Raw genomic sequence first — 113,736 nt, forward strand, 5'->3', positions numbered from 1 at the left:
ATTGAAGTCGGGACGGGCGTGGTGCCCATCCAGGTGCAGCATCCGACGCAGCTGGCGCAGCGCGCCCTGACGCTGAACGCGATCGCGGGAGGGCGGTTCACCCTCGGCCTTGGGTTGAGCCATCGCATGGTGACCGAACAGATGTGGGGCATCTCCTACGACAAGCCGCTGCGCCGCATGCGCGAATATCTGGATGGCCTGCTGCCGCTGCTGGCCGGGCAGGCCGCCGACGCGGTCGGGGAGACCGTCACGACGCGGGGGGCGCTGCAGATCCCCGGTGCGCCGACCCCCGACGTGTACCTCGCAGCACTCGGGCCGCAGATGCTGCGGCTGGCGGGTCGTCGCACGGGGGGAACGCTGACGTGGATGACCGGACCCAAGACGCTCGCCGAGCACGTCAGCCCCACGCTGCGGGACGCCGCCGCCGAGGCTGGCCGACCCGACGGCTCGGTGCGGGTCGGTGCCTCGCTGCCGATCAGCGTCACCGACGACGTCGACGCTGCCCGTCGCCAGGCCGCCCAGGAGTTCGCGATCTACGGACAGCTGCCGTCCTATCGCGCCATGCTCGACCGCGAGGGCTACGCCGGACCCGAGGACGCGGCCATCATCGGTGACGAAAAGACCGTGTCAGAACGGCTCGAGGAACTGAGTGCCGCCGGTGTCGACGAGTTCGCCGCCGTGGTGTTCGATGCCTCGCCAGAGGTGCGTGAACGCACGCGTGCGCTGCTGAAAACGAAGGACGAATAGCGCCTGAAATACCTCTGGTGTGCCCCCTTGATCGGGCGTACGATCGATCGCACGACGGGTTCGGGAGTGACTTATCCGAAGTGCCGGTAAGAGGTGAAAACCGGCCGCGTGAGATTGAAAAAACGCCCTCAAGTGTCCTCCCGAACCCGCCCTTTTTGTGTCGGAGGGGTGTAGCCACATCCGCTACTGATTGTGGCGGCCGCGCTGACCGACGGGGTCGGCTGGCGGAGCCTGGGATTCCCAGCGCTGCAGGCGGTTTGATGACGCCGATCGACTACGTGAAACCGCGGCGTCGCGATGTCGGCCGCGTTGCTCGTTCCTGATTGGCATACTCCACGCGACGGCAAGTGCGCTCAGCGACCAGATGGTCAGGTACGCCAGCCCGAAGAACGCGGCCACCGCGAGCGCCACCCCGGTCGACTGGTGATATGCGAACGGCGAACGCACCCACTCGAGCGTGGTCGCCACCACGGCTCTTGGTTGCGTCACCAAATCCCAAGAACTCCAACGCTGGAAGCGTCCAATGACCACCCCGACGGCACATAGTCCGATCGACACCGTGACTACCATCCAACCGAGAACCGCACCCCACTCTCGTTGGATGCGCTCGTGTACCAGCCGCATCGACACCACGCCGAGCAGGATGCCCGTCCAGGCTGCGAATCCGTACTGCAGAACGTGACGCCAGAGTTCACTGCGCCCGCCGAGATGCACCAGATCGGTGACCAGGTACGGCGAATTCGGCAGGAAAGCCAGCCAGCCCACGCCCAACGGCAGTAGCCACACTCGACGATGCACACTGGCGAATCCGGTGGCGAAGAAGACGGGAATCCAGGCGAGGAAGAGATTCCAGATGAGGAACCCGGTGGGGTAGAGGAGTCGTCTTGTCGGGTCGGTGATTCCCAGTACACCTGTCAAAACGGTGCTTGCCACCAGCGCGACGATCAGAACGGCGCGCGGGGCCTTCGTCACCACTCCAGTGTGCAACGCAAAAGGCCCCCGGGTGTCCCGGAGGCCTTTGCGTGTAAGGCGGTGAAATGCAGCCGTAAAGGCTTAGAACGCCGCCTCGTCCAGTTCCATCACCTCGTTGTCGAGGTTCTCCACGACCTGACGGGTGCTGGTGAGCAGCGGCAGGAAGTTCTTCGCGAAGAACGACGCCACCGCGATCTTGCCCTCGTAGTAGGCGCGATCGTCGCCGTCGGCACCCTTGTCGAGCGCCTCGATGGCCACCGCGGCCTGCTGCTGGAGCAGCCAGCCGATGACCAGGTCACCGACGCTCATCAGGAAGCGCACCGAGCCCAGGCCCACCTTGTAGACGTTGCGGGGATCCTCCTGCGCCGACATCAGGTAGCCCGTCAGCGAGGCGGCCATGCCCTGCACGTCCTCCAGCGCGGTCGCCAGCAGCGCCCGCTCGGCCTTCAGGCGGCCGTTGCCGGACTCGTTCTTGACGAACTGCTCGATGTGGCCGGCCACGTGGGCCAGTGCCACACCCTTGTCGCGAACGATCTTGCGGAAGAAGAAGTCCTGCGCCTGGATGGCCGTGGTGCCCTCGTACAGCGAGTCGATCTTGGCGTCACGGATGTACTGCTCGATCGGGTAGTCCTGCAGGAAGCCGGAGCCACCATAGGTCTGCAGGCTCTCGGTCAGCTTCGCGTAGGCCTGCTCCGAACCCACACCCTTGACGATCGGCAGCAGCAGGTCGTTGACCTTGACCGCCAACTCGGGCTCGACACCGTGCACGGCCTTGGCCACCGCGGCGTCCTGGTAGGTGCTGGTGTAGAGGTACAGCGCGCGCAGACCCTCGGCGTAGGCCTTCTGGGTCAACAGCGACCGACGCACGTCCGGGTGATGCGTGATGGTCACGCGCGGCGCGGTCTTGTCGGTCATCTGCGTCATGTCGGCGCCCTGCACGCGGTTCTTGGCGTAGTCCAGCGCGTTGAGGTAACCGGTCGACAGGGTCGCGATGGCCTTGGTGCCGACCATCATTCGGGCCTGCTCGATGACATCGAACATCTGCGCAATGCCGTCGTGCGTCTCGCCGACGAGCCAACCCACGGCGGGCTTGTCGTGCTGGCCCAGGGACAGCTCACAGGTGGCCGAAACCTTCAGGCCCATCTTGTGCTCGACGTTGGTGACATAGACACCATTGCGCTCGCCGAGCTCGCCGGTCTCGAAGTCGAACAGGAACTTCGGCACGAAGAACAGCGACAGCCCCTTGGTGCCCGGGCCCGCGCCCTCGGGACGGGCGAGCACCAGGTGGAAGATGTTCTCGAACAGGTCGCCCGAGTCACCCGAGGTGATGAATCGCTTCACACCTTCGATGTGCCACGAGCCGTCCTCCTGCTTGACGGCCTTGGTGCGGCCTGCGCCGACGTCGGAACCGGCGTCCGGCTCGGTCAGCACCATGGTGGAGCCCCAGCCGCGCTCGGCGGCGATGACGGCCCACTTCTTCTGCTCTTCGGTGCCCAGGTGGTACATGATGTTGGCGAATCCAGCGCCGCCGGCGTACATCCACACGGCGGGGTTGGCGCCGAGGATGTGCTCGTGCAGCGCCCACATCAGGGCCTTGGGCATCGGCATGCCGCCGAGTGCCTCGTCCAGGCCGGCTCGGTCCCAGCCGGCCTCCTGGACGGCGCGCACCGATTTCTTGAACGACTCGGGCAGCGTGACCGAGTGGGTCTTGGGGTCGAACGTCGGGGGATTGCGGTCACCCTCGACGAAGGACTCAGCGATCGGACCCTCGGCGAGCCGGGCCATCTCGCCCAGCATCTCCTTGGCCGTGTCGACATCGAGATCGGTGTACTCACCCTCACCGAATGCCTTGTCAACGCCCAACACCTCAAAGAGGTTGAATACCTGGTCGCGGACGTTGCTCTTGTAGTGGCTCACGTTTCCTCCTCGTCGAGAATGCCACTTGCGGTTGGGTACTTTTTTCTAAGTTACCCACCAGTAACTGGCCCAAACTATACCGCTCAGTAACTTCAACGCAAAGCCTCCCCGAGCAATTTCCACGAGCTAAGTAACCCAGTAGTTGGGTGGGAGCGCGAAAGCGCAGTTGACACGCGTCCGAAGTGGGAGTTTCGGCTGGTGTGAGACTCGTCACTCGGCAGGTTGCGTGCCGCCTAGCGGCCGGGCATGGGGGCCGTACCGCCCAGATTTGGCAGCGCCAGCAATCTGTCGTGAGGTGACATTTCCCGGGTTGCGACGGTGTCGCCATCGTTCGGGCAACGACCGATTTCGTGCGCTCCGCTCAGCGAGATTGGACCATGGCCGCGCATCGGGCATGGATGCGAAGATGGAGCCGATGAGCTCCATCGATCTGAGCCCCACCACATTGCGGGAAGCCTTCGGGCATTTCCCCTCCGGTGTGATCGCAATTGCCGCCGAAGTAGACGGGACTCGCGTGGGCCTGGCGGCAAGCACCTTCGTGCCGGTGTCACTGGACCCGCCGCTGGTGTCCTTCTGTGTGCAGAACAACTCGACCACATGGCCCAAGCTGAAGGATCTGCCCCATCTCGGCATCAGTGTCCTCGGCGAAGCCCATGACGAGGCAGCCCGAACGCTGGCCGCCAAGACCGGCGACCGGTTCGCGGGGCTCAAGACCGTCTCACGCGAATCCGGGGCGGTGTTTGTCGACGGCACCGCCGTCTGGGTGGAAAGCGCGATCGAACAATTGGTCCCAGCCGGGGACCACACAATTGTGATTCTGCGCGTCTGCGACATCACCGTGCACGCCGATGTCGCGCCGATTGTGTTTCACCGCAGCACATTTCGCCGTTTAGGCGCCTGAGCTAGGGGCGAGCTGAGAGCTCCTCGCGATAACCCTGGATACGCTGCTCGATTTCCTCGGCGTCCGCTGGCCGGCCTTCTTTACGAGCCAGTTCGGCCCGGGCGCTCAGCTCGCGGATCGCCGTACGAATGTCGTTGATGCTATGGGGCTCTCGCATGTTCACGATGCTGCCTTTCGTCGTTGATTGGCCGCTGTATGAAGGCTACCCGCGAGAGTCTTGCGCTCAACTCCTCCTGAACAACTTGTTACCGAGCCACACCACCGGGTCGTACTTGCGATCGGCCGCACGCTCCTTCAGCGGGATCAGCGCGTTGTCGGTGATCTTGATGTGTTCGGGGCACACCTCAGTGCAGCACTTGGTGATGTTGCACAGGCCGAGGCCGTTCTCGTCCTGCGCCATTTCGGGACGACGCTGCAACGTGTCGAGCGGATGCATGTCGAGTTCGGTCTGACGCATCAGATACCTCGGGCCGGCGTAGGCCTTCTTGTTCTCCTCGTGGTCGCGCACCACGTGGCAGACGTTCTGGCACAGGAAGCACTCGATGCACTTACGGAACTCCTGCGACCGGTTCACGTCCTCCTGCATCATCCGGTACTCGCCCGGCTGCAGATCCTTTGGCGGCGTGAACGACGGTATCTCCCTGGCCTTTTCGTAGTTGAACGAAACGTCGGTGACCAGGTCGCGGATGACGGGGAACGTCCGCAGTGGCGTCACGGTGATGACGTCGTTCTCGCCGAACGTCGACATCCGCGTCATGCACATCAACCGCGGGCGGCCGTTGATCTCCGCCGAACACGAACCGCACTTGCCGGCCTTGCAGTTCCACCGCACCGCCAGATCGGGCGTCTGCGTCTGCTGCAGCCGGTGGATGATGTCGAGCACCACCTCGCCCTCGTTGACGTCGACGGAGTAGTCCTGCAGCTGGCCGCTGTCGTCGTTGCCACGCCAGACCCGCATCTTCGCTTGATAAGCCATCAGCTTCTCCTTGCCGGGTGGTTGGCGAGCTCTTCGGGGGTGAAGTACTTCTCCAACTCTTCGATGTCGACCAGCTCGAGCAGGTCCTCGCGCATCGGCACCTGGTCCTCACGGGTGATGGTGACGTCGGGAACCACGCCGTCGCCTTCCGTGCGGCACACCAGCAGCGTCTTGCGCCATTGCGCGTCCATCGACGGGTAGTCGTCGCGGGTGTGGCCGCCGCGGCTTTCGGTGCGCTCCAATGCGGCCTTGGCCACGCACTCACTGACCAGCAGCATGTTGCGCAGATCGATCGCCAGGTGCCAGCCCGGGTTGAACAACCGCTCACCCTCGACCTTCATGTTCTTGAACCGCTGACGAAGTTCGTCGAGCTTGGCCAGGGCCTCGGACACCTCCTCGGCCTTGCGGATGATGCCGACCAGTGAGTTCATCGTGTCCTGCAGGTCGAGCTGCAGCGTGTAGGGGTTCTCCGGCGTAGCGCCGTTGCTCGGACCCGAGAACGGGGCCAGCGCAAGCTTGGCGGCCTCGTCGACCGTTTCGTCCGACACCGCAGGCCGGTCCTTCAACGCCCGCACGTAGTCGGCCGCGCCCAGCCCGGCGCGCCGGCCGAACACCAGCAGGTCCGACAGCGAGTTACCGCCCAGCCGGTTGGAGCCGTGCATGCCGCCCGAGCACTCGCCCGCCGCGAACAGCCCCGGCGTCTTGGCGGCGCCGGTGTCGGGATCGACCTCGATACCGCCCATGACGTAGTGGCACGTCGGCCCGACTTCCATCGGCTCCTTGGTGATGTCGACCTCCGCCAGCTCCATGAACTGGTGGTACATCGACGGCAGCCTGCGCTTGATCTCCTCGGCGGGCAGCCGCGAGGCGATGTCCAGATAGACGCCGCCGTGTGGAGTTCCGCGTTCAGCCTTGACCTCGGAGTTGATCGCACGCGCCACCTCGTCGCGAGGCAGCAGATCCGGGGTGCGGCGCGCGGAGTCGTTGTCCTTGAGCCACTGGTCGGCTTCTTCGATCGATTCGGCGTACTGGCCTTTGAAGACCGGGGGGATGTAGTCGAACATGAACCGCTTGCCGTCGGAGTTCTTCAGCACCCCGCCGTCGCCGCGGACACCCTCGGTGACCAAGATGCCCTTCACGCTGGGCGGCCAGACCATCCCGGTCGGGTGGAACTGGACGAACTCCATGTTGATCAGCGTCGCGCCGGCCCGCAGCGCGAGCGCGTGCCCGTCGCCGGTGTACTCCCAGGAGTTCGACGTCACCTTGTACGACTTGCCGATGCCGCCGGTGGCCAGCACCACGGCCGGCGCCTCGAACAGGATGAAGCGGCCGGTTTCGCGCCAATAGCCCAATGCACCCGCTATCCGGTCGCCGTCCTTGACCAGGTCGGTGATGGTGCACTCGTGGAAGACCTTGACGCGGGCCTCGTAGTCGCCGAGCTCGGCCTTGTCCTCCTGCTGCAGCGAGACGATCTTCTGCTGCAGGGTGCGGATGATCTCGAGGCCGGTGCGGTCGCCGACGTGCGCGAGCCGCGGGTAGGTGTGGCCGCCGAAGTTGCGCTGGCTGATGCGACCGTCCTTGGTGCGGTCGAACAGCGCGCCGTAGGTCTCGAGCTCCCAGACGCGGTCCGGCGCCTCCTTGGCGTGCAGCTCGGCCATGCGCCAGTTGTTCAGAAACTTCCCGCCGCGCATGGTGTCTTTGAAGTGGACCTGCCAGTTGTCCTTCGGGTTGGCGTTGCCCATCGCGGCGGCGCATCCGCCTTCGGCCATCACGGTATGTGCCTTGCCGAACAACGACTTACAAACCACCGCGACCTTCAAGCCACGTTCACGTGCCTCGATCACCGCACGCAAACCCGCACCGCCGGCACCGATGACGACGACGTCGTAGGAGTGCCGTTCAACTTCAGCCATTAATCCTCGCTCGCTAAATCGCTATACGTCAGAACGCTTGTCAGCCAATGAATCTGAGATCAGAGATGGTCCCGCTGGAGACCAGCATGATGTAGAAGTCGGTCAACATCAGCGTGCCGAGCGTTATCCACGCGTACATCTTGTGGCGGTTGTTGAGCACGCTCACCTGCGACCAGAACCAGTAGCGCACCGGATGTTTCGAGAAGTGCTTGAGGCGCCCGCCGACGATGTGCCGGCACGAGTGGCACGACAGCGTGTACACCCACAGCAAAATCACGTTGATAACCAGAATCACGTTGCCCAAACCGAATCCGAAGCCGCCTGGCCCCTTGTCGGAGTGGAACGCGACGATCGCGTCGTAGGTGTTGATCACCGAGATGATCCCGGCGACGTAGAAGAAATAGCGGTGCGTGTTCTGGATGATCAACGGGAAGCGGGTCTCCCCGGTGTATTTCGCGTGCGGCTCAGCCACCGCGCACGCGGTCGGGGACTGCCACACCGACCGGTAGTAGGCGCCGCGGTAGTAGTAACAGGTCAGCCGGAACAACAACAGGAACGGCAACGAAAGGGCCGCGAACGGAATCCACCACACGTCGGGGATGATCTGCGGCCAGAAGTGGCTGGCCTCCGGGATGCAACCCTTGCTCATGCACGGGGAGTAAAACGGCGTCAGATAGTGGTATTGGGCGACGTAGTAGTTGTTCTGGAGGAACGCACGGACCGTCGCGTAGATCACGAACGCGGCGAAGCCCAGATCGACGATCAGTGGTGACTGCCACCACCGGTCGGTGCGCAGAGTGCGCTGCGGAATCTGGGCACGGCTCGGCGAGAAGACGCCGGTCGCCTTGCGGTCGGCGGTGGGTGCGCTCACTTTTCCCTTTCGGTGTGGTTATGTCCCGATCAGACTGTCGCGGCGTTAGCCGGCGACGCCTCGGTCCCCCTCATCGCCCCAGAAGGCGGTGTCGTACGGGGTATCGGGGATCGGAATCTTCTCGCCAACGTGGTGGTGATGGGTCACGCCCCTGGCGAGTTCTAGTTCTTCTGCGTCAATGTCGAGGCGATCGATGTCGTTGAGGAGGCGTTCAGCGTCGTTGACGATGCGACGGGTGCCGGGGCTGTCCCCGTACTTCGACGCCAACGATGTCACGCACCGCCGGAGGCTTCCGATTAGCTCGTGCAGCTCGGTAAGTTCGGTAGCGCTCGACATTTGACCTCCTTGGGCTGAAGGGTGTCTCGGATCACAGTACGACACCCGATGTTAGTTACATCAGGGGGTTTGGAGTGAAACAGATCACGTCAACTGGGTGGAGGTGGCCGGATGTCCGACGAGGTCCTCAAGGAGCGTGCCGAGACATTGCTGGCCTTACACCAGCCCGGCAATCCGGTGGTTCTCCCGACAATCTGGGATGCGTGGTCGGCGCGCCTTGCTGTCGACGCCGGGTTCGCCGCGCTGACGGTGGGCAGTCATCCGCTGGCCGATTCTGTCGGCAAAGCTGATCAAGAGGGCATGACGTTCGACGAGGTGGTCGCGCGCGTGAAGGAGATCACCGCGGCCGTCGACGTGCCGGTCTCGGTCGACATCGAATCCGGCTATGGCGAGTCGCCTGCCCGCCTGATCGAAGGACTGCTGGACGCCGGGGCCGTCGGCCTGAACATCGAGGACACCGTGCACAGCGAGGGTGGGCGGCTCCGATCGTCCAGCGAGCACGCCGAGCTGGTCGGCGCTCTTCGCAAGGCTGCCGACGCGGCTGGCGTGCACGTGGTGATCAACGCCCGCACGGATCTGTTCCTCAGACAGGACGGCGACGAATCCGACCGCGTCGACCGCGCAATCGCGCGACTGAAGGAAGCGGCGCAGGCAGGCGCGGATTCGCTTTATCCAGTGGGTCGCCATGATCCGGATACGTTGCGGCGCTTGGCTTCCGAGCTGCCGCTGCCGATCAACGCGATCGCGCTGCCCGACGAGTCGGACCCCGCGTCGTTCGGCCCGTTGGGGGTCGGACGGATCAGCTTCGGCCCGTTCTTCCAGTACGCGCTAACCAAGAGCGCCAAGGAGATTCTGGCTCGCTGGGCTTAGCATTCCGCCCGTGAGCAACGACGACGAGCCCAGCTGGCACGATCAACATTCGGTGGTGGTCGCTGGCGGCGTTGCGGCCGTCGTCCTGCTGGCGCTGCTGGTGTGGGCGGTGATCCACACCGCCAATAAGTCATCGAGGCCGCCAGGGCCCGTGGAATTCCCGTCGTCGTCGGCTACCTCGTCGACGTACACCACGACGTCGAGGTCGAGCACGAGTTACACGATCCCGAGCGTGCAGACCAGCCAAGAGAATCCAGTCGTCACAGGGCCATCCAGGTCGTCGACCACGGAGGGGCCCGGCGGGGGTGAAACCGAGACGTCGACTACGACGACCACAAATCCATATCTCACGACGACACCGACCAACGCGGGCCACATTTAACGACGACGATCCGGTGGAACCCCAAGGGCTCCACCGGATCCGGTGTCGCGAGTCTTACTTGCTTTCGATCGCGATGCGCTGCGCCTCGGCGCCCTTGTGGGCACCGGCAACCCGCACGGTCAGCACGCCCTTGTCGTACGACGCCGAGATGGCTTCGCCGGACACATGGGTCGGCAGCTTGAAGGCTCGGCGGAACGAGCCATACCGGACCTCACGCAGCGTCCGACCGGCCTCGTCTTCGGCACGCTCGTCGCGGCGCTCTCCACGGATCACCAGATGGCCGCGGTCGATCTCGACGTTGACGTCCTTCTCGACGTCCACGCCGGGGAGCTCGACACGGACCACCGCGTCGTCGCCGTCCTTGACGATCTCGGCTGCGGGGGTGAAGGCGCCGGCGAACCAGTCATCGGCCGTTGCCGGGCCGAAGAAATCGCGTACCCAGCGATCGATGTCCCACGCGGGACGCGTCCGTAACGCCACAGTGCTCATCGGTTTTGTCTCCTCGGTGTCGGGGCCGGCACCGCGCCGGCTCGCTACTTGTAGAACTTGAGTCGACCTCACTCATGTTCCAGCTGTGCGTTCGCCCTTGGCGAACGGCTCACACCCCGCCGGGATCGGCGGTGAGGAGACCGTGATGGCCGGTTCACACAAGGCGACATTGCGGCAATATCGGCTGCTTAACCTCTGCGACATGCGGTCTATGAGAAACGTCGTGGTCGTCGGCCACGGCATGGTCGGTCACCGGTTTGTCGAGGCGCTGCGTTCGCGCGACTCTGACGGCGCGTGGCGAGTCACGGTGCTCGCCGAGGAAGCCGACGCCGCGTACGACCGGGTCGGGCTCACCGGCTACACCGAGCACTGGGACCGTGGCCTGCTCGCGCTGCCCGGCAACGACTACCGCGACGACGACCTTGTGGAGCTGCGGCTGAGCACGCGGGTGGCCGAGATCGACCGTATCGCGAAGACGGTGCTGACCGCCGACGGTGACCGCGTCGAGTACGACGCGCTGGTCCTTGCCACCGGCTCGTACGCGTTCGTGCCGCCGGTGCCGGGTCGCGACCTGCCGCCATGCCACGTGTACCGCACGCTCGACGACCTCGACGGGATCCGTGCGGACGCGCTGCGTGCGGTCGACGGCGGCCACACCCCGGTGGGTGTGGTGATCGGCGGCGGCCTGCTGGGCCTCGAGGCGGCGAATGCGTTGCGCCAGTTCGGCTTGCAGACCCACGTCGTCGAAATGGCGCCACGCCTGATGGCCCAGCAGCTGGACGAAGCCGGCGGAGGCCTGCTCGGCAGGATGATCTCGGAGCTGGGCATCGCCGTGCACGTCGGCGTCGGCACGTCGTCGATCGAACCGGCACAACGCAATCGGCCCGTCCGGCGGTCCGCCGACGATGACTCTGTGCGAGTGACGCTGAGCGACGGGACGGTCATCGATGCCGGCGTGGTCGTCTTCGCCGCAGGCGTGCGGCCCCGCGACGAGCTAGCCCGCGACGCAGACCTGGAGATCGCAGAGCGTGGAGGTGTGCTGACCGACTTGTCTTGCGCGACAAGGGATCCGAACATCTACGCGATCGGTGAAGTGGCGGCCATCGAGGGCCGGTGCTACGGCCTGGTCGGCCCTGGCTACACCAGCGCGGAGGTGGTCGCGGACCGGCTGCTCGGCGGTGCCGCCGAGTTCCCGGAGGCCGACATGTCCACCAAGCTGAAGCTGCTGGGTGTCGACGTGGCCAGCTTCGGCGACGCGATGGGCCACACCCCGGATTGCCTCGAGGTCGTGGTCAACGACGCCGTCAACCAGACCTACGCGAAGCTGGTGCTTTCCGACGACGCCAAGACGTTGCTCGGCGGCATTCTCGTCGGCGACGCATCCTCGTACGGTGTGCTGCGGCCGATGGTCGGCGAGGCGTTGCCCGGCGATCCGATGGCGCTCATCGCTCCTGCCGGATCCGAGGGCGGCAGCGCCTTGGGAGTCGGCGCATTGCCTGCCGCCGCGCAGATCTGCTCGTGCAACAACGTCACCAAGGGCGAGCTGACCGAGGCCATCGCGGGCGGCTGCTGTGATGTCCCGGGGCTGAAGAAGTGCACGCTGGCGGGTACCTCGTGCGGATCGTGTGTGCCGCTGCTCAAGCAGCTGCTGGAGGCCGAGGGCGTCGAGCAGTCCAAGGCGCTGTGTGAACACTTCAGCCAGTCGCGGGCCGAGCTGTTCTCGATCGTCTCCGCCACATCGATCCGCACCTTCACCGGGCTGATCGAACGGTTCGGCACCGGAAAGGGTTGCGACATCTGCAAACCCGCGGTCGCGTCGATCCTCGCGTCGACCAGCTCCGAGCACATCCTTGACGGCGAGCAGGCCTCGCTGCAGGACTCCAACGACCACTTCCTGGCCAACATCCAGAAGAACGGCAGCTATTCGGTCGTGCCGCGGTCGCCGGGCGGGGAAATCACCCCGGAGCAGTTGATCCTGATCGGTGAGATCGCAAGGGATTTCAACCTTTACACCAAGATCACCGGCGGGCAGCGCATCGACATGTTCGGCGCGCGGGTGGATCAGCTTCCGGAGATCTGGCGTCGCCTTGTGGACGGCGGGATGGAATCCGGCCATGCGTACGGCAAGGCGCTGCGTACGGTGAAGAGTTGTGTCGGCAGCACTTGGTGCCGCTATGGCCAGCAGGACTCCGTCGACATGGCGGTCAACATCGAGAAGCGCTACCGGGGCCTACGCGCGCCACACAAGATCAAGATGGCCGTGTCGGGGTGTGCACGCGAATGCGCGGAAGCGCAGAGCAAGGACGTCGGTGTCATCGCCACCGAGAAGGGTTGGAACCTCTACGTCTGCGGCAACGGCGGCATGTCGCCGCGCCACGCGCAGCTGCTGGCCAGCGATCTCGACGATGAGACCCTGATCCGCTACATCGACCGGTTCCTGATGTTCTACATCCGCACCGCCGACCGGCTGCAGCGCACGGCGCCGTGGCTCGAAGCGATGGATGGCGGCCTTGACCATCTGCGTGACGTCGTCTGCAACGACTCGCTCAGTCTCGCTGAGGAATTCGAAGAGGCCATCGAGCGCCACGTCGCCGGCTACGCGTGTGAGTGGAAGGGCGTGCTGGACGACCCGGACAAGCTGTCGCGGTTCGTCTCGTTCGTCAACGCTCCCGACGTCGCGGATCCCACCATCGCGTTCACCGAACAGTCGGGTCGGATAGTTCCCATCGGAATGCCAAAGGTGCCCCAAGCATGACTCTGCTCAACGACGTCCAGGTCTGGACGACCGCCTGCGCGTACGACTATCTGATCCCCAACCGCGGGGTGGGAGTGCTGCTGCCCGACGGCGCACAGGTGGCGCTGTTCAAGCTTGACGACGGCTCCTTGCACGCGGTCGGCAACATCGACCCGTTCTCCGGAGCGGCCGTCATGTCACGCGGCATCGTCGGCGACCGCGGCGGCCGTCCCACCGTCCAGACGCCGATCAAGAAGCAGGCCTTCGCCTTGGACGACGGCACCTGCCTCGATGACCCCGATGTCGCGCTGCCGGTTTACCCCACTCGAATCGTGGACGGCTCCGTGGAAATCGGCGCCTAACTTTTCGAGCGCGAGCAGACGCAAAAGGCCCCGACACGCCGCGATTTCGGTGCACTTTGCGTCTGTTCGCCATTAAGACTGAGGACTTTTGGCCCACGATTTTGGCGCAGGAGCTCAAATACCGTTGAGGCATGACCTACGTAATCGGTAGCGCATGCGTCGACATCATGGACAAGTCGTGCGTGAGCGATTGCCCTGTCGACTGCATCTATGAGGGCGACCGCATGCTGTACATCAATCCTGACGAGTGTGTGGATTGCGCCGCATGCCAATTCATCTGCCGGATGGATGCGATCTACTACGAGACGGATCTGCCGGAAGGCCAGGAGCAGTTTCTCGCCGAGAACGCCGCGTTCTTCACCGACATCCTCCCCGGTCGCGACGCCCCCCTTGGCTCGCCCGGTGGAGCTAGTGCAGTGGGACGAGTCGGTGTCGATACGCCGCTCGTCGCCGGTCTTCCGCCGAACACCAGCGGGCACGACTGAACCGATTCGCGATCAGCCGCACCAGACGCGGATGCGTGCCAAGCGGTTCGGTGACGACGTCCGCGCCGCTCGCACGCAGCCGGTCCTGAAAAAGACCGTCCGACAGCAGGTATGACGCGACGACGATGCGTCCTCGCCGTTGGCGACGAAGGGCGGCCACCGCGTCCGAAACCCGTGGCGTCCCGGTGGCGGCGAACGCCAGCTCGACTCGGGAGCCGGTGAGCGCCGACAGGCCGGTCGCAGTGGTATGCAGGTCGCGCTGCGCCGCTGGATCAGATGTTCCCGCCGCAGCGAGTATCACCGAATCGTCTCGCCGCCAACCTGATTCAACGAGCCTGTCGGCCAGCACCCGGACCAGTTCATGGCCGGGGCCGAGGGCTTCGGTAACCGTGACATCGGGATGCCCGCTGGTCTCGACATGCGCGGGAATGTCACTGGTGACGTGGTACCCGCGCGACAGAAACGCCGGCACCAACACCACCGGCTCGTCCGGCATCTGTCGCAGCACCTCGGATGGTGTCGGCCCGAGCACGTCGACGAACGAAACATTCACGGGGCGGCCCAAACTCGCCGACACTCGCTCGGCGATATCTCCGATCAATTCCACGCCCCGCTGCTTGCAGGTGCCGTGGGCGACAAGCAGTAGGCTCATTGTGCGGGCGCCAAATCCTCGTCGACGGCCAGTCGGTAGCCCCGCTTCACCACCGTCGAGACGATGTTCTTGTCGCCCAACGCTGTTCGAAGACGCAGAACGGCCGTCTCCACCGCGTGCGTGTCGGTGCCGCTGCCCGGCAGCGCGCTGAGCAGATCGGCGCGTGAGACCACCGATCCCGGATGATGTGCCAGTGCGCGGATCGTCGCCATCGCTGCGGGCGAAAGTGCTTTGACCACACCGTCGACCAGCACACAGGTGCCGCGGATCTCCAGCAGGTGGCCCGCCACGCGCACCGTACGCGACTGCAGCAGCGGCAGCTCGTCAGTGATGTGGCGAGCCAACGCCCCCAACCGCATTCGCTCCGGCGCCGACGTCGGCACCCCCAGCCGCACCAGCGGCCGTGCGGTGACCGGGCCGACGCACATTGCGTGCACAACTGTCCGGAATGCACTCAAAACCTGGTCCTCGATGCCCATCTCGGCCGCACGCATCAACACCGACGCCACCGCGGGCGCTGACGTGAACGCGACCGCGTCGAACTTCTCGTCGGCGATGGCCGCCACTAGTTGGTCGAAGTCGCCGTTCCGTGGGGCGGGGTGCCAGCGGTACACGCGGATCGGCACCACTTCTGCGCCTGCCGCCCGCAACTCGTCGAGGAACTCCGGGAATGGGTCCCAGTCGTCGGTCGCACCGTGCAGCTGCACCGCGATGCGCTGCCCGGAAATGCCGCCCTCGACCAGGTAGTGCAGTAGTTCGCGTGACGACTCGGATTCGGGCGACCATTCCTCCGGCAAGCCCGCCGCGCGCAGGGCGCCGGTCGCCTTGGGGCCGCGGGAAACAATGCGTGCTTTGCCCAGCGCGATGATCAGGTCGTTGGCCAGCCCCCAGCCGTCCGCGGCGGCCACCCAGCCCCGGAAGCCGATCCCTGTGGTGGCGATCACGATGTCGGGCGGCACGTCGATCAGCGCCTGGGTGTTGGTGCGCAACTGTTCGTCGTCGGGCAGCGGCACCATCGCGATCGCAGCTGCACTGGTCACCGTGGCGCCGCGGCGTTTCAGCAGCGCCCCCAGTTCGTCGGCACGTCGGGCCGACGTCACCGCCACCCGGAAGCCGGTGAGTGGCGCCCAGTCCGGCTCACTCATGGTTCCTGTGTATGCGGCTCATGTTTCCAAGCGATTACTCGGCCATTGCCTCGACGTGTCGCCGGGTGTGAGCAGGGCAACGCCATTGTTGCCCTGCAGCCCTGACCGGACACGAAGGAGGTCACGTCCGGGCCAAGTCCGAGATGGGTTGCGCGGTGTGAACGTGTGCCGAGACCGGCGTCCGCACATACATGACCCAGGTCACCACCGACGCGAGCACATAAAATGCGAGGAAGATCCAGAACGCCGACGTGGCGGAATGGCTCGTCAGGTAGGACTGCCGCAGCGCGAGGTTGATGCCGACACCGCCCAGCGCGCCGATCGCGCCGGCGAACCCGATCAGCGCCCCCGACATCGCCCGTGACCACGCCACGCGCTCGGCCTCGGTGACGTCGAGTGAGCGGCTGCGGGCCTCGAAGATCGACGGAATCATCTTGTAAACCGAGCCGTTGCCGATGCCTGACAACAGGAACAGCGCGATGAAACCGACCACATAGCCGGCCATCATCACGGCCGTCGCGGCGCCTTTGGTGTTGTCGTCCAGCGTGCTCACCGCGACCAGCACGCCGGCGCCGAGGATCATCCCGGCGAACACCGCCAGCGTCACCCGGCCACCGCCGATGCGGTCGGCGAGCTTGCCGCCGTACACCCGTGACAGCGATCCGAGAAGCGGGCCGATGAACGCGATCTGGGCGGCATGGAGCGACGCCTGGGCCGCACTCTGGCCGCCTGCGGCGAAGTTGATCTGCAACACCTGGCCGAATGCGAACGCAAACCCGATGAACGAGCCGAACGTGCCGATGTACAGCAGCGAAATCACCCAGGTATCACGCACCTTCAGGATTGCGCCCATCGCGGTGAAGTCGATCTTGTGCTGCTCGAGGTTGTTCATGAACAACGCCGCGCCGACGCCTGCGACCGCCAGCGCGACCAGGTAGAAAGCGCACACCCAGTAGGGCTGCCGGTTGCCGAGGGTGGCGATGACGAGCAGGCCGACGAGCTGAACCATCGGCACCCCGATGTTGCCGCCGCCGGCGTTGATGCCCAGCGCCCAGCCCTTGAGCCGTTGCGGATAGAACGCGTTGATGTTCGTCATCGACGACGCGAAGTTGCCGCCGCCGAAACCGGCGAGCGCCGCGCACGCCAGATACGGCCACAACGGCAGGCCGGGGTGGGCCAGCAACCACATCGTCCCCAGCGTCGGGATCAGCAGCACGAATGCCGAGAACACCGTCCAGTTGCGGCCGCCGAACGTCGCGGTGGCCAGCGTGTACGGGATGCGCAGGCACGCGCCGACCAGTGTGGCGGTCGCGCCGAGCAGGAATTTGTCACCCGCGGAGAAGCCGTACACCGACTCCGGCATGAACAGCACCATCACCGACCAGATGGACCAGATCGAGAAGCCGATGTGTTCGGCCACTACCGACCAGATCAGGTTGCGGCGGGCGATGTACTTGTTACCGGCTTCCCAGGCGACGGTGTCTTCGGGATCCCAATCGGTGATGCGATGCGACATATCGCCAACGCTAGGAACGCTTTATTGCGCGAAAGCGCCCCGCGATAACCCCGCCGTGAAATTCCGCTCACTTTGCGCGAACGGCCGTGTGAGATCTAGTCGACGCGATGCGCGTGCACGACGGTGAACGGCAGATAGACGCGGCCGTCCTCGAGCAGATCGGCGATCTTCTCGAACCGGGCGGTCACCTCGCGCATCTGCTCCAGGGCCTCGGGTGGCATCTGCTCGGCGAGCGTCTCCGGGAACTCGCGGTTTCCGCCGAACGCGAGTGCGTTACCCAAATACGTGGTGGGGCCGAGGAAGTCGATGCGCCAGCCGTTGGCCGTCAGGGTGTCGCGAAGGTCGGACTCCGGCACGGCACCCATCGGTGCGATCACGCCGTTGATGTTGCCGTCCGAGAAGCACCACAGATGCAGTCGCGCACCGGGCCGCGTCGAGCGGTACAGCCCGGCGGTGTAGGCGTGCCGACCGTCCTCGTCGAGGCAGTGGTACAAGGCACTGTCGACGACGGTGTCGAATCGCCCGTCGTATCCCGTCAGGTTCGTCGCGTCGGCCACGTCGAAATCGACGGACACGCCCGCGTCGGCGGCGCGTCGCCGAGCCTCTTCGATCGCGGCAGGCGAACCGTCCAAGCCGGTCACCGAATGCCCGCGTGATGCCAGATAGATCGAGTTGTCGCCGAGGCCGCAGCCGATGTCGAGCACTTCGCCCGAAATGCCGCCCAGCGCTTCGACTTCCATCAACCGCGGCTGCGCCTGATGAACGTCCCACGGAATCGCGGTGGGCGGCGGGGCACCCTCGAACGCGGCTTCCCCGCGGTAGAGCTTGTCGAAGGATTCGCGGTTGGGGCGGAAGGAGGCTGGAGTCGTCACCTTTTCAAACGTACGCCGCTTACCACACGTCGCCGTCTCGCCAGTCGCACGTGATCTCGGCGGTGGTATCGAGTTCGACGTCGATCGGGAAGACGAACAGCCCGTTGTCGTCGTCGGGTGTGCGGGTCACCCCGGCCGGCGCGAGCACCGAGGTCGGCCCGCGCCATGGCTGCCAGCCGCGGGCCATGTAGATCGGCCACGCGCGCTCCGACGAACTCAGAGCCCCGAGTTGGTAGGCGCCGCGCACCACTTGTTCGACCGCGTCCATCAACGCGCGGGCCAGGCCTTGGCCGCGCCAGTCTTCACGCACGGCCATGGCTTCGACGTAACCGCAGCGCAGCGCGGTGCCGCGGTAGATCAGGCGCCGCTGAACGACGGCGGCATGCGCGATCAGCGCGCCGTGATAACAGATCAGGGCGTGCATGCCGCCGAGCGCGTGCTCCCAATCGGCGTCTGAGAAGTCGCCGGCGAAGGCCTCGATGACCATCCGTCGTGCATCCTCGCGAGTCTCGATGTCGAGATCGGCGGTGTGGACCAGGCGGGCAGTGTGGACCTGGGTGTGCACACTGACTGTCTACCAGTAGCGGCGGCTCCTTGACCCCGTCGAGTGTGAAGTTATTACACAGTTTTTGGCCAAATGTGTGTCATAACTTCACGCTCGTCGCCTAGGAACTAGTCCTCGAACGGCTTGCGCGGTCGCGACCAGTGCATCCGCACGGTCTGGCCCGGGCGGATCTGCCCGACTTTGTCGATGTCCTCGTCGACGACCACGCCGATCACCGGGTAACCGCCGGTGACCGGGTGATCCGGCCCCAGAATTACGGGGAACCCGTTGGGCGGAACCTGAATTGCGCCGCGGGTCGCCCCCTCGCTCGGCAGCTGCCGGTCCGGCCAGCGGTACTCCAGCGGCATGCCGACCAGCCGCATGCCGACACGGTCGGTGCGGTTGGTGGTCTGCCAGTTGGTGCGGATCAGCACGTCCGGATCGACGAACCAGTCATCGCGCGGGCCGGGCACCACCATCAGTTCGACGACGTCGTCCTCGATCGCGGCGACCGGCGCCTGGTCGATTTCGGGGAACTCCTCGGTGTGCTCGCCGACCGGCAACACGTCGCCCGGTTGAAGCGGCAGTGGGCCGATGGCCGACATCACGTCGTATGACCGTGAGCCCAGCACCGGTGAGACGTCGATCCCGCCCCGGACTGCAAGATACGTGCGAAGCCCGGCATGCGGCGCCCCCAACGAGATCACTTGACCGTCGTGCGCGTAGTGAATGCTGTTGGTGCCAAACGGCTTTCCGTTCACCGACGGGTCGGTGTCGGCGCCCGTCACCGCGATCGCGACGTCGCCGCCACGCACCCGCGCCGAGAAGCCGCCGAACGTCACCTCGATGGTGGCGTGATCGCCGGGGTTGGTCACCAGCCGGTTGGCCAGCATGTGTGAGCGCCGGTCGGCGGCGCCGGAGCGCGTCACACCCATATGCGCGAGTCCCGGCCTGCCGAGGTCTTCGATCAGAGCTAGTGGCCCGGTCCGAAGAACCTCCAGGGTGACAGTGGTCATGCGTTCACCGCCTTGAACTGAACCCACATGCCCGGCGTCAAGAGGGCGGGGTTTTCGCGGTCGACGTCCCACAGCACCGCGTCGGTGCGACCGATCAGCTGCCAGCCGCCGGGTGATTCGCGCGGGTACACGCCGCTGAACTCACCGGCCAAGCCGACGGACCCGGCGGGCACCTTGGTGCGCGGGTCGGTCCGGCGGGGCACCTCCAGCCGAGAATCGCCGCCGATGAGGTAGACGAATCCTGGTGCGAAGCCACCGAATCCGACTCGCCACGGGGTGCCGGTGTGGGCGGCGATCACCTGATCCGGCGTCAACCCCGTCATGCGGGCCACCTCGTCGAGGTCCTCGCCGTCGTAGACCACGTCGATCTGCACGTCGGCGCGGCCATCCGGCGGCGACAGCTCCGACATCGATTCGGGCGTCACCCGCAGCTTGCTGAGCCGTTGCCGGGTCGGCGCCTGATAGCGCGGCCCTGCCAGCTTGATCAACACGGTGCGAGACGCCGGAACGATATCGAGCACGCCGAGCAGCTCGGCCTGCCGTAGGGCTTCCGTCCATGCCAATACTTCTGTGGTGCTGCCGAACTCAAGCAACAGCGCCTGGTCCCCGTAATCATGAACGGTGATGGGGCCGGTGTTCAGACTGGCATCCATCACATCCGCAGTCATGCTCATGACCCGAACCTACTCGCGAGTAGCAAGCAATGGGGCGGCTCTATGAGCCTTGCCAGAGGAGCCTTAGCGATAGCTCATACAGCGGTGCCATACGTCGGCTCATGCCGCTTGATGTAGGCGATCACACGGTAGGTGACCGGCAGCATGATCACCTCCACCGCGGTCTTGTAGAACCAGCCCAGTGCCGTGTACGTGAGAAAGTCGCCGATGCTGGTGATGCCGATGGCGCCGGCGGCGATGCTGCAGAACACCACGGTATCGCCAAGCTGGCCTGCGAACGTCGAGCCGACCAAGCGCGCCCAGAGGTGCTTCTCCTTGGTGTGCTCCTTGATGCGCACCACGACCCAGGCGTTGATGGTCTGCCCGACGATGAAGCCCGCCAGCCCCGCGATGATCAGCTGCGTGTACGCATGGACGATGTTCTCGAAGTGCTCCTCGTTGGTGTAGAAGTCGGCCGCGGGCAGGTAGATCGTCACCCAGAACGTCAAAGCGGCCAGGCCGTTCATAGCAAACCCGAGGAAGATCGCCCTGCGTGCGGCGTTGAATCCGTACACCTCTGACAGGACGTCGCCGATCACATAGGTGAGCGGGAAGACGATGAACCCGCCGTCTGTGATGATCGGTCCGAACGCGACGCCTTTCGTCGCCGTGACGTTCGAGATGATCACCAGCGCAGTGAAAACTGCGACGAAGATCGGATAGTACTTCGACCCCACCTGGGCGAACGCGGCGTGCTGTTCTTCGGTGGCGGTCTGGTCGCTGGTCACGCGGATATTAGATCAGGCGAGCGCCTTCGCGATGAGGGGCGGCAGCTGGTCGGCCACCACCGGGTAGGACAGGGTCGACGCAAATGCGATCGCGCCGGCGAGGTCCTTGCCGGTGAAGACATTGCGATTTTGGACCGTCGCCCGCAGTTTGGCGATGGTCGGGTCGGCCAGCAGCGCGGCCTGTTCCTCGTCACTCTCGGTGCTCCAGATCAGCACGTCTGCCTCGTCGAGAACCGACGCCATCTTGTCGTGGGGGACAAGCCAGCCGCCGGTATCGGGAATCGTGAAGCCCATCTGCGTGAGGAAGTCGGTGCGCCAGCCCTTCTCGGTCACGCGCACGCCGTCCTGGTAGAACGTCCCGCTCAGCAGCAGCACCTTCTTGCCGACGAACTGGGGGCTGTTGGCGCCGATGGTCTTGAACTTCTCGTCGACGCCCGCGATCAGCTTCTGCATGTCGTCGTTCTTGAACACTGCCTGCCCGATGGTGTTGGCCTGGTCCTTCCACGGCTCGAAGAACGCGTCGGGTCCGGACTGCGCGATGGTCGGCGCGATGCCCGACAGCTTCGTGTACGTGTCCTTGTCGAGACCGGCGTTGGTGGCGACGATCAGATCGGGTTTCAGCGACGCGATCTGCTCCACCTGGATGCCGTCATCGAGGCTGAGCACGACGGGCTGGGCGCCGCCGAGTTTGGGCTGGGCCCAAGGCCATACGCCGAACGGCTCACCGCCGAACCAGTCGGTCACCGCGATCGGGACGACGCCGACGGCCAGCAGGTCATCCTGTTCGGTGAAGCCTGCGCTGACGACGCGCTTGGGTGGTGCGGGGATCTTCGTCTCGCCGAAGGCGTGCTTGACGGTGACCGAGCCGTCCTTGGCGACCTCGCCCGGTTTCTGCCTGCGGCATGCGGCGGCCAACGTAACGCCGGCCAATCCCAAGAAACCACGCCTGCTCAGCACGGCGTGAGCGTAACCGGCAAATCCGGCGGGACTGTGAGGAACTCGCCGAAGTCAGCCCGCCCCAATGCCCCAATGCAACACGCGAGATGTGAGCAGTACGAGCCCAAGCGATACCGCTGCCACTACGACGAGGCCGATGATCGCGACGACCAACGGACGCCAGCCGGTGCGGGCGAGTTCCCGGAAGTTGGTGTTCAGTCCGACGCCGGCGAACGTCAGAAGGAACGCCCACTTCGAAATATTCGCGAGGTTGGTGCTTTGCCCTTTGGTCAGCCAGCCCGCGGTGGCGATGGCCGATACAGCCAAGAATCCGAGCACGAACTTCGGGAACTTCTCCCAGATGAAGGCGGCTTTGGCTCGCAGACCCGGCGCAATCTCGTCGGCCTCGCCGCGGGACGCCCAGTACAGCGCGAAACCGAGGACGACGAAACCGATCAGGGCGTTGCGCGTTGACTTGACGAGAACGGCGATCTTGCCGGCTTGGTCGGAATACAGGTAACCCGTCGCCGTGGTCTCCGCGGTGTTGTCGACTGCCAGGCCCGCCCATAGGCCGAATTCATGGTCGCTGAGCCCGAGCGCGTGGCCAAGCGGCGGCAGCGTGAACAAGGCGACGGCGCCCAGCGCCAGGATCGCGGCGATCGCGTAGCCGGCGTCGGAGTTGCGGGCCTTGATTGCGCCCTTGGAGGCGACGATCGCCGACACGCCGCAGATCGAGGTCCCGATCGCCAGCAGCGACCCGAGCTTGCCCGAAAGCCCGAAGAAACGGGCCGCGGCAAGAATGATCGAACCGGCGACGGCCATGTCGATGAGAATCTGAATGAGCGACAGGCCGCCGAGCTTGATGATGTCGCCGAGAACGAAACGTGCGCCCAGTGCGACGATGCCGATCTTCAACCAGAACTCGTATGTCTGAACACCGGGCCGGAATATCCGATGCACACCGACAGTGTTGGTGATGACGAGTCCGATGACGATCGCCCACAGCACATATTCGATGTCGGGGACGGTCCAATGCTGATGGCGGGCAAGGGAGTTCCACCAGACCTGCGCGTACTTGCCCAGCACACCGATGCCGATCAGCAGCAGCACCCCCGGCACGTAATCGAGCACGTTACGGCTGGTGAAGGTGGTGTCCTCCGGCGTGGTCGTCGCCTGATCAACGGTGCTCATCGCGTCACCACGGAATCTTCGGGAGGACGTTCGCGACGGCGAGCAACACGATCACCCCGGCCACGATCGTCGCCCACCAGTCGGTGCCGATCCGGCCGAGCCGTTCTGTCCAGCTTTGGTTGTCTTGAGTCACCACATCGCAGATGCTGACGTCGCCGACGGGCGCGCACAAGAAATTGGCTCGGCGTGAATGATTCTTCGCTTCAGCAAGGGTCAGACGATGAAGGGCGATTCTTCGATCGAGGGATACTCCCCGGCAGCCGTGATGACGGCCCCTTGCGGTATCTGACTTTTCTCGATGCTCCTGAACAGGATCCCGATGTTGTCACCGGCCTGTGCTTGGTCGATCTTCTTACGGAACACCTCGATCGCGTCGACCGTCGCGCTGAGCGCGCCGTCGATCTGCACGGTATCGCCGACCCGCAGTGTGCCGCTTTCGACCCGGCCCGTTGCCACCACGCCGCGATTGCGAATAAAAAACACGTCTTCAACGGTCAGCTTGAACATGTCAGGAGTGTGCCAGCCGCGCATCGGAGATGAAGCCCTTATTGCGCATCAGGAAGTCGGCCAGAAATCCTTCGTGAGGAATGTGTGGTGCGCCGTAGTGAGTGGGGTAGTGACCGCTGTACACGTTGGTGACGGACGATTCGTTGACGAGATCGTCGATCAGATCATCGTCACTCGTGATGGCGTTGAGCACCAACGAGTTCCGTAGCGGGGCTATGCCGTCTGCGCGCGACCATGGGGACACCCAGACACAGGGGAACGGCAGCTCGACGTTGAGTTTGGCCGGGTCGGGCCGGTGCAGCAGGTGTACGGCGGGCCGTAGCGCCGCGGACCCGTCGCCGATGTCGGCGACCACCCGGTCGGCACCGAGAATCGGGACCGCTCCGGCCGCCTTGACCGCCAGGTGATCGGCGATGGCTCGCGCGGACTCGATGGACGTTGTTGGCAGAATGGCCTTTTCGTCGGTGTTGAGCAGAGGTTCGAGGGTCGTCAACCGATCCGCGATCGCGTGCGCGAGCGGCGCCGCATCGCCCTCGTACAACACGGCGGTGGTGTTGACGCACGCAGTCCCGCCCAAGTTGGCGATCGAGTCGACGATCACGTCAAGGTAGTCACGCCAGTCGCGCTCGGCGGTGATCAGAATCTTGGAGCGGCCGGGACCGTTGGTCAGCACGGTGGGATCCGCCGCATAGGTGTCCACGACGTCCTGGCCGCCGTACACCATGGCCAGGTCGGCCGCGCGGATGACATCGTCGGCGACGGTGTGGTCGGTGGGCAGGTACACCGCGTCGCCGGGCCGAAATCCGGCTTCCCGCAAGGCGTGGATGAGCCGGTGGGCGGTGAGAGGGTCGCGTCGCGAAGGGCGGACCGCAACTCGATATCCGAGTGCCAGCGCCTGCGGCCAGAGGCCGTGCACACCTGGCGCGTTGCCGGGCGCATGGACGGCGAGCACCTGCCCGCGTCTCGACCAGACAGCACCGCCGGCCGACCCCACTGTGCGCCAGTCGGTGTCGGCTCCGCACGGTTGGGCCGGGCGCACAGCGCTGCATGCGGTGGTGAGGCCTTCGGCGACGGCTGAGGCGCCAGCGCGGACGGCGGTCATCGGAAGTCCGGACACCCGGCAGGTCAGCGCGATGTACGTATCGAAGTCCAGCCCGCCGATCGATGACGACACGAACAACTCGGCGGCGCGCGTGAGTCCGGCCTCGCGTTGGGTGGTTGGCAAGGGTCGCAGCCTGCGCTGGGCATCGATCGTGCGGGTGACGAACAGCCTTGGCACAACGGATAACTCGGCGACCGGCTCACCGCCGACATCTCTGATGATCTCCCGGTTGCGGGTGCGGTACTCACCCTCGGGGCCCAGGGCGACGATGTCGAGCAGGTCGCCTGTCATTCAGTACACGCCCTCGACGACTGCCTCGCCGCCGAACACCGAGACTGATGCGACGTCGCTGACTGAATCGCCGACCTGCCCGTCGGGCCCGGGCATGCGGATCGCGGTGTCGCGTTCCAGGTTGTTGGGGATGAACATGCCCTTGCTGATGTGGTTCATCACCACCTGGCCGCGTTCTCCGTATGGCACTTCAGTGCTGGTCTCGGGATCGATCACCCGGAAGACGACGTAGGGCGTGCGTGGGTCGAAGACGAACAAGTCGCCATCGACTCTGGTCGCCGCCTGAGACAGGATCATGGTGCTTCCGAACGCCATCGCGATCGCGGTGTCGGGGAAGATGTCGCGAAGCAGGTCGAGGGTATCCATGTCGACGTGGGCCCCGCTCAGAAGCAAGTACCGAATCTTGGTGTTCACCAAGGAGATCAGCTCGTTGTCACGGGCGATTGTCTCGAGCAACGGCGGCGTCGTGTGGAGGTTGGCGACATCTTGTGTCTGCAGGATGTAGCGCGCCTGCTCCAGGAGGTGGTCGACATAAGCCGCCACGTCGGCGTTGCGGGCGGCAATCTTCTTGACCCACCGCGGATCCATGTCGATCGGATGGAATATCGATCCCAGTCGTTCGGCGACGACGCGGTCGAAGTGGCCTACTCCGTGCGGTCCGCTCGGCATCAGGCTGAGCAGTCCGCGGCCCGGTACGTAGCCGCCGGCGGTGAAGTCCTCGACCTGCCACCGCGCGACCTGTGCGAGCCAGTCCGGCATCTGCGCGGTGCGCTTCGGGGCTCCCGTCGTGCCGCCCGATTCGAAGATGCGGGGAATCGGCGCCGGCGAGCCGTAGCCGCGGGGAATGAGGTCTTCGACAGGGACACCGCGCAGTTCGTCGACGAGGTTGGGAAACCGACGCAGATCGGCGAAGCTGTGCACGTCGGTCAGGGGATCGAAGTCGAGAGAGTGCGCGGCGCGCAGCCAGAACGGTGAACCCGTGTCAGCGCCGAAGTGCCAGGCGATTGCGGTGCGCAGGTAGGCATCGGGATCGCCGAGCGGCGCATCGCGCGGCACGTCCAGCAGGGAGAAGTCGATGTCCGCCACGCGGCCATCGTGTCGCAGAAGGTTGTCCGGCAGGTGAACTCAGGAGTGGGCGAGTCGCTTGTTGATAAGCCGGGTCAGCCATCCTGGCGAGAAGCGGGAGCCCGCGATCATGAACTTGGTCTGGGTGCCGACGGGGAAGTGGACCTGATGGACGGTCCGGCGCAGCCACGACGGCTGGACGGCCTTGGCGATCGCGTCGGCGACGTCCTGGGCGGTCAGCCGGATGCCGAGTGACTCCGTGGTGCCCGTCTTGATGTGGTCGGTCATCGCGGTCTGGACGTAAAGCGGCCACATCGCGATCACCCGGATGCCGTAGCGGCTCCATTCGATGTCGAGCGCCTCGGTGATGCCGCGGACGAAGAACTTGGTCGCGCTGTAGTTGGCGAGTTCGGCCTGACCGTAGATGGCCGACGCGGATGCGAGGTTGACGACGACCGAGTTCGGTGTGGACTTCAAATACGGGAAAGCGGCATGCAGCCCGTTGACGACGCCCTTGGTGTTGATGTCGATCTCTTTGAGGTGGGCGCGGACGTCGAGGTCCTCGAAGCGGCCGGCGAGCAGGATGCCGGCGTTGTTGATCATCACGTCGAGCCGGTCACCGGCGGCTTTGGCGAATTCGCTTACCCGCTCGGCCATTTCGTCGCTATCGGTGACGTCGAGGTGTCCGACGATCGCCCTGCCTCCGAGTTGGTCGATCTCGTCGGCCAAGGTCTTGAGCCCGACGTCGTCGATGTCATAGCCACCGACGAGGTAGCCGTCGCGGGCAAAGGTCAGCGCAGTCGCGCGGCCGATCCCAGCGGCGGCTCCGGTGATGAACACGGCTCTGTTGTTGGGCATACGCCATGATCGCCTATCGCCGTCACTTCATGGTCGCCAGGTTGTGCCATAGGTTGCGAAGGCTGTCTGTGCCGCCGAACAGAGTGGTGAAATGCGTCGAATCGATGAGCACGATGTCGCCCGCTCGCTGACCGCTTGGCGGCATCCAGATCAGCGCGTTGAACTCCGTATTGCCCGCTTCGGTGAACGGATGCGGCCGGTTCGGGTCGACCCGCTGGCGGCCGAGGACCTGCACCTCCTTGCTTTCCGGCGCCGTGAGTTCGTAATGCGGCAAGTGCGGATGGAAGTTGAACGTGGTCACATTGTTCAGCAGCCGCGGTGCGTCGAGGTCGTGGAAGCCGGTCAGCGGCGCGATCTCCTTGGTGCCCTCGACGACGGCCGGCCGCAGTCCCCACGTGTTGTGCACCGGCACGTCGAGCGCCTTCATCAGCGAGCGCGTGTACTGCCCGAACCGTTGCTGGCGGGGGACGAGCCGGTCGCCGTGGTGTTCGTACTCGATCTGCCGCTGGGCGTAGTCGTCGGTGAAGCCGACGTCATGGTGCGGTGCGAGCAGCAGGCAGGTGCCCTCCCTCTTGAGCCACTCGGATATCGCTTCGATCTCTTCTTCAGCCGCCTCCTGCTCGGCCAACAGATGGTCCAGACCAAACACCATCAAGGTGTCTGTGTCGGCGAGGATGCGCTCGTCGATCGGAAGTTTGTAGCCGGCCTGATCGATGCGCTGGAAGACGGCAACCGGATGCCCGGTGGCTTCCTCGGCGAGTTCTTGGAAGGCCAATGTTGATCGGTGGAAGAGTTCCAGTGTTCCTGCGACGCCCTGAAGGAAGTTCGCGGCGTCGTATTCGGGTGTCTCATAAGCCGGCCATAAGACGTTGCGCACCTCGGTGATGGTCGAGAAGCGGTTCTCCATCGAGGCCGGATCTCGTTGCGCTTCCCAGGGATAACTCCACGTCCAGTAGATGCTGACACGCCGTCCACCAGTCTTGGCGCGGGTGACGTGGCTTTGGTTGTAGGTGCGTGCGCGCATGATGATCCTTCTAGGTGCCCAATGTGGCGAGGTAGCGTAGCGCGTTCATCCCGGGCAGGAAGAAGTAAGCGCCGCCCCGCAGCGTAGTGAAGGCCGGAATACCCTTGTGCACCTTGCGGATCGGCCGTTTCGGCGCGGTGAAATCCAGCGTCCCGTCCTGTGTTCCGGCAATGGGGTCGTGTTCGTTTCCGAGCTCGTGGAACGACCTGTCGTTGATCCAGACGTTCTGGGCGAACTCGAACTGGCGGACCAGGTCGGCGCAAATGATGAAGGCGGCGATACCGCGGTCCACGCCGTCGTCGGGGGCGCCCTCGGGGAGTGCGGGTCCGTAGGTGGCGCCGCGCCGGATCATGCGACGACGGTTCATGTAGTGGGCGGTGTCGCGCGGATTGAGCCGTCGGGCATGCGATCCCAGCGGACACGCATAGCCGAACGGGTCCATTTCCTTGTAGTTGTAGTCGTTGTTGCGCATCGGATCGGCACCCAACTCGGGGTCGTCCTTGTCGGGTGCCAGCACAAGCGGAGCACCGCTGCGCCAGCGGCCCATGAACTTCGCGGCGAGCAGTTCCTGGTCGTCCAGGGTGTCGGCATTCTCTCGCAAATAATCGCGAAACACGGCGACGTGTTCCTGTAAACGCCGGTAGGCCATGTAACTGCCGTTGCGCGACAACGCCTCGGGCTCAGGCAGATTGGCGACAGGGCCGTTTTCGTCGGGATAGCCGAGGATGAACTCCCCCGGTTCCAGCGCCGCTCCGGAGCCGGGCGTGGGCTCCTCACCAGAGCCCTTCATCACAGGCTGCGACAGCCGGTCACGGAAGCCGAAGTGGTCGTGAGCGTAGTTGAACGGAGGCGTCGCGTTGAGGTCTAGGAATGACAGGCTGCGCACGCCGTTGGTCCGTGCGAGCAGTTTGTCGTGCTCCTCGATCGAGCGCCGGCACTGTTCGTCCGTGCGGGAGAACAAGATCGCGATGGCGTGCAGGTCCTCGCCGGCCAGCCCCCCGACCCAGTGCTCGGGAGCAGCGGCGCCGGTGTCGCCGAGAATGCCCGCGCGGGCCGGCATGCCTTCGCGAAACTCGTCGGGGAAGGAGGCCAGCGAATCCTCTGGCACGCCAAGCGCGCGAAGGCCATTCCACGTGAACGCCAACGTAACCCAGCGATCCGAACTGTCCATGGTCGCCTGAGCATCAGCCGCTGACTGGACCTTGTCGAGCAGCTCGGTCACCCAGGCGCGGCCACCCTCTGGCGTGTCGAAGGACAAGAACTCATAGCGTCCCGTGATCGCGGGCGTGCGGGTCAGCAGGATGTGTTGAATGTCGTCGAACTCGAGCACGGCTACTGCTTGCCCTTCGTCCACGCCCACGCCGCTATGCGCCACCCGTCGGCGAGTTTTCGAAGCGCCACGGTGAAATACGCACCGGTCTGCGTAACGGGCTCGCCGCGGACGCTGTACTCGAAGGTCGCGGGAACAACCATGTACGCGCTGTCGCCGGTCACGTCGTTGTGCAAGGGCTCGCCCAAGGTTATGAGATAGCCCGATACACCAAGGTGTTCACCTTCGGCCAACGCGTCGCGGTACCAATCCTGAGCGGCGGTCGGCCCCATCCATAGGTGGGGTGCCATGCCGTCGAGAATCGACCCGCGGACGTCGAACGTCGCCGCCATCACGTCCGCGTCGCCGTTGTTGAACCCGTCGATGTACTGCGTCACGGCTTCAAGCGGAGTCGATGTCATTGCATCTGGTCGAGCATGGTCGAGAACGCCGCTTTGAGCCGCAGGGCCTTCTTGATCTCGTCGGCGGTGACATATGGGTATTCGCCGTACTCGAGGAAGCTCGGGCATTGATGTTCACGCACGAACTTCACGAACGCCTCCGGGTTCTCTTTCCAATCCTCCGGGAAGCCTTCGAGATTCGTGAACACCGTCGTGATCCCGGTTGCGCTGAACAGCTGGACCGCGTCCTCGGTGTACTTGTCGAAGTCGGTGTCGAAGATGCCTTGATATTGAAAGTGCAGGCCGGACCCGACGTCGAACAGCACCCAACGGAGATAGTGCAGGCGAAGCGGCGCGAGAGCGTCAGGGCTCGCGGCGATCGTTTCTTCGATCGTCTTGCCGTAAGCGCGGACCGCCTCTTCTCGGCCTTCCTTCACTTTGGCGATGATGGAAAATCCGTAGCATGCCGGAGTCCGCGGAAAAATTGGGCCGTACCGCCCACGTTCGAGTTCGAAATAACCCTCTTTCGGGATCGCCATCGCGGCGGGTTTAGTCCAGTCTTGGTCCGTCATATCCGCCCTCAACTTCTGTGGTGTGCTGGCGCGAACGTAACACTGCTACCAGGGAGGTGAGTGGTGTTTGAGCGGCGAAGCGAAGACCACGAGCTGCCGGCTAGTGCATCTAAGGTACTGATCGTGATTCTCCCCAAGACAACAAATTCCGATCATGAAAATTGCGAATAACCCCCCGCTCTCAAACGCGTCCAATTACGCTTCACGCATAACGGATTCGGCGCGTTGTCGGGGGGACTAAACGGCGGCGAGCCACCTAACTTCTAGGAGGGGAGCAGCCGTGCGATTGAAACAGCGCTGCCTGTGTTTGGGGCTTGCCCTTACGTTTGCGCCCGTTGGTGTCATCTCAGCGTCACCGGCGTCGGCGGATTGCACGAATGCCGGCGGCGCCACCATTTGTGCACAGGGCACGGTCCGGGGCGGTGGTCCCGATGCGCCCACTGCGGGGCCGTACTACCCCTCGTACTGTGCCGACCCGTGGTATTGCGACGACGGTTGGGATGTCGATGTGATTCTCCCGCCTCCCGATTTCGGACGCCCCGGTCGCCCGGGCGGCGGAGGTGGTATAGGTCCACGTTAAGCAAAGTCCCTATCACCCACGAAACCAAGGAGTCTCGAATGTTCTTCCGTAGCCTCGTTGGCGCCGGCGTGATCGCCGGTGCGACGCTTATCGGTACCGCAGCGACCGCCGCCGCCGATCCGCCGAACTGCACGGCCGCCGACCTTGCAGGCGTCATGTCCGGTGTGAACGCCGGGATGTCGACCTACCTGTTCACCCATCCGGACGTGAATGCCTTCTTCACCGGCCTCAAGGGCAAGTCCAGGGATCAGATGCGAACGGATCTCAGCGCGTACTTGGACGCGAACCCTCAGGTGCGAGACGAGATAACCGCAGTGAGGCAACCCGCGGCTGACTTCCGGGATCGCTGCAATGCGCCTGTGCCCGACGGACCTATGGGTTAGAGGTTCAGTAGCTCACAGCGGCATTCCGGCTTCGATGAAGTCCAGGGCCCGGTACATCTGATCGACGGCGCCGGGCGAGTGATCGATCACTGCCATCAATGCTCCGGCAAGCACGCCGAAGAAGACGCGCACCTCGAAGTCATCACCCTCGCGCCCGGTGCGTTGACACTCGGCTTCCGAGAGAAGCCGGATGATCCGCCCGTACGCGTCGAACTGGGCGGCCTTGAGTTCGGGTATCGAGAACACCAGCCGTTGCCGCGTGCGTTCGAGCTCCCACCCGTCATTCGACACGACCTTCATCGTGAGGTCGAACGCGCGGCGGAACGCCTGCAGCGGTGACAGGTCGGCGGGCAGCCGGGCCAGCGCCTCGACTGTCACTCGATCCAGATCGTCGGCCATCAGCACAAGTTCTTTCGATGGGAAGTACCGGAAGAATGTGCTGGGTGAGACCTCCGCGGCCTCTGCGATCTGCTCGACCGTCGTATTGGCGTAACCCTGCTCGTCGAACAGCCGGTACGCCTCGCGTTGAATGGTCTCCTTCGTCTGCAACTTTTTGCGCTCGCGCAGACCCAGGTTTCGAACAGTGACCCCCATGCGGTCATTGTGTCAGGACAAAGCGAGCGACACGCCGAGTCCGACCATCATGACGGCGATCAGCCCGTCGAGGATGCGCCACGTCAACTGGGACGAGAACATGCCTGCCAGCCGCCGTGCACCGAGGCCGAGGCTGAAGAACCACACGGCGCTGGCGGTCACCGCACCGATACCGAAGAGCCAGCGCTCGTCGCGGTGTTCGTTGGCCAGCGCGCCGAGCAGCACGACGGTGTCCAGGTAGACGTGCGGGTTGAGGAACGTCAGGGCCGCGCAGGTCAGCAGCACTTCCAGGAGGCGCGCCGGCGTGGTTTCCGACGGCGTCAGCGACGACGGCCGCCAGGCGCGACACGCGGCCATCAGCCCGTAGCAGAAGAGGAAGAGGGCGCCGCCGAATTTGGCGACGTTCATGGCGCTCGGGTGTGCAGTGATGAGCGCGCCGACGCCGGCGATGCCAGCGGAGATAAGCACGATGTCGGAGACCGTGCACAAGGTGACCACGGCCAGCACATGCTCGCCCCGGATGCCCTGGCGCAGCACGAAGGCATTCTGCGCGCCGATGGCGGCTATCAGCGTGAACGACGCGATGAAGCCGAGGATCAGGGGCGAGCTCATGTGTTCGACGGTAGGTGCGCAGGCTGGTTCAGTACAGCTAATGATTCTTCGCATACATTAGGATTGCTAATGTGACGGAATTGGATGGCCAGCAGCTTGCCGCCCTCGCCGCGGTGATCGAGCACGGGTCCTTCGACGCCGCTGCCGAGCGGTTGCACGTCACACCGTCGGCGGTGAGTCAGCGAATCAAGGCGCTTGAACAGCGAGTAGGTCAGGTGCTCGTTGTCCGGGAAAAGCCGTGTACGGCAACACCTGCCGGTGCTCCGCTGCTCCGGCTGGCCGCGCAGACGGCGTTGCTCGAGGCTGAAGCGCTGGCGGAGATGGGGGGCGGTGAGGGCGCGTTGCCGCGAATTGCGTTGGCGGTCAATGCCGATTCGATGGCGACTTGGTTTACCGGTGTGTTCGAGGAGCTCGATGATGTGCTGTTCGACATCCGCATCGAGGACCAGGACCACTCGGCGCGCTTGCTGCGCGAAGGTGTGGTGATGGGGGCCGTGACGACCGAGCGGACACCAGTGACCGGCTGCCGGGTGCAGCCGCTGGGCGTGATGCGCTATATCCCGGTGGCCAGCAAGGCGTACATGGAACGGTGCCTACCGGAAGGCTTTACAGCGCATGGCGCTGCGCAGGCGCCGTCCTTGGCGTGGAATCGCGACGATGCGCTGCAGGACATGTTGGTGCGCAGGGTTTTCCGACGCGACATCGTCAGGCCAGTGCATTTTGTGCCGACGGCGGAAGGTTTCGGGGCGGCGGTACAGACAGGGCTTGGGTGGGGGATGTTCCCGGACAGTCTTGCCGCACCGCATCTGGACGACGGCTCGTTCGTCCGCGTCGCCGACGAACATCTGGACGTGCCGCTGTACTGGCAGTGCTGGAAGCTCGACAGCCCGATCGTCGCCCGCATCACCGATGCAGTGCGGTCGGCTGGTGCACGTCTGCGCCGGCACCGCGCCCAAGTCTGAGGACCGAACCTGTCCTCTATTGCTGCGACGCTGAGGTCATGACTACCAAGACGGATGATCTGACGACGGCACCGCCGATAGTTGAACAGTCCATTCTCGACGATCTTCGTCGCCGACTACGCACGACGAATCGTGTCAGGTTGCCGGAGGGCATTGGCTGGGAGCGCGGAGTCGACGCCGAGTACCTGACCGAGTTGGTCTCCTATTGGGCCGATTCGTATGACTGGCGCGCCCACGAGAAACGCATCAGGTCACTCCCGTGGGAGACTGTGGACGTCGCAGGGGATAAATACCGTGTCCTGCACCAGAAGTCGTCTGGTGACACAGCGACGGTGGTGCTGCTGCATGGCTGGCCCGACTCGGTGCTCCGCTACGAGCGTGTACTGCCGCTGCTAACGGATCTCAATATGGTCGTGCCGGCCCTACCCGGTTTCCCCTTCGCCCCGCCGCTGACAAAACCGGGAATGTCGGCGACGGCGATGGCCGACGTCATCAAGGCCGTCATGGCGGGGCTTGGCTATCAGGACTACATCGTCTCGGGCGGGGACGTAGGCAGCCTCGTCGCCGAGCGCCTCGCCGTGATCGCACCGCATAGCGTCTCGGCCCTGCACCTCACCGATGTGCCTTACCCGCACCTGTTTTCGATTGACGGCGACGAACTGGCCCCCGACGAACAGGCCTACTTGACCGCCGGTCAGCGATGGCAAATGACCGAGGGCGCATACGCTTTGGAGCAGTCGACAAAGCCGCACACATTGGCCATAGCGCTGGGCGATTCCCCTGCCGGACTGCTGGCTTGGATCGTGGAGAAGCTGCGGGCGTGGAGCGACTGCGGTGGCGACGTCGAGTCCGTCTTCCCGCGCGATGATCTGCTGACCTGGGTCACCGCATACTGGGTGACCGGCACAATCGGAACGTCGTTCTCGTCCTACGTCGAGGAGACTGACCCGGTGGCCGAGGTCGCGACGCCGACCGTCGTGAGCGTCTTCCCGAACGATCTTGTCCCAGCGCCGAGATCGTTCGCGGAGCGCTTCTTCGACGTCCGGGTCTGGGATGAACATCCGACCGGAGGGCACTTCTCCGCCTGGGAGCAACCGGAACGCTTTGTCACCGGGCTGCGCATCGCGAGCGGTGTCGGTGTCGCATAGCCGACACATACATAACTCAGGCATAAATGGCGCACAGCGGATCCATATGTCGGCGACGTACCTTCTGCCGAGGTCACTACGTAATCGACGATGGGTCTGGGGAATATGCGCAGAGTTGTCTTCGTCGCGGTTGTATGCACAGTTGCCGCATCGGTGGCTGCCGCATTGGTCGCCATCGGATTTGGCGCGGGAGCGGCCGCCGCAGATCCACATCCCGATTCACGGCCGTCCCGATAAGTGCTCTTGCCACAGGACGTCGACAAGCCGGTGGGGCAGATGTCGCCGTGCCCACCTGGCGTCCTTAGCAGGGCGTCAAAGCTCATCGGCGATTATGAAACAGTCACAGAGCGCGACCATTGGGTCGACGCCGTTGCCGAAAGGCTTTTGCCACCAGCATTGTTGGCGGTGCTGGGCACCGGACTATCGGTGCTGGGTTGCCTATTCGACGGGCTCGGGCTGGCGATCCCGATGGCTGTGGTCGCATTGTTCGCGGCCACACTCGTTGTCCGTATCTGGCGAAAGTCGTCGGCAGCGCGGCGACTTCACGGTCCTGCGACCGAATCGTCTTAGCGGCTGGCCGTTGTCGACACGAGGGAATCGAATGATCTGTGTGTTCTGCGTGAAACTGGGGGAAGTGCTCGAGGCGGCGGAGGTCGTGAACGGCTTCGCTGTCTGCCGCGAGCATGAAATCAACGCCAAGGCGCTCCCATTGGTCCGAAGACTCGAAGAGGATTCACGCGACGTGACGCTGAGTACGAGCTCAACGGACAGCTGACGAAGCGGGCACCTCCCAGGCGCTGCCCTGTTCGCGATCGAGCACCGTGATGCCCTTGTTCTTCAGCGCGAACACGTACACCAGCAAGCTCACGCCGATCACCGCCGTGACGTAGAAAATGAACCAGCCGGGGTGATGGGCCCCCTTGGCGGCCTGATACAGCATCGGCGCCGTGCCGCCGAACGCCGAATTCGCAAGCGCGTAGCCCAATCCCACACCGAGCGCGCGGATTTCGGCGGGGAACAACTCCGCCTTCACGATCGCGTTGACCGAGGTGTAGCCGGTGATGATGACGTAACCGACGGCCGTCAATGTGAACGCCATGAATGGCGAGGTGGTCTGCGGGAGGTACGTCAGCAGGATGTAGGTGTAGATGACACCGCCGACTCCGAAGAAGACGAGCAGTGTCTTGCGGCCAACCCGGTCGCTGATGAGGCCGCCGATTGGCTGCAGCAGCATCAGGAAGATCAGGCCCAGCAGGTTGATCCATGTTGCGGTCATCGCCCGGTCACTCCCGAAGGTGGACTTGACGATCGCCGGCGCGTTGACGCTGTACGTGTAAAACGCGACCGTGCCACCCGCCGTGATGAGGAAAACGAGAAGCAGGGGGCGCCAGTGCATGGTCAACAATGTCTTCATCGATCCGGCGTCATTGTCCTTGCCCTCGCGGATGGCCTCCAGGTGCGACTCGCTGAGCGACTCGTCCATCGAACGTCGAATCCAAAGCACCACAAGGGCTGCGATGCCACCGATGAAGAATCCGATCCGCCACCCCCATGCGTTCAGGGCGTCGACATCCAAGGCGCTGAGAGCGATGAGGAGGGTGAACTGGGCGAGGACGTGGCCTCCCACGAGGGTGACGTACTGGAACGACGACAAGAAGCCGCGTCGGCGCGCGGTCGCCGCCTCCGACATGTATGTCGCCGATGTTCCGTACTCGCCGCCGGTGGCGAATCCCTGCAAGAGTCGCGCGAGAATCAGAATCACCGCCGCCCAATAGCCGAGGATCTCGCGGGTCGGCATGATCGCCACCAGGAACGAGCAGGCCGACATGAGGGAGACGCTGAATACCAGGGCGGCCTTGCGGCCGCGGCGGTCGGCGTATCGGCCGAAGAACCAAGATCCCACCGGTCGCATGACGAACGTGACCGCGAAGATCGCGTAGATGTAGACCGTCGAGTTGGAGTCGTTCTTGTCGAAGAACTGCGCCTCGAAGTAGGGGGCGAAGACCGTGTAGACGTACACGTCGTACCACTCGACGAGGTTTCCCGCGGAGCCCTTGACGGTGTTGAGCACCGCCCGCCTGGTGCTCGTCGGAGCGCGCGTTGGACCAGTCGGGGTGGACGGCGTCGTCACATCGCTCATTCGTGAACGATATCTTCAAGCCACCAGATAGGATGTATTACAGGCGATTTCGCTAAGCGATGCTGGTAAGCCTGCGCGGAAAATGTTCTGCCAATGCGCTCCGCGTCCGCGTGCATTCCCAACAAGATCGGTTGCGACACGGTCACGGATGCATACCTATTGAGGCATCATTGATCACAAAAGCCCCATCTATCACTATCGTCACATCAGCCAACCGCTGACGTCAACGCGACGTCGTGCCCCTGAAAGGTGTGACATGTCGCCGCGTCTGCCGATCGCATCGATATCCGTGGCGGCGGCGGCCACCCTTGTCCTTTCCGTTGCGATCGGCGTTGCCCCACACGCGGCCGCGGAGCCTTGCCAAGGTGCCGCCGCAGCCGCCGAACCTCCTGCCGCCTCGGAAGCGACTCCGGATTTGCCGTCGTCCTCCAACCGCCGACCGACAGGGCAGCGACCCCGCAATGCGAATGAGGGCGCACCGCTGCCGAGGCTGGGCCAGCTGCCATCGGCTCTGCTCAACGGGTCACCCCAGACCGGGCGAGTGCAACAGCAAGCGGCCGTCGCGCCTTCACCAACCCCTCCCGACGCGGCTAACCAGCAGCTGCCCAATGCAGCTCAGCCCGCGCCGCCACCTGCACCCCCCGGGACATCGCTCGTCGGATGGGTGACGGGACCGGACAGCCCGAACGACACCATCGGACGCTTCTCCATCACCGGCACCGATCTCGGAATCATGTGGGACAACGGCGATCCCGCGGGTCATCAAGTGCTCATGGCGTTCGGAGACACCTACGGTTACTGCAGCGTTCATGGCCAGCAGTGGCGGTACAACACGCTGTTCCGCAGCCAAGACGGATCGCTGGCCAAGACCATCACCGTGCCGAATGGCGTTGTCTCCAACAAGTATTCGGGCTCACCGCTGTGGGCCCCCGGTGTTTCCAAACAGATCGTCAACAGCACCAAGTGGGCGCCGACGGAGACAGGAATCATCCCGACCGCGGGCATCTCCGTCGGCAACACGCAATACCTCACCTTCATGTCCATCAAGAGTTGGGATAGCAACGGCGCATGGACGACGAACTACTCGGCAATCGCGGTGTCCCCTGACAATGGCGAGCGTTGGGGCATCTACCCCGACTCTGTCCGCACGCCCCGACCGGACGCCATTCCGGACGTTCAGTACGTTGCCGGAAACGAGAATTTCCAGCAGGGTGCGTTCCTGAAGCCCGGGCCGGGCGACCCGTACATCTACTCCTTTGGGACACCGTCGGGTCGTGGCGGTTCGGCGTATGTGTCGCGAGCTCTCCCCGGCTATTTGCCGGATCTCAGGCGCTACGAGTATTGGAACTCCGACAGCAATGCCTGGGTGCCGGCGAACCCCGGGGCTGCGACACCCGTGATCCCCGGGCCGGTGGGTGAAATGTCGGCCCAATTCAACACGTATCTCAAGCAATACCTGGTGCTGTACACCAACGGTATGAATGACGTCGTGTCCCGAACCGCGCCCGCGCCCCAAGGACCATGGAGCCCGGAGCAACTGCTCGTGCCGTCGATGCAGTTCCCCGGCGGCATCTACGCGCCGTACCTGCATCCGTGGTCGACGGGTAAGGAGCTTTACTTCAACCTGTCGTTGTGGTCGGCGTACAACGTGATGTTGATGCGCACCGTGCTGCCATAGCGCTCGGTTGTTGACGTGACGACGCAGACGAACCCACAGAATGAGGCGGCGACACCACGCGCCGGAACCACCGCAGTCATCACGGGCGGCGCCCGCGGTTTCGGCAGAGCCTTCGGCGTGGCGCTAGCAGCAGAAGGAGCCCACGTCGTACTCGTCGACCTCGACGCGGCCGAAGTCGACGCTGCGGCAGCCGCCATCCGGCAGTCCGGAGCCGGAGCCACCGGCTATGTCGGCGACGTCACCGACGACGCCCGGATGTCGGACATCATGGCCGAGGTCAGTGGCGCCCGCGGCGGTGTCGACCTGCTGATCAACAACGCTGGACTGCACAGCGACGAGTACAGCAGGCCGATACGCGAGATGGGTCTTGCCAAGGTGCGTCGACTGTTCGACGTCAACGTGCTCGGCGTGATGACCTGCACGCTCGCGGCCTGCCCGCATATGACCGGCCGCGCGGGCGCCAGCATCGTCAACATCGCGTCGGCCGCAGCACATCTGGGTGGAACCGCTTACGGCACATCGAAACTCGCGGTCGCCGGGCTCACTCTGACCTTCGCGCGTGAGCTCGGCCGTGACGGTATTCGCGTCAACGCGATCTCGCCCGGCCTCATCTTGACCGACACCATCCGCGCCGAACTGCCCGAGGCCGCGATGGCGCGCGTCAAAGCGATGCAGTTCATCGATGCCGACGGTGCAGAGGCCGACATCGTCGACACGATGCTGTTCTTGACATCGGATCGCGCGCGGTTCATCACCGGCGAAACCCTGCGGGTGACGGGGGGAATAGCCGCCGGCATTTGAGGCTGCTTATGGTCAAACGGTGACGATCACGTATGACGAGGCGCTGCGGGACCAGGTGCGGACCCGCTTGGGGGGTCACGACCGACGTGAGGTGACGGACCCGACGAAGCGGCACGCAGCCGTCGCGGTGGTGCTCGTCGACTCGGTGGTCGGTGAGGACCGAGTCGACCCGGCACCGGTGGATGACTGGATCGACGGGCGTCCCATCGACGCGGGGCTTGACGGCCGTATGGTCGACGTGTCGGGTGGAGCCGCTTTCTTTCTGTGCCGCAGGGCATCTCGTCTCACATCGCATGCCGCTCAATGGGCGCTGCCAGGCGGCCGCCTCGACCCTGGTGAAAGCGTGATCGACGCAGCGCTGCGGGAACTGGACGAGGAGGTCGGCGTCGAGTTGCCCGGCTCCTCTGTGTTGGGCCTGCTCGACGACTACCCGACTCGATCCGGATACGTCATAACCCCGGTCGTGATCTGGGGCGGCGGACGGCTCGAGCCCCGTCCCGCGCCCGACGAGGTGGTGGCTGTCTACCGAGTCGGGCTGCACCAACTCTTGCGTGATGATTCGCCGCGGTTCATCACGATCCCCGAAAGCCCACGTCCGGTTGTGCAAATCCCGTTGGGAAATGACCTCATCCACGCGCCGACGGGTGCAGTCCTACTGCAACTGCGGTGGCTCTGCCTGGAAGGCCGCCATGACGCAGTCGACGAACTAGAGCAGCCGGTGTTCGCTTGGAAGTAGGGCAAGTCCGGTCAAGGCCTGTGGAAGTGGGCCCTGATGCACTACACCGAGACGCTGAGTCGCGCGGGTGAGCGCCACGTACAGCTCGGCCGCACCGCGTGGGCCGTCGGCCATGATCCGATCCGGTTCCACAACCAGAACGGCGTCGAATTCCAGCCCCTTCGTTTCCGACGGCTTCACCGCGCCCGGCGTACCCGGTGGTCCTATCACCACGCAGGTGCCTTCGCGCCCAGCCTCGTCGCGTACGAATTCCTCGATGGCAGTTGGCAATTCGTCTTCGGTCACCCGTCGCGACCATGGCCGAACGCCGCACGCGCGCACTGACTCCGGCGGCGCAACGTTCGGCGCGAACTCTGCGAGCAGCGCTGCCGCGATGCTCATGATCTCCGCCGGCGTGCGGTAGTTCACCGACAGCGACCTGTAGACCCAGCGATCGGGTACGTGCGGTTGAAGCGCCGTGGCCCACGACGTCGTGCCCGCAACCGACCGGCGTTGGGCAAGATCGCCGACCACCGTGAACGATCGGCTCGGGCAGCGGCGCATCAGCACCCGCCAATCCATTTCGGACAATTCCTGCGCCTCGTCGACCACCACGTGCCCGTACGTCCAATCCCGGTCTGCCGCAGCGCGTTCGACGAGTTCACGGTTGTCGCGCTCGACAAATCGCTCGGCCAGGTCCTCGGCGTACAACATGTCTTGTGCGAGCAGATGGTCCTCGTCGTCCATCAAGTCCTCGCGGCTGATCATGAGGTCCAGCACGCCGGCCGCGTACTCTTCCTCCGCCTTGCGTTCCCGCTCAGCCGCATCGTCGGCCGCCTTGTCGCGGCCCAGCAGATCGACCAGTTCGTCGAGCAGCGGCACGTCCGACACCGTCCAAGCGTCGCCATCGGAGCGGTAAAGCGCCTCGTCGGCGCCTGCGGCGCGTAGCCGTTCGGGGGAGCTGTACAACTCTGCCAGCAGGGTTTGGGGTGTCACCACCGGCCAGAGTGCGTTGATCGCCGCGGCGAATGGTTCGTTATCGCCCAGCTCGTCGATCAGGTCCGCCCTCAGGCGCGCCCAGGGTTCGCGGTCCTCCCGGGTGAGCCAGCCTCGTCCGATCCGCGCTATCGCCCGCTCTGTGAGCACGTAGGTGATGATGTCGATGAACACCGCGCGAGCCTCGTTATGTGGCAGCCCGCTGGCACGCGCCTCCTGAATGGCCCACTCCGCCGTCTCGGCGTCGATTGGCACAGTGATGTCCGACAGCTTGATCGGGATCGGATCTTTCGGCCGCCGCTGCCGGTCCGCGATGGCCGCTGCGAGCACCTTCAAGATCTCCAGCGAGCCCTTCTGCCGCGCGGCCTCGTCGGTGTCTTCGGCGGTTACGTGCAGACCGGGCACCAAATCGCCCGTGGTCATGAACACCACGTCGGATTCGCCAAGAGACGGCAGCACGCGGCTGATGTGGCTCAGAAACGCCGTATTGGGCCCGACGACCAGCACACCATGGCGTTCCATGCGCTTGCGCTGGGTGTAGAGCAGATACGCGACGCGGTGAAGCGCCACCACCGTTTTTCCGGTTCCCGGCCCACCCTCGATCACCAGCACGCCAGAGTGGTCGAGCCTGATGATGTGGTCTTGCTCGGCCTGGATCGTCGCGACGATGTCCCGCATTCCCTCACCGCGCGGCGCATTGACCGCCGCGAGCAAGGCTGCATCCCCTCGTTCGTCTCCCGTTGGGCGGCCGAGGATCTCGTCGGTGAATTCGACGACTTCGCGTCCGCGGGTGTGGAATTGGCGCCGGCGACGCATGCCCTCCGAGTGCGCGCCGGTGGCGATGTAGAACGCGCGCGCCGCAGGCGCCCGCCAATCAACCAGCAACGGCTCGTATTCGTTGTCGCGGTCGAAAATGCCGATCCGGCCGACGTATAACCGTTCGCCCGAAATCGAGTCCAGTCGACCGAAACACAGTCCGCTGTCGGCCACGTCCAAACGCTTCGCTTGTTTGGCGAGCGCGCGTACCTCGTCGTCTCGTTCCATCAGTGTGCCGCCGTTGCCCCGCAGCGCCGCGCTGTACCTGCCCTTCACCTGTGCGCGTTCGGCATCGAGCCGCGTGTACAGCCCGGCCACATAGCTCCGCTCAGAACGCAATTCCGCTTCGTACCCTCGAGTTGACACATGCCCCCAAATTTCACGGTTCCGGCCTAGGCCAGCGATTGTGCGGTACGACCGGGGTCTTGCCGCAAGCCCCCATGTGCGTTATACGTTGGAAATGGAAGAAATCATTTCTTCCATTCTTTTTATCTCAGCCGGTGGTTCTGCGTGCCCGGGCGCGACGCTTGCCTTCATGCATGGCGGCCACTCGAGCGACAGGGATCGTGTGACCCTGCTCGATGAGATCGGCTGGTAGGCGCTGCGGGGCCGGCATCTGCTCACCCCAGGGATCGCGCCCGGCCAGGGCGTCGATCGCGGTGTGCACCGTGAAGCCGGCGGGGGTGGCCCGGTCCAAATCTGACCAGTCCAACGGAAACGACACCGGTGTGCCCGGACGCAAGCGGGGGCTGTACGCGGCGACGACGGTCGCGCCGCCGGCGCGAGTCGAATCCACGAATACTTTGCCTTCGCGGTCCTCCACGATGAACGCCGTCGTTGCCAAGCCGGGATCGAGAGCTTCGGCACGCGCGGCGAGCGCTCGGGTTGCCGCGGCCACATCGTCTACCGGCGCGCTGTCGTCGATCGGCACGAACACGTGCAGGCCCTTTGCGCCGCTCGTCTTGACGACGCCAGCCAAGCCGCTATCCACCAGCGCCTGACGCACCAGGAAAGCGACCGCGACCGCCGCGCGGAAATCGGCTGAGGGCGGGTCGAGGTCCAGCACCAGGTGCGTCGGCCGATAGATGTTGTCCGCCAAGCCCAACGTCGGGTGGTATTCGACGGCGCGCTGATTGGCCAGCCACATCAATGTCCTGCGGTCGTCACATATCGGGTAGTGCACTTCTCTCTTGGACGCTTCCGCCCAAATCGGTACCGTTCTCACCCAGTCAGGGGTGTACTTCGGCGCGTTCTTCTGCATGAACGGCGCCTGCCCACGCAGCACGCGCATGACCGTAAGTGGACGTCCGGCCAGTCCGGGCAAGATCCGGTCGGCCACCGCGTCCAGGTAATCCACCAAGTCCCGCTTGGTGGCGTCGGCGTCGGGGCTCAGTGGTTGATCGAGGTTTGTCAGATCGACCCCGGCGCGCTGCTCCCCGCCGCTCATGTGGCCACCCTATGCAGAACGGCGCAGCCGCAGTGGCGCACACCACATTGGGTTTGGTTTTTCGTGTCGGTGGAACCTGAGGGGCAACCGACGCATGAGGGGTGACGACAGATGAGTGGATCCGGTAAGGCGCACGAGACGCGCAAGGGGTTGATCGACTCCGTGAAGGGCAAGGCGAAGGAAGTCCTCGGGGCCGTGATCGGCAACGATTCGCTGACCGCGCAGGGGCAGCTCGAGCAGACACAAGCCGAGCAGCGCAAGGAGGCCAGCCGAGTAGAGTCGCTCGCCGATGCGGAGGCGGCGAAGGCCCGCGCTGAGGCGGCTGATGCCAAAGCCGAAGGGGCAGCGGAACGAAGCGCGGTGAACGCCGAGGCGGCGGCGAAGGAGACCGCGATCCGCACGGAACAGGCCGCGCAGAAGCGGTCTGCCGAGCAGGCTGCGCATCAAGATCTCGCCAAGCAACAGGCTGAGGCCGAACGTGACGCTCAGCGCGAGGTCGAGAGCGCGAAGGCGGAGGAGCGCGAGGATGTCCGCGCCGCGAGCGAGGAAGTCGCAGATGCGCTCGACGACCATCAGGACGCGGTCCGGGAATCGGCCGTTGCCCGAGCGGAGGCGGACCGCATCAGGCGGCAGGCCGACAGTTTGACCAAGAACGCCGATCTGCCCTGAGAAGCGGCAGGAAACAGGAGCTACCGATGAACATCACCGATATCCCGTTCGCAGTGTTGCGATTCCAGTACCAGCTCGCGCGATTCCCGCTTCAGTTGATCGAAGACCGTGTGGTCGCCCGGATGGATTCCGAGGCGCCCGCGCGTCTGTTCTACGAGCGCTCACTGGGGCTGCTCGATGCGACGGTTGGCAATGCCCTTGGCGCTCCGGAGTTGGAGCAGCGCGGAGCTGCGCTTGTCGAGCGCAGCGACGAGCTCCGTCGCGCGGCCCGGCTCGACGCGGCCGCCACCGAAAACATCAAGCAGGCGGATGCCAACGTCAAGGTGACGCGCGAAAAGGCCGCCGAGGAAAGCGAAGAGGCGCATGCGGAGGCCGAGCGCGAGGTCCAAGCAGCGCGCGAAGAAGCGCAGGACCGCAAGCGCGCCGCTGTTGAAAGTGCCGAAAAGCGCATTGGCGCGGTCCGAGAACAGGCCGACGACGTCGCCGCCCGGCGTACGAGCGCCGTTGAAGTCGCCAAGCGCGAAGAAGAGGCGCAGATCCGCGCTGCCGAGCGAACCGTTACTACAGCAGCCGATGCGCAGTTGAAGGACGCGCAGGAGAAGCGCAGTGAGGCGGCCGCCAAGCGCGCACAGGCCGACCGTATAGAGGAACTGGCCGACGAGGTCTGAGCCTCAGCGGCGCCGCACAAGCTGCGCCTGCTGAATGGCGGCGACGGGCCCACGTTCGTCGAACAGCGTGCCGACGGATACGCCGACTCCGTCACCGCCGTAATGGGTTTCGGCCCGTACGCCAATCCAGTCGCCCTCGGGCACGCGGTGGATGTGCACGACTAGATCGGTGTTGAGGAAGGTCCATTCCGTCAACGACAACCGGCTGCCCATCCCGTTGGCGATGTCCGCCACCGAGAACAGCCGCTCCATCGGCGTGAGCGTTTCACCTTTGACGAGATCTACTACCGGCCGAGCCCAGCACTCGGCGGGTACGTCGTACAGGATGTCGTTGAGCCAGCGCCAGTCCAGGCTCTGGATGTAGGTCTGGTTTGTGTTGTCGTCGGGATGCCGTCGGCGCCCCTCGCTGAGCGGCCGCAGCGGCGGGGCAGGGGTGAAGAACAACTCGTCGGTGTCGTGCTGCTGGAAGCGCCACGCGTTGGCCTTCGCGACGGGCCTTGGCTCACCGGACGGTCCGGGCGCCAGCATCTCGGCGCCGATGAGTTCGATCTTCGTGCCGGAACGTTCGACTCGTGCGCGAACCCACAGCTGGTCGGATACCGGTACCGGTCCGAGCAGGTCCACTACGACACGACTCAGCCTGGAGTCGTCGCGAGGTGTGCAGCGTTCCAGCGCGCGCACCAGCAAAGCGGATACCGGCGCCGCGTTCTGCATCGATGCGCCCCACGTGCTGATCACGTGGTCGGATGCGCTGAACATCTCGCCTTGCGGATGGTCCGGGTCGACGAGTTCGTAATAGGCGTCGGTCACCGGTGAACAGTATCGAAAGCGCAACGGGATCGCCTTCGATAGGTGGCGTCATGTACGTTCCGATAACGAGACAAAACGTCTCGCATGAAGGAGGTCGGATGGTGGCTCGGGACGTGCTGGTCGTGATCGGTGTCGGCGGCATGGGGCATGCGATCGCCCGCCGCTGCGGGTCGGGCAAGAAGACACTGCTGGCCGATTACAACGAGACGACGCTGGACGCGGCCGCGTCGGCGCTGTCCGCAGATGGCCACGACGTCCATACCCGTCGCGTCGACGTTTCCTCCGCCGAGTCCGTCACGGCACTCGCCGAGGAAGCCGCGTCGCTGGGCACGGTCACCCAGGTCGCCCACACCGCCGGGCTCTCGCCGTCACAGGCCGACAGTGCCGCGATCCTGGCGGTCGACCTGCTCGGCGTCGCGCTCGTTCTCGACGAATTCGTCAAAGTCGTCGCGCCGGGAGGGGCGGGCGTCGTCATCGCGAGCATGGCCGGCCACATGTTCCCGCCCGTGACGCCAGAGCAACAGCACGCGCTGGCACACGCACCTGCGGCCGAATTGTTGCAACTGCCGTCCGTCAGTCCGCAACAGCTCAGCGAGCCCGGTATTGCGTATGGAATCGCCAAGCAGGCCAACCATATTCGGGTTCGGGCCGCGAGCACTGCATGGGGAAAGCGCGGCGCTCGTATCAACTCGATCAGCCCCGGCATCATCTCCACGCCGATGGGTCAGGAGGAGCTGAACTCGCCGGCAGGAGATGGCATGCGGGCGATGGTCGCGATGTCGGGGACGGGGCGCATGGGAACTCCCGACGACATCGCCGCTGCGGCCGCGTTTCTGCTCGGGCCGGATTCGTCCTTCGTCACGGGGACCGACCTGCTCGTCGACGGGGGCGTCATCGCCCTGAACGTCGGCGCGCCGACGGCGAGCTGAGGCCCGCGACGAGGGCGTCGACGAGCCCGTCAAAATGACCGAGGGTTTCGTCGGTTGTCGAGCTGCGGGACACCACGCGGTACAGAATCGCCCCGATCACGGCATCGGCCACGGCCTCCAGGTCGACTTCCTCTCGGATCACACCCGCGTCGACGCCCAGTTGAAGTCGCTGTATGACCGCGTCGTGTTGCGGCCCGGTGAGTTGACGGTAAAGGGCCTCTCCGTCGTACGGATCATCGGCCGCAGCAGCGGCCAGCGCCCGCACAAGGGCCGAATTCTGCGGCGCCTCAAGGGCCTTCGCATTCGTGTGCAGCCACGAGCGCAGGTCGGCGGCGATGTCACCCGTGTCGGGCAGTTCGAATCCGCCTGGATAAGCGTCCAGGATCGCCTCGGCCACGAGCGGCGCTTTGGACCGCCACCGACGGTAGACGGTCTGCTTGCCGACCCCGGCGTGGTTGGCCACTCGGTCCATGGACAACGCGGCGTAGCCGGATTCAATCAACAGCGCGCGGGTGGCCGCGAGAATCGCGGCATGCACGGTATGGCTGCGCGGACGGCCCCGTCGCGACTCCGTCATAGACGAAGCTTATGCCGACCGCCGGGCTGCAAGGCCGCCAGCTCTGGCAAATCCCCCGCCGCGCTGATCATCGGTACGTTCGAACGCGGAGTCTGTCCGGTTCAGTAGCGGCAGTGCCGATTTCGCCATAATTGACGCGCTCCAGTAGGACAATGCTCGTTTATGACCACCCCGTCAAATCCGCTCGCGGGTGTATGGGGAACCCCGCGGGATCACGAACTGGGCATTAGGCACGCACGCCGGATCAGCCGGCGCTGCGCGGGCGTCGGTGTGGGGATCGCGCCCACGCGGCTGCAGCAAATAGCGGCGGGCGCTCCGTGCGACGCACGTGAACTGACCGATCTCAAATTCGCGCTCACCGCCACCGCGATACAGCACGAGGAACGCGTCACCAGGTTCGAGCGCAGACGTCGCAGCGGCATCCAGGCGCTCATCGTCGCCGGCGTGGTCCTCGTCCTGCTGAACCTGCTCATCTGCATGGCCTACGTCGTGTTGAGCATGACCCAGCACTACTGAACCAGGAACTCGACCAGCACCTCGGTCATCGCGGGGATGGCGTCGCGCGGAATGACTTCGTAGCCGTGGGTGCTCAGCGTCGGCAGGCAGAGTAGGCCGGCACGGGGCGACAGGCCGCTCGCCTTCGCATGCGACGCATCGGATTCGAACGCGCCCAGCACCGCGGGCTGAGGTGACAGACCCAATTGCGTTGCGATATCCATCAATCGGTCAGCGACATCCTTGTCGTACACGCACTGCGCATCGCTGTAGCCGACGATCGGGCCGCCGGCGACCGTCGTGCCGTACTCCGCCTCCGCGGGGCCTACCTCCAGCGCCAGCGTCAGATCACCTGGAAGCGTTCGGCTCGCATAAGAACCGCCGATACCGCCGATCTCTTCGTTGGTCGTGAATACGAAAAACGTGTCGGACACCGGGCCCTGTCCACGCTCACGCAGTTGCCGCGCCGTCTGCAGTAGCGCCGTCACTGCAGCCCGGTCGTCCATGAAATAGCACCCGAGGTAGTCACCGACTTCGACCAGTGTCCGCTTGCTCCGTTCCACACACACCCGTGTTCCCGGCCGAACGCCCGCGCCCGACAACTCTTCCGGTGTGCGGCCGGTGAAGACGTAGACGTGCATCCAGTCCAGCGCCTTGTCGCCTTCGTCCGGCTTGGTCTCCCAGATCTGCTGGCTCTCCTTCGTCGTGTGCTCAGATCCCAGCGTCAGCACGCCGCAGATCGTCTGGTGCTCGCCGAGCACAGCGACGGGACCCAGCCCGAAGTTGCCCGGATACATGGTTCCCAGCTGCGTCAGGTGCAGCGAGCCGTCCGACTTCACCCGCTTGACGAGCATCGAGAGCTCGTCCATGTGCGCCATCACCCGCGTTGCGGTCGAACTGTCTTTGCCGCGGACGAGGCCGACGAGGTTGCCCGCTTCGTCGACCCATGTTTCGTCGACGACGGGCGCGAGCTCCCTGCGGCAGACATCGCGGACTGCGTCCTCCTGGCCGCATGGTCCGTACGTGCCGAGCAGCTCTTGCAGCAGCTTGTACTCCCGGTCGGTCACACCGACCAGTTACCCGTGATCGCCTTTGACGAACCGGCGCGGGCACTAACCTCAGGTCATCGTGACCGCAAAGGGGCAGCCAATGGCCAAACTCAGGTTCGGATACTTCATCGCGCCGTTCCACCGCGCCGGCACCAATCCGACACTCGCACTGCAGCGCGATCTCGAGTTCGTCGAACACATCGACGCCGTCGGTTTCGACGAAGTGTGGATCGGTGAGCACCATTCGGCGGGAAGCGAGATCATCAGCTCACCGGAGATATTCATCGCTGCGGCCGCTGAGCGCGCGAAGCGGATCCGATTCGGCACCGGCGTGATTTCGCTGTCGTATCACAACCCGTTGTGGGTTGCCGACCGGTTGATGCTGCTCGATCATCTCACCCACGGCCGCATCATCGGTGGCGTCGGACCCGGCTCTCTGCCAACGGATTCCGCGATGATCGGGCTCACTCCGACCGACACGCGTGAGCTACTCGAGACGAACCTCGACATCGTTGTGCGGCTTTTGGCAGGCGAGACGGTGTCGGCCAAGACCGCGACGCACGAATTGTTCGACGCACAGCTGCAACTCGCGCCGTACTCCGACGGCGGCATCCCGCTGGCGGTCGCCGCGGTGGCTTCGCCGACGGGAGCGCGGCTGGCCGGTAAGCACGGCATCGGCCTGCTGTCCATCGGGGCCACTCTCGTCGTGGAGGGTTTCGACGCGCTGGCCTACCACTGGGGCATCGTCGAGGAGCGTGCGGCCGCATTCGGTACTCAGGTGGATCGCGCGAACTGGACGTTGGTGGGACCGATGCACATCGCCGAAACCGAAGAACAGGCCCGCGCCGACGTCAAGTTCGGAATCGAGCCCTGGTTCCGCTACTTCCAGAAGGTGGCCGCCTTCCCGCAGATGACGATTCCCGGCGAGCAGCTCGACGACATGATCGACATCATCAACGACGCCGGGGCCGGTGTTATCGGCACGCCGGAACGGGCGCGCGCACAGGTGCAGCGGCTATGGGATCAGTCCGGCGGGTTCGGTTGCTTTCTGCAGATGGGCCACGAGTGGGCGAACCCCGCGGCGACAAAACGGTCCGCGGAACTGTTCGCCGCCGAGGTCATTCCCCACTTCCAGGGCCAAGCGCAACCGACGCTCGATGCGGCGGCACGGGCCAGCGGAGTGCGTGAAGAGCTCGCCCAAACACAGCTGCAGGCCATCGACCACATGACGAAGAAGTACCAGGACGAAATCAAGCCCGAATGAGGGGCTACATCGCGCGAAAGCCGGTGAATACCAACAACAAACCGACGGCGAGCAGGATGCCGGCCATCAGCATCGCGTGCTGACGCTCCATCCATTCTTTCAGCCGTTTGAGCGCACGATCGACGCGGTCACCCGCCACCACGTAGGCCAGTGTCGGTACGGCGACCGTCGACGCCGCCAACGCCGAGTAGTAGACAACAGCAAGCCAGGTACCCGGCAGACCCCACGCTGCCGTACCGATCACCAAACCCGCCGCGGCATTCATCAGCAGCACCTTCGGATTGACCACAATCAACCCGAAACCGAGAGCGAACGCGGCGGTGGGCGTGATTCTGCTCAGCCGGTTCAACCACGAGGGAGTCGTCGCGACGGTTGACCGGTGACGGGTCGCCCAGCGCCATACACCGATCGCGATCAGCACGGCGCCCGCCACGATGCGCACCCAGGCAGACCAGCGGGGTGCCGGCTGGTCGAGGCCGTCGAGTAAGCGCGGCACTTGTACGAAGACGGCGGTCGTTGCGATCAGGCCGGCCGTCCAGCCGAGTAGGAACGCCAGCCCGGTGGGCCGTGGCCGGTCGGACTGCAGAATCAGCATGACGGCCGGGATGATCGACACGGGCGAGGCCGCGACAACGAGGGCCAGGGGGACGAGCTCGCCGAACACCGTTCCCCAACCACCCGACACGGGTGATGACTATAAGCGGGTTTGCGTCAGTGGCTCGTCAGAGCGAGAGTCTGCCCGCGCGACTTCTGACGCCGGCCGTGCACCAAGAACCTCAACCACCGGATATCGATAAGCACTGTGATAAGCCCTGTCTCTAAGCGCTCTTAGTGAGAAGCGGAAGCAGCCGGCGGCGCTCGAGCATCTCGTCAGCGAAATGGTTGAGCGCATCCGCGACCGAACCATCGGTCGGCACCTCGATCTCGGCGAGGCGCAATGTGCGGTGTACCGGTTGGCTCGCCACCAAAGACCACTCGACGCCGGCGGCCGTGCACGCATCGTCGATGTCGTAGAGCAGCGAAACAATTTGCGGTGACGCTGAACTCACGCCGCTGAGGTCCAGAATCACCGGCTTCTCGCGAACGACGAAGCGCTTGGTGTGCTGACCTACCCGGTCGAGGTTCGCATCGTGCAGGCTGCCGCTGATCGACACCACTGTCGCCAGCTGACGGCTGTGCGCTCGAATCCGGGCGCCATCGCAGTCGAATGCCGGATTACCGTACATCCGCAGCCTCCCTTGATCGCCCGACCTGTCACTGACGGTAATGAGCCGAAGTAAGGCAACGGGGAGTAACCGCTAATACTTTAATAAGAACCGGTTTTGGCCTTGACAGCAAACTGATCAGCCGCGACGCATCCACTGCGGTCCGGAATAGTTCTCCCAGGGGTTGTAGTCGGCAAGAAGCGGTTCCTGCTGCGGCCTCTCCTGTTGGGGGACGTGCTGCAGATTGATTCGGATGCGATACCAGATCGAACTGGGGCCGCGCATGCCGTCCACGAGAATGTCTGCGGGTTCCAGTTTTTCAGCTACCGACGGGTAACGTTCGCGCCACTGGTCGAGTGCGGCCATCGCTTCGTCCTTGGTCTTGGTTCGGGCGATCTCGATCAGCGGCATCACGGACTCTCGCCTGCCGGTCCCCTTCTTTGCACCCTTCGGCGCCTTCTCGGCAGGCCCCAACCGGTCCGCGAGATCGAGCAGTGCGTCCAGCGAGCCGGTGTGGTCGTCGATTGCCTCCCACGGGTCGCCGTGTTCGAAGCGCTTCGGCACAGTCGCGATCGTGAACGCCTCCGGTCGGCAGTCGGCGACTTCATCCCAGTACAGCGGCGTCGACACCCGGGCATCCGGCGTCGCGCGGACCGAGTACGCCGAGGCGACGGTGCGATCGAAGGCGTTCTGGTTGAAGTCCACGAACACGCCCTCGCGTTCTTCTTTCCACCACCGAGCCGTGGCCAGTTCCGGCGCCCGCCGTTCCACTTCGCGGGCTACCGTCTGTGCGGCCAGCCGGACGAACTTGAAGGGCCACCGCCGCTGAATGCGGGCATAGATGTGAAAGCCGCGCGACCCCGACGTTTTGGGCCATGCGGTCAGGCCGTGTTCCTCGAGGACTTCCCGGGCAACCAGTGCAACGTCGACGATTTGCTGCCACTCGACGCCCGGCATCGGGTCGAGATCGACGCGCAGTTCGTCCGGATGTGCGAGATCGTCGGCGCGAACGGGGTGCGGGTTGAGGTCGACGCATCCGACGTTCACCGCCCAGGCCAGGCCGGCGGCGTCGTGGATGACCGCCTCTTTCGCCGAGGTGCCCGATGCGTACTTGAGTTCCGCGACATCCACGAAGTCAGGTCGCTTCTCTGGAGCCCGCTTTTGGAATATGGCCTCTTCGGTGATGCCCTTGACGAACCGCTTGAGGATCATCGGCCGATCGGCCACGCCGCGCAGCGCACCGCCGGCGACAGAGATGTAGTAGTTGATCAGGTCGAGTTTGGTAACCCCGATCGCTGGGAAAACGACCTTGTCAGGGTGGGTGATGGACACCTGCCGACCGTCCACATCCAGCGTTAGTGGAGCGGCCATGTGGCCATGGTAATTGCGCTCAGCATTCGGGCCGCGGTGCGACGAGCGTCACATATGGTGAGGTTATGCCCAAGCTAACTGATCTTCCGCTGCAGGCAGTCGGCAAAATCCAGCAGCTCGCCGAGCGTGGCTCAGCCGAACTGCATTACGCCCTGAAGATGCTGGAGGCCGGCGCGTTCAAGATCGAGCCGCCGCAGAATGTCGCCGCGATGGTCGCGGACATCCGCCGTTGGGGCGAATTCGGCATGATTCCGGCGCTCAACGCACGCCGTACGCCCGACCGCACCGCGATCATCGACGACTTCGGCGAAATCACGTTCAAGGAACTCGACGACGCCGCTCACGAGGTCGCGAACGGTCTGCTCGAGAAGGGTGTGAAGGGCGGCGACGGTGTCGCGATCCTGGCGCGAAACCACCGCTGGTTCTTGATCGCCGTCTACGGCGCGGCGCGCACGGGTGCCCGCATAATCCTGCTCAACAGCGAGTTCTCCGGACCGCAGATCAAAGAGGTCGCCGAGCGCGAGGGCGCCAAGCTGATCATCTACGACGACGAGTACTTCGATGCGGTGTCCAAGGCCGATACGCCGCTGGGCAAGCTACGCGCTTTGGGCACCAACCCCGATAAGGAGGACTCGTCCAGCACCGACGAGACACTCGAAGACCTGGTTGCTCGCAGTAGTGGCAAGCCCGCACCCAAGGTGACGAAGCATTCGTCGATCATCATTCTGACCAGTGGCACCACCGGAACTCCCAAGGGCGCCAACCGCAGCACACCACCGTCGTTGGCGCCGATCGGCGGCATCCTGTCGCACGTGCCGTTCAAGGCGGGCGAGGTGACGTCGCTGCCGGCACCGATGTTCCACGCACTGGGTTATCTGCACGCCACCATCGCGATGATGCTCGGCGACACGCTGGTCCTGCGGCGGCGCTTCAAGCCGCCGACAGTCTTCGAAGACATCGAGAAGCACAAGGTGACTGCCGTGGTCGTCGTCCCGGTCATGCTGTCCCGGATGCTCGACGCGCTGGAGAAGATGGACACCAAGCCGGATCTGTCGTCGCTGCGGATCGTGTTCGTTTCCGGATCGCAGCTCGGTGCTGAACTAGCGCAGCGTGCTTTGAAGGACCTAGGTCCGGTCGTGTACAACCTTTACGGCTCAACGGAAATCGCGTTCGCCACCATCGCCAGGCCCAAGGACTTGGAGAAGAACCCCGCGACGGTGGGGCCGGTCGTCAAGGGCGTGAAGGTGAAGATCCTCGACGACAACGGCAATGAGCTTCCGCAGGGTGAGGTCGGCCGGATCTTCGTCGGCAACACCTTCCCCTTCGAGGGCTATACGGGCGGCGGCCACAAGCAGATCATCGACGGCCTGATGTCGTCCGGTGACGTCGGCTACTTCGACGAGAACAACTTGCTCTACGTCAGCGGCCGCGACGACGAAATGATCGTGTCCGGCGGCGAGAACGTCTTCCCGGCAGAGGTCGAGGATTTGATCAGCGGCCACCCGGAGGTTGTCGAGGCCACGGCACTCGGCGTGGAGGACAAGGAGTGGGGGCACCGGCTGCGCGCCTTCGTGGTCAAGACCGACGACGCCAGCATCGGCGAGGAGGACATCAAGTCCTACGTCAAGGAGCATCTGGCCCGCTACAAGGTGCCTCGCGAAGTGGTCTTCCTCGACGAGCTGCCGCGCAACCCGACGGGCAAGGTGTTGAAGCGCGAGCTACGTGAAATGGACGTAGACGGAGACGACGAGAAAAGCTAAGTTCGGCGGCGCCTAGCGTCGAAATTGCACTCAGGGTCGTGAATCGTCAAGCGCCACAGCGCTCGAAGCTATCGGGAACGGCGTGGACGGAAGGGACCGCGATCACCACGGGCCGTTTACGTACCATGACAGGCAGCCGGGAAGATTCCTGCACGCGATGATCGCATTCGCATCGGGTGCAGACCCCCGCACCCTCGGGCCCTGTGGTCCGGGCAGCGTGCAGCTCGGCACGAAGGGTGCTCCCGGTAACACGCCGTTGTAGCAGGGTTGAGCGCTCACCTGCGGCGCGGTGTAGGCGAAGAAGGCGGCTGGGCCGATGAGAACCGCGAGCGCGCTCGCACCGGTGATTATGAGGCGCAGTATGCGTCGTCTGATGGTGCTCATATGCAGTCCCAACGACATTGGGCTATCGACTATTTCGATGGTAGACCTCTGTTGACGCCGTAGTTAGCTGCTTCGCAACCCCGTTTGCACAAGCAGGTACTAGGGCGACGTCGATGGTTTGCTGGATCTGCACGAAGTTGCCGGGCGTATGACACCGTGGCATACACGGCCTGCGAAATCCCTTTCTAGGCGCAAGTACTTCATATTTGTCCTGAATTTGCTGCGTTGGAGCATGTTCCTAGTGATGGTTGGGATGATGCGGCGATGGACGATCTCGCCGAAGCGCCGGAGGCTCCATCTCACGTCGGAGGGATATCTCGCTGGTTCGCGTTTGGTCACCCAAGGTGTGAATTCAGTGCCTTAACGCAGCACCGTCCTTGTGGCTCAGGGGCGAACTTGTGCTCCGCCACCGAGGCCTCGCAGCGTCAGTACTCGACCGCTTCGATCAACGGCGACGGCTCATCCATCAATGCCCAGAACCGATCTCGGATCGCCACCGTAATCGGCCCTGGTGCGCCGTCGCCGACGGGTTCACCGTCGAGCGTGTTGATTGGCGTCACGCCGCCAGCCGTGGTGACCGCTATCAGTTCGTCAGCGTCGTACAACTCGTGGCTCGTCACGTCGCGCAGCGCGGCTTCGATGCCCATCTGATCGGCAAGCTCGAACACTGTCTTTCGGGTGATGCCCGGCAACGCATTTCGTGACGGCGACGCGAGCTTGCCGTCCTTGACGATCACCACGTTGAAGCCCGGACCCTCCGCCACGCAGTTGTCGGCGTCCATCAGGATCGCCGTCCGCGCCCCTCGGTCTTTCGCCTCGAAGCTCGCCGCCGTCAGGTCACCCCACTGATAGTTCTTGATCGTCGGGTCGACGGTGTTGCGGCCGGCCCGCCTGACGTGGCGCGGCACGATCGCCGTCGTTCCGAAGATCTGCTCGTGCGGCGGGAACGCCCACAGGTACGGAATCGCATAGATGTAGACCTGATGCGTCAGCTTCGACAAATCCTTCTCGCCCTTGCGTTTTCCGTATCCCCGCGTGACTGTCAGGTTGACGAAGGATTCACGCAGTTGCGACAGGCTCACGCAGCGCTTGGTGATCTCGGACAGCTCGTCCTTGGTGTAGCCGGGATCGAGTCGCAACTTGGCGGCCCCGTCGAGCAGCCGGTCCAGGTGATCGCCGAGCCTGAAGATGTTGCCGTGCCACACGTGCGCGACGGTGTATGTCAGGTCGGAGTGGCCGAAGCCGGTGTCGAAGATGGAGATCCGCGCTTCCGACGCGGGGACGTACTCGCCTTCGATCCATGCCGCGCCGCCGGCGAACTCGCTCGAGTAGTCCAGTTCGTAGTCGCTGTACTGGATCACCGAGCCCGGGGGAGTCGCCTCCCGGATCGCGCCCGGCTCGACGGCGACGAGGTTGCTGCTACCGAGATCGATGGCGGTCATCAAAGTCCTTTCGTTTCAGCGTAGTTGGGGCCGGCATCGCCACGGCGCAGCCTGGCGCGCAGACCGGTGGCCCACCACAATGCGGCCACCGCGATGATTCCGAGGAAAACCCAGCCGTTGCCGGCGAATTGCGGCAGGAAAACCAATGCGGCGACGACGGCGGTGAACGAAATCAGGCCGACGATGTAGACCGGCATCCGCCAGTGGCCGAGATCGAACGTGCCGGGCTCGGCGACTGGGATGGTGCCGCGACGCGCGCCCACGATGACGCCGAACGTCTGCAGCACATATGTCACGAAAACCGCCAGTGACGAGATGCCGAGTATGTACGTGAACGCCTTCTCACTCACCAATGCCGACAGCAGTAGGATCGTCGACAGGCAGGCCAGTCCCAGCACCACGAAGGTGGGACTGCGCCGTTTCGGCGACACGTGACGCCATACATTGGAGAACGGCAGCATGTTGTCGCGGGCCATTGAATACGTCAGCCGGCTGGCCACCAGAATGTTGGCCAGGATGCACGCCAGCAGATTGGTAAGCGCCACAGCCACAACGATTCTCGTGACCACTGGGCCGACCTGCTGGTTGATGATCTCCTCGATCGGCGCTGCGGAGTTCGCTTCGACGGCGCCCGCATCGCGGATCGCCAGCACGAACACGATGTACATCAGCAGTTCGATGACGATCGATGCGGCCAACGCGTAGAACATGGTCCGCGGGATCACGAAACGCGCGGCCTTGGTCTCCTCCGCCACGTCCGCCCCGGCCTCCACACCGATCAGCCCGAAGAACGGGCCGAGTGAAGCGGCAAGCCACGCAAGCACATAAGTGCCCTCCGAGGTTCCGCCGCTGAACAGCACCGAGAACGGCTGGTGATGTTCAGGTACCGCGAACGCCACGATGGCGACCATGATGGTCGCACCGACCGTAACGACCAACTCGAGACTGACTCCGATGTTGTTGACGAACGTTGCGAACCGCACGCCGTAGAGGTTGATCAGCGCGCAGATTGCCATCACCCCGATCGCCACCAGGATCTGAGCGGTCTGGCTCATGGTCCAGCCGAACAACCCGCCGAGGTATCCGGACAGGATGTAGCAGACACCGGTCATGCCACAGATCCAGCCGACCAACGCCGAGATGCCGGTGAACCACGCCAGGTTCGAGCCGTGAATGCGGCTCGCCCACTGGTATGCGTAGCCGGCGAGCGGAATCTTGGCGGTCAAGTCCGCGGCGATCGCGGCCCACACGATGAAGACCGCGCCGGCCAGCAGCAGCGTCCACACAAACGGCCCGCCCGCGGTGAAGTACCCGGCACCGAAGCCGGTGAATACCGCCGTGGTGGCGGAAATGGTGGCGAAGCCGATGGCGAAGGACGCCAGCGGACCGACCGAGCGGTCCAAGCGTTGCGTGTACCCGAACTTCGCGAGCCGCGCGTCCTCGTCGTCAACCGGCGGCGCAGCCGTCACTGGTGGGGCGGTGTCAGTCATGCAGTGAAGGAAACCCGACCGCACGCGCCCTGGGAAATTCCAATTACTGATCTACTGATAACCAATACTTATCAGTAGTAGGTCGCCGGGCGCTCGATCGCCTGACCTTCGCCGAAGCTCCACTCCTCGCGCACGTGGCGGACCAACGCGGCCGCCTCGCGGGACAGGCCGGCAGGATGCCACGCCAGCGCCGTGTAATTCCGCGGCCTGTCGGTGATCGGCACATACGCGATGCCCTGCCGGTTATACAGCCGGGCACTGGCCTCGCTGGTGAAGCTGATGCCGAGGCCACGCGCGATCGTCGTCGTCTCCTCTTCGTACGTGGCGGCCACCGCGGCGATGGTGGGTGGCTTGCCATCGCGTGCATCCATCGCCATCCAGTAGTCGCGCCACCTGCCGGCGCTGGCCGGAGCGACCACAATCGGGTCATCGAGCAGCTCGGCGATTTTCAGCTCCGAGCGTCCAGCCAGCCGATGATCGCGCGGTAGACAGGCGACCCAGTCTTCGGCGTCGAGGATGAACATCCGGTGTTCGGGCAGATCCACCGGCGGACGGATGATCGCCACTTCGGTGGTGCCGTCAGCCAGCCCCGCCGTCGGGTCGGAGAAGTCGAATTCTCTTGGCTCCAAAGTGATTTCCGGATAGGCCGCCTCAAAGTGACGCACCAGCCGGAACAGCAGGTCGGCGCCCGTGCCGATCAAGTAACCCAGGCGGATCCGGCAATAGTGCGCGGACAGCGCGATGATGTCGTCGACGGCCGAGTCCACTCCGCGCAGTGCATCGCGCACCTTCGGCAGCCAGGCATGGCCGAGCTCCGTCAGCGCCACCTCGCGGGTATTGCGCGTGAACAGCATGACGCCGAGTTGATGCTCGAGCTGTTTGATCGCTGTCGACAACGCGGGCTGTGTGATGAACAACTGCTCTGCGGCACGCCTGTAGTTCAGCTCCTCGCCCAGCACGACGAAGTAGCGCAGCTGCCGCAGCGTCACATCCGCGCTCGTGACCGTCCTCCCTTACGGGTCGCGGGGCAGGCCAAGCAGCCGTTCGGCGATGATGTTGAGCTGCACCTCTGAAGTGCCACCGTAAATCGTCGTGGCGCGGCTTGCCAGCAGGTATTCGGCCCACTTGCCCGGCAGCTCCGCGGGATCGCCGATCGCGCCGTCGGTCCCGAACGAGGACACCGCGAACTCCGCGTAGCCCTGGCCGGTCCGCATCGACAGCAGTTTGGAGATCGCCGCGGCCGGCATCGGATCACCGCCCGCGAGCGTCAGCAGTGTCGACCTCATGTTGAGCACCTTTGCCGCGTGGCCCTCCGCGATGAGCTTTCCAGCGCGGTTCTGCCCGATCTGGTCGAAGTGGCCATCCCGAAGGAACTCCACGAAGCCATCGAGGTTCGCCAGGAACGGCGGCTCGCTCGACCCGATCGACACCCGCTCCGCGGTCAACGTTGTGCGGCTGACCTCCCAGCCGCGATTGACCTCTCCGAGCACCAACTCGTCCGGCACGAACACGTCGTCGATGAAGACGGTGTTGAACATGGCGTTGCCGGTCAGCTCGCGCAGCGGCTTCACCTCGACACCGTCGCTGGCCATATCGAGCAGGAAGTAGGTGATGCCATTGTGCTTCGGGGCGGTCGGATCCGTCCTGGCCAGCAGCATGCCCCAATGCGAGGCCTGCGCGCCGGTGGTCCAGATCTTCTGGCCGGTGATACGCCAGCCGCCGTCGACCTTGGTGGCTTTGGTGGTCAGGCTTGCCAGGTCCGAACCGGCGCCCGGCTCGGAAAACAGCTGGCACCAGATCATCTCGCCACGCAACGTCGGCGGCAGGAACCGCTGCTTCTGCTCCTCGGTGCCGAACGCGACAACCGACGGAATCAACCAGGCCGCGATGCCCATCGCCGGACGGCGGACCCGGCCGCTGTTGAACTCCTGGGCGATGATGATCTGTTCGACCGGACCGGCTCCGCGACCCCATGGCTTGGGTAGGTGGGGCACCACCCAACCGCCCTCTGCAAGGGCGACGGTGCGCTCCTCACGCGGAATCGCTTTCAGCGCAGCAACTTCCGCGCGTATCTCGTCGCGCAGCTTCTGTGTCTCCGGGTCAAGGTCGATGTTGAGCGAGCGCATCCCGGTGCTCGTCGCGACGTCGACCACCTGCTGCGGGTAATCCGCGTGCCTGCCGAAGCAGGCGGCCAGGACCAGGGCGCGGCGGTAGTAGACGTTGGTGTCGTGCTCCCATGTGAAGCCGATGCCGCCGTGTACCTGGATGCAGTCCTGGGTGCACCGCTGCGCGGCGGCGGGCGCCAATGTGGCCGCCACTGCTGCGGCGAATTCGTAATTGGTTTCGTCCGAACCGGTTTCGCGATACTCGTCGATGGCGCGGGCCGCGTCCCACACCGCGGCGGTTGCCCGTTCCGTGTCGGCGATCATCTCGGCGCACTTGTGCTTGATGGCCTGGAACTGGCCGATCGGCCTGCCGAACTGCTCGCGGATCTTTGCGTACGCCGATGCGGTGTCGGTCGCCCAGCGTGCGACGCCGATGGATTCTGCGGACAGCAGCGTGGACATCAGCGCCCGTGCCAGCGTTCGGCTCAGGCTGCTGAGCACCCGGTCGTCGCCCACTTCGACGGCGTTGGCGCGCACATGCGCCAAGGGCCGCAGCGGGTCGACGCTCTTGACCGGCTCGATCTCCAGCTGATCGGCGTCGAGCACCACCCACTCTTCGCCGCTGTCGATGGCGACGGGCAGCACGAGTACGGAAGCCTGCGCGGCGGCCGGCACCGCCCGCACCTCGCCCCGGATGATGAGGCCGTCGCCGTGCCGGGTGGCCGTCAGTCCCGAATCGATGGCGTAGGCGGCGATCACCTCGCCGGACGCCAGGTCGTTGAGCAGCTTGGCGTCGGGATCGTGCGCCGAGATCAACGCGCTCGCGATCGCCGAAGGGACGAACGGCCCTGGCACGGCGCCGTAGCCGAACTCGGCGAACACGATCGCCAATTCCAGGATGCCAAAGCCTTGTCCGCCAACGGATTCCGCGAGGTGTACGCCCTGCAGGCCCTGCTCGGCAGCGGCCTTCCAGTACGGCGGGGGATTGGGGATCGGCGTCTCGAGGGCTTCGTGCAGAACATCCGACGGCGCCACGCGCGCCACCAGCGACCGCACGGAATCGGCCAGGTCGTTGTGCTCAGGAGTGATTGCGATGGGCATACTTGCACCTCATTGTGGCGGGGTCTCCCTATTAACCGGTCGGTTGGGAACCACGATACCGTTCACCACATTGGCCAGATCCTGCCTATCCCGGATCCGGCGGCAGTTGTCCACGGCATGTTCAAGGTAGCGGCGCATCGTGTCCGCCGTGTACCAGGTGACGTGCGGCGTGAGCACCACGTTGTCCAACGTCAGCAGCGGATTGTCGGCCGATACGGGTTCGACGGCGAACACGTCCAGACCCGCGGCGGCCAGCCCACCGCTGCTCAGCGCATCGACGAGCGCGTCCTCGTCGATCACCCCGCCACGGGAGGTGTTGACGAGCACCGCCTCAGGCTTCATTCGGGCCAGCGCAGCGCTGTCCAGCAGGCCCGCGGTCTGGTCGGTCAGCGGAAGGTGCAGGGAGACGATGTCACTTTCCGCCAGCAGCTCGGCCAGCGGTCGCCAGCCCGGATGGCCGTCGTCGCGGGTGCTGGTGTGCAGTACGTCGGCACCCATCGCAGTCACGATCGTTTCCACGGTCTTGGCGATGTTGCCGTAGCCGACCAGCCCGACGGTGCACCCACCGATGTCCCGAACCGTCTCGCCCAGGCTCGGGTCCGACGGCCAGCCCCTGCCCTCACGGGTCAGCCGGTCCAACACCGGCAGTCGTCGCAGCGCGGCGAGCATCAGCAGCACCGCGCCCTCGGCGACCGAGGCCGCGTTCGCACCCGGCATGTTCGCAACCGCAATGCCAAGTCGGGTGGCGGTGTCGACGTCGATGGTGTTCACCCCGGCTCCCATCTTGTGCACCAGCCGCAGAAGAGGTGCCTTCTCGAGGTCGTCGCCAGAGATGGGCCGCAGCACATGCCAAATCACCTCAGCCCCGGGCAGTTCGCGGTAGAACGTGGCGTCGTCGTTCTCGGCGCAGTACCGAATATCTAACCAATTCGTCTCTGGGGCAAGGAATTCAGCGACTTTATCGCCTGGAGTGAAGTGTGCGAGAACTCTCAGCGCCACCGCTTCGCGATCCACTTGGCGATGGTATCGGCCTGTTCGCTGCGGGCCCCCGGGGTGGTGAAGTAATGATCGGTGTCGATCGAACACTGGGATTTGTCGGTGCTGGCCAGCGCGTCGTAGATCCGCTGGGCATCGGAGGGGTAGACGCCCGTGTCCTGTTCGGCGTTGATGACCAGTGCGGGGCACTCGATGCGGGTGAGGTGAGGTTCGGCGCGGGTCTGTGCGTGGCGCAGGCTCCACATGCCCAGCCAGTTACGCAGCGTGCAGGCCGCTGCGATGCCGTGCGCCGAGCGGTTGGCCTTGACGGGCAGGCCGACGTAGCACATGTTGGCAGGACGCTTCGTCGGCTCCAGCGTGGGATCCACCATGCGAGGATCGGCCCACGTACGCAGCACCGTGAACGGGCGATCCGAGAAGCCGGCGGCATGTACTCGTTTGAGTTCGGTTTGGGCCCAGTCTGTGATGGCGTGGTTGCGGGCGATCTGCGCCGAGCGGTAGCGCTTGATGAAGTCGGGGGAGTAGGGCGGCCCGTTCTGATCGTTGAACAGGTCGAGGTCGGGATTGGTTGCGATGGCGTCGTTTTCGTCGACGACGGAGGCGTCCATCCAAGCGGTGAGCACGTCGGGCCGTCCAGGGTGGGCCGCGCTGGCGATATAGCCGTCGGCGGGCGGCAGGTCGTTGAGCCCGGCCGCCGGCCGCATGCCCTCGAGCGGCGTCACGTGGTGGTCGACGGACTGTGCAAGGTACGCAGCCATCAGCGAGCCGCCACCTGAATTGCCCAGTAAAATCACGGTTTCCACGCCCTGGACTTCGCGCAACCAGCGCACACCGACACCGATGTCCACCAGCGCATGGTCGAGCAGGAAGCTGCTCTCGTATCCCCGATATCGGGTGTTCCAGCCCAGGAACCCAATGCCTCGGGTCGCCATGTAGTCCGCGAGGTAATGCTCGGAGAAGTCGATCTGGTAGTGCGTGGCAATGATTGCGACCTTGGGCTTGCGGCCTACTCCGCGGTGGTAGAGCCCTTGGCACGGATGTCCACCCGACCCCGCACGGCGCGCCGTCGGAGAATCCATCCCGACGAATTCGAGCGTGACCCCCGGTGTCCCGGATGCTGCCGGTGTTCTGCTCATGTCAGTCCGGCCTCCTTCGGGTAGATGGTCCGGTAGAAGATATTGGCGAGCGTGGTGATGCAGGCGTCGTCGTCGACAACGTCGGCCTTGCTTGCCGACAGCTGCGTGTAGCAGAACTGGTTGAGCATCGATACTATCGCGACCGCCATCAGGTGGGGATCGTCATCGGTGGGGCACATGCCTTGATGCTGTGCGTGTTTGACCATTGCGGTGATCAATCCGATAGGCAGCGAGCAGATGTCGTTCCAGTATTCGGCGAAGTCGTCGCTGACCATCGCGAGCTGCGACACGCTGATGATCTCGGCAAGCCGATGACGGTAGGTCCTCCAGTGCGCGGCCGCGGCCTGGTAGGACCTCTCCCAGTTCGTCAGGCCCGGTTCTGCGGCTGCCCGCGAACGATCACGCGCCTCGTCGCGGAATCGCACGGCCCACTCGCGGACCATCGCCTCCTTGGAGTCGTAATAGTTGTAGAACGACGCGGTAGACCTGCCGGCTTCGGCGGCGATGTCCGAAATCGTCGTTGCCAGAATGCCTTTGCGTGAGATCACCGCTCGGGCCGCCGCGTCGATGGCCGCCTGCGTCTGCCGGCCGCGCAGGGTCGGCAACTGCTCGCGGGGGCTGACCGTCACGGAACTCCTCGGCCGTTGATTGAATCTGAATCTGATGTTAGATTCAGATTTCGAGCTTGGCTAGAGGAGCTGCGAGATGATCAAGCCGAACAATCCCAATTCCGAGTTCGAACTCGGCGGTATCAACCATGTGGCGCTTGTGTGCTCGGACATGGAGCGCACCGTCGACTTCTACAGCAATGTCCTTGGTATGCCGCTGATCAAGTCGCTCGACCTGCCGGGCGGCATGGGACAACACTTCTTCTTCGACGCCGGCAATGGCGACTGCGTCGCGTTCTTCTGGTTCGCCGAGGCGCCCGACCGCGTTCCCGGTATCTCGTCGCCGCAAGCGATCCCCGGCATCGGCGACATTGTGAGCGCCGTGAGCACGATGAACCATCTCGCGTTCCACGTGCCGGCGGAGAAATTCGACGAGTACCGCCAGCGGCTCAAGGACAAGGGCGTGCGGGTCGGCCCGGTGCTCAATCACGACGAGAGTGACGCGCAGGTGTCGCCGACGGTGCATCCCGGCGTCTATGTGCGGTCGTTCTACTTCTTTGATCCTGACGGCATCACGCTCGAGTTCGCCTGCTGGACCAAGGAATTCACCGATAACGACACCAAGACAGCGCCCAAGACCTCGGCCGACCGTCGGCCTCCGGTGGCCGCCGGCAGGTGACCGATAGGGCGCTGTCCGACGCCGCTATCGCGGCGATGTCGGCCGACGAGCGCCGTGAGCTGATCGAGCGGTTACAGCGGCCGCTCGGTGAGCTGTTGTCCGCATCGGCACTCACGAGACTGCGGCGCATTCGTCTTGTGCTGATGATCGGCGCGACGATCGGGCTGATTCCGTGGATCGTCTATCTGTCCGTCACCTTGCCCGACAAGTACGTCGCGCATAACTGGACGGCTACCTGGGTTGGATTCGACATCCTGCTGTTGATCTTCCTTGCCACTACCGCTGTGCTCGGCCTGCTGCGCCGCCAACTGCTGATCCTCACAGCGTTCACCAGCGGTGTTCTATTGATCGGCGACGCGTGGTTCGACGTGATGACCGCAGCGCCCGCCGACAGGTGGCTGTCACTGTTGACAGGCGGCCTCGGTGAGTTGCCGCTGGCGATTGTCCTGATCACCGGCTCGCTGCGCATTCTGCGGTTGACCGCAACCCGGCTGTACTTTCTGGACCCGGGCATGCCGCTGTGGCGAATCCCGTTGCTGCCCTAGCCCTTGGACAGTCTGGGGTCCGCGAGCTTGTCGATGATCGACGCCAGCTGGTCGACGAGTTGATCATGTTCGAGATCGATCTCGCCGGCCAGCCACGCGGTGATGGTCTGGGCTACGCCGCCGACCACAAAGTGTGAGATCGCCTTGGTGCGCTCATTGTCTTGGGCACCCAACGCGCCCGCGTGCTGGAACGTCAGCATCGCCATCAATGCGAAGGACTCCGCGCGTTTGCGCAGCACAACCGAATTGGACAGTTGAGAGCTGAACAACAGGCGGCCTACGCGCGGGTCGGCGGCGATGGCGTGCACGATGTTGGCCATCGCGGCCGTGCTCTGCTCCTTCGGCGGCGCGGCCGCAACGGCGGCCTGGGTGGTCGCGGCGATGTCAGCGATTACCCAGTCATAAACCTGCGCGACGAGATCGTCTTTGTCGGTGAAGCTTTCGTAGAAGTAACGCAGCGTTATACCGGCCTGGCGGCAGATGCCCCGCACCGTCAGTTCGGATGGATCGGTCTCTGACCCGAGGATGTCCAAGCCCGCCTCGAGAAACCGGCGGCGACGGTCGGACAGCCGATCGGCCGCCTCGACGCCGCGGTAGGGCCTCACTTGAGCCATCGGGTCAATCTTGACATCGCGGTCGGCGGAAGAGCAATATATCTGGAAACAGGCGTTCTCACTTTTACCGATAGGTGGGTCAATGACGATCGTCGAACGTCCAGTGAACGAGTCCGCGGCGGCGCTACCAGCGCCTTCACGACGAGGCGCCGACTTCGACGACGGCCTGATGGGGGTTGCACTGCTGGCCGGGCCCGCGAACGTGATCATGCAGTTGGCGCAACCCGGCGTCGGCTACGGCGTGCTGGAGAGCAGGGTCGAAAGCGGACGGGTCGACAGGCACCCGGTCAAACGGGCCCGCACGACCTTTACCTATCTCGCGGTGGCCACCAACGGCACCGATGAGCAGAAGGCGGCGTTCCGGCGTGCGGTGAACCGCGCACACGCGCAGGTCTATTCGACCGATGAGAGTCCGGTCTCCTACCACGCATTCGACAAGCATCTGCAGCTGTGGGTGGGGGCGTGCCTGTACAAGGGCGCAGTCGATGTGTACCGGATGTTCGTCGGTGAGATGGACGACGAGACCGCCGAGCGCCACTACCGCGAGGGGATGGCGCTCGGCACCACACTTCAAGTGCCGGTGGATATGTGGCCGGCCGACCGGGCGGCATTCGACAGGTATTGGCAGGAGTCGCTCGACAAGGTGCACATCGACGACACTGTTCGGGAGTATCTGTATCCGATCGCAGCGTCGCGGGTCCGGGGCGTCAAGCTACCGGGGCCGCTGCAGCGGTGGTCGGAAGGTGTGGCCCTGCTGATCACGACGGGCTTTCTGCCCCAACGGTTCCGCGAAGAGATGCGGTTGCCCTGGGACGCTGCAAAGCAGCGCCGGTTCGATCGGCTGATCGCTGTGTTGCGCACGGTCAATCATCTGATGCCACGGTTCATCCGGCAGTTTCCGTTCAACGTCCTGCTCAAGGACCTCGACTGGCGAATCCGAACGGGCCGCCCCCTGGTCTAGGTAGATGGTGCATGCCAGAGGATGAGCACGCGCCCGAGGAGCAGCAGCGACACCTGGGCACCCGGTAGCTCCGCGCGGGCATGACGGCGAAGCGAGGCGACGGTGTCGCGTGGCGGCCATACCGTCGGCGCGCTGTGTTCCCACTTGCCGCGCAGGCGGATCGCGATCCCTCGAGTGACCAAAGTGACCAGGGCCCAGGGTAATCCGCGCATACCAGGCCGGGCGAATGTCACGATCGCCAGTGTTCCGCCCGGTCGCACGCGCTCGCGCAATCGTCGCAGAGCGACCTGGGTGTCGGGAAAGTGATGCAGGCTGGCGTTGGAGACCACGGCGTCGAAACTGCCCACCTCGTCGCCTGCCGTCAGGAAGTCGCCGTGCTTCCAGGCCACCGGTTCATCGGGAAAGCGCTGCCGGGCCCGCTCCAACACCGGGCCATCGATATCGATTGCGACGACATGCGGAACGCGGCGCGAGAGCCGTGCGGCTAGGAAGCCGTCTCCGCAGCCGACGTCGAGTGCGGACTTCGCGTCCTGCGGCACGGTCCTGTCGAGCTTGGCGTCGTAGTGAATGTTGACGTTCCACGGCTGGGCCATGCGTCGAGTCTGCCAATCAGCCGACTGTCAGCGTGTCGGCGTATAAATGCGTACGTGCGTACCGAAGATGACACCTGGGACATCAAGACGAGCGTCGGTTCGACCGCGTTGTTCGTGGCCGCGGCGCGGGCCTTGGAGGCGCAGAAGCCCGACCCCGCGGCCGTCGATTCATATGCGGAGGTGTTCTGTCGCGCGGTCGGAGGAGAGTGGGCGGAGTTGCTCGACGGCAACGCTCCTGAGCACGCACTGAAGACCGAATTCGGCGAGCACTTCGTGAACTTCCAGGGCGTTCGGACCAACTACTTCGACTCCTATTTTCGGGCGGCGGCCGCTGACGGGGTGCGGCAGATCGTGCTCCTTGCTGCCGGGTTGGACTCCCGCGGCTATCGCCTGGCCTGGCCCGACGGAACGGTGATCTTCGAGCTGGACCAACCGCAGGTACTCGAATTCAAGCGCGAGGCTCTGACACAGGACGGCGCCGCGCCGTCCGCCGAGCGGCGCGAGGTCGCGGTCGATTTGCGCCACGATTGGCCACAGGCATTGCGCGACAGCGGGTTTGACCCAGGCAAGCCGTCGGCCTGGATCGCTGAGGGACTACTCATCTACTTGCCTGCGACCGCGCAGCACCAGCTGTTCAGCGGCATCGATGCGCTTGCCGCGCCGGGCAGCCATGTCGCGGTCGAGGAAGCTGTGCCGCTGGAGCCCGACACCTTCGAAGCCAAACGGGAAGAGGAGCGCGCCGCCGGCAACGAGGACACGTTCTTCAACCTGGTCTACAACGAGCAGCATGCTCCGGCCCACGAGTGGTTCGGTGACCACGGATGGCGGGCTGTCCCGACTCCGCTACCCGACCAGCTGCGTTCGCTCGGCCGGCCCGTGCCGGAGCCCGGTTCCGAAGCAGGTGTGATGATCGGCAATATCAGCCTGGTCAGCGCAATAAAGCGCTGACGCGGCTCTACGCCTGCGCCGGTAGCGCCACCGTGTCCGAGTCGTCCTTCGGCCTACGTCGAGGTTGCGGCGGCAGGAAGTGATAATCGCCGCGGGGGTAGACGACCTGCGGCCACCAGAACCACCGGCCCAACAGCGTCGCGATCGAGGGCATCAGGAAAGAGCGCACGACGAACGTGTCGACCAAGAGGCCGATTGCGATCGTGGAACCCATCTGCGCCAGCACAGTCAGCTTGCTGCCCATCATGGCCGCCATGGTGGCCGCGAACACCAGGCCGGCGGACGTCACCACGCCGCCCGTGCCGGCCATCGAGCGAATGATGCCGGTCTTCAAGCCCGCGTGGATCTCATCCTTGAATCGAGATACCAGCAACAGGTTGTAGTCCGATCCCACCGCCAACAGGATGATGACGGACATCAACATGACGAGCCATTGCACCTGGATTCCGAACAGGTCCTGCCAGAGCAGCACCGAAATGCCGAAGGATGCCGCGATCGAGCTGGCCGCCGTGCCGACGATGACGAGTGCGGCTACCGCACTTCGGGTGAGGATGAGCATGATCATGAAGATCAGCGTCAGCGATGACACCACGGCGATCAGCAGGTCATACCTGGCGCCATCCGACATATCCTTATACGTTGCCGCGACGCCGCCTAGATAGATCTTCGCGTTCGACAGGGAGGACATCTTCAGGGCTTCCTGCGCGGCCTTTCTCTCCGAGTCGACGCGCTTGATGCCGTCGACCGTCGCAGGGTCGCTTTCGTGGGTGATGAACATGCGGGCGGACTTGCCGTCGGGCGAAAGGAACATCGCCAGACCACGTTTGAAGTCCGGGTTGTCGAAGGCTTCCGGGGGCAGAAAGAACAGGTCGTCGTTCTTCGCCCCGTCGAAGGCCGCGCCCATCGCAAGGGCGGTGTTGTTAGAAGCCTCCAACTGATCGAGCAGGGCCTTCTGCGAGTTGTACGACGCCAGCGACAGGTCTCTGCTGGCCTTCATCGACGCGATCGTTTGTGGCAGGAGTGCGGTCAGCTTCGGAGCCAGGTCCGCAAGCTTGTCGGTATTGCCCTGCACCGCACCCGTCTGGTCGGTGACTTCGTCTATCCCATCGAGGGCATCGAACAGGGACCGCGTAGCGGCGCACAAGGGGATGTCGAAGCAATGCGGTTCCCAGTAGAAGTAGTTACGCAACGGCCGGAACTGGTCATCGAAGTTCGCGATGTTGTCTCGTAGCTTTTCGGTGGTTTCGAGGAGGGCCTGCGACTTGGCCGCCGAGTCCTGTGTGAGCTTGGTTTGCTCGAGTGAGAGTTGGTACTGCTGCTCCAAGATGTCGATCGAGACGTTCGTCTCATCGATCGTTTTGAGCTGATTGGCCAATTGATCCCGCTGGAACGGCAGGTTCATGTTGGTAGTCTGCCCCTGGACGCTCGTTTGAAAAGGAATCGAGCTGTGCTGTATCGGGATTCCCAGTGGCCGCGTGATGTTCTGTACCATCGCAATGCCCTCGGTGTGCATGACATTGCTTGAAATCTTGTTCAGCACAAGCATGTCAGCAGGGTTCCGCATGTCGTGGTCGGCCTCGACCATCAGGATATCGGGGTTCATCCGGGCCTGCGTGAAATGCCGGTCGGCGGCGGCGAAGCCGATATTGGTCTGGGCATTGTCGGGCAGATAGTAACGATCGTTGTACGCCGGCTTGTATCCCGGAATAGCGACCAATCCAATCAGCACCACGAACGCACTTGCCACCAGAACCGGCCCGGGCCAACGAACCACAACGGTACCGACCCGCCGCCAAAACCGACCGCGGGGAGGTCGTTTCCATTCGAACAGCCCGACGCGGCTGCCCAGGAAAAGGATCGCCGGCCCCAGCGTGACCGCGGATGCCACCACGACGATCATTCCGATCGCGACGGGCGCGCCCATGGTGCTGAAGTACGGCAACCGCGCGAAACTCAGACAGTAGGTCGCCCCCGCGATCGTGAGACCGGACCCAACGATGACCGGAGCGACTGACTTAAAAGTGGTGTAGTAGGCGTCATCTCGATCGAGGCCGGAGGCGCGTGCTTCGCGATACCGGCCGAATATGAAGATGCCGTAGTCGGTTGCAGCCGCGATCGCCAGCATCGTCAGGATATTTCCGGCGAACGTCGTCAGCCCGAACGCGCCATGGCTGGCTAGTACCGAGATCACGCCGCGCGCCGTGAGCAATCCAATGAACGTCAAGAAGAGCTGAATCAGCGTGGTGACGATCGAGCGGTAGACGATCAGCAACATCAACGCGATCGCAGCGAGGGTGAACAAGGTGATCTGCGCGAGGCTGGCGTTTCCGATCACGTGCAAGTCGTCGGTCAGCGCTGCCGGGCCCGCGACGTAAGCCTGCACTCCCGGCGGCGTTTTCGTTTCCTCGATGACCTTGCGGACGGCCTCCACACCTTCGTTGGCCAGAGTCTGGCCCTGCTCGCCGGCGAGGTTGAGCATCACATAGGACGCCTTGCCATCGGCGCTCTGCGCCCCGGCTGCGGTCAAGGTATCGCCCCAGAAATCCTGAATGTGCTGGATATGCTTGGGATCCTGACGTAGCTTGCGGATGATCTCGTCGTAGTAGGCGTGCGCGTCAGGGCCGAGCGGCTTCTGGCCCTCCACCACGATCATGATGGTGCTGTTCGAATTGAATTCCTTGAAGTTGGCACCCATCCGCTTCATCGCGACCATCGAGGGTGCGTCCTCGGGCGCCATCGGAGCCGAGTGCAGCTCACCGACGACTTCGAGCTGCGGGGCAAGCACATTCACCAGAACTGCGACCCCGATCCAGAACAGGATGATCGGCACCGCAAGTATCCGAAGGCTGTGTGCGATGGCGGGCCGCTTCTCGTGCCGCGTAGCTGTAGTAGTTGGTGTCATGCGGACTTCACCAGGCAGTAGGTCTGTGCGTTGACTCCATTGGCAGTCTTCTCCTCACGGATGATTCCATTCACTGTTACGCGGCAACCGATCTCGTCGCTGTCGCCCCGCGCCATAAGGTTCGCGCTGACCGTCGGCAACGTCGTCGATACCGTGGTCGACCATGGCAGGGACGCGTTGAGCAGATGTACGTTCGCATCCGCGTCGAAATAGCTGATCTGGGCCGTGGTTCCGGGCGGACCGTAGACGTCGTAGACGAGTACCTTCGGGTTGAACTGAACGATCTCGACACCCGCGCCGGCGCTAGCATTGAGATCCTGCGACGCGAACATCTTGTGCAAACGCGAAACGACGAGGCCCGAAACCGCCAATACCACCACAAGAAGCAACGGGATCCACACCTTTTTCAAGGCCCGACCCGCCGGAATGGCCCTCACCCGAACACCATTCGGCCGTCCGCGGCAATTGAATCGCCGTCGTCGCATGGACAGCCTGCATTCTCGGCGAGCCGACGCAGGATCGGAAGTCCGACTTTCGCCGCTAGCCACAGTGCGGATGCCTCCTCCGCCGTCAGCGTTGCCATCAACGCCTTCAGGCGTTCCCGGCGCATTCGCGTCCGCTCGTTGAGCAGCGTTTGCCCACGCTGGGTGATACCGATGAGCGAGGCACGCCCATCGTCTGGATCAGCGAGCCTGGCCACTAGGTTCAGCCGCTCGAGTCGTTGGATCAGTTGAGTCATCGACGGCTGGCTGACCCCTTCCTTGGATGCCAGCACCGTCAGCCTGATCGGCCCTTCCCGGCACACTCGGTTCATTACGAACGCGGCAGAAGCGCTCAATTCAGTACGGTCAGCAAGGAACCGCGCCGTCAGGTCCATTGCCTGATCGAGAAGCTCGCCGACATACTCACCGGCGGCTTCGTGAGCCGGCTGATTGTCCACTCGATATCTATATCACGTGGCCTATATAGCGGCAATCAGTGAAGGGTCCAGCACCTCCAGATGGTTTTCACCGCGTGTCGTTGTGCACGTGCACGGCGCCTGGAGCGCAACCAATCCCGCAACCATTTCGCCCGATCGCACACTTGGACTAGACGGGTACTACGGCCGCCACTACATACTTCACATTATGTATCTACGACCGAGGTAGATACACCCCGACAGTTAGCTTATGCAATGCTAACTTTTGTCTAAGAGTTGACGGACCCGCACTCCCCGCGCTCAGGCCGCTGTCGACGCACCGACTTATTCGAACATGAAAGGGCGCATGAACCGCGTCATCCGGCGTAGGTAGTCCGGCTGGCTGACATGAAGGACGTGATTGCCCGGGAACCAGTGGAACGCGCATCGATCCCAGTACTCCCACAACAACTCTGCCTGTTGCGGCGGCGCCAGCCGATCTCCCAGCCCGGTGATGATCAGCCTGCGGTCCTTGGGCACCAGCGGCGGATAGTTCAGCGGTGAGTGATACATGGAGGCCGCGGTCGCGAGCTCGTCATCGGTGTCGGCAAGTAGGCTGCGCAACCGCACGATCTGGTTGGCTGGAAACCACTCGTCGGCCGTTTTCTCCGGGGTGACCACCGGAACGTTGGGAATCACCGCCTGGATACGGTCCTCCACACACCCGATGAGCGCCGCGGTGTAGCCGCCTAGCGACATGCCCGTCAACGCAACGCGGTCGACGCCGGTGAACTCCAGATAGTCGACGAGCGAACGAAAGTCGTGCACGGCCTGCGCCATCGCTTCCGCGAACCCGGCGAATCCGTGCGCGAAATACCCGTAACCAGAAAACGGAGAACCTTTTTCGGCTCGACGTCCGTGGAACGGCAAGGTGTACAGCATTACGTCGTAGCCCGAGCGGAAAAACCATGGCAGCGAAAAGAACAGGCCGTTGAACAGGTACGGCGATCCCATGAAACCGTGGATCACGCACAGGGTGGGATGCGGTCCATCCTCGTGTACCCAGTGCTGGGCGCGCACGACGTTGTTGCGTTGATAGCCGCGGCACTGCTCGCGCAGCGCCGGGTTGACGGCCTCGAAGCTGCTGTTGAATCGGATGTTGTGCACCTGGCCCTTGGCCATCCACTCGGCGACGGGATTGGCCGGTCGCGAGGAAACTCGCGGTTCCGATGTGGGCGCGGGGAAGGACACCGCGGGATCGTGCGCCTTGGCCAGGTCTGCATAGAACGTCAGATGGTCGCGCTCGGCCCGGGATTCCGAACGCCGTAACGCCGCGCTGACCACAGGGGGCAGCATCGCCGCTCCGACGAGTGATGCGATTGCGGTGCGCAGCGCGATATCGGCGATCGCCGAAGAATCGACGATCAGCCGCTGCCGCAGCGTCAAGTCGGACCGACGGGGTAGCCCTAGCGCGCTCGCGTCGGCACCGGGAACGTCGGGAACTGGAATCGGCGGATCTACCGGGGCGGCATCGGACGTCATTGTCGGCCTTTCTCACCGGGATACGGCCATTCGATGGTAACCCGGCGGCTCAAACCAAGCGGTAAACCGTCGATTCGCCGATCACCGTGCCGGAATAGTGCTGGGCGACCCATTCGGCGATCTCGCGGCTGTGCGACGTGCTGTGGACCCGGCTGCGAGGGACCTCGCCGTGATTCGCGCGGCGTCCCGGCTCGACGTAATACGAAATCTTGCCGGCGTGCACATCGTCGACGAACTGCTGGAGCGTGGGTACCGGATCTGAACTCCAGCCGCCGATCGCCATCACCGAGGTGCCGGAGGCGATTTCAAGCGCAGCCGCAGACTGCGAACCGTTGGTTGCCGCCGACCATCGACTGTGGGTGTTCGCGAGCAGGCCGGCCAATTGGCGGTTGGTGGATTCGTCGCCCGCCCAGGCGCCCGTGACCTTCGATGACCGCACCGCGGACGGGATCGAGCCCTGATGCGGGGTCAATGCGGTTGCGACGGAGAACGCGACGGTGCCGCCCAGGGCCGCTACAACGCCCACGAGGGCCGCGACCATACGTGGCCGCCACAGAATTCCGACGCAAGCGACGAGCGCCGTCACACCGAGAATCCACCAGAATCCAAAGTGATTGTTGTGCAACAACACTAGCGCCGACACCGCGGGTAAAACAATCAGCGACGCCAACGCGAAGCGACCGTCCCAGCTTGCCCTGCGCTGCCAGGCCCACACCGCACCTGTACCGACGAGGGCGGCGATGCACGGCGCCAATGCGACCGTGTAATACGGGTGAACCACTCCGCCCATATAGCTGAAGACGACACCTGTTACAGCTAGCCAGCCGCCCCACATCACTAACGCGCACAACGCCATCCGGCTGAGTTGCCGGCGCAATGCGAGAAAGATGCCGAATGCAAGAGCGAACATTGCCGGCAGCAGCAGCCAGCCGATCTCATTGCCCATCTCGCCGGTGAACAGCCGCTGCGGTCCGGCGTGGCCGCCGAACATCTGCGCACCCGAACCTCCCCAATCGCCGAGCGATTCGCGGTGGCGGCCCAGGATGCGGCTGATTCCGTTGTAGCCCAACGCCAAGTCGAGCACGGTGTTGTCGGTGGAGCCGCCGATGTAAGGCCGAGCGCCGGCAGGCACCAGCGCTACGACCACCACCCACCAACCTGCTGCGACGACCAAGGCCACCGCCGAACCGAGCAGGTGCAGTACACGCTTGAACCACGACGTCGGCGCAAGAAACAGGTACGCCAGCCCGAATGACGGCAGCACCAGGAAGCCCTGCAGCATTTTGGTCAGAAATGCCGCGCCCATCACGACACCGACCAACGCCAACCACCGCGACGAGGCTGACTGCACGGCGCGCGTCAGGCAATACGCGGCCACCGTCATCAACAGCACCAGCAGCGCGTCGGGATTGTTGAACCGGAACATCAACGCGGCGGCAGGAGTGAACGCCAACGCCACACCGGCGAGCAGACCCGCGACCGCGCCGTCCTGCGGATCGGTGAACGTCCGCTTGACCGTGGCATAGAGCACGCCGACGGCCGCGACACCCATGAGCGCTTGTGGCGCGAGCGCCGACCAGCTGTTCACGCCGAACAACCGCATCGACAACCCCGTCACCCACAGAGCGGCGGGTGGTTTGTCGACGGTGATGAAGTTGTTCGCGTCCAGCGATCCGAAGAACCATGCGGACCAGCTCTGCGAGCCGGCCTGGGCGGCCGCGGCGTAGAAGGTGTTGCCGAAACCGCTGGACCGCAGGTCCCACAGGTACAGGACAGCGGTCGCGGTCAGCAGGCACGGCAACGCCCAACGGCGCCAGCGGCCTGTGCGCACTGGTTTCGCCGGGTTGGCCGCGACGGCGGGAGCGTCCACGACTGCAGTCACCCGCTTACCGTGCCGGTCTTTGCTGACCGCCAGGCTGTGTCGCGGCTGCGAAGCCGCTGTGAGTTCGGAGTGAGTGCGAGACTGGCGACATGTGGAATCCCAACGTCTACCTTGCTTTCGCCGACCATCGCGGCCGCCCGTTCTTCGACCTGGTGTCTCGGGTGGGAGCGGAAAAGGCGCGCCGGGTCGTCGACCTTGGCTGTGGGCCGGGCAATCTCACGGTCAGCCTCGCGCAGCGCTGGCCTGAGGCGGTCATCGAGGCGTGGGACTCCTCGCCGGAGATGGTGGACGCTGCACGCGAACGCGGCGTCGATGCGCAGGTCGCTGATGTGCGGGCATGGACGCCGCAGCCCGACACCGATGTCGTCGTGAGCAATGCCACCCTGCATTGGGTGCCCGAGCACTCCGAGCTATTGGCGCGGTGGGCGGGTCAGCTGGTCGCCGGTTCGTGGCTCGCCGTGCAGGTGCCGGGAAACTTCGATGCCCCGTCGCATCAGGCGGTCCGCGAACTCGCTTCGAGCGATCAGTGGTCGGAGACGTTGCGGGACTTTCCGTTTCGCGAAGGGCAGGTGGATACCGCAGCTGGATACGCGGAGCTTCTCACCGACGCTGGTTGCCGAGTCGACGCGTGGGAGACCACCTATATCCACGAACTGAGCGGCGAGCACCCAGTGCTGGAGTGGATCACCGGCACCGCACTCACGCCGGTGAGGAGCCGGCTGTCCGAGGAGCAATGGGAGCAGTTCCGCCTAGAGCTGATTCCGTTGCTCGACACGGCTTACCCGGTGCGGCCCGACGGCAAGACGTTCTTTCCGTTCCGACGGATATTCGTTGTGGCTCAGGTGAATTAGACGCCGCTATGTCGGCAGCCCGTGTTTCTCGGCATCGGCGCGGTATCTGTCGACCCATTCGTCGGAGCGCTGGTCTGCCTGTCGCTCGAGCACTGGGTGTGGCGCAAGCTGGGGATCTTGCCCAAGTGCTTCGAGGATGTCGGCCACGATCTGAGTGAGGTTGCGCCACAACACCGGATACGCCACTTCCATCGGTTCGACGCGCTCTTCGATGAACCACTTGCGCCAGCCTTCTTCCTGGGCGCGCAGCATGGAAATCACGTGTGCGATCGCACCAGGGTGATACTCGGCGCGCGCATCCCGCGCAGGATCGGGACGGCCGCGCCAAACGCGCGTCTGCACCGCACGCCAAAACGAAACAGCCTGGGAGACAACGTCCGGCCGGTATACATGGACAAGCACCGGATCGCTGCCGATGACGTCGCGGATCGCCGAGAGCAGGCCGTCGCCGGAGCGGTCCGGCAGGCCGGAAGCGCGCTGTAGTAGTAGCGGCGTCTGGTTCCACATCAGCTTGCCACCCCAGATGCCGTTGGGGGTGCGGCCCACTGTGCGGACGTAGTCACGCCAGATCTCGGGTGGCGCGAGGTCCGGCTTGCCTTCGTCGAGCGGGTCGAGCAACCGCAGGATCGACTCGTCGTCGACTCCCTCGAACCATTGCCGCGGCTGAGGTGACTGACTCGTGCTTGGCAGGTACTGAAAGAACTCGCCCGGTTCGCCGGCCACACCGGTCGCGCGTAGGGACTCGACGAGCAGTGTGCTGCCGCTGCGTTGGGATGCGAGCACCAGGTATGCAGTCGCGTGGGCCGACATGCGCGTGAGCCTAGCCGCAATCGAATCGGTTGGCAGAGTGGGCTTTTGCACTCATCGTGAGTAAAACTATTGCCCGCTGCTGTGGTCGTCTTCGATGCCACGATCTGCGGCGATCGGTGACCGGCTGGTGACTTGCGGTCCGTGTACGCGTAGATAGGTTTCGGTGTAGCGCTCCGCAATTCGCGTGCCCGCGAACTCGGACGGTATGACGTCTTTGGTCTTCTGGCGCCAGTCGTTGAGCAGTAGGGCGAGGTCGTCGGCGATTGTCTCTGCCTTGTCGGTGGCGTCGGGGCCCAACAGGTTGTGGGACTCGGCCGGATCCTCGAGAAGGTTGTACAGCTCGCGGTCGGGGCGTTGTCCAAGTACGAGCGGCGCCATCGTGCGGCCTGGCGCGCTGTCGGCGATATCCCAGGGCAGATCGAGTACGGGCCGTGATGCATAGTTCTCGATGTAGCTGTATTCCTTCGTCCGGATCGCGCGTATCGGGTCGAAGGAGTCGTGATACGTCTTGGTGGTGTAGACCTCGTTCCGCACCGGCTTGACACTCGCGGTGCGCAAGTTGGCAGCGTGCGACATGCCGTCGACGTCGGAAGGAACCGCGAGGCCGAGCAGTTCGAGCAGGGTAGGGAGCAGGTCGACGCCGCTGAACAGTTCGTCGTAGACCTGCGGTGGGATTGCGGCGTCGCGCGGCGGCCGGACGATCATCGCGATGCCGGTGCCAGCGTCGTACAGCGTCGACTTGGCACGGGGGAGTGCCGGCCCGTGGTCGGTCATGAACACCACCCACGTGGTGCGGTCGAGTCCGGTCTGCTCGAGCGTGTCCAGCAGCTGCCCGACGGCGGCGTCGGCCACGGAGATCGAACCGTAGAAGTCGGCGAGGTCTTGGCGAATGTCGGGGGTATCCGGCAGGTAGTCGGGTACCACCACCTCGTCCGCGACGGCAGGCTCGTATCGGTCGTGGGGGTACGGCCGGTGCGTTTCGAAAAAGCCCGTGGTGAGCAGGAACGGAGTCGTCGGCGGATTCTGAAGCCACTGTGTCGCCTGCTCGACGACGTACTCGCAGTACGAGTTTGAGACGTCGAACTCGTCGAAGCCCAGCCGCGACGGATACGATGTTTCGTGCTGCATCCCGAACAGCGTTGTGTGCCAACCATATGCGGACAGGATATGCGGCAGGGTGCGGACGTCGGCGCGGTATTCCCAGCCGTGGTGGGCCAGGCCCACCAAGCCGTTGCTCTGCGGGTATCGGCCGGTGAACAAGGACCCGCGCGACGGTGAGCAGAGCGGCGCGGTGGCGTGTGCACGCGTGAACAAGATCGCGTCGGTGGCGAGTTGGTCGAGTCGCGGACTGGAGACGTCGGCGTGGCCGTAGGCGCCGAGATAGCGGCCGAGGTCGTGCCAATGCACGATCAGCACGTTGTCCCGCGGTTCGGTCACTGGTGCTCCTTTTTTGTCTTGGCCTTGCCCACGGAACAGGGCTGGCGACAAATCGGCAACCCTTTGGCGCATCGAGACCAAGTTATCCATAGTCGCGATTTCATCCACAGGTTTGGGTCGTTGGTTCGATCGGAGCCGAATTTGTCGTAGCCGGCCGCGAAGATTTGGTTATGTCGTTGACCGCAGCGCCTCCGGTGGTGGTGAGCCCTGCTGAGCGTCTTGAGGTGTTGTTCGAGGAGCTGGCGGAGCTGACCGGTCAGCGCAATGCGATTGATGGACGGATTGTGCAGATCGTCGCCGAGATCGATCGCGACGAGCTCTGCGGTATGACGGGGGCGCGGTCGGTCGCTTCGTTGGTGGCCTGGAAACTCGGCGCGTCCTCGGTAAACGCTGCCACGATCGCCACGGTGGCGCACCGGTTGCCGGAGTTTCCGCGCTGTGTGGCGGGGATGTGCGAGGGTCGGTTGTCGCTGGATCAGGTCGGGGTGATCGCGGCGCACGCGGGCCAGGGTTCTGATGAGCATTACGCCGAGTTGGCCGCGGTCGCGACGGTCAACCAGTTGCGCACGGCGGTCAAGCTGGAACCGCGACCCGAACCCGAACCCAAACCCGAAGCCGAAGCCGAAGTCGAAGCCGAAGCCGAGCCGGAGTTTGGGTCTGAACCGCAGATCTCGATCACCAAGACCTCTGATGAGCAGTTCACCTATTGGCGGATCACCCTGCCGCACCTGGAGTCCGCGAAGTTTGATGCAGCGTTGGCGTCGCATCGGGACGTCCTGATCACCGAGTACAAACGCGACCACGCCGACCGCGCATCTGATCAGTCGCCGCCGTTTCCGGGCACCGGTGAGGCGTTCATGCGGCTGGTCGAGGCCGGCTGGGACGCCGAGGTGGCGCGGCGCCCGCATGGGCAGCACACCACGGTGGTGGTGCATGTCGATGTGGAGCAGCGGTTGGCGGGGCTGCATTTGGGTCCGCTGCTGTCCGATGCTGAGCGCCAATATGTGACGTGTGATGCCACCGGTGAAGTGTGGTTTGAACGCGACGGGCAGCCCATCGGCGCCGGCCGGACCACGCGGCTGATCAATCGGCGGCTGCGCCGCGCCCTGGAGCACCGCCACCCCACGTGCGCGGTCCCGGGCTGTGGCGCTACCCGTGGTTTGCATGCCCACCACATCCGGCACTGGGAAGACGGCGGTGTCACCGAGCTGGACAACCTGGTCTTGTTATGCCCGTATCACCATCGGCTGCACCACCGCGGGGTCATCACCATCACCGGACCCGCCGACGACCTGTGCGTCACCGACAGCTCGGGTCGACGGCTCAGCGCCGCCTCGCTGGCCCGGCCACCGACGAAACCCCCGCCCGCGGTCGCGCCGTGTGCCGGGCCAACCGGCGAACGCGCCGACTGGTGGTGGTATGAACCCTTCCAACCCCAACCACCGCCAACAACCAACTAGGTTCGCTACTTGGGGCTCAAACGGGTTGGGGGTAAGAGAATTCGTTCGAGGATGACAACGATCCACAAGACCACCCGCGCACAAGACCGCGCCAGACATTCCAAACCCCCACCGTTCTAACGGTTTACGGATCGTATGGCACGCCGACGGCGCGGAATACGTATTCGGGTGGCACGTCGAACGCAAGCGACCGCCGGGGTAGACGCATCAGCACGTCTTGCGGGATCTCGTCCTTGTAATGCAGCGAAAGCTTGCCGCTGAAGCGAGGGTCGACCTCGGCGACGTCGACGTCCAAAGTGAGGCCCGTTTCTGAAAGCTCGGCCTTGACGGGGCCCGTTTGCGGTGCATCCCACCGCTGATCGATGGTGCGGCCCGCCAACTTCGGCACACTTGACAATGTGCCGAGCACGCGCTGATTCGTCAGCACCAGCGAGCCGACATAGCTCGCGACGCTGCCCGTCGACCGCTGACCCGGGACCTTGCCCGTAAATCGTCGTGTCACCGAGACATACTCGGCCAGATGGATGATTCCCTCGGCTTCCACTTCGGCGCGCAGCTCGCCGGGCAACTTGCCGATCCGGAGTAACTTGCGCAGAAACACCGCCATGGCCGTCACCTTAACGGCAGCCACCTGCGAACGTGGTAGAGCTAGTCGAATGAGACAACACCGGATCTGGCTCGTCTGCTCTGCAGTCGCAGCCGTCGCGGTGTACGTCCTTTTGTGGATCGGCTATGCGCTGCAGTGGAACTGGATCACCACGATCGACTCATCGGCGCTCGACGTCTTGCACCGCTACGGCATCGCCCATCCCGGCTGGGTAACGGCCTGGGATGTGTTCTGCACTGCGCTCGGGCCGACCACATTTCGACTGCTCGCCCTCGCAGTCATCATTGCGGCATTGGTGCGCCGCAATCTACGGGTCGCGCTTTTCCTGGTGATCAGCGTCGAGTTGAGCGGACTGGTCACCGAAATCGCCAAGCACGCCACTAACCGTCCGCGGCCCGCCACGGCCTTCGTGACCGCACCATCGTCGGCGTTTCCGTCCGGACACGCCCTCGGCGTGATGGTCAGCGTGCTGGCCCTGCTGACCGTCGTGTTGCCGGTCGTTAGTCGCCCGCTTCGGGTATGGCTCATCGGACTCGGCGCCGTGGTGGTGGTGTTGATCGGCGTCGGCCGCGTGGTGCTCAACGTGCACCATCCCTCCGACGTGCTCGCCGGATGGCTCCTCGGCTACGCCTACTTCGTCGCCTGTCTGCTGATTTTGCCGCCGTCGCGACCGGTCACGGCAGCGGACGAAACACCGGCAGCGCCCGGTATCGCGAGCTGAACGTGGCTTCGGTGACCTCGGTGCCCACTTCACCGTCGTGAGCCAGCACCGTCGGCCCGTCTACCGCCTTGAAGCTGAACTCCGGCACCCGTAGCTCGTGATACAGCGGGCTCCGTTCCAGCCGACCGAGCACGAGCGCCGTGAGGATGCGCAATCTGCTGAATCTGCGGCCGGTTTCCAGGATGCGGACGTCGAGCAACCCGTCGTCCATCCGAGTCCGTCGCGAAGGCGCAAATCCCGACGGCAGATACGTCGAGTTGCCGAGGAAGAACAGCGACGTCTGAAGTGTCTTGTTGTCGTAGGAAATCCGCACCGGCTCGTCGTGTCGCAGGGTGTGGACCATCGCGTACATCCCCGCCAGCGGCTTGCCGACCTTGTGCTCGAGCTTCTCGCGGGTCTGCACGAACTTCGGATACGCCCCGATGCTCGCGGTGTTGATCACCATGCGGCCCTCGTTGAGGCAGACCATGTCCACACACGAGACGCTGCCTCGTCGTATCGCCTCTACGGTCTTGGCCACCGTGTCACAACCGATGTCCTTCGCGAAGTGGTTGAACGTGCCACCCGGGAAAACCGCGAGCGGCTTTGACGCGTCGATCGCGACGCCGGCCGCACACGAGACCGTCCCATCGCCGCCGCACACCGCCAGCACCTCCGCGCGCTCGGCCGCGGACCGCAACACCTCTTCGACGTCGTCGCCCTCGCTGACTTCCACAACTTCGGCCTGCGGCAACGCCTCTCGCACTTCGTCGACGACTTGTGCACCCGTCCCGCCGCCCGATGCCGGGTTGACCACCAACACCACACCCGCACCATCCGGACGTTCGGGCGTCTCCACCCGCAGCGGATCGGCGACCGGCGTCTTGACCGTCGCGACCGTCGGCACCACCCGTGCGCCGAGCACCGCGAATCCCGCACCGATGCCGAACCCGGCGAACACGTCGCCGGGGTAGTGCACCCCTGTCGCGACGCGCGACAGCCCGACCAGGCCGGCGAGTAGCGCCAGCCCAAGGCCCAGCGGTGGGTTTTCCAGGCCGACGCCGACGGCGAACGCCGCCGCGCTCGCCGAATGACCCGACGGCAGCGAGTTCGACGTCGGTGAGCGACGGCTCCGCCGTGCCAGCGGCACCGCGAGACGGTTCGGCCTCGGCCGTTTCCACACCCGCTTGGCCACCAGATTGGTGAACAGGCTCGTCGCCGCCAGCGTGATCACCCCGCGGTATGCACCGCGCTGCGCCGACGGCCCGCCAAGCGTGACGAGCGCGGCCGCGATCGCCAGCCAGAGCTTCGAATGATCGGCCGCTCGGGTGAGGCGTGGCATCGTGGCATCGAGCAGGGGACTGGGCGACTCTGCAATGGCCTCGAACACCTCGCGGTCCAGGGTTCCGAGGCCTTGACCGATCTGCCGGATGCCACGGCGGCGTCGCATCGGCAGCATGTCCATGACGCCTTACGTATCCAGATCGAGCGATCCTCAATCTTGTCTAAACCTTTACTTGACCTCTCTGGGCGGCCCGTCGACGATTGGTCAATGCGCCGACGGCTGGTTGTGCTCTGCGCAGCGGTCTGGCTCGCGTTCGCCGCGGCGCCCGTCGGCCGTGCCGAATTCACACCATGGTTTGCACCCTCTGTCGGCAATGCCACCCAGGTGATCTCCGTCGTCGGTGCCGGCGGCTCGTCGGCCAAGATGGACGTCTGGCAGCGCACGAACGGCGATTGGCAGCCGATCGGCGTCGGCATTCCCGCTCACGTCGGCGCCAACGGGTTCGCCGCGGAGACCCATGACGGCAACATGGCCACGCCCCTGGGCATCTACACACTGGACTTCGCGTTCGGCACCCAGCCGAACCCCGGCGGCGGCCTGCAGTACGTCCAGGTCGGGCCCGACCACTGGTGGGACGGCGACATGAAGAGCCCGACCTACAACACCATGCAGGTGTGCAAGAAGTCGCAGTGCCCGTTCGACACGTCGTCCGACAGCGGCACCGAAAACCTCGAAATCCCGCAATATGCCCACGCCGTCGTGATGGGCGTCAACAAGGCCCGTGTGCCCGGCAATGGCGGCGCGTTCTTCCTGCACACAACCGACGGCGGTCCCACCGCCGGTTGTGTCGCCGTCGACGACGCCATGATGGTGAAGCTGATTCAGTGGCTTCGGCCGGGCGCTTTGATCGCCATCACGAAGTAGCGCTCAAATATTAAGTGCGCGACCGGCTTTCACTTTGAAATTGAGATTCTCGGTCGACATCGACGCATCGTAGGTGCGGTCGTAGCCGGTCTCGCTGATCTTCCAGCCGTCGCTGGTTCTGCGGTACCGGTCGTGGTAGAAGCCCGCGCCGATCAGCATGAAGTTGAAGTCCGGTGCGATCACCCGGTCCTGCAGATACCAGATCGCCGAAGCCTCGTCCCCGTCGACGGTGATCTCGGGATGGGTGACGCGATGCTCAGTGAGGATCTCCGGTCCGAGTGACGACCGCATGAAAGTCACCAGCTCGTCGCGGTTCTTGAAATGGTGCTCCTCACCGATCGACTCCCCGTACCTGCCGACCACGTCCTCGGTCAGCGTTGCCGCGAAGTCGTCCCAGTGCTTGGTGTCGAGCGCGCGCAGATACCGGTACTTGACTTGTTTGATCTCGTCGATGTCACCCATGGCGACATTGCAGCACACCTGCTCACTGGGACGCAGTGAGATTGCGCGTCGCCGGGCCTTCCAGCAGCGTGCCGTCCGGCGCGAACCGCGAACCGTGCAGTGGGCATTCCCACGATTCGTCAGCGTCGTTCCAGTTCACGATCCCGCCGAGGTGTGGACACACCGGGGAGACCCTGTGCTCGACGCCGTTGACCACGCTTCTGGCCTCCAGATTCCATGGCGGTCCGCTCACGACACCGCCATCACCCGGCGAGCGATCGCCGATCCGGGTCACCGGCGTAATCCATCCTCTGGCGAGGTACAGCCCCACCTCGGCGTTGATCTGCATGGCCTTCGGGATTCCGGAAAGCTCGTGTGGACTCCAGCTGGCGAATGCCTCGGCCCAGTCCATCCGGCCGCCGAGGATGCGGCTGGACAGTGCGAGCGCGGCCGCCGTCCCATTGGTCATTCCCCACTTGTCGAAACCCGTTGCGACAAAAATCTTTTCGTTACCCGGGAGGATCGGGCCGACGTAGGGAAGCTCGTCGATGGGGCTGTAGTCCTGAGCGGACCAGTAGTGCGTCTGCATCGCCCCGGGGTAATGCAGCTTGGCCCAGGACGACAGTTCCTCCACCGACGATGCAGGGTTCTTCTCGTGACCAACGGGGTGCCCCGCGCCGCCGACGATGAGCCGATCCCCTTCAGCGGTCGGCGCATAGCGCACCGAGCGCGTGGGAGAGTCGGTGGAGATGTACATGCCGCGGGTGATGTTTCCCGGCACCTTGTACGCCATGCAGTAGGACCGGTTCGGCTTTAGCCGCGCGAAGAACCCGCCGCGATCCAGGATCGGAATGCCGGTGGCCAGCACACACTGGCCGGCGTGGACGCTGAACTCGTCGCCGGTCGACGTGCGCACGTGTAGTGCCAGCCCGTCACCCTCGCCCGAAACCTTTTGCACGCGAACGCCTTGCACGAGCCGTCCACCGCGTTCCTCGAGCTCGACGACGAGGCTGTCCACCAACGGCATCGGGTCGAACTGCGCTTGATGAGCCAGCCGCACGCCACCGTGGTACGGGAACGGCACATCGGCGTCGTCGGCCCACTCCGCGTCGACTCCTGCGGCCTTACACGCCTCCAGCTCGCTTCGCGCCGACGCCACGCCCTGCTCGGACTGGGCATAGGTGTAGGCGTCCTCGCGCTGCAATGAGATGCCGTGTGCCTCACAATGCTGCACGAGCCATTCCTGGCCTTCGCGATTTCCCTGCACATACTGCTTGGCCGTCTTGACGCCATGCTTGCCGACGATCTTCGACAGCTTGGTGCCTTGCAGCAGGCTGATCTTCGCGGTGGTATTGCCGGTCGCGCCGGCACCCGCATACGTTGCTTCCAGGACGAGTACGTCCTTGCCGGCCCGGGCCAACAGGACCGCGGTGATCAGCCCGGTGATTCCCGCGCCCACCACCGCCACATCGGCCTTTCGGTCCGCGTCCTTCAGCGGACCGGGCGTTGACGGCCGGTCGACTCGGTTCGTTAGCCACAGTGACGTCATGGCCATGCAGTACCCAGACCGGCAACGACGAAACCCCTCGATTCAGCCCCAGAAGTCGTTGTTGTGGTTGTCACCGTCGCCGTCGCGGTGATGGTCGTCGTGGCAGGTATTCCAGTCGAAGTTGAAACCCCACTCCGGGCGCCAGAACTCACCGGGGCACCAGTGGTAGCGCGGAGCGTAATAGCGCACAGGAGCACCGAAGTCGCGGTGATGATCGGGTCCGTCAATATCGCGGTGGTGGTCGTCATGGCACGTGCCGCCATCCCAGTTGTCGCCCCACTCGGGGTGCCAGTCCTCACCCGGGCACCAGTGATAGCCAGGGAATTCACCGATCTCGGCTTGGGCGGTCGTCGCCGCTCCTACGCCTACCAGGCCCAACCCAGCTGTGATGGCGAATGTCGTTGCTGCGCATCGTGTCAATGTCTTCACGCCTCCAACAACAGCACCGCTTTCTGTGTCTCAGCTATGTGGCTGGGTCAAACCCGCTGGCAATGCTGCCCAAAACGCGGAGTGTCTAACGGAATTGGACTGCGCGGGCGGCTATCGTGTGCTGCGTTATGAGCGACCCGTTGGGGTTGTCGATAGGGACGACCAACTTGGTCGCGGCCCGTGTCGGCAATCAACCGGTGATACGGCGTGCGGTGCTGACCTTGCCCGCGTCGGGCTTCACCATGAGCGGATTCGTTGAGCGCGTCGGCGACCCTGTGCCGCTTGTCGCCCCGGACGGTTCGTCGTACCACGCCGATCTCCTGCTCGTCGAGGCGCTCGAAACGATGATCTATGCGACGGGCAGCGAGCCGTCGTCGCAGATTGCCGTCGCCGTGCCTGCGCACTGGGGATCGGCCACGCTGCGTGCGTTGCGTACCGCGATGCGCGCGAACCCGAGCCTGGCGCCCAACGGCATGCCCGTACGGCTGGTTTCGGACGCCGTAGCTTCGCTGACGGCGTTGCACGCCAATCCCGGGCTCACTGCGCACGGTGTGGTGGCGCTGCTGGACTTCGGCGGTAGCGGAACGAACATCACCCTGGCCGATGCCGCTTCGGCATACGAGCCGATCGAGGAGACCACTCGATATACCGAGTTCTCCGGCGACCAGATCGATCAGGCGCTGCTGAGCCATGTGATCGACGGCATCGCCAACGCCGGTGACCTCGATCCCGCCGGCACAGCCGCAGTCGGATCGCTGACCCGGCTGCGTGAAGAGTGCCGCAACGCCAAGGAGCGGCTGTCCGCGGAGACGGTCACCGAACTCGTCGTCGAGTTGCCGGGGTATCGGTCCGCGATCCGCGTGACGCGCACCGAGCTGGAAAGCCTGATCGCCCAGCCGCTGGCCGGTGTGCTCAGCGAGCTGGATAATGCGTTGTTGCGCAACAGGATCAGCTGGTCGAACGTTTCGGCCGTGGTGACCGTCGGTGGCGGGGCGAGCATTCCGCTGATCACTCAGCAGCTGTCCCAGCACTCCCAGGCCCCGGTGCTGACGACGCCTCAGCCGGCATTGGACGCGGCAGTCGGTGCCGCGCTGTTCGCGGCATACGGGTCCGAAGCCGACGTCCAGACCGGTGTCGCTCCGGTGGTCCCCGGTGCCGTCGCGCCCCCAGCCGACGAGCCGGGGTCGGCCACCTTCCGCGCGCTGGCCTGGTCGCAGGACGACACCGCCGACGAACCCGTTCCCTACACCGGAGATGTGTACGACACCGGTTTCACAGCCGCGCGTCCGCCGGTGGAGTACGTGCCGCCGACCGAGCCGATCGAAGAGCCGCGCAGCTGGCACCGGTTGCCGCAGTTGATATTCGGGCTCGCCGCGGTCGTCGCGCTGATCGCCGTGGGTGGTGTGGCGATCGCTCTGACGAGCGCGAGCGACAGCACCAAAGCCACCGAAACTCCGCACACCGCCACCTCGGCGGCGCCGACGAGCGCCGCGCCGCCGCCGTCGAGCGCGCCCGTCGAAACCGTCACGGTCACCAGCGAAGCGCCACCGCCGCCGCCCACACCCACGACGACCGTGCCTGCGCCGACGACGACGTACGTGACCACGACCACGCCGACCACGACGACGACAACCACCACCACAACAACAACAACGACCACGACCACGACGACGACCACCACCACGACCACGCCAACGACTACCACCACCACGACCACCACGACAACACCCACGACGATGACGACGACCTACATCAACGTCCCGTTCGTCCCGGTGCCGATCCCCATTCAGGTGCCGGCCCCCGCCGCCCCTTAAGAGGCGTCGGCGACGTTGCGCGGATGGTGGCAAGCCGCGACGTGGCCGGAAACATGTTCGACGAGCGCAGGTTCGTCCGTCGTGCACACCTCGGTCGCAAACGGGCAACGGGTGTGGAAGCTGCAACCTGGCGGCGGGTCGATCGGGCTCGGCACGTCGCCCTCGAGCACCAGTCGTTCGCGCGCCGCGTTGCGCTTCGGGTCGGGAATCGGCACCGCCGACAACAGTGCATTGGTATACGGGTGAATCGGCCTGCGATACAGATCTTCGGTGGCGGAGTTCTCGACGACCTTGCCCAGATACATCACCGCGACCCGGTCAGAGACATGGCGGACGACGCCGAGATCGTGCGCCACAAACAGGTACGACAGGCCGAACTCCTGCTGAAGATCCTTGAGCAGGTTGATGATCTGCGCCTGCACGGATACGTCCAGGGCGGAAACGGGCTCGTCGGCGACGATCAGCTTCGGTTGCAGCGCAAGCGCTCTGGCGATGCCGATCCGCTGCCGCTGGCCGCCGGAGAATTCGTGCGGATAGCGGTTGTAGTGCTCGGGGTTCAGCCCGACGCGGTCGAGAAGATCCTGAACCCGCCGCTTCAGCTCGGAGCCCCTCGCGAGGCCATGCAATTCCAGCGGGTCTCCGACGATCTGGCCGACTCGCTTGCGCGGGTTCAGGGAGGCGAACGGGTCCTGGAAGATCATCTGCATCTGCCTGCGCATCGGCCGCAGCTCCCGTCGGGACCGGCCGGTCAGCTCGTCACCGAGGAACCGCACCGACCCCGAATTCGGTTGAAGCAACTGCAGAATGGCCCGGCATAGCGTCGATTTTCCGCAGCCCGATTCCCCGACCAATCCGAGCGTTTCGCCTTCGTTCAGTGTCAGGCTTACGCCGTCGACCGCTCGCACCCTTGCGACCTCGTGATCGACAACCAGTCCCGACTTGATCGGGAAATGCTTGACGAGGTCGGTCACCTCCAGGAGCGCGGTCACGGCTTCAGCCTCTTCTTCTCGGCTGGATCCAGCCAGCAGCGGTCGAGGTGTGCGCCGCCGGCACGGGCCGCCAAAGGTGGTAACTCATCGCACTTTTCGAAGACATAGGGGCAACGCGGTGCAAACCGGCAGCCCGGCGGCGGGTCCAGCAGCGACGGGGGTTGGCCGGTGATCTGGGTTAGCCGTTCGCCGCGCGGCTGATCGAGCCGGGTGAGTGAGCCGAGCAGCCCCCAGGTGTATGGGTGCTGCGGGTCGTAGAAGATCTCGTCGAGCGTCGCGTCCTCGACGATCTGGCCCGCATACATCACAAGGACGCGGTCGGCCACCTCGGCGACCACCCCGAGGTCGTGGGTGATCAGGATGACTGCCAGGTCGCGGTCGCGGTTGAGTTCGTCTATCAGCCGCAGAATTTGGGCCTGCACCGTGACGTCGAGCGCGGTGGTCGGTTCGTCGGCGATCAACACCTGTGGCTCCAGTGCGAGCGCCATCGCGATCATCACGCGCTGGCGCATGCCACCGGAGAACTCGTGCGGATAGTGGCGCACCCGGCGTTCGGGATTCGGAATGCCCACCGAACGCAGCAATTCGACCGCGCGTTCTTCTGCCTCGCGGTGCGAGACGTCACGGTGCGCGCGGATCATCTCGGCGATCTGTCGGCCCACGCGGTAGACCGGATTCAGGGAGGTCATCGGATCTTGGAAGACCATCGCGATCTGTTCACCGCGAATGTCGCGCAGTTGATCGTCGTCCAGGCCGTTGATTTCCCGGCCGCGGTACGTGATCGAGCCCGATATCCTCGCGTTCGGCGCACGGGTCAAGCCCGTCAGTGTTTGAGCGGTAACGCTTTTCCCTGAACCGGATTCACCGACGATGGCCAGGATTTCGCCCGCGGCCAAATTGAAGGAGACGCCGTCGACGGCGCGGACCATCCCGTCTTCCGTGGCGAAACTGACCTTCAGATCGTCGACTGTCAACAGCTGTGTCATGCGGGCGCCGCCTCACCGAGCCGGATGCGCGGATCCAGGAGTGCGTAGGCGATGTCGACGAACGTGTTGAACAGCACGATGAAGAACGCGCCGAACAGCGTGACTCCAATCAGCGGTGGCAGGTCCAGGCTGCGGATCGCCTCACCTGCATACAGCCCGACGCCGTTGAGGTTGTAGACGGTTTCGGTGAGGATCGCGCCGCCGCCGACCACCATGCCGAAGTCGAGGCCGAACAGCGTGACGACCGGGATCATCGAGTTGCGAAGCACGTGGCGGATACGGACCTGCCGCTCGGAGAGCCCCTTGGCGCGGGCGGTGCGGACGTAGTCCTCGTTCATCGCGTCGAGCATGTTGGAGCGCAGCAGCCGGCTGTAGAACCCGACGTAGAGCACCGCCAGCGTGAGCCAGGGCAGGATCAGGTGATACGCCCAGCCCACCGGGTCTTCGGTCAGCGGCACGTAACTGCCCGTCGGGAACAGCTGAACCTTGAAGGTGAAGAAGTACAGCAGAATTGCGGCCAGCCAGAAGACAGGCATCGAAATCCCTACCAGCGAAAGGATTGTCAGCGCCCGGTCGGTGAACCTGCCGGCGTGGATGGCGCTCATGTACCCGAACAGCACGGCAAGCGTCATCCAGATGACCGCCGCCCCGATGCACAGCGAGAACGTGGCGGGCACCCCTTCCCAGATCTGCTGGACGACGTTGCGGTCCTTGGCATATGACATCAGTTGGCCGGTGAAGATCTGCTTCATCATCGTCAGGTATTGCACGGGCAGAGGTTTGTCCAGCCCGAGATCCGCACTGACCCTTGCGATCAGCGCCGGGTCGGCGTTCTTGCCCGCGATGCGCGCCGCTGGGTCCGAATTGGGCACGACGTTGAAGATCAGGAACACGATCACCGAGATCGCGAACAACACCGCGACCATGCCGAGAAGGCGCCGAGCGACGAACCTGGCCATCAGAGTTCTCGTTTCGCCATCGGCTCAGTGCTCCAGCCGTATCTTGGCTCGCGGGTCGAGTGCATCGCGAAGGCCGTCACCGAAAACGTTCAGCGACAACACCGTCGCGATGATCATCAGGCCAGGCACGATCGTCAGATGTGGTGCGGTGTAGATCATCTCGTAGCCGTCGGCGATCATCGTGCCCCATGAGGCGTTGGGCGGGCGAACGCCTGCGCCGAGGAACGACAGCGCCGACTCGAGCAACATGTTGTTGGCGATGTTCAGCGTGAAGAACACGATGATCGTCGAGACGATGTTCGGCAGCAGCTCGGAGAACATGATGCGCACCGGCCCCTTGCCCTGCGCGACGGCGGCCTCGATGAATTCCTTTTCGCGCAGCGCGAGGACTTCGCCCCTGATCGGTCTGGCCATGTACGGCACATAGACGAAGCCGATGATCAGGATCGGAATCCAGATCGAATCACCCGCGATCGCCAGCGGTCCGACTTTGAGGCCCCCGATGGCCAATGTGGTGCCCAACGCGATGCCAAGCAGCAGAACGGGAAACGCCCAGATCACATCCATGATCCGGGACAACACCGAGTCGATCCAGCCCCGGTAGTAGCCGGCGAGCAGACCGACGATCACGGACAGCACGGTGGTGACGGCGGCGGCCGCCAGGCCGATGTAGATCGACGTGCGCCCGCCGTACATCAGCCGCACCATCACGTCGCGGCCGTTCTGGTCCGCACCGAGCAGGTACTGCCCGTGCAGGCCCGGCCCGATCGGGGTGCCGTCGGGCGCCACCACATTCGTCGGTTGCCCGTCGATCATCACCCTCTCGGTGATGTGGTTCTCGTTCGGCCCGGTGTGCGCGACGTGTTCCGCCCAGAGCGGCGCTGCGAGACAGAACAGCACGATGAGGACGAAAACGACGCCGCAGAACAGCGCAACCTTGTTGCGCCGCAGCCGAAGCCACGCCAGATACCAGGGGCTGCGGCCCTGGATCTGAGATGCGGGCACACCGGTGGGAAGTGGCGGTTCTCCTGGGATCTCCAGTTCGCCGACGGGGACGACCATCGCCCGCTACTTGATCGCGAAGGACGAGTAATCCTGGTTGAACAGCAGATGGTGATAGGACTTGTCGAAGTCCATGCGTTCGGACAGGAACGTGGTGTACTGCTCGTTGCCGTACGGCGCCCACACCGCCTGCTCCATGTACGACTTGTCCAGATCCGCGTACTGCTGCTCGACGCCTCCGTCGCCGATCAGCTTCGTCAGCAGCTCGTCCTGCTTGGCGTTGTTGGCGGGGATGTTGACCCGCGAATAGTTGTTGCCGTTGGTCGGCAGGATGGAATCGCCGTGCAGAAGCGGACGGAAGAAGTCATCGGGGTGCGGGAAGTCCTGGAACCAGTCCGCGAATCCCGTGTCCACATCCGGTGTCGACTGGTTGCCGATCGTCGTCCAGTAGACATCGCCCGCAATGACTTTCAGCGTCGCGTTGAAACCGAGTTGGGTGAGCAGGTCGTGGTAGTACTCGCCGATCCGCTTGCGGTCCGGTTCGTCATCGGTCCAGACGGTGATGTTGCGGTCCGCTGGATTGGCTTCTGCGATCAGTTGTTTGGCCTTGTTCAGGTCGGGTCCGGGGTACAGCTTGTACTCGGAGTAGCCGGGCATGCCGGGTGGCAGGATCTGCTGCGTCGGGTGCATGCGCCCACCGAAGATCCTGTTGAGGGCTTCGGGATCGACGGCGTAGTTGATCGCCTGACGCACCTTGAGGTCGTTGAACGGTGCCCTCTCGGTGTTCATGAAGAAGTAGTAGGTGTTGATCGAGTTCTCCAGGCGGAAGCGGTTGCCGTAGCGGGTCTTGACTTCCTGCAGCCGGTCGGACGCCGGCGGGTCGACCATGAAATCGACCTTGTTCTGCTCGATGTCGGTCACCTGCGCGCTGTTGTTCTTGTTCTCGGTGATGGTGATCTTGTTGACTCCTGCGTCCGCCACGTCGTCGGCGCCTGCGTCCTTGACCGTCTTGAAGTTCGGGTTGCGCTCCAACGTCATGGTGCGGGGCGCCTCAACCTTGCTGATCATGAACGGGCCGCTCGACGGCGGCGGGTTGTTGGTGGCGTCCTTGTCCAGCGGGGTGATCGGCGGCACCGGCGCGGCGAACATCAGCCCGAGCACGTTCTCGAATGTGCCGTTGGCTTCGGTCAGTTCGATCGTGATGTCACCGGTGTTGTCGTCGGTCTTGATGCCGGTGATCGTCTGCGCCTTGCCGTCGGCGTAGTCCTTGGCGCCGACGATGTTGTCGTAGAACACCGAGCCGCCGGAGTCGGCCTTGAACAGCCGTTGGATGCTGTACGTGAAATCGGATGCCTTGATGGGTGTTCCGTCGGAGTACTTCATGTTCGGCCGCAGCTTGAGTTTGTAGGTCTTGCCGTCGGGCGAGATATCGGGCATCTTCTCGGCCAGCGCGGGCACCACCTGGGTGCCTTCCTTGCCCTTGGCATGCTTGTACGTCAGCAGCGGGGTGTAGACGTTCCAGAGCACCTCCCAACCCTCGAGCGTGTAGGAGAGCTGCGGGTCGATGTAGTCGGGGAACGATGTCAGCGCGACGTTGATGTCGCCGCCTCCGCCACCACCGCCGCCGCCGGTCTTCTTGCCGCCGCACGCCGCGATGCCGAATGCGGCCAATGCGACGATGCAGACGATGGCTAGAACCGTGCGGACCTTGCGCAGTATTGTCATCTCGCTCCTGGGGATCGCATCGGGCTGACGTCCTTAAAGCTGTACGCCTGTCACCGGCGTTGATAAGCATCTTTGAGGAAAAACACCGCTCGGCAACTCGAGAGGTTTAGACCTCGCGGGGTAGTGGTATTGATGCCCGGAAGCTGGCACAGTGGGTTTTGGTTCGCCCGTCAATAAATGGCAAATTTGACGGGCAACAAATAGGGGGCTTCTCCAGGGTGGACAAACTGCACGTTCGGCGGCCTGGCCGCATCTTGGCAATAGTTGCGTATGCGCTGTTACTCATGTTGGCAATCGTCATAACCTCGCCGGGTGAACCGCCGCAGACGCACGAGGCGGTTTCCGTCGGAATCGCGCACGAGGTGACCGACACCGTCTCCACCGACTCCCCATCTCCGGATCAATCGGACGCGGATGCGCCTAAGCAGGTGACCATCGCTCTCGGAGCGGTCGCGATGGTAGCGGTCGTCGGTTTGGCGTTTTCTCGGCGTAAGTCCCGCGGCCCGGACCGCTGGTAGCCAACCGAACACCCACAGCTTGGCGATTAGCGGCTGGCGTCAATATATAGTGGTGTTCGGTCCCGGTGCATAATTAACTGTGCGATCATCTGGGCGTCGTAGATTGGGCTGCAGATGGTTGCTAAGTTGCTCCGGCAACGCGGTGAGCGTCGCTGGTTGGCGGCCGTCTTCGTAGCGCTTCTCGTCGCCGGGGGCGTGCGAGTCGTATCCGCACCACACGATCCCGCCTTGATCGGCGGTCCCCTCGCGCTATTGCTGGCCAGCTCAAGCGATTTGGGTCCATCACAGGCTGGCGATGCGCAGCTTACGGTCACGCTGCCCGACGCCGCCGAGCCGGAAGCACTGTTCGGTTGGGCCGACAGGCACGGCCTATGGGTCAGGTGGCGACCAGGCCACCAATGGGCGATCGTCGAGGGCTCACCGCGGGATGTGGCCGGTGCTTTTGGTGTGCCGGTCAACGACTACAAGGGGCGCAAGGGTCAGGTGTTTTACGCATCGCCGCAGCAGCCTGCGATCCCGGAGCCGCTGCGCGGGGCGGTCACCGATATCGGCCGGATCCTCGGATATACGCCCCACCACGAAGCGCGTCCCCGAATCTTTCCGTTGGACGTGCCAAAACAGGGGTTGACGCCGAATGCGCTGCGCGAGGCGTACAACGCAACACCGCTCACCGCGGCGGGTTTCACCGGCAAGGGCGCCACGATCGTGTTCTTCGAGTTCACCGGCTACGACCAGGGCGACCTCGACGCGTTCTCGGATTCGTCGGGTCTGCCGAGATTCACCCCGGTGTTGGTCGGAGGCCAGCCCGGCCCTTCCGGGGCCGAGACGGTCATGGATGTTGAAGTGGCACATGCCATTGCGCCGGACGCGCAACTTGTGGTCGTCAACGCGCGGCCGACCGTCGAAGGAGACGGCGGGTACGAGAAGATCGGCCAGTTGTTCGAGTCGGTGGACCGGCAGTTTCCCGGCGCGGTGTGGAGTTTGTCGATCGGCTGGGGATGCGACGCTCTCCTTCGCGCCGCCGACCTGGCGCCCGTCGAGTCGGCGCTGGCCACCGCGCAAAGGAATGGGACGTCTGCCTTCGATGCGAGCGGCGACACGGCCGGACTGGAATGCAAAGGTGGCGACGAATGGTCGTCGCCCCCCGGGCCCGACGACGTGGGGTTGGACGCCGTCTCGTCGCTGCCGGCGATGACCTCGGTCGGTGGCACCACTTTGTCGACGGATGAGCAAGGGCAGTGGCTGGCCGAGCATGCGTGGGTCGACTCGCCCCTCTCACAAGGCACCAGCGGCGGAGTGTCTGTGCTGTTCGACCGCCCCGCATGGCAGGAACGGTTGGCCGTGGACCGCGATGTCGACCAGCGTCGTCTGTCGCCCGATGTCGCCGCCGTCGCTGATCCGTTCACAGGCGTGCGGATCGTCTTCGACCAGCAGCCCGCCGTCGGCGCCGGCACGTCGCAGGCAGCGCCGATCTGGGCCGCGCTCACAGTGCTGATGAATCAATACCTGGTCGCCCACGGGGGACGGCCGCTGGGGAATCTGAACCCGCTGCTGTACCGCGTCGCGGCGGGTGCGAACTTGCCGGGCTTCCGTGACATCAGCCTCGGCGGAAACGCCGTCGACATCGCACAACCCGGTTACGACGTGGTGACCGGCCTCGGCAGTCCCAACGTCGACTACCTGGTTCGCGACCTTCTGGACATCCAGAAGGGAGTCGCCCCACGATGACGGCACCCGGGCTACCGACCATGCCTTGCCCGGGATGCGAAACAGACGTCCCCGCAGGCGCTTTCTGCGAAACCTGCGGTGCGCAGCTGGCGGACGGCAGGGGAAGGCTGCGTATGGGGGCGTACGCCGCGGCGCCCGGCGAGCACGCCCTGCGGCTATCGGTGGCAAGCACGCTGTTTCCGCACCTGCCACATCGTTCCCGCACGCCGTTTCGGGTGGCACTGGGCGTGTTGTTCCTGCTGCTCGTTGCATTCGCACTGTTTCGGGCCCAGGCGCCGTTGATCGCGGTGAGCGCGCTCGGGTTTCCGCTGCTGTTCGTCCTGTACGTGCACGAGGCGGACATCGACGATGATCTGCCGGTCGGCTTGCTCGCGCTGACCGCGGGGCTGGGCGTATTCCTGGGCATCGGATGGGCATTTCTGACCGGCACCGTCGTCGCGCACTCGTACGACGTCACGCTCAGTGACCAGACCGGGGGAGCGCGGTCCGTCCTCGAAGGGCTGATCGTCCCCGCCGGCGCCGCGGTCCTGATGCTTCTGCCCGCGTTGGTGGTGAGGCTGCTGCGTCCTGCTACTCGAGAATCCTTGGACGGGTTCGTGATCGGTGCATTGGGCGCGATCGGGTTCACCGCGGCGGCGACGCTGACGCGGCTGACGCCCCAATTCGCGACGGGCACCATGGCGGGCGACCGACCGATCAACGGGCTGCTCGTCGAGGCGGGAATCCAGGGCGCCACAATACCTTTGACCGCGGCCTCGGTCGGCGGGCTGTTCGGTGTGGCGCTGTGGTTTCGCGGCTCTCGTCGGACCGCGATGGCATTGCTGGTGTCAAGTGTGTTGGTGGCGATCGGTCTCTTCGCCGTATCGGGTCTCGCGGAGACGCTGCCACTGCTGGAGGGACTCCATTTCGGCGTCCACGTTCTGATCGCGATTGTTGCGTTGCTGGCCTTAAGAATTGGCATCCAGACGGCGCTGCTTCACGAGGTGCCCGGCGATATGCGACCGGATGAACAGGTGCTGTGCCCGCATTGCGATCACGTTGTTCCTGACACGGCATTCTGCCCGAACTGCGGTGTGGCCAGCCGTGCCGCATCACGGACGTCGCGAGCCGCGCGACGAGCGTCCACCGGGATTCCCGTTGCGCGGCCGGGATATGCGGTGCCCGCCGGTTCCTATGCCGCGGTCCCCGTGCGCAAGACCACGGTTGCCGGACTGCTGATTGCGTTGGGTGCCGGCATGGCGGTTGCCATCGCGGCGGCGATCACTGCGGCGTTGCTGACCACTCCGGTCGTGCCGCGCTATGTGTGTCCGCCCGATTGCGGGCGTCCGCCGATTGGCAAGCCTGCCGAAGCGAACCCGTGGTTCACATCGGCCGACGGGAGATTCTCGGTCCAATATCCCCGCGCCGGAACGGCATACGAGGTGACGCTGGAACCGGACGGCGTGGAGGTGAACTTCACCGCAGGTGACACCGGCACCATGGAATTCTTCGGGCAACCCGCCGGAGACCGCACGCCCAAGCAGATCGCCGATGATCTGATCGGTGAGTATTACCCAGACGCCACAACGGATTACGAGATCCCCAACGCCATGGTCGGATATCAACCGGGGTACGGCGTGGTGAAAGACGAATACCCGCAGGACGGCTCTGGGGCGTACACGCGGCTACGGCTGGTCGTCTTGGTCGCGGTGAAGGACGACTATGCATTGGTGGCCGCGGCGATCGGTCCGTACCACGAATTCAGCCCGGAGTTCGGCAGCGGTCACCCGTCGGGGGTGAACCTCCAACTCGCTTTGGATATGGGCAAATACGTCAACAGCTTCTTCTGGCGCGAACCGCCGCGCTGAACCGGCCTACCCGTACGGGGCCGGTTCGTGGAACCGGTTGATGATCGGGATCCGTTCGATGATCCGATCCCGAAGTCGGGGCTGCTGCGGCGGCGGCGGAACATAAGCGGGGGCAGGCGCGGGCGGAACGTAAACCGGTGCTGGTGGCACGTATTCGGGTGCCGGCGCCACGGCCGCGGGTGGGTCATAGGCGGGCTCGGCGGCCGGGGGTGGCACCTCGGGCAACGCGGCCACCGCGATCTTCTCGGCCTCCGGTGGTGCCGCGGGCGGCGGCGCGGCGGGCGGCGGTGGTAATGCTGCAGGAGGTTGCGGGTGGGGCGCCGCCGCGGGAACCGACGCAGGGGTGACCATCCCGGCCGGTTCCTCGGCCGCCGCTTGCTGTTGCGCGACAGTCGAATCCGGCGCGAGGCGCAGGCCGAGCGCGATCGAGAGCGAGACGACGAACGTCAGCACGGCGGCAGCGAGGACCGACGCCAACGCCGCGCTCTTGGACGGCAACCGCAACTGCGCGTTCGGCGCGTCCAAGGTGTTCACGGCCTGAGCTGACGCCAGTGCCGCTCCCCGGGCCAGGGCCAGGTCGGCTTCGGCGGCCGAGATGACGGGAGTTTCGGTGGCGGCCTCGAATGCCGACACGATCGAGTCGACGTCGTCGGCCGAACCGAGGACGAAGATGGCCTCGGGCTGATCGTCGCTGCGGCCCAGCGTCGCGAGCATGTCGTCGGCCGTGCGATCGGTGCGCTCTGTGGTCACCCCGTCGCGGTCGAGGCGCGTCACCAGAGCGCCGTCGGGTTCCACAATGCAGACCGCGACATCGTCGTAGCCGCCTCGATCGGCGATGCCCGTCGCCAACGTGTCGGCCGTTTCGAGTTCCGATACGGCGATGACGTTGCCGAGACCCCTTTCTGACAGCGCGTCCAGCAGGGTCGAGGCGGCGTCCTCGGTTTCGGCGGTCCAGGTAACCCCGATGGCGTGAAGGCGGTTGTTTCCGACGGCGGAAAGGACGTCGTCAAGGGTGTCGCAGTCGACCGCGTCACGGCAGATCGTCGGGCCCTCGGCCGTGGTGCCCTCGACCAAGGCCCATCGGACGTCTACCGACGTCATCGACAGGCCGAGTACTAGGTCCACCTGGTTTGCTCCCGATCTGCACCAGAATCGAGTCCGAGATTACCGGTAGACCCGGCGGCGCAAAACCGTGGGCAAATCACAACAGCGCGCCGGTTCTGCTTTAGGGTTCCACTCGTGCCTCAGATGGATCGTCGAAACATGATGCTGATGGCGGGGATGGGCCTCTTGGCGGCCACGATTCCTCTCCCGGAAGCCCGAGCTGTCCCGTCGGATCGAGTCGCGCCGCCTGCGGCGCCGCCCCCCAGCGGCCAGTCCCCTTCATACATTTTCCAGGACGAATTCGACGGTCCGGCTGGCGCACCTCCCGATTACTCCAAGTGGACCGTGCAAAGTTGGCAGGACGACGTCTTTCCGCCGGTAGATGCCCTCTATCGTGACGATCGCCGAAACGTGTTCCAGGACGGCAACTCCAATCTTGTTCTGCTGGCCACGCGAGACTTTGACGGCCAGCTCTACAGCGGCAAATTGCGCGGCAATTGGCGGGGTCTCATCAACACCACATGGGAAGCGCGCATCAAGCTCGACTGCCTCACCACCGGCGCCTGGCCTTCGTTCTGGGCAGTGAACGAGGATCCTCTGCCCGACGGCGAGGTCGACATTTTCGAGTGGTACGGCAACGGGGACTGGGCTCCTGGAACGACCGTCCATGCCGCATCCAACGGCAAGACGTGGGAAGGCAAATCGATCCCCGGGTTGGTCGACGGCGGCTGGCACACCTGGCGAATGCGCTGGGACGAGGATGGATTCAAGTTCTGGCGGGACTACGTCCATGGGGCTGCACCGTACTTCAGCGTGCCGCCGAAACCCATCCAGGTCCACGGCAGACCCGGAGATCTGCGGTGGCCGTTCAACAATCCCGGCTATTGGTTGTCTCCGATGTTCACCCTTGCCGTGGGTGGGCCCGGCGGCGGCGATCCTGCCCTGGGTAACTTCCCGGCGGCCATGCTCATCGACTACATACGCGTCTGGTAGTTATTTCGCCGCCTTGATCACCTGGACCAGGTTGAACTGCCAGCGCTCCAGAAGGCGGAAGCCGAGGTCGTTGGGCACCGCGAAGGCGGGGGTGAACTCGAAGAGTTGACCGGCGGGCATCGGGGCCTGCTCATGAGCGGGTCTCGATGGGTCGGCTTGGGTGATGATCCACACGACGTGGCAGTCGCTCAGCGGCCCGGCGGTGGCCTCCGGGATGAGGTTGGTGTCGAAGACGTCGTTGCGGTCGGTCGCTTTCTGCCACAGGCTGAGGTCGACCACTTTCCGGTAGGCATCCGGTCGCGCCGCTAACAGGGGGCGCATCGGGGCGGGCATGAAAGTCACCGTGTCGTTCACGAGCAGGCAGTCACCTGGCGCGGCCTTCGCGTCGATCAGATCGGCCACTTGGCTGTAGTCCATACCGTATTTCGCGTACGGACTGCGTTGCACCAGAAGATAATTCTGTGCCGCAGCGACAGCGAAAACGCTCACGATGGCCGCCGCTATCCATGGTGAAACAGCCAACGCACCAATGCAGACCCCCAAGACCAATGCCATCGCCGGCGCGGTGAAAGACAAGTAGCGAGGCGTGTAAATGGGATGAACGGCCGCAGACCAGATGAGGATCACCGCCGTCGGCATCACCAGCCATCCGATCGCCAAGGTCAACAGTTGCCGATCTGCGCGCACAAGTTGCCTGGATGTGAAGAGCCACAAGACAATAGCCGTGACAACGACGAGCCCCGACACGACCATGAACAGCGGGCTTCTCTCGAAATACTGTTGAACCGCTACGTCTTCGATCGTTCGGCGCCCAATCGGTGCAATCCACACGATCTGATGCGCTTGCCCGACAACCTTGAGTGCAAACGGTGTCAACGCGCTGCACGCCACGACCGAAGTGAGGGCGAACCGCACAAGGACTGCTCGTGTGCGCCAGTGGAGGCAGAGGAAAGCGAAGTGCGCCAACAACAACAGCACGAGATAGATTTCGAGTAGAGCCGAAAGGGCTATGGCGACACCGTAACACGCCCAGACCCAAGCCTTTTCGCGCCGTGTGGCAGCAACGAGCAGCACGGTCAGCCACACCGCGGCCATCATCGACAAGGCATACGGGCGAGCCTCGATGCCTGCCCACGTCGCGCGGGGCAAGATCGCGCAGATGACTCCGGCGCTCACCGCGACGGTGCGAGAGGAGAACTGCTTGCCAAGCACCACCACTCCGGCCGCCGCCGCGCCGACGGCCAGACCGCTTGGCACGCGGGACCAGAACTCCGTCGGCGGGAAGAGTGCGAACCAGCCGTGCATGAGGACGTAGTACAGGCCGTGGACGGCGTCGACGTTGCCCAGCATTTGCCACAGCTGGCCGAGTGAACGGCTGTACGACGCGGAAATAGTGGCGGCCTCGTCGTACCAGAAAGACGGACGGCCCGCGCCGCCCAGACTGACCGCTGCGGCCAGCAATCCGACGATCACCGGGTCCAGCGCACCCGGCGGCCGTTTCATGCGGACTCCCGGGTGAGCACGCCGTCATATTTCCAGAGCCGTGCCCGACGCTGTTCCGTGACTGCGTCGTGACTATTTCGTGACAATTAGCCCGTTTGTTCGTATGGTGCTCGAATGGGCAGGCACGAATTAGCCAGGGACCGACGCAAGTCGTCAGCAGTCCTGGCAGCGTTCGTCGCGCCCGCGGCCGTGTTCTTCGCGGCGGGTGCCGACGTCCATCCGACCGCCGCCGATGCAGTCGTGCGCACCGCCGCACACGCGGCGGACACCATGGCGACGCCGTGCTGCATGGAGATCGTGACGGCGGCTTCGGTCGTAGGGGCATCGGCCCCATCCCTCGGCCATTCGACGATGAATGCCGCGCCTGAACGTGTGGTCACGGCGTCGAGATGGCGTGTCGTGGACGTTCCGCGACTGCTACCCAAGGGAATCGCTTCGGAGCAGGGACTACAGGTCAGGACGATCTTGGCCGCACGCAGTATCAGCGCCGCGTTCCCCGAGATTCACCAGATGGACGGCGTCCGACCGGATCCGCTGCCGTGGCATCCCAACGGCCTGGCGCTCGACATCATGATTCCGAACCCGAGCAGCGCCGAGGGCATCGAGCTCGGAAACGAGATCGTCGCGTACGCGCTGAAGAACGCGAACCGATTCGACTTACAAGACGCAATCTGGCGTGGCATCTACTACACGCCCAGCGGCCCGCAAGGAAGCGGGATGGGTCACTTCGACCATGTCCACATCACGACTCACGGAGACGGCTACCCGACCGGCGACGAGAAGTACTACCGCTGAGCGTCGCGCGTGGGTGCGAAGAGTCGTCGTCCTCCCGGCCCAAAGCCCAACTATTCGCAGGCTAGCTCTAGGCGTTCGAGGCGACGTACAAGGAGGCTCGGCAGCCAGCGTCCAATCTCTGACGCTTCGATCTTCGAACTGGTTCGTAGGAGATGACCGAGCACGGTCTGAGCCTCCAACCGTGCGAGCGCGGCTCCGACGCAGAAGTGTGCCCCCTTGCCGAAGGTGATGTGTCCCTTTGCGCCGGACCGGTCCAATCGGAACTGATCAGGGTCGTCGAAATGCGACGGATCACGATTGGCGGCGCCCCACAGCAACAGCAAGCGAGAATTCGCCTCTAATTCGACACCGCACAGTGTGGTATCGCGTACGACATGGCGGTAATGGCCTCGAAACGGGGGCTCGTAGCGCAACACCTCTTCAAGGAATGCGCCGAGCAGTTCCGGTTGATCGCGCACCTGCTGCTGAATGTCAGGGCGAGTCGCCAAAACCCAAGCCCCGGAACCGATTAGCGACGCGGTGGATTCACCACCCGCGCTGAACAGAATGATCATCATCGCCTGTGCGGTGAGCTCTTCGATCTCGCCCGACGCGCACGCCGCGGCCAAATCACCGAGCAGGTTGTCCTGCGGGTCGGCTGCGGCCTGCTGAAACTGATCGGTGATGTATGCGGCGAGTTCCATGACGGCGATACCCGCAGCGGCGAGCTGATCTTGGCTGACAAGACCCTCGACCATTTGGGTCGCCGCGTATCCCCACCGCACGAGCTTGTCGATGTCGGCGTCCGGCACTCCGATGATCCGCCCGACGATCATCATGGGCAGTCGATTCGCCATAGCGCTCATCCATTCGATGCGCCCGTGCTCCAGGTGGGCGTTCCAAAGCCGCTCGGCGGTTTCAGCGATAAACGGCTCGAACGCGCGAATCCGCTTGGCCGCCAGTTGTGGAAGCAACGCTTTCCGGTGCACCGCATGGGCGGGCTCGTCGGCGGTGGCCAGCACATGGCTCTTTCCGCCTAGGCCTTCCATCTCGAACGTGCCAACTTCGCCGCCGGGCTGATACGTCATCGTCGCGGTCAGATTCGAAGAGAAGTCTTCGGGGCGAGCGATGGCATCGTTCACTGCGTCCCAGCCGCACACCGCATAGAAGCCCGAATTGCCAATCTGATGCACGGGTGCCGTATCCAACATTCGCCGGTAAAGAGGGTAGGGGTCTTGTAGGCATTCATCGTCGAACAGCTCGATGCCCAGCTCTCCATTACGCGACGTCATTCGCCCACCCTGAGCGGCGGCGACATGCCGCGTCAACAGCTCGCGGCGAGGTTGAAATGCCTGGGCAACCACCTTGATGTCAGCCGTCTCACGCCGTCCCCCGCACCTGCGTCAACGTTGAAATAGGCTGCCGAGTTTGTCTCAGTTCTGAGACGATGGAATCCTTCCGTTACAGGGGGAGGGCTTGTGGTTCGAAGCGATTGGCTCATTGGAGGCGAGCGTCGTACGGCAGCAGCAGATCGTATTTATGCCGCTGCCACGGACCTTGTCTTGCAGGACGGCCTGGACGCCCTCGACATGGACGCCTTGGCCGAACGAGTGCACTGTTCGCGCGCGACTATCTACCGCTACGCCGGAGGCAAAGCCCAAATCCGGGATGCCGTTCTGCTCCGCCTTGCAGCTCGCATTGTCGACTCGGTTCGGCGCGCCGTCGACGGCCTGAGCGGGTCGGAGCGAGTAGTGAAGGCGATCACGGTCGCGTTGGATCACATTCGATCGGACCCGATGCGCCAGATGATGATGGGCTTGAGCGCAGGCCGTGATTTGACCGAGCTTCCTTCGTCGCCGGTGCTGGGCCATCTCGCAGCCGAACTCACCGGGATAACCGATGAGGACCCAGAGGCTGCCCAATGGATCGTTCGGGTCGTCATGTCGCTTGCTTACTGGCCCATGGGCAACAGCCAAGTCGAACACAAGATCGTGCAACGGTTTGTCGCACCGGCAATCAACTGACCTGATGCGAGGCGCGCGAGGGCTGATCAACGCGGAGCCGATGACGGGAATCGAACCCGCGTATTCAGCTTGGGAAGCTGATGTTCTGCCATTGAACTACATCGGCCTGTTTGATCACGAAGGCTAACATTCGAGCGGCTACGCTCGTCGCGTGCTGCTCTCCGATCGAGACATCCGCGCCGAAATCGCCGCCGAGCGGCTGGGTATCGATCCCTACGACCCAGACCTGGTGCAGCCGTCGAGCGTCGACGTCCGCCTCGACAACCTCTTCCGAGTCTTCAACAACACTCGGTACACCCACATCGACCCGGCAAAACAGCAGGACGAGCTGACGAGCCTTGTACAGCCCGATCCTGGCGAGCCGTTCGTCTTGCATCCCGGCGAGTTCGTGCTCGGTTCGACGCTCGAGTTGTGCACACTTCCCGACGACCTCGCCGGCCGGCTGGAAGGCAAGTCGTCGCTTGGCCGGCTCGGCCTGCTGACCCACTCGACGGCCGGCTTCATCGACCCCGGGTTCTCCGGCCACATCACCCTCGAGCTGTCCAACGTCGCCAACCTGCCGATCACGCTGTGGCCCGGGATGAAGATCGGACAGCTCTGCCTGCTGCGGCTGACCAGCCCCGCCGAGCATCCGTACGGCAGCGCGCAGGCGGGTTCGAAGTACCAGGGCCAGCGCGGGCCGACGCCGTCGCGCTCGTATCAGAACTTCATCAAGTCCAGCTGACGCCTCGCGCTGCATCGTTGACTCTGCGTTGAGGGCGGACGGCACTCGCACTCTTGCGCCGTAGCCGCAGAGTCAACGTTGGAGTTCCAGCTGACGCTGTGAGGTTTCGGTAACTCAGCCGAAACCGTTCCCTATGCTCTTGTCCGACCGGAGGGAGCCTGTTTTGCAAGCGATCGATCCTGCCGCCACCGCCTGGCTGCTGGCCAGCACCGCACTCGTCCTATTGATGACCCCGGGTCTCGCCATCTTCTACGGCGGCATGGTCCGAACCACCGGCGTTCTCAACTTGATCATGATGAGCTTCATCTCGATCCCGCTGGTGACCGTGGCTTGGCTGCTGGTCGGCTACACCATCGCGTTCTCCGATGACAGCGCAGGCGGTTTGGCGGGCAGCCTCAAGCACATCGGCATGGTCGGCATCAACCCGGTCACCGTCCGCGGTCCGGTGCCGGAACTGTTGTTCGCCACCTTCCAGCTGGGCTTCGCAATCGTGACCGCAGCGTTGGTCAGCGGCGCGATCGCCGACCGCGCCAAGTTCGCGGCCTGGATGGTGTTCGTCCCGCTGTGGACGGTCGCGGTGTATGCGGTAGTGGCCCATTGGGTGTGGGCGCCCGGTGGCTGGCTGTTCGAACTCGGTGCGCTCGACTATGCGGGCGGCATGGTCGTTGAAATCGTCTCCGGTATGTCGGCCCTGGCCCTGGCTTTGGTGCTCGGCCCGCGGATCGGGTTCAAGAAGGACGCCATGCGCCCGCACAACCTGCCGTTCGTCTTGCTCGGGTGCGGCCTGCTGTGGTTCGGCTGGTTTGGGTTCAACGCCGGTTCCGCGCTGGCCGCCAACGGACTAGCCGCCGCGGTCTTCCTGAACACGCTGGTCGCGGGTTGCCTCGGCATGCTTGGCTGGATCATCGTGGAGCAGGTCCGCGATGGCAGGCCGACCACCTTCGGCGCCGCCTCTGGCGTGATCGCCGGTCTGGTCGCGATCACACCATCCTGCGGAACGGTGAACACCCTTGGCGCTGCGGTTGTCGGGCTGGCTGCGGGCATCATCTGCTCGTTCGCGGTCGGCGCGAAGTTCAAATTCGGATACGACGATTCGCTCGACGTCGTCGGCGTGCACTTCGTCGGTGGGGTCATCGGCGTGCTGCTGATCGGACTGCTCGCCACCGAGGTGATGACCCGCGGCGCCGACGGCCCCTTCTATGGCGGCGGATTCACACAGCTCGGAAAGCAGGCGCTCGGGGTGGTCGTGGTCGGGCTCTACGCGTTCGTCGTGTCCTACGTGCTGGCTAAGGTGATCGACCGGCTGATGGGCTTCAGGATCAGCGCCGAGGACGAGGCGACCGGCGTCGATTTCACGCAGCACGCCGAGACCGCGTACGCAGAAGCGGTGCATGGCTATCAGCCGTCGCGCCGGCCGACGTCGTTCGGCCACCTCGGTGACCTCGACGCACCGGGTCCGCGGCCCGAGAAGGCCGAGGAAGGCTGAATCTTTCTCTTACGTAAGGGAATTTGAACCGCCGAGCGCGGGTTGTCGTTGAGCCGAGTAGGGTTTTAGTACCGGGCTTGGCGAGTGCCATCAGCTAACGCCGTTCGATGTAACGACCGAGCTGGCCGCCACGATGAAATATCGGGTCGTCGGGTTCGTGTGGCGTGAGACCTTTACGGAGATCTTGATAGCGTAGCAAACATTTGGAGGGGTCAGTGGACATCGTATTAGGTGTGTCGATGACACCTACGACGGTCCGCATGGTGCTGGTCGAAGGGGAGAAGGCCGACGGGGTCACCGTCGACCACGACGTCTTCGACATCGCCGCCGTAGACGGCGGGGCAAATTCGGGCGCAGCCGAACAGGTCGTGTCTGCCGTGCTGGGCACCAAGGAAAGCGCCGCGGCTGGAGGCCATCACCTCAAGTCGATCGGCGTCACCTGGCGGGACCACGTTGAAGCGTCCGCCTTGCGCGACGCGTTGGCCGCCCACGGCATCGATGACGTCATGCTGGTCTCCGAGAGCCACGCCGCCGCGGCGCTTGCACAGGCTGTCGGCCGCGCCGTCGGTTACGACACCACCGCGCTGTTCTTCATCGACCGCGACACCGCCACGCTCTCGGTGGTTCAGACCGACGACGGCTCCGTCGTAAAGGTGCTGAGCGGCTCGCTGCACAGCGGCGACGCCATGGCCGTCCTGACCGACATGGCCGCCGCGGTCGACGCACAGGAACCGCGGCCGCAGGGCATGTTCGTCGTCGGTTCCGGCGTCGATGTGAGCTCGGTCAAGGGGCACCTGGAACACCTCGTCAGCCTGCCGATCAATGCGCCCGACGAACCCGAACTCGCTCTGGCCCGCGGCGCGGCATTGGCATCTGCCACCGCGCCCGCGTTCGAGGCCACCACGGTCGGCCTGGCGTACTCCCAGGATCCCGACGGAACGACGGCAGGCTCGGTCTACGCGGGCCTTGCCGCCGCGGAAACCCAGCTCGCGCCGGTCAGCGACGACTACGAGTCCGACACCGACATGGAGTTGCCGGTCGACGATAGCCGCAAGCCGTTCCTGCTCGTCGGCAGCGCGCTGACATCGATCTTCGTGGTCGGCGTTGTCGCACTGGTCATTTCGCTCGCGGTCAGCATCCGCCCGACGGTCGACCAGCGGCCCAGCCCCGGCCCGATTGCGATCGCGCCCACCACCGAGGCGCCCGTTGCTCCGCCCGTGCAAGAGGCTCAGCAGCCGGTGGCGCCGCCCCCACCGCCGCCGGCGGCCGAGACGATCAAGGCGCCCGTGCCCGTCGTGCAGGAAGCGCCGGCCCCGCGCCAGGTGTTCGTCGAGCAGGCACCCGCGCCGCAGGCGCCCGCGCCTGCCCCGCCACCGGCCGCGCCCGCCCCGGCTCCCGAGGCGCCTCCGCCGGCGCCCGCGCCCGTGCTGCCGGTACCGGTCTATGTCCCGCCGGTGTACAACCCGTACCCACCGGCGTACAACCCGTACAACCCGTACCCGCGGAATCCGTGGACCCCGCCGTGGTCGCCTCCGACGCCGACGTACACCCCGCCGAAGCCGACGTGGACGCCGCCGCCATGGCCGCAGCCATGGCCACAACAGCCGCAGGAGCCACAGCAGCCGCCGGCCCAGCAGCCACAGCAGTCGCCTGGCTCCGGCTCGGGCAGCTACCCCGGCTCCGGCTCCGGCAGTTACCCCGGCTCAGGCGGCTCGGGTGACTATGGGTCCGGTGGCTCGTCCGGTCGAGGGTCTGGCGGCGGCGGTGGCAGCTGCTTCCTGATCTTCTGCAGCGGCCACTAGCCGTAACCTTCCGTTGGCTTGCCGCTCAGTGTCCCGTAGCGGTTAGCTCATAGGGGCTGCCTATAGAGGCAGTATGCGATGCACCGTCTTCGGCACGGGCTATCTCGGCGCGACGCACGCAGCCGGAATGGCCGAACTCGGGCATGAGGTAATAGGCGTCGACATCGATCCCGGTAAGGTCGCCAAGCTGGCCGCGGGCGACATCCCGTTCTATGAGCCGGGATTGCGAAAGATGTTGCGCGACAACCTTGATGCCGGTCGGTTACGCTTCACCACCGACTACGACGACGCGGCTGAATTCGCCGATGTCCATTTTCTCGGCGTCGGAACCCCGCAGAAGAAGGGCGAATACGGCGCGGACCTTCGTCATGTGCACGCGGTGATCGACACTTTGGTGCCGCGCCTTCGCCGGCCGGCGGTGATCGTCGGCAAGTCGACCGTTCCGGTCGGCACGGCTGCCGAACTGGCGCAGCGCGCGCGTGGCCTTGCCCCCGACGGTGTCGATGTAGAAGTGGCCTGGAATCCGGAGTTCCTGAGGGAAGGCTTCGCCGTTCACGACACTCTGCACCCCGACCGCATTGTCCTTGGGGTGCAACCGGATTCGGTCCGAGCGGAGGCGGCGATCCGTGAGCTCTATGCACAGCTGCTCGGCGAAGATGTGCCGTTTCTGCTGACGGATCTGCAGACCGCCGAACTGGTCAAGGTGTCGGCGAACGCGTTCCTGGCCACAAAGATCTCGTTCATCAATGCGATATCCGAGGTTTGCGAGGCCGTCGACGCGGATGTCACTCTGCTGGCCGATGCGCTCGGGCACGACCCCCGCATCGGTCGCCGATTCCTCAACGCGGGCTTGGGCTTCGGCGGTGGCTGCCTGCCCAAGGACATCCGTGCGTTCATGGCACGGGCAGGTGAGGTCGGTGCCAACCACGCGATGACGTTCCTGCGTGAGGTCGACAGCATCAACATGCGACGTCGCACCAAGATGGTGGAGCTGGCCACCAAGGCGTGCGGCGGATCCCTGCTCGGAGCCAACGTCGCGGTGCTCGGGGCGGCGTTCAAGCCGGAGTCTGACGACGTCCGTGATTCGCCCGCACTCAATGTCGCTGGCATGCTGCAACTCAACGGCGCCGCCGTGAACGTGTACGACCCGAAGGCGATGGAGAACTCGCAGCGGGTCTTCCCCACGCTGAACTACTCGACATCGGTGGTAGAGGCCTGCGACCGCGCCGACGCCGTGCTCGTGCTCACCGAATGGCGTGAATTCGTCGAGCTCGACCCCGATGATCTTGCTCAGACGGTGCGCGCCAAAGTCGTTGTGGATGGCCGCAATTGCCTGGACGTCGACCGTTGGATACGAGCCGGCTGGCGGACGTACTGCTTGGGAAAGAGCGCTAACCCGTCGACGCCTGCTTGAGCATTCCGTCGAAGCCCTGCCACAACAGCATGAAGACGAGTTCGACGACGCGTTCGCGCGGCACGTCGCGGTTCTCGTACCACCACGTGGCGACGCCGCCGCATGCCGACTGCGTCGCGCGGGCGAGGATCCACGCCGCGTCGTCGACGGTGATGCCCTTGACCGGTTTGGCGTCTCCGGCGCCGAAACGAATGAGATCCGCGATCGCTTCGGTGCCGCGGTCGGCGATCTCCTGACACACCGCGGCGATCTCGGGGTCCGCTGGTGGGTCTCGGTGCAGGAAGCGCCACATGAACGGGTCCGTCTCGACGAACTCGAAGTAGTTCGTGATGCTCGCGCGGACCAGCTCTTCGGCCGAAGCGCCCTCGACGCGCCGCAACGAACGCTCCCTGAGCTGCTCGGCATGCTGTTCGAGGACGGTGATGTGGAGCTCGCGTTTGGAGCCGAAATGGTCGTAGAGGACCGAGGGTACGACACCGGCGCGACCGGCGATGTCCTGCATCTTCGCCTCGGCATAACCGTGTTGTGCGAAGACCTCGACAGCGGCTGCGAGGATCCGGGCCCGTCGCTGTTGCGCGGGTATCCGCTTCCTTGCCATACCGAATAGTAATTCGGTAGGCTGCGGATACCTTACCGAACCGAGATTCGGTTGATGGGAGCGTGACGATGGACGGGCCCATTCGGCAACGGGTTCAGTGGCTCGCGTTGCACGGGGTGGTGCGGGGTTTCTCAAGACTCCTCGCCCGCCGCGGCGACCCGCAGGGGCGGTTGATCGCCGATCCCGCGGTGCGGGAAAACCCCGTCCCGTTTACCGAGGAGCTGCGCGCCCGGGGCCGAGTCGTGAAGTGCCGCGCGGTGTACATGACCGTCGACCACGACATCGCCAACACTCTGTTGCGCTCCGACGACTTCCACGTCCTCGCAATGGGATCCAATCTGCCCAAGCCGCTGCAGTGGGCCGTCGACCAAACCAAGCCCGACCTGCTGCACCCGCTTCAGCCGCCGTCGTTGCTGTCGGTCGAGCCGCCCGATCACACCCGCTATCGCAAGCTGGTGTCGTCCGTGTTCACCACGCGCGCGGTGGCCGCGTTGCGCGACCGGGTGCAGGACACGGCCAACGGGCTTCTCGACGAACTCGCCGATAGCGAGGGCACCGTCGATGTGGTCGACCAGTACTGCTCGCGCTTGCCCGTTTCCGTGATCAGCGACATCCTCGGTGTGCCCGACGATGCGCGGCCGATGATCCTGGAATTCGGTGAAATGGGCGCAGCCGGTTTGGATATCGGCCTGACCTGGCGACAGTATCGCCAGGTCTATCGCGGCATCGAGGGCTTCAACGCCTGGCTGGCCACCCACATTGAGCGGCTGCGGCGCAATCCCGGCGACGACTTGATGAGCCAGCTCATCCAGGCGGCCGACGACGGCGGGCGTTTGGATGACAGGGAGCTGATGGCCACCGCGGGACTGGTCCTGGCCGCAGGCTTTGAGACGACGGTCAACCTGCTTGGCAACGGGATCCGAATGCTGCTCGATGCACCCGAACACCTCGACACGTTGGCGACTCGCCCTGAGTTATGGCCGAATGCCGTCGAGGAGATCTTGCGCCTGGATCCGCCCGTGCAATTGACGGCGCGTATCGCGAACAACGACGTCGACCTCGCGGGCACCCGTGTCCGCCGAAACGAAGGCGTCATCCTCTACCTGGCCGGCGCCAACCGTGACCCGAAAGTGTTCACGGATCCGCACCGGTTCGACATCGAACGCGAGAACGCCGGTAAACATCTGTCGTTCTCCGGCGGGCGGCACTTCTGTCTCGGCGCGGCGCTGGCCCGCGCCGAAGGCGAGGTGGGACTGCGGACGTTCTTCGAGCGTTTCCCGGACGCGCGGCTGGCCGGTGACGGCAGCCGTCGTGACACCCGTGTGCTGCGTGGTTGGTCGACCCTCCCGATCGCTCTCGGTAAGGCGCGCACCGCTGTAGGTTCGTAGCGTGGATTTCCGAGCGGCGCTGCTCGACCAGACCCGGGCCTTCGGGGAACTGATCCGCAGTGCAGACCCGTCAACCCCCGTACCGACCTGTCCCGACTGGACGCTGAAGCAGCTCTTCCGCCACGTCGGGCGCGGAAACCGTTGGGCCGCACAGATCATCGCCGAGCGACGGCAAGAACCTCCCGATCCTCGCGAGGTCCGCGACGGCAAACCCCCCGACGACCTCGACGCTGCCATCGACTGGCTGAACGCCGGTGCGCAACTCATCATCGACGGCGTCGATCGAGTGGGATCCGACCGCGTCTGGACCTTCATCGGTCCGCGGCCCGCCGGGTGGTGGATCCGACGTCGCCTCCATGAGGTGACGGTGCACCGCGCCGACGCCGCGATCGCGACGGGCGAGGGCCTGGAGCTGCCACCGGAATTGGCGGCCGACGCGATCAGCGAATGGGTCGAGCTGATGGCGAACCAGGCCAAGGGTCCGCTGGACCGCGGAGTGAAGATTCACCTGCACGCCACCGACGGCGACCTGGGACCGACTGGGGAATGGACGATCATCCACGACGAGGACGGCCTGTGGTGGTCACACAACCACGACAAGGGCTCGGTCGCGCTTCGCGGCCCCGTCAACGAGCTGCTGCTCGCCCTGACGCGGCGCCGCCAAGCCGCTGACGCGGGGCTGGAAGTCTTCGGCGACGGTGCCGTATGGGACCGGTGGCTGGAGCGGACGCCGTTCTAGCGCGTACCTTCTCGACCATGACCACTTCGGAGATCGCGACCGTCCTCGCGTGGCATGACGCGCTCAACGAGCAGGATTTCGACACCCTGCTGCAGGTATCCAGCGACGATATCGAGTTCGGTGATGCGAACGGCGCGGGCCAGGGACAGCAAGCCTTGCGGGAGTGGGCGACAGCGTTGGCCGTCACCGCCGCCGACCCAGGCCGGATGTTCGTCCGTGACGGCGTCGTTGTCGCCGAGGAGCAGGACGGCGCGGCGGTGGCGTTTCGTGTAGTTCACGACCACGTCACATCCGTCTTCCGCCACGACGACCTCGCCACCGCGCTCGCCGCCACGGAGTTGACCGACGAGGACCTCGTCGGGTGATGCGGGGCATCATCCTCGCCGGCGGATCGGGAACACGGCTGCATCCGATCACGATGGGTGTGTCCAAGCAGCTGTTGCCCGTCTACGACAAGCCGCTGATCTACTACCCGCTCACGACGCTGATGATGGCCGGCATCCGCGACATCCTGATCATCAGCACCGCCGCCGACGCCCCGGCTTTTCATCGGTTGCTCGGCGACGGGTCGGCGTTCGGCATCAATGTCAGCTACGCAGTGCAGGACCGGCCCGACGGGCTGGCGCAGGCTTTCGTGATCGGCGCGGACCACGTCGGGACCGGCTCGGTGGCGTTGGCCTTGGGCGACAACCTTTTCTACGGCCCACGGCTCGGTACCGCGCTGCGCCGCTTCCAAACCGTCGACGGCGGAGCGATTTTCGCGTACTGGGTGGCGAATCCGTCCGCATACGGTGTCGTCGAGTTCTCCGACGACGGGACGGCGTTGTCGATCGAGGAAAAGCCCGCAACGCCGAAGTCGAACTACGCGGTGCCGGGTCTGTACTTCTACGACAACGACGTCGTCGCGATGGCGCGGTCGTTGAAGCCGTCCGCGCGAGGCGAATACGAGATCACCGACATCAACCAGACCTACCTCAATCAGGGCCGCCTCATCGTCGAGCCACTCGACCGCGGTACCGCATGGCTGGACACCGGAACCTTCGACTCGCTGTTGGACGCCAGCGATTTCGTGCGCACCATTGAGCGTCGGCAAGGCTTGAAGATCGGCGTGCCCGAGGAAGTGGCCTGGCGGCTCGGCTACATCGACGACGAACAGTTGGCGGCGCGGGCGCAGACGCTGCTCAAGTCCGGATACGGCGATTACCTTCTGGGACTGCTTGACCGGCGGTGACAGGAGTGGCCAGTACGGCGGCGATCGCCGTCGTGAGGGGCACTGACAGGGCAAGCGCGATGCCGCCGACGGCCGAGCGGGCGATCTCGATCGCGACGCTTTCACTGGTCAGCACGTCGCCGAGGGAGCGGTTGGCCACGGAAAACAGCAGCAACAGCGGCAGCGCGCTACCCGCGTAGGCGAGCACGAGCGTGTAGACGGTGCTGGCGATGTGGTCACGCCCAACCCGCATGGCGCCCAGGAAGATTGCTTTGCGGCCGGCGCCGGTCTCGGCCAGCTCGAACGCCGTCGAGGCCTGTGTGACCGTGACGTCGTTGAGCACACCGAGTGAGCCGATGATGAACCCGGCCAGCAACAATCCGGTGATCGACACGTTGCCCATGTACGCGGCGACCTCGTTGTTCTGATCCTCGGATAGCCCCGTCAGATGAGCCAATTCGATTGCGCCCCAAGATAACAGCGCTGCGAGCAGCAGGGCGGCCAGGGTTCCCAGCAATGCCGCGCTGGTACGCAGGCTCACACCGTGCGCCAGATAGATGACGGCATACAGGATCACCGCCGACGCGACGAGCGCGACGGGGATGGCCGCGGCACCGTCGCGCAGCGCCGGCAGCAGGAAGACGACGAGCACCGCGAATGCGATCACGATGCCGATCAGCGCCCGCAGCCCGCGCCAGCCGGCGACCGCGACGATCACTACCGCGAACGCCGCAGCGAGCACGATCAGCGGCCACGACCGCTCGTAGTCGTAGAAGGCGTACGTCGTCGCCCCGCCCGCATCCACCTGACGGCTGATCCGAACGTGGTCGCCGGCCACGAGGTGGGGCTGGCCGGGACCGCCGCTGAACTCCAGCAGTGTGTTCGCACCCTTGTTGGGCCCGGAGTCGATGGCCACCAGGTTCTGCACGCATTGCGAGCCCTCGCCCTGCGCGGAGACGGGCTCGGCGGTCAGCACCGCACCCGCCGACGGGCTGCCGCATGCGGCCAGCTTGCTGGACACCAC

General features: G+C 64.6%; 111 protein-coding genes, 1 tRNA gene and 1 pseudogene (2 of these 113 cut by a window edge). 43 read left to right on the forward strand and 70 right to left on the reverse strand.

Annotated elements, in window-relative coordinates; translation table 11 throughout:
- On the forward strand, positions 1–747 hold the 3' portion of the coding sequence (locus ACWW36_RS10745; RefSeq protein WP_456142442.1) for a TIGR03564 family F420-dependent LLM class oxidoreductase. It extends 186 nt beyond the left edge of the window; only the last 747 of its 933 coding nucleotides appear in the window; its start codon lies off the left edge, out of view; its stop codon occupies positions 745–747.
- A 351-nt stretch (positions 748–1,098) separates the two neighbouring features.
- Here the strand turns inward: ACWW36_RS10745 and ACWW36_RS10750 are convergent.
- Positions 1,099–1,719: pseudogene (locus tag ACWW36_RS10750) on the reverse strand (DUF1361 domain-containing protein); the annotation flags it as partial.
- Positions 1,720–1,800: 81 nt separating this feature from the next.
- A complete protein-coding gene (locus ACWW36_RS10755; RefSeq protein WP_456141520.1) occupies positions 1,801–3,636 on the reverse strand; it encodes an acyl-CoA dehydrogenase in 1,836 nt (611 codons plus the stop codon).
- Between the two features lie 415 nt (positions 3,637–4,051).
- Between ACWW36_RS10755 and ACWW36_RS10760 the strand changes: the two genes are divergently transcribed.
- On the forward strand, positions 4,052–4,537 hold the full coding sequence (locus tag ACWW36_RS10760; protein WP_456141521.1) for a flavin reductase family protein: 486 nt from the start codon (positions 4,052–4,054) through the stop codon (positions 4,535–4,537).
- A 1-nt stretch (position 4,538) separates the two neighbouring features.
- Here ACWW36_RS10760 and ACWW36_RS10765 read toward each other — a convergent pair whose 3' ends face one another.
- The 5 genes from ACWW36_RS10765 to ACWW36_RS10785 form a co-directional block, all read right to left on the reverse strand.
- A complete protein-coding gene (locus ACWW36_RS10765; protein WP_456141522.1) occupies positions 4,539–4,694 on the reverse strand; it encodes a hypothetical protein in 156 nt (51 codons plus the stop codon).
- A gap of 66 nt (positions 4,695–4,760) precedes the next feature.
- Entirely contained in the window at positions 4,761–5,513 is a 753-nt protein-coding gene (locus ACWW36_RS10770; protein WP_456141523.1) for a succinate dehydrogenase/fumarate reductase iron-sulfur subunit, read from the reverse strand.
- Positions 5,513–7,426: a fumarate reductase/succinate dehydrogenase flavoprotein subunit gene (locus tag ACWW36_RS10775; RefSeq protein WP_456141524.1), complete on the reverse strand. Its 1,914-nt coding sequence runs from the start codon at positions 7,424–7,426 to the stop codon at positions 5,513–5,515. The genes ACWW36_RS10770 and ACWW36_RS10775 overlap by 1 nt, the downstream gene beginning before the upstream one ends.
- A gap of 40 nt (positions 7,427–7,466) precedes the next feature.
- Entirely contained in the window at positions 7,467–8,297 is an 831-nt protein-coding gene (locus tag ACWW36_RS10780) for a hypothetical protein (RefSeq protein ID WP_456141525.1), read from the reverse strand.
- Positions 8,298–8,342: 45 nt separating this feature from the next.
- Positions 8,343–8,633 (reverse strand): hypothetical protein, encoded by a 291-nt coding sequence (locus ACWW36_RS10785; protein WP_456141526.1) that lies wholly within the window; start codon positions 8,631–8,633, stop codon positions 8,343–8,345.
- Positions 8,634–8,744: 111 nt separating this feature from the next.
- On the opposite strand from ACWW36_RS10785, the gene ACWW36_RS10790 reads away from it, so the two are divergent.
- Both ACWW36_RS10790 and ACWW36_RS10795 read left to right on the forward strand, forming a co-directional pair.
- The gene (locus ACWW36_RS10790; protein WP_456141527.1) at positions 8,745–9,503 is read left to right on the forward strand and encodes an isocitrate lyase/PEP mutase family protein; all 759 of its coding nucleotides are present in this window, start codon (positions 8,745–8,747) and stop codon (positions 9,501–9,503) included.
- A 10-nt stretch (positions 9,504–9,513) separates the two neighbouring features.
- Entirely contained in the window at positions 9,514–9,885 is a 372-nt protein-coding gene (locus ACWW36_RS10795) for a hypothetical protein (protein ID WP_456141528.1), read from the forward strand.
- A gap of 54 nt (positions 9,886–9,939) precedes the next feature.
- On the opposite strand, the gene ACWW36_RS10800 is transcribed toward ACWW36_RS10795, so the two are convergent.
- Positions 9,940–10,374: an Hsp20/alpha crystallin family protein gene (locus ACWW36_RS10800; protein ID WP_456141529.1), complete on the reverse strand. Its 435-nt coding sequence runs from the start codon at positions 10,372–10,374 to the stop codon at positions 9,940–9,942.
- A 202-nt stretch (positions 10,375–10,576) separates the two neighbouring features.
- Here ACWW36_RS10800 and nirB point away from each other — a divergent pair, with 202 nt between their 5' ends.
- From nirB to fdxA, 3 genes are all read left to right on the forward strand, one after another.
- Positions 10,577–13,129 carry a nitrite reductase large subunit NirB gene (nirB, locus tag ACWW36_RS10805; RefSeq protein ID WP_456141530.1) on the forward strand — a complete coding sequence of 851 codons (2,553 nt, stop codon included), beginning with the start codon at positions 10,577–10,579 and terminating at the stop codon, positions 13,127–13,129.
- Positions 13,126–13,470 carry a nitrite reductase small subunit NirD gene (nirD, locus tag ACWW36_RS10810; protein ID WP_456141531.1) on the forward strand — a complete coding sequence of 115 codons (345 nt, stop codon included), beginning with the start codon at positions 13,126–13,128 and terminating at the stop codon, positions 13,468–13,470. The genes nirB and nirD overlap by 4 nt, the downstream gene beginning before the upstream one ends.
- Positions 13,471–13,601: 131 nt before the next feature.
- Complete coding sequence (gene fdxA / locus ACWW36_RS10815) at positions 13,602–13,955, forward strand: ferredoxin (RefSeq protein ID WP_456141532.1); 354 nt, start codon at positions 13,602–13,604, stop codon at positions 13,953–13,955.
- Here fdxA and ACWW36_RS10820 read toward each other — a convergent pair.
- The 19 genes from ACWW36_RS10820 to ACWW36_RS10910 all read right to left on the reverse strand — a co-directional run bounded on the left by ACWW36_RS10820 (position 13,879) and on the right by ACWW36_RS10910 (position 30,397).
- Positions 13,879–14,607 (reverse strand): sirohydrochlorin chelatase, encoded by a 729-nt coding sequence (locus ACWW36_RS10820; RefSeq protein WP_456141533.1) that lies wholly within the window; start codon positions 14,605–14,607, stop codon positions 13,879–13,881. The genes fdxA and ACWW36_RS10820 overlap by 77 nt on opposite strands.
- Positions 14,604–15,752: a uroporphyrinogen-III synthase gene (locus ACWW36_RS10825; protein WP_456141534.1), complete on the reverse strand. Its 1,149-nt coding sequence runs from the start codon at positions 15,750–15,752 to the stop codon at positions 14,604–14,606. Before ACWW36_RS10825 ends, ACWW36_RS10820 begins: the two co-directional genes overlap by 4 nt.
- 121 nt (positions 15,753–15,873) lie before the next feature.
- Positions 15,874–17,268 carry a nitrate/nitrite transporter gene (locus tag ACWW36_RS10830; RefSeq protein WP_456141535.1) on the reverse strand — a complete coding sequence of 465 codons (1,395 nt, stop codon included), beginning with the start codon at positions 17,266–17,268 and terminating at the stop codon, positions 15,874–15,876.
- Between the two features lie 95 nt (positions 17,269–17,363).
- On the reverse strand, positions 17,364–18,140 hold the full coding sequence (locus tag ACWW36_RS10835; RefSeq protein WP_456141536.1) for a class I SAM-dependent methyltransferase: 777 nt from the start codon (positions 18,138–18,140) through the stop codon (positions 17,364–17,366).
- A 19-nt stretch (positions 18,141–18,159) separates the two neighbouring features.
- Positions 18,160–18,705 carry a GNAT family N-acetyltransferase gene (locus tag ACWW36_RS10840; RefSeq protein ID WP_456141537.1) on the reverse strand — a complete coding sequence of 182 codons (546 nt, stop codon included), beginning with the start codon at positions 18,703–18,705 and terminating at the stop codon, positions 18,160–18,162.
- Positions 18,706–18,812: 107 nt separating this feature from the next.
- Entirely contained in the window at positions 18,813–19,700 is an 888-nt protein-coding gene (locus tag ACWW36_RS10845) for a 5-oxoprolinase/urea amidolyase family protein (RefSeq protein WP_456141538.1), read from the reverse strand.
- Positions 19,697–20,374 (reverse strand): 5-oxoprolinase subunit B family protein, encoded by a 678-nt coding sequence (locus ACWW36_RS10850; RefSeq protein WP_456141539.1) that lies wholly within the window; start codon positions 20,372–20,374, stop codon positions 19,697–19,699. Before ACWW36_RS10850 ends, ACWW36_RS10845 begins: the two co-directional genes overlap by 4 nt.
- 74 nt (positions 20,375–20,448) lie before the next feature.
- Positions 20,449–21,141 carry a queuosine precursor transporter gene (locus tag ACWW36_RS10855; RefSeq protein WP_456141540.1) on the reverse strand — a complete coding sequence of 231 codons (693 nt, stop codon included), beginning with the start codon at positions 21,139–21,141 and terminating at the stop codon, positions 20,449–20,451.
- A gap of 12 nt (positions 21,142–21,153) precedes the next feature.
- Positions 21,154–22,095, reverse strand: coding sequence for an ABC transporter substrate-binding protein (locus ACWW36_RS10860; RefSeq protein WP_456142443.1), 942 nt, complete (start codon positions 22,093–22,095; stop codon positions 21,154–21,156).
- A 54-nt stretch (positions 22,096–22,149) separates the two neighbouring features.
- Positions 22,150–23,268, reverse strand: coding sequence for a YeiH family protein (locus tag ACWW36_RS10865; RefSeq protein WP_456141541.1), 1,119 nt, complete (start codon positions 23,266–23,268; stop codon positions 22,150–22,152).
- 4 nt (positions 23,269–23,272) lie between these two features.
- Positions 23,273–23,404, reverse strand: coding sequence for a hypothetical protein (locus ACWW36_RS10870; protein ID WP_456142699.1), 132 nt, complete (start codon positions 23,402–23,404; stop codon positions 23,273–23,275).
- Positions 23,405–23,481: 77 nt separating this feature from the next.
- A complete protein-coding gene (locus ACWW36_RS10875; RefSeq protein WP_456141542.1) occupies positions 23,482–23,775 on the reverse strand; it encodes an EF-Tu/IF-2/RF-3 family GTPase in 294 nt (97 codons plus the stop codon).
- Between the two features lies 1 nt (position 23,776).
- A complete protein-coding gene (locus ACWW36_RS10880) occupies positions 23,777–25,156 on the reverse strand; it encodes an aldehyde dehydrogenase family protein (protein WP_456142444.1) in 1,380 nt (459 codons plus the stop codon).
- A gap of 12 nt (positions 25,157–25,168) precedes the next feature.
- Complete coding sequence (locus ACWW36_RS10885) at positions 25,169–26,254, reverse strand: phenazine antibiotic biosynthesis protein (protein WP_456141543.1); 1,086 nt, start codon at positions 26,252–26,254, stop codon at positions 25,169–25,171.
- A 39-nt stretch (positions 26,255–26,293) separates the two neighbouring features.
- Positions 26,294–27,091 (reverse strand): SDR family oxidoreductase, encoded by a 798-nt coding sequence (locus ACWW36_RS10890; RefSeq protein WP_456141544.1) that lies wholly within the window; start codon positions 27,089–27,091, stop codon positions 26,294–26,296.
- A 22-nt stretch (positions 27,092–27,113) separates the two neighbouring features.
- Complete coding sequence (locus ACWW36_RS10895) at positions 27,114–28,115, reverse strand: hypothetical protein (protein ID WP_456141545.1); 1,002 nt, start codon at positions 28,113–28,115, stop codon at positions 27,114–27,116.
- Positions 28,116–28,125: 10 nt separating this feature from the next.
- The gene (locus ACWW36_RS10900; protein WP_456141546.1) at positions 28,126–29,445 is read right to left on the reverse strand and encodes a Dyp-type peroxidase; all 1,320 of its coding nucleotides are present in this window, start codon (positions 29,443–29,445) and stop codon (positions 28,126–28,128) included.
- Between the two features lie 2 nt (positions 29,446–29,447).
- On the reverse strand, positions 29,448–29,846 hold the full coding sequence (locus ACWW36_RS10905) for a nuclear transport factor 2 family protein (RefSeq protein WP_456141547.1): 399 nt from the start codon (positions 29,844–29,846) through the stop codon (positions 29,448–29,450).
- Entirely contained in the window at positions 29,843–30,397 is a 555-nt protein-coding gene (locus ACWW36_RS10910) for a hypothetical protein (RefSeq protein ID WP_456141548.1), read from the reverse strand. Before ACWW36_RS10910 ends, ACWW36_RS10905 begins: the two co-directional genes overlap by 4 nt.
- A gap of 280 nt (positions 30,398–30,677) precedes the next feature.
- Between ACWW36_RS10910 and ACWW36_RS10915 the strand changes: the two genes are divergently transcribed.
- Both ACWW36_RS10915 and ACWW36_RS10920 read left to right on the forward strand, forming a co-directional pair.
- Complete coding sequence (locus tag ACWW36_RS10915) at positions 30,678–30,977, forward strand: hypothetical protein (RefSeq protein WP_456141549.1); 300 nt, start codon at positions 30,678–30,680, stop codon at positions 30,975–30,977.
- Positions 30,978–31,015: 38 nt separating this feature from the next.
- Complete coding sequence (locus ACWW36_RS10920) at positions 31,016–31,360, forward strand: heme-binding protein (protein ID WP_456141550.1); 345 nt, start codon at positions 31,016–31,018, stop codon at positions 31,358–31,360.
- A gap of 12 nt (positions 31,361–31,372) precedes the next feature.
- Here the strand turns inward: ACWW36_RS10920 and ACWW36_RS10925 are convergent, their stop codons facing one another.
- Together ACWW36_RS10925 and lysE are read right to left on the reverse strand one after the other, a co-directional pair.
- Positions 31,373–31,954 (reverse strand): TetR family transcriptional regulator, encoded by a 582-nt coding sequence (locus ACWW36_RS10925; RefSeq protein WP_456141551.1) that lies wholly within the window; start codon positions 31,952–31,954, stop codon positions 31,373–31,375.
- Positions 31,955–31,966: 12 nt separating this feature from the next.
- Entirely contained in the window at positions 31,967–32,566 is a 600-nt protein-coding gene (lysE, locus tag ACWW36_RS10930; RefSeq protein WP_456141552.1) for an L-lysine exporter, read from the reverse strand.
- Between the two features lie 71 nt (positions 32,567–32,637).
- On the opposite strand from lysE, the gene ACWW36_RS10935 reads away from it, so the two are divergent.
- Together ACWW36_RS10935 and ACWW36_RS10940 are read left to right on the forward strand one after the other, a co-directional pair.
- Positions 32,638–33,528, forward strand: a complete 891-nt coding sequence (locus ACWW36_RS10935) for a LysR family transcriptional regulator ArgP (protein WP_456141553.1) — start codon at positions 32,638–32,640, stop codon at positions 33,526–33,528.
- A 38-nt stretch (positions 33,529–33,566) separates the two neighbouring features.
- Positions 33,567–34,676 carry an epoxide hydrolase family protein gene (locus ACWW36_RS10940; protein WP_456141554.1) on the forward strand — a complete coding sequence of 370 codons (1,110 nt, stop codon included), beginning with the start codon at positions 33,567–33,569 and terminating at the stop codon, positions 34,674–34,676.
- A 760-nt stretch (positions 34,677–35,436) separates the two neighbouring features.
- On the opposite strand, the gene ACWW36_RS10945 is transcribed toward ACWW36_RS10940, so the two are convergent.
- Positions 35,437–36,816: an MFS transporter gene (locus ACWW36_RS10945; RefSeq protein WP_456141555.1), complete on the reverse strand. Its 1,380-nt coding sequence runs from the start codon at positions 36,814–36,816 to the stop codon at positions 35,437–35,439.
- Between the two features lie 256 nt (positions 36,817–37,072).
- Between ACWW36_RS10945 and ACWW36_RS10950 the strand changes: the two genes are divergently transcribed.
- From ACWW36_RS10950 to ACWW36_RS10960, 3 genes are read left to right on the forward strand one after another with little or no spacing between them, the layout of a single operon-like run.
- Positions 37,073–38,494: a DUF4185 domain-containing protein gene (locus tag ACWW36_RS10950; RefSeq protein ID WP_456141556.1), complete on the forward strand. Its 1,422-nt coding sequence runs from the start codon at positions 37,073–37,075 to the stop codon at positions 38,492–38,494.
- A gap of 15 nt (positions 38,495–38,509) precedes the next feature.
- Positions 38,510–39,295, forward strand: a complete 786-nt coding sequence (locus ACWW36_RS10955) for an SDR family NAD(P)-dependent oxidoreductase (protein WP_456141557.1) — start codon at positions 38,510–38,512, stop codon at positions 39,293–39,295.
- 19 nt (positions 39,296–39,314) lie between these two features.
- Positions 39,315–40,031, forward strand: a complete 717-nt coding sequence (locus tag ACWW36_RS10960; RefSeq protein ID WP_456141558.1) for an NUDIX hydrolase — start codon at positions 39,315–39,317, stop codon at positions 40,029–40,031.
- Here the strand turns inward: ACWW36_RS10960 and helR are convergent.
- Together helR and ACWW36_RS10970 are read right to left on the reverse strand one after the other, a co-directional pair.
- Positions 40,002–42,188 (reverse strand): RNA polymerase recycling motor ATPase HelR, encoded by a 2,187-nt coding sequence (helR, locus tag ACWW36_RS10965; RefSeq protein ID WP_456141559.1) that lies wholly within the window; start codon positions 42,186–42,188, stop codon positions 40,002–40,004. The two genes, ACWW36_RS10960 and helR, sit on opposite strands and share 30 nt — an antisense overlap.
- Positions 42,189–42,315: 127 nt before the next feature.
- Positions 42,316–43,269 carry a DNA polymerase domain-containing protein gene (locus tag ACWW36_RS10970; protein ID WP_456141560.1) on the reverse strand — a complete coding sequence of 318 codons (954 nt, stop codon included), beginning with the start codon at positions 43,267–43,269 and terminating at the stop codon, positions 42,316–42,318.
- A gap of 111 nt (positions 43,270–43,380) precedes the next feature.
- Here ACWW36_RS10970 and ACWW36_RS10975 point away from each other — a divergent pair, with 111 nt between their 5' ends.
- Both ACWW36_RS10975 and ACWW36_RS10980 read left to right on the forward strand, forming a co-directional pair.
- Positions 43,381–43,938, forward strand: a complete 558-nt coding sequence (locus ACWW36_RS10975; RefSeq protein WP_456141561.1) for a CsbD family protein — start codon at positions 43,381–43,383, stop codon at positions 43,936–43,938.
- A gap of 26 nt (positions 43,939–43,964) precedes the next feature.
- The gene (locus tag ACWW36_RS10980) at positions 43,965–44,606 is read left to right on the forward strand and encodes an IF2 family translation initiation factor (protein ID WP_456141562.1); all 642 of its coding nucleotides are present in this window, start codon (positions 43,965–43,967) and stop codon (positions 44,604–44,606) included.
- A gap of 3 nt (positions 44,607–44,609) precedes the next feature.
- On the opposite strand, the gene ACWW36_RS10985 is transcribed toward ACWW36_RS10980, so the two are convergent.
- On the reverse strand, positions 44,610–45,416 hold the full coding sequence (locus ACWW36_RS10985) for a thioesterase family protein (RefSeq protein WP_456141563.1): 807 nt from the start codon (positions 45,414–45,416) through the stop codon (positions 44,610–44,612).
- Positions 45,417–45,517: 101 nt separating this feature from the next.
- Here ACWW36_RS10985 and ACWW36_RS10990 point away from each other — a divergent pair, with 101 nt between their 5' ends.
- Complete coding sequence (locus tag ACWW36_RS10990) at positions 45,518–46,345, forward strand: SDR family oxidoreductase (RefSeq protein ID WP_456142445.1); 828 nt, start codon at positions 45,518–45,520, stop codon at positions 46,343–46,345.
- On the opposite strand, the gene ACWW36_RS10995 is transcribed toward ACWW36_RS10990, so the two are convergent.
- Complete coding sequence (locus tag ACWW36_RS10995) at positions 46,308–46,922, reverse strand: TetR/AcrR family transcriptional regulator (RefSeq protein WP_456141564.1); 615 nt, start codon at positions 46,920–46,922, stop codon at positions 46,308–46,310. The genes ACWW36_RS10990 and ACWW36_RS10995 overlap by 38 nt on opposite strands.
- Before the next feature lie 162 nt (positions 46,923–47,084).
- On the opposite strand from ACWW36_RS10995, the gene ACWW36_RS11000 reads away from it, so the two are divergent.
- Positions 47,085–47,438: a hypothetical protein gene (locus ACWW36_RS11000; protein ID WP_456141565.1), complete on the forward strand. Its 354-nt coding sequence runs from the start codon at positions 47,085–47,087 to the stop codon at positions 47,436–47,438.
- On the opposite strand, the gene ACWW36_RS11005 is transcribed toward ACWW36_RS11000, so the two are convergent.
- The gene (locus tag ACWW36_RS11005) at positions 47,432–48,484 is read right to left on the reverse strand and encodes a M42 family metallopeptidase (RefSeq protein WP_456141566.1); all 1,053 of its coding nucleotides are present in this window, start codon (positions 48,482–48,484) and stop codon (positions 47,432–47,434) included. The two genes, ACWW36_RS11000 and ACWW36_RS11005, sit on opposite strands and share 7 nt — an antisense overlap.
- Before the next feature lie 82 nt (positions 48,485–48,566).
- Between ACWW36_RS11005 and ACWW36_RS11010 the strand changes: the two genes are divergently transcribed.
- Positions 48,567–49,730: an LLM class flavin-dependent oxidoreductase gene (locus ACWW36_RS11010; RefSeq protein WP_456141567.1), complete on the forward strand. Its 1,164-nt coding sequence runs from the start codon at positions 48,567–48,569 to the stop codon at positions 49,728–49,730.
- 4 nt (positions 49,731–49,734) lie between these two features.
- Here ACWW36_RS11010 and ACWW36_RS11015 read toward each other — a convergent pair whose 3' ends face one another.
- The 3 genes from ACWW36_RS11015 to ligD form a co-directional block, all read right to left on the reverse strand.
- A complete protein-coding gene (locus ACWW36_RS11015) occupies positions 49,735–50,415 on the reverse strand; it encodes a GAP family protein (RefSeq protein ID WP_456141568.1) in 681 nt (226 codons plus the stop codon).
- 133 nt (positions 50,416–50,548) lie between these two features.
- Positions 50,549–50,956 carry an STAS domain-containing protein gene (locus ACWW36_RS11020; RefSeq protein WP_456141569.1) on the reverse strand — a complete coding sequence of 136 codons (408 nt, stop codon included), beginning with the start codon at positions 50,954–50,956 and terminating at the stop codon, positions 50,549–50,551.
- A gap of 117 nt (positions 50,957–51,073) precedes the next feature.
- Positions 51,074–52,306, reverse strand: a complete 1,233-nt coding sequence (gene ligD, locus ACWW36_RS11025) for a non-homologous end-joining DNA ligase (protein WP_456141570.1) — start codon at positions 52,304–52,306, stop codon at positions 51,074–51,076.
- 65 nt (positions 52,307–52,371) lie between these two features.
- On the opposite strand from ligD, the gene fadD2 reads away from it, so the two are divergent.
- Entirely contained in the window at positions 52,372–54,066 is a 1,695-nt protein-coding gene (gene fadD2 / locus ACWW36_RS11030) for a long-chain-fatty-acid--CoA ligase FadD2 (protein WP_456141571.1), read from the forward strand.
- Positions 54,067–54,875: 809 nt separating this feature from the next.
- On the opposite strand, the gene ACWW36_RS11035 is transcribed toward fadD2, so the two are convergent.
- From ACWW36_RS11035 to ACWW36_RS11065, 7 genes are all read right to left on the reverse strand, one after another.
- Entirely contained in the window at positions 54,876–55,892 is a 1,017-nt protein-coding gene (locus ACWW36_RS11035; RefSeq protein ID WP_456141572.1) for an aminotransferase class IV, read from the reverse strand.
- Positions 55,892–57,382 (reverse strand): APC family permease, encoded by a 1,491-nt coding sequence (locus tag ACWW36_RS11040; protein WP_456141573.1) that lies wholly within the window; start codon positions 57,380–57,382, stop codon positions 55,892–55,894. The genes ACWW36_RS11035 and ACWW36_RS11040 overlap by 1 nt, the downstream gene beginning before the upstream one ends.
- A gap of 71 nt (positions 57,383–57,453) precedes the next feature.
- Positions 57,454–58,371, reverse strand: coding sequence for a LysR family transcriptional regulator (locus tag ACWW36_RS11045; protein ID WP_456141574.1), 918 nt, complete (start codon positions 58,369–58,371; stop codon positions 57,454–57,456).
- Positions 58,372–58,395: 24 nt separating this feature from the next.
- The gene (locus tag ACWW36_RS11050; protein ID WP_456141575.1) at positions 58,396–60,588 is read right to left on the reverse strand and encodes an acyl-CoA dehydrogenase; all 2,193 of its coding nucleotides are present in this window, start codon (positions 60,586–60,588) and stop codon (positions 58,396–58,398) included.
- A 9-nt stretch (positions 60,589–60,597) separates the two neighbouring features.
- Entirely contained in the window at positions 60,598–61,581 is a 984-nt protein-coding gene (locus ACWW36_RS11055; RefSeq protein ID WP_456142446.1) for a 2-hydroxyacid dehydrogenase, read from the reverse strand.
- Positions 61,578–62,720, reverse strand: a complete 1,143-nt coding sequence (locus ACWW36_RS11060; RefSeq protein WP_456141576.1) for an alpha/beta hydrolase — start codon at positions 62,718–62,720, stop codon at positions 61,578–61,580. The genes ACWW36_RS11055 and ACWW36_RS11060 overlap by 4 nt, the downstream gene beginning before the upstream one ends.
- Positions 62,717–63,349, reverse strand: a complete 633-nt coding sequence (locus ACWW36_RS11065; protein WP_456141577.1) for a TetR/AcrR family transcriptional regulator — start codon at positions 63,347–63,349, stop codon at positions 62,717–62,719. Before ACWW36_RS11065 ends, ACWW36_RS11060 begins: the two co-directional genes overlap by 4 nt.
- Positions 63,350–63,425: 76 nt before the next feature.
- On the opposite strand from ACWW36_RS11065, the gene ACWW36_RS11070 reads away from it, so the two are divergent.
- Both ACWW36_RS11070 and ACWW36_RS11075 read left to right on the forward strand, forming a co-directional pair.
- On the forward strand, positions 63,426–64,007 hold the full coding sequence (locus ACWW36_RS11070) for a VOC family protein (RefSeq protein WP_456141578.1): 582 nt from the start codon (positions 63,426–63,428) through the stop codon (positions 64,005–64,007).
- Positions 64,004–64,552: a hypothetical protein gene (locus ACWW36_RS11075; protein WP_456141579.1), complete on the forward strand. Its 549-nt coding sequence runs from the start codon at positions 64,004–64,006 to the stop codon at positions 64,550–64,552. Before ACWW36_RS11070 ends, ACWW36_RS11075 begins: the two co-directional genes overlap by 4 nt.
- On the opposite strand, the gene ACWW36_RS11080 is transcribed toward ACWW36_RS11075, so the two are convergent.
- Entirely contained in the window at positions 64,549–65,166 is a 618-nt protein-coding gene (locus ACWW36_RS11080) for a TetR/AcrR family transcriptional regulator (protein WP_456141580.1), read from the reverse strand. The genes ACWW36_RS11075 and ACWW36_RS11080 overlap by 4 nt on opposite strands.
- 82 nt (positions 65,167–65,248) lie before the next feature.
- Between ACWW36_RS11080 and ACWW36_RS11085 the strand changes: the two genes are divergently transcribed.
- A complete protein-coding gene (locus ACWW36_RS11085) occupies positions 65,249–66,127 on the forward strand; it encodes an oxygenase MpaB family protein (protein ID WP_456141581.1) in 879 nt (292 codons plus the stop codon).
- Here ACWW36_RS11085 and ACWW36_RS11090 read toward each other — a convergent pair.
- Positions 66,124–66,720: a class I SAM-dependent methyltransferase gene (locus ACWW36_RS11090; RefSeq protein WP_456141582.1), complete on the reverse strand. Its 597-nt coding sequence runs from the start codon at positions 66,718–66,720 to the stop codon at positions 66,124–66,126. The two genes, ACWW36_RS11085 and ACWW36_RS11090, sit on opposite strands and share 4 nt — an antisense overlap.
- 54 nt (positions 66,721–66,774) lie before the next feature.
- On the opposite strand from ACWW36_RS11090, the gene ACWW36_RS11095 reads away from it, so the two are divergent.
- Complete coding sequence (locus tag ACWW36_RS11095; RefSeq protein WP_456141583.1) at positions 66,775–67,668, forward strand: class I SAM-dependent methyltransferase; 894 nt, start codon at positions 66,775–66,777, stop codon at positions 67,666–67,668.
- Positions 67,669–67,675: 7 nt separating this feature from the next.
- On the opposite strand, the gene ACWW36_RS11100 is transcribed toward ACWW36_RS11095, so the two are convergent.
- The 5 genes from ACWW36_RS11100 to ACWW36_RS11120 form a co-directional block, all read right to left on the reverse strand.
- Positions 67,676–70,570, reverse strand: a complete 2,895-nt coding sequence (locus ACWW36_RS11100; protein ID WP_456141584.1) for an MMPL/RND family transporter — start codon at positions 70,568–70,570, stop codon at positions 67,676–67,678.
- Positions 70,567–71,007 (reverse strand): MmpS family transport accessory protein, encoded by a 441-nt coding sequence (locus ACWW36_RS11105; RefSeq protein WP_456141585.1) that lies wholly within the window; start codon positions 71,005–71,007, stop codon positions 70,567–70,569. The genes ACWW36_RS11100 and ACWW36_RS11105 overlap by 4 nt, the downstream gene beginning before the upstream one ends.
- The gene (locus ACWW36_RS11110; RefSeq protein ID WP_456141586.1) at positions 71,004–71,510 is read right to left on the reverse strand and encodes a MarR family winged helix-turn-helix transcriptional regulator; all 507 of its coding nucleotides are present in this window, start codon (positions 71,508–71,510) and stop codon (positions 71,004–71,006) included. Before ACWW36_RS11110 ends, ACWW36_RS11105 begins: the two co-directional genes overlap by 4 nt.
- Before the next feature lie 303 nt (positions 71,511–71,813).
- Positions 71,814–73,010 (reverse strand): alpha/beta hydrolase family protein, encoded by a 1,197-nt coding sequence (locus ACWW36_RS11115; protein ID WP_456141587.1) that lies wholly within the window; start codon positions 73,008–73,010, stop codon positions 71,814–71,816.
- A 49-nt stretch (positions 73,011–73,059) separates the two neighbouring features.
- Entirely contained in the window at positions 73,060–74,892 is a 1,833-nt protein-coding gene (locus tag ACWW36_RS11120) for a glycosyltransferase family 39 protein (protein WP_456141588.1), read from the reverse strand.
- A gap of 89 nt (positions 74,893–74,981) precedes the next feature.
- Here ACWW36_RS11120 and ACWW36_RS11125 point away from each other — a divergent pair, with 89 nt between their 5' ends.
- The gene (locus tag ACWW36_RS11125) at positions 74,982–75,743 is read left to right on the forward strand and encodes a trans-aconitate 2-methyltransferase (RefSeq protein ID WP_456141589.1); all 762 of its coding nucleotides are present in this window, start codon (positions 74,982–74,984) and stop codon (positions 75,741–75,743) included.
- Positions 75,744–75,749: 6 nt separating this feature from the next.
- Here the strand turns inward: ACWW36_RS11125 and stf0 are convergent, their stop codons facing one another.
- Both stf0 and ACWW36_RS11135 read right to left on the reverse strand, forming a co-directional pair.
- Positions 75,750–76,553 (reverse strand): trehalose 2-sulfotransferase, encoded by an 804-nt coding sequence (gene stf0, locus ACWW36_RS11130; protein ID WP_456141590.1) that lies wholly within the window; start codon positions 76,551–76,553, stop codon positions 75,750–75,752.
- A 66-nt stretch (positions 76,554–76,619) separates the two neighbouring features.
- Positions 76,620–77,990 carry a sulfatase family protein gene (locus tag ACWW36_RS11135; RefSeq protein ID WP_456141591.1) on the reverse strand — a complete coding sequence of 457 codons (1,371 nt, stop codon included), beginning with the start codon at positions 77,988–77,990 and terminating at the stop codon, positions 76,620–76,622.
- 170 nt (positions 77,991–78,160) lie between these two features.
- On the opposite strand from ACWW36_RS11135, the gene ACWW36_RS11140 reads away from it, so the two are divergent.
- Positions 78,161–79,450, forward strand: a complete 1,290-nt coding sequence (locus tag ACWW36_RS11140) for an HNH endonuclease signature motif containing protein (protein ID WP_456141592.1) — start codon at positions 78,161–78,163, stop codon at positions 79,448–79,450.
- 124 nt (positions 79,451–79,574) lie between these two features.
- On the opposite strand, the gene ACWW36_RS11145 is transcribed toward ACWW36_RS11140, so the two are convergent.
- Positions 79,575–80,057 (reverse strand): hypothetical protein, encoded by a 483-nt coding sequence (locus ACWW36_RS11145; RefSeq protein ID WP_456141593.1) that lies wholly within the window; start codon positions 80,055–80,057, stop codon positions 79,575–79,577.
- 49 nt (positions 80,058–80,106) lie between these two features.
- On the opposite strand from ACWW36_RS11145, the gene ACWW36_RS11150 reads away from it, so the two are divergent.
- Complete coding sequence (locus ACWW36_RS11150; RefSeq protein ID WP_456141594.1) at positions 80,107–80,778, forward strand: phosphatase PAP2 family protein; 672 nt, start codon at positions 80,107–80,109, stop codon at positions 80,776–80,778.
- Here ACWW36_RS11150 and ACWW36_RS11155 read toward each other — a convergent pair.
- A complete protein-coding gene (locus ACWW36_RS11155; RefSeq protein ID WP_456141595.1) occupies positions 80,732–82,222 on the reverse strand; it encodes a diacylglycerol kinase family protein in 1,491 nt (496 codons plus the stop codon). The two genes, ACWW36_RS11150 and ACWW36_RS11155, sit on opposite strands and share 47 nt — an antisense overlap.
- 87 nt (positions 82,223–82,309) lie before the next feature.
- Between ACWW36_RS11155 and ACWW36_RS11160 the strand changes: the two genes are divergently transcribed.
- The gene (locus tag ACWW36_RS11160) at positions 82,310–82,966 is read left to right on the forward strand and encodes a L,D-transpeptidase family protein (protein ID WP_456141596.1); all 657 of its coding nucleotides are present in this window, start codon (positions 82,310–82,312) and stop codon (positions 82,964–82,966) included.
- Positions 82,967–82,969: 3 nt separating this feature from the next.
- Here the strand turns inward: ACWW36_RS11160 and ACWW36_RS11165 are convergent, their stop codons facing one another.
- Genes ACWW36_RS11165 through ACWW36_RS11175 form a run of 3 tightly spaced genes read right to left on the reverse strand, consistent with a single transcriptional unit; the run spans position 82,970 to position 85,385 of the window.
- The gene (locus tag ACWW36_RS11165) at positions 82,970–83,428 is read right to left on the reverse strand and encodes a nuclear transport factor 2 family protein (protein WP_456141597.1); all 459 of its coding nucleotides are present in this window, start codon (positions 83,426–83,428) and stop codon (positions 82,970–82,972) included.
- Positions 83,429–83,450: 22 nt separating this feature from the next.
- Positions 83,451–84,956, reverse strand: a complete 1,506-nt coding sequence (locus tag ACWW36_RS11170; RefSeq protein ID WP_456141598.1) for an FAD-dependent oxidoreductase — start codon at positions 84,954–84,956, stop codon at positions 83,451–83,453.
- 42 nt (positions 84,957–84,998) lie between these two features.
- The gene (locus ACWW36_RS11175) at positions 84,999–85,385 is read right to left on the reverse strand and encodes a hypothetical protein (RefSeq protein ID WP_456142700.1); all 387 of its coding nucleotides are present in this window, start codon (positions 85,383–85,385) and stop codon (positions 84,999–85,001) included.
- 128 nt (positions 85,386–85,513) lie between these two features.
- Between ACWW36_RS11175 and ACWW36_RS11180 the strand changes: the two genes are divergently transcribed.
- Complete coding sequence (locus ACWW36_RS11180) at positions 85,514–87,199, forward strand: Hsp70 family protein (RefSeq protein ID WP_456141599.1); 1,686 nt, start codon at positions 85,514–85,516, stop codon at positions 87,197–87,199.
- Here ACWW36_RS11180 and ACWW36_RS11185 read toward each other — a convergent pair.
- The 5 genes from ACWW36_RS11185 to ACWW36_RS11205 are packed head-to-tail and all read right to left on the reverse strand — an operon-like array spanning position 87,196 to position 92,860.
- Positions 87,196–88,188 carry an ABC transporter ATP-binding protein gene (locus tag ACWW36_RS11185; protein ID WP_456141600.1) on the reverse strand — a complete coding sequence of 331 codons (993 nt, stop codon included), beginning with the start codon at positions 88,186–88,188 and terminating at the stop codon, positions 87,196–87,198. The genes ACWW36_RS11180 and ACWW36_RS11185 overlap by 4 nt on opposite strands.
- Positions 88,185–89,174 (reverse strand): ABC transporter ATP-binding protein, encoded by a 990-nt coding sequence (locus ACWW36_RS11190; protein WP_456141601.1) that lies wholly within the window; start codon positions 89,172–89,174, stop codon positions 88,185–88,187. Before ACWW36_RS11190 ends, ACWW36_RS11185 begins: the two co-directional genes overlap by 4 nt.
- Positions 89,171–90,133, reverse strand: coding sequence for an ABC transporter permease (locus tag ACWW36_RS11195; RefSeq protein WP_456141602.1), 963 nt, complete (start codon positions 90,131–90,133; stop codon positions 89,171–89,173). Before ACWW36_RS11195 ends, ACWW36_RS11190 begins: the two co-directional genes overlap by 4 nt.
- Before the next feature lie 24 nt (positions 90,134–90,157).
- The gene (locus tag ACWW36_RS11200) at positions 90,158–91,195 is read right to left on the reverse strand and encodes an ABC transporter permease (protein WP_456141603.1); all 1,038 of its coding nucleotides are present in this window, start codon (positions 91,193–91,195) and stop codon (positions 90,158–90,160) included.
- Between the two features lie 6 nt (positions 91,196–91,201).
- Entirely contained in the window at positions 91,202–92,860 is a 1,659-nt protein-coding gene (locus ACWW36_RS11205; protein WP_456141604.1) for an ABC transporter substrate-binding protein, read from the reverse strand.
- A gap of 284 nt (positions 92,861–93,144) precedes the next feature.
- Between ACWW36_RS11205 and ACWW36_RS11210 the strand changes: the two genes are divergently transcribed.
- The 3 genes from ACWW36_RS11210 (at position 93,145) to ACWW36_RS11220 (ending at position 96,953) form a co-directional block, all read left to right on the forward strand.
- Positions 93,145–93,378: a hypothetical protein gene (locus tag ACWW36_RS11210; protein ID WP_456141605.1), complete on the forward strand. Its 234-nt coding sequence runs from the start codon at positions 93,145–93,147 to the stop codon at positions 93,376–93,378.
- 114 nt (positions 93,379–93,492) lie between these two features.
- The gene (locus ACWW36_RS11215) at positions 93,493–95,106 is read left to right on the forward strand and encodes a S53 family peptidase (protein WP_456141606.1); all 1,614 of its coding nucleotides are present in this window, start codon (positions 93,493–93,495) and stop codon (positions 95,104–95,106) included.
- A gap of 113 nt (positions 95,107–95,219) precedes the next feature.
- Positions 95,220–96,953 (forward strand): zinc ribbon domain-containing protein, encoded by a 1,734-nt coding sequence (locus tag ACWW36_RS11220; RefSeq protein ID WP_456141607.1) that lies wholly within the window; start codon positions 95,220–95,222, stop codon positions 96,951–96,953.
- 6 nt (positions 96,954–96,959) lie between these two features.
- On the opposite strand, the gene ACWW36_RS11225 is transcribed toward ACWW36_RS11220, so the two are convergent.
- Complete coding sequence (locus ACWW36_RS11225) at positions 96,960–98,078, reverse strand: DUF7159 family protein (RefSeq protein WP_456141608.1); 1,119 nt, start codon at positions 98,076–98,078, stop codon at positions 96,960–96,962.
- Between the two features lie 123 nt (positions 98,079–98,201).
- Here ACWW36_RS11225 and ACWW36_RS11230 point away from each other — a divergent pair, with 123 nt between their 5' ends.
- Positions 98,202–99,050 (forward strand): glycoside hydrolase family 16 protein, encoded by an 849-nt coding sequence (locus ACWW36_RS11230; RefSeq protein WP_456142447.1) that lies wholly within the window; start codon positions 98,202–98,204, stop codon positions 99,048–99,050.
- On the opposite strand, the gene ACWW36_RS11235 is transcribed toward ACWW36_RS11230, so the two are convergent.
- On the reverse strand, positions 99,051–100,553 hold the full coding sequence (locus ACWW36_RS11235; protein ID WP_456141609.1) for a glycosyltransferase family 39 protein: 1,503 nt from the start codon (positions 100,551–100,553) through the stop codon (positions 99,051–99,053). It lies immediately after the preceding gene.
- A gap of 114 nt (positions 100,554–100,667) precedes the next feature.
- On the opposite strand from ACWW36_RS11235, the gene ACWW36_RS11240 reads away from it, so the two are divergent.
- On the forward strand, positions 100,668–101,348 hold the full coding sequence (locus tag ACWW36_RS11240) for a hypothetical protein (RefSeq protein WP_456141610.1): 681 nt from the start codon (positions 100,668–100,670) through the stop codon (positions 101,346–101,348).
- 50 nt (positions 101,349–101,398) lie between these two features.
- On the opposite strand, the gene ACWW36_RS11245 is transcribed toward ACWW36_RS11240, so the two are convergent.
- Positions 101,399–102,619: a cytochrome P450 gene (locus tag ACWW36_RS11245; protein ID WP_456141611.1), complete on the reverse strand. Its 1,221-nt coding sequence runs from the start codon at positions 102,617–102,619 to the stop codon at positions 101,399–101,401.
- Between the two features lie 186 nt (positions 102,620–102,805).
- Between ACWW36_RS11245 and ACWW36_RS11250 the strand changes: the two genes are divergently transcribed.
- A complete protein-coding gene (locus ACWW36_RS11250; protein ID WP_456141612.1) occupies positions 102,806–103,351 on the forward strand; it encodes a TetR/AcrR family transcriptional regulator in 546 nt (181 codons plus the stop codon).
- 35 nt (positions 103,352–103,386) lie between these two features.
- On the opposite strand, the gene ACWW36_RS11255 is transcribed toward ACWW36_RS11250, so the two are convergent.
- Positions 103,387–103,457 (reverse strand) — tRNA-Gly (locus tag ACWW36_RS11255).
- 45 nt (positions 103,458–103,502) lie between these two features.
- Between ACWW36_RS11255 and dcd the strand changes: the two genes are divergently transcribed.
- The 4 genes from dcd (at position 103,503) to ACWW36_RS11275 (ending at position 108,777) form a co-directional block, all read left to right on the forward strand.
- A complete protein-coding gene (dcd, locus tag ACWW36_RS11260; protein WP_456141613.1) occupies positions 103,503–104,075 on the forward strand; it encodes a dCTP deaminase in 573 nt (190 codons plus the stop codon).
- 163 nt (positions 104,076–104,238) lie between these two features.
- Positions 104,239–105,561, forward strand: a complete 1,323-nt coding sequence (locus ACWW36_RS11265) for an ammonium transporter (protein ID WP_456141614.1) — start codon at positions 104,239–104,241, stop codon at positions 105,559–105,561.
- Positions 105,562–105,776: 215 nt separating this feature from the next.
- Positions 105,777–107,363 (forward strand): DUF7159 family protein, encoded by a 1,587-nt coding sequence (locus ACWW36_RS11270; protein WP_456141615.1) that lies wholly within the window; start codon positions 105,777–105,779, stop codon positions 107,361–107,363.
- 73 nt (positions 107,364–107,436) lie between these two features.
- Positions 107,437–108,777, forward strand: coding sequence for a UDP-glucose dehydrogenase family protein (locus tag ACWW36_RS11275; RefSeq protein ID WP_456141616.1), 1,341 nt, complete (start codon positions 107,437–107,439; stop codon positions 108,775–108,777).
- Here the strand turns inward: ACWW36_RS11275 and ACWW36_RS11280 are convergent.
- Positions 108,755–109,375, reverse strand: coding sequence for a TetR/AcrR family transcriptional regulator (locus ACWW36_RS11280; RefSeq protein ID WP_456141617.1), 621 nt, complete (start codon positions 109,373–109,375; stop codon positions 108,755–108,757). The two genes, ACWW36_RS11275 and ACWW36_RS11280, sit on opposite strands and share 23 nt — an antisense overlap.
- 68 nt (positions 109,376–109,443) lie before the next feature.
- Between ACWW36_RS11280 and ACWW36_RS11285 the strand changes: the two genes are divergently transcribed.
- From ACWW36_RS11285 to rfbA, 4 genes are read left to right on the forward strand one after another with little or no spacing between them, the layout of a single operon-like run.
- Positions 109,444–110,763: a cytochrome P450 gene (locus tag ACWW36_RS11285; protein WP_456141618.1), complete on the forward strand. Its 1,320-nt coding sequence runs from the start codon at positions 109,444–109,446 to the stop codon at positions 110,761–110,763.
- A 1-nt stretch (position 110,764) separates the two neighbouring features.
- A complete protein-coding gene (locus tag ACWW36_RS11290) occupies positions 110,765–111,502 on the forward strand; it encodes a maleylpyruvate isomerase family mycothiol-dependent enzyme (protein ID WP_456141619.1) in 738 nt (245 codons plus the stop codon).
- A gap of 17 nt (positions 111,503–111,519) precedes the next feature.
- Positions 111,520–111,867: a nuclear transport factor 2 family protein gene (locus ACWW36_RS11295; RefSeq protein ID WP_456141620.1), complete on the forward strand. Its 348-nt coding sequence runs from the start codon at positions 111,520–111,522 to the stop codon at positions 111,865–111,867.
- Positions 111,867–112,733, forward strand: coding sequence for a glucose-1-phosphate thymidylyltransferase RfbA (gene rfbA / locus ACWW36_RS11300; protein ID WP_456141621.1), 867 nt, complete (start codon positions 111,867–111,869; stop codon positions 112,731–112,733). The genes ACWW36_RS11295 and rfbA overlap by 1 nt, the downstream gene beginning before the upstream one ends.
- On the opposite strand, the gene ACWW36_RS11305 is transcribed toward rfbA, so the two are convergent.
- A protein-coding gene (locus tag ACWW36_RS11305) for a YibE/F family protein (protein WP_456141622.1) crosses the window boundary here: on the reverse strand, positions 112,684–113,736 show its 3' portion. The gene runs 210 nt beyond the window's last position; 1,053 of the gene's 1,263 nt are visible here — the last part of the coding sequence; the start codon falls outside the window, past its right edge; it ends in the stop codon at positions 112,684–112,686. The genes rfbA and ACWW36_RS11305 overlap by 50 nt on opposite strands.

It is taken from the genome of Mycobacterium sp. MMS18-G62 (assembly GCF_053877835.1).

Bases quoted from the DNA above. Each gene is read 5' to 3' on its own strand.
- ACWW36_RS10940 (WP_456141554.1), top strand. From the start codon at position 33,567: ATGACTACCAAGACGGATGATCTGACGACGGCACCGCCGATAGTTGAA.
- ACWW36_RS10910 (WP_456141548.1), bottom strand. From the start codon at position 30,397: ATGACGGACCAAGACTGGACTAAACCCGCCGCGATGGCGATCCCGAAA.
- ACWW36_RS11280 (WP_456141617.1), bottom strand. From the start codon at position 109,375: ATGGCAAGGAAGCGGATACCCGCGCAACAGCGACGGGCCCGGATCCTC.
- ACWW36_RS11180 (WP_456141599.1), top strand. From the start codon at position 85,514: ATGAGCGACCCGTTGGGGTTGTCGATAGGGACGACCAACTTGGTCGCG.
- ACWW36_RS11140 (WP_456141592.1), top strand. From the start codon at position 78,161: ATGTCGTTGACCGCAGCGCCTCCGGTGGTGGTGAGCCCTGCTGAGCGT.
- ACWW36_RS11145 (WP_456141593.1), bottom strand. From the start codon at position 80,057: ATGGCGGTGTTTCTGCGCAAGTTACTCCGGATCGGCAAGTTGCCCGGC.
- ACWW36_RS10800 (WP_456141529.1), bottom strand. From the start codon at position 10,374: ATGAGCACTGTGGCGTTACGGACGCGTCCCGCGTGGGACATCGATCGC.
- ACWW36_RS11200 (WP_456141603.1), bottom strand. From the start codon at position 91,195: ATGGTCGTCCCCGTCGGCGAACTGGAGATCCCAGGAGAACCGCCACTT.
- ACWW36_RS11085 (WP_456141581.1), top strand. From the start codon at position 65,249: ATGACGATCGTCGAACGTCCAGTGAACGAGTCCGCGGCGGCGCTACCA.
- ACWW36_RS11050 (WP_456141575.1), bottom strand. From the start codon at position 60,588: ATGCCCATCGCAATCACTCCTGAGCACAACGACCTGGCCGATTCCGTG.
- ACWW36_RS11125 (WP_456141589.1), top strand. From the start codon at position 74,982: ATGTGGAATCCCAACGTCTACCTTGCTTTCGCCGACCATCGCGGCCGC.
- ACWW36_RS10925 (WP_456141551.1), bottom strand. From the start codon at position 31,954: ATGGGGGTCACTGTTCGAAACCTGGGTCTGCGCGAGCGCAAAAAGTTG.
- ACWW36_RS11070 (WP_456141578.1), top strand. From the start codon at position 63,426: ATGATCAAGCCGAACAATCCCAATTCCGAGTTCGAACTCGGCGGTATC.
- nirB (WP_456141530.1), top strand. From the start codon at position 10,577: ATGCGGTCTATGAGAAACGTCGTGGTCGTCGGCCACGGCATGGTCGGT.
- fdxA (WP_456141532.1), top strand. From the start codon at position 13,602: ATGACCTACGTAATCGGTAGCGCATGCGTCGACATCATGGACAAGTCG.
- ACWW36_RS11010 (WP_456141567.1), top strand. From the start codon at position 48,567: ATGGCCAAACTCAGGTTCGGATACTTCATCGCGCCGTTCCACCGCGCC.
- ACWW36_RS10895 (WP_456141545.1), bottom strand. From the start codon at position 28,115: ATGCGCGCACGCACCTACAACCAAAGCCACGTCACCCGCGCCAAGACT.
- ACWW36_RS11170 (WP_456141598.1), bottom strand. From the start codon at position 84,956: ATGACGTCACTGTGGCTAACGAACCGAGTCGACCGGCCGTCAACGCCC.
- ACWW36_RS10775 (WP_456141524.1), bottom strand. From the start codon at position 7,426: ATGGCTGAAGTTGAACGGCACTCCTACGACGTCGTCGTCATCGGTGCC.
- ACWW36_RS11080 (WP_456141580.1), bottom strand. From the start codon at position 65,166: ATGGCTCAAGTGAGGCCCTACCGCGGCGTCGAGGCGGCCGATCGGCTG.
- ACWW36_RS11210 (WP_456141605.1), top strand. From the start codon at position 93,145: ATGTTGGCAATCGTCATAACCTCGCCGGGTGAACCGCCGCAGACGCAC.
- rfbA (WP_456141621.1), top strand. From the start codon at position 111,867: ATGCGGGGCATCATCCTCGCCGGCGGATCGGGAACACGGCTGCATCCG.
- ACWW36_RS10865 (WP_456141541.1), bottom strand. From the start codon at position 23,268: ATGAGCACCGTTGATCAGGCGACGACCACGCCGGAGGACACCACCTTC.
- ACWW36_RS11035 (WP_456141572.1), bottom strand. From the start codon at position 55,892: ATGACCGCCATCGATCTCGGTAGCAGCAACCTCGTCGCCGTCGAGCCG.
- ACWW36_RS11060 (WP_456141576.1), bottom strand. From the start codon at position 62,720: ATGAGCAGAACACCGGCAGCATCCGGGACACCGGGGGTCACGCTCGAA.
- ACWW36_RS11190 (WP_456141601.1), bottom strand. From the start codon at position 89,174: ATGACACAGCTGTTGACAGTCGACGATCTGAAGGTCAGTTTCGCCACG.
- ACWW36_RS11150 (WP_456141594.1), top strand. From the start codon at position 80,107: ATGAGACAACACCGGATCTGGCTCGTCTGCTCTGCAGTCGCAGCCGTC.
- ACWW36_RS11165 (WP_456141597.1), bottom strand. From the start codon at position 83,428: ATGGGTGACATCGACGAGATCAAACAAGTCAAGTACCGGTATCTGCGC.
- ACWW36_RS10790 (WP_456141527.1), top strand. From the start codon at position 8,745: ATGTCCGACGAGGTCCTCAAGGAGCGTGCCGAGACATTGCTGGCCTTA.
- ACWW36_RS11245 (WP_456141611.1), bottom strand. From the start codon at position 102,619: ATGACGTCGCGTAATGGAGAGCTGGGCATCGAGCTGTTCGACGATGAA.
- ACWW36_RS10825 (WP_456141534.1), bottom strand. From the start codon at position 15,752: ATGAGTGAGCCGGACTGGGCGCCACTCACCGGCTTCCGGGTGGCGGTG.
- ACWW36_RS11215 (WP_456141606.1), top strand. From the start codon at position 93,493: ATGGTTGCTAAGTTGCTCCGGCAACGCGGTGAGCGTCGCTGGTTGGCG.
- ACWW36_RS10950 (WP_456141556.1), top strand. From the start codon at position 37,073: ATGTCGCCGCGTCTGCCGATCGCATCGATATCCGTGGCGGCGGCGGCC.
- ACWW36_RS10920 (WP_456141550.1), top strand. From the start codon at position 31,016: ATGTTCTTCCGTAGCCTCGTTGGCGCCGGCGTGATCGCCGGTGCGACG.
- lysE (WP_456141552.1), bottom strand. From the start codon at position 32,566: ATGAGCTCGCCCCTGATCCTCGGCTTCATCGCGTCGTTCACGCTGATA.
- ACWW36_RS11205 (WP_456141604.1), bottom strand. From the start codon at position 92,860: ATGACAATACTGCGCAAGGTCCGCACGGTTCTAGCCATCGTCTGCATC.
- ACWW36_RS10890 (WP_456141544.1), bottom strand. From the start codon at position 27,091: ATGCCCAACAACAGAGCCGTGTTCATCACCGGAGCCGCCGCTGGGATC.
- ACWW36_RS11155 (WP_456141595.1), bottom strand. From the start codon at position 82,222: ATGGACATGCTGCCGATGCGACGCCGCCGTGGCATCCGGCAGATCGGT.
- ACWW36_RS11160 (WP_456141596.1), top strand. From the start codon at position 82,310: ATGCGCCGACGGCTGGTTGTGCTCTGCGCAGCGGTCTGGCTCGCGTTC.
- ACWW36_RS11115 (WP_456141587.1), bottom strand. From the start codon at position 73,010: ATGACGTCCGATGCCGCCCCGGTAGATCCGCCGATTCCAGTTCCCGAC.
- ACWW36_RS10875 (WP_456141542.1), bottom strand. From the start codon at position 23,775: ATGTTCAAGCTGACCGTTGAAGACGTGTTTTTTATTCGCAATCGCGGC.
- ACWW36_RS11295 (WP_456141620.1), top strand. From the start codon at position 111,520: ATGACCACTTCGGAGATCGCGACCGTCCTCGCGTGGCATGACGCGCTC.
- ACWW36_RS10770 (WP_456141523.1), bottom strand. From the start codon at position 5,513: ATGGCTTATCAAGCGAAGATGCGGGTCTGGCGTGGCAACGACGACAGC.
- ACWW36_RS11090 (WP_456141582.1), bottom strand. From the start codon at position 66,720: ATGGCCCAGCCGTGGAACGTCAACATTCACTACGACGCCAAGCTCGAC.
- ACWW36_RS10995 (WP_456141564.1), bottom strand. From the start codon at position 46,922: ATGACGGAGTCGCGACGGGGCCGTCCGCGCAGCCATACCGTGCATGCC.
- ACWW36_RS11285 (WP_456141618.1), top strand. From the start codon at position 109,444: ATGGACGGGCCCATTCGGCAACGGGTTCAGTGGCTCGCGTTGCACGGG.
- ligD (WP_456141570.1), bottom strand. From the start codon at position 52,306: ATGGCCGCTCCACTAACGCTGGATGTGGACGGTCGGCAGGTGTCCATC.
- ACWW36_RS11230 (WP_456142447.1), top strand. From the start codon at position 98,202: ATGGATCGTCGAAACATGATGCTGATGGCGGGGATGGGCCTCTTGGCG.
- ACWW36_RS10765 (WP_456141522.1), bottom strand. From the start codon at position 4,694: ATGCGAGAGCCCCATAGCATCAACGACATTCGTACGGCGATCCGCGAG.
- ACWW36_RS10850 (WP_456141539.1), bottom strand. From the start codon at position 20,374: ATGAGCATGACTGCGGATGTGATGGATGCCAGTCTGAACACCGGCCCC.
- ACWW36_RS11220 (WP_456141607.1), top strand. From the start codon at position 95,220: ATGGGGGCGTACGCCGCGGCGCCCGGCGAGCACGCCCTGCGGCTATCG.
- ACWW36_RS11235 (WP_456141609.1), bottom strand. From the start codon at position 100,553: ATGAAACGGCCGCCGGGTGCGCTGGACCCGGTGATCGTCGGATTGCTG.
- ACWW36_RS11040 (WP_456141573.1), bottom strand. From the start codon at position 57,382: ATGACTGACACCGCCCCACCAGTGACGGCTGCGCCGCCGGTTGACGAC.
- ACWW36_RS11020 (WP_456141569.1), bottom strand. From the start codon at position 50,956: ATGTACGGTAATCCGGCATTCGACTGCGATGGCGCCCGGATTCGAGCG.
- ACWW36_RS11100 (WP_456141584.1), bottom strand. From the start codon at position 70,570: ATGACACCAACTACTACAGCTACGCGGCACGAGAAGCGGCCCGCCATC.
- ACWW36_RS10785 (WP_456141526.1), bottom strand. From the start codon at position 8,633: ATGTCGAGCGCTACCGAACTTACCGAGCTGCACGAGCTAATCGGAAGC.
- ACWW36_RS11240 (WP_456141610.1), top strand. From the start codon at position 100,668: ATGGGCAGGCACGAATTAGCCAGGGACCGACGCAAGTCGTCAGCAGTC.
- ACWW36_RS10820 (WP_456141533.1), bottom strand. From the start codon at position 14,607: ATGAGCCTACTGCTTGTCGCCCACGGCACCTGCAAGCAGCGGGGCGTG.
- ACWW36_RS10845 (WP_456141538.1), bottom strand. From the start codon at position 19,700: ATGACCACTGTCACCCTGGAGGTTCTTCGGACCGGGCCACTAGCTCTG.
- ACWW36_RS10905 (WP_456141547.1), bottom strand. From the start codon at position 29,846: ATGACATCGACTCCGCTTGAAGCCGTGACGCAGTACATCGACGGGTTC.
- fadD2 (WP_456141571.1), top strand. From the start codon at position 52,372: ATGCCCAAGCTAACTGATCTTCCGCTGCAGGCAGTCGGCAAAATCCAG.
- ACWW36_RS10970 (WP_456141560.1), bottom strand. From the start codon at position 43,269: ATGAGCGGCGGGGAGCAGCGCGCCGGGGTCGATCTGACAAACCTCGAT.
- ACWW36_RS10945 (WP_456141555.1), bottom strand. From the start codon at position 36,816: ATGAGCGATGTGACGACGCCGTCCACCCCGACTGGTCCAACGCGCGCT.
- ACWW36_RS11195 (WP_456141602.1), bottom strand. From the start codon at position 90,133: ATGGCCAGGTTCGTCGCTCGGCGCCTTCTCGGCATGGTCGCGGTGTTG.
- ACWW36_RS10760 (WP_456141521.1), top strand. From the start codon at position 4,052: ATGAGCTCCATCGATCTGAGCCCCACCACATTGCGGGAAGCCTTCGGG.
- ACWW36_RS11000 (WP_456141565.1), top strand. From the start codon at position 47,085: ATGACCACCCCGTCAAATCCGCTCGCGGGTGTATGGGGAACCCCGCGG.
- ACWW36_RS10830 (WP_456141535.1), bottom strand. From the start codon at position 17,268: ATGTCGCATCGCATCACCGATTGGGATCCCGAAGACACCGTCGCCTGG.
- ACWW36_RS10975 (WP_456141561.1), top strand. From the start codon at position 43,381: ATGAGTGGATCCGGTAAGGCGCACGAGACGCGCAAGGGGTTGATCGAC.
- ACWW36_RS10980 (WP_456141562.1), top strand. From the start codon at position 43,965: ATGAACATCACCGATATCCCGTTCGCAGTGTTGCGATTCCAGTACCAG.
- ACWW36_RS11275 (WP_456141616.1), top strand. From the start codon at position 107,437: ATGCGATGCACCGTCTTCGGCACGGGCTATCTCGGCGCGACGCACGCA.
- stf0 (WP_456141590.1), bottom strand. From the start codon at position 76,553: ATGTCGGCCCACGCGACTGCATACCTGGTGCTCGCATCCCAACGCAGC.
- nirD (WP_456141531.1), top strand. From the start codon at position 13,126: ATGACTCTGCTCAACGACGTCCAGGTCTGGACGACCGCCTGCGCGTAC.